The 106776-nt window shown below is 68.4% G+C and carries 116 protein-coding genes (2 of these 116 running past the window's edge); 55 read left to right on the top strand and 61 right to left on the bottom strand.

The features are described 5' to 3' along the window. Both AC2YG9_RS09435 and AC2YG9_RS09430 read right to left on the bottom strand, forming a co-directional pair. Positions 1–336, bottom strand: the 5' end (the start) of a protein-coding gene (locus AC2YG9_RS09435; RefSeq protein ID WP_487297707.1) for an enoyl-CoA hydratase-related protein. 462 nt of this gene lie to the left of the window's left edge; 336 of the gene's 798 nt are visible here — the first part of the coding sequence; its start codon is at positions 334–336; the stop codon falls past the left edge of the window. Continuing rightward, positions 333–776, bottom strand: coding sequence for a MarR family winged helix-turn-helix transcriptional regulator (locus tag AC2YG9_RS09430; RefSeq protein WP_487297706.1), 444 nt, complete (start codon positions 774–776; stop codon positions 333–335). Before AC2YG9_RS09430 ends, AC2YG9_RS09435 begins: the two co-directional genes overlap by 4 nt. Before the next feature lie 114 nt (positions 777–890). On the opposite strand from AC2YG9_RS09430, the gene AC2YG9_RS09425 reads away from it, so the two are divergent. Beyond that, positions 891–2516, top strand: a complete 1626-nt coding sequence (locus AC2YG9_RS09425; RefSeq protein ID WP_487297705.1) for a pectate lyase — start codon at positions 891–893, stop codon at positions 2514–2516. Between the two features lie 18 nt (positions 2517–2534). On the opposite strand, the gene AC2YG9_RS09420 is transcribed toward AC2YG9_RS09425, so the two are convergent. From AC2YG9_RS09420 to AC2YG9_RS09410, 3 genes are read right to left on the bottom strand one after another with little or no spacing between them, the layout of a single operon-like run. Beyond that, positions 2535–2984: a DUF411 domain-containing protein gene (locus AC2YG9_RS09420; protein WP_487297704.1), complete on the bottom strand. Its 450-nt coding sequence runs from the start codon at positions 2982–2984 to the stop codon at positions 2535–2537. A gap of 14 nt (positions 2985–2998) precedes the next feature. After that, positions 2999–3460 carry a YybH family protein gene (locus tag AC2YG9_RS09415; RefSeq protein ID WP_487297703.1) on the bottom strand — a complete coding sequence of 154 codons (462 nt, stop codon included), beginning with the start codon at positions 3458–3460 and terminating at the stop codon, positions 2999–3001. A gap of 53 nt (positions 3461–3513) precedes the next feature. Beyond that, positions 3514–4587, bottom strand: coding sequence for an MBL fold metallo-hydrolase (locus AC2YG9_RS09410; RefSeq protein WP_487297702.1), 1074 nt, complete (start codon positions 4585–4587; stop codon positions 3514–3516). Positions 4588–4735: 148 nt separating this feature from the next. Here AC2YG9_RS09410 and AC2YG9_RS09405 point away from each other — a divergent pair, with 148 nt between their 5' ends. Further along, entirely contained in the window at positions 4736–6088 is a 1353-nt protein-coding gene (locus tag AC2YG9_RS09405; protein ID WP_487297701.1) for a hypothetical protein, read from the top strand. Positions 6089–6148: 60 nt separating this feature from the next. On the opposite strand, the gene AC2YG9_RS09400 is transcribed toward AC2YG9_RS09405, so the two are convergent. Then, positions 6149–6544: a hypothetical protein gene (locus AC2YG9_RS09400; protein ID WP_487297700.1), complete on the bottom strand. Its 396-nt coding sequence runs from the start codon at positions 6542–6544 to the stop codon at positions 6149–6151. Between the two features lie 155 nt (positions 6545–6699). Between AC2YG9_RS09400 and AC2YG9_RS09395 the strand changes: the two genes are divergently transcribed. The 4 genes from AC2YG9_RS09395 (at position 6700) to AC2YG9_RS09380 (ending at position 9330) form a co-directional block, all read left to right on the top strand. Continuing rightward, positions 6700–6885 carry a hypothetical protein gene (locus tag AC2YG9_RS09395; RefSeq protein ID WP_487297699.1) on the top strand — a complete coding sequence of 62 codons (186 nt, stop codon included), beginning with the start codon at positions 6700–6702 and terminating at the stop codon, positions 6883–6885. Then, on the top strand, positions 6885–7739 hold the full coding sequence (locus tag AC2YG9_RS09390; protein WP_487297698.1) for a DUF1206 domain-containing protein: 855 nt from the start codon (positions 6885–6887) through the stop codon (positions 7737–7739). The genes AC2YG9_RS09395 and AC2YG9_RS09390 overlap by 1 nt, the downstream gene beginning before the upstream one ends. Before the next feature lie 50 nt (positions 7740–7789). Further along, positions 7790–8182, top strand: a complete 393-nt coding sequence (locus tag AC2YG9_RS09385) for a globin domain-containing protein (RefSeq protein ID WP_487297697.1) — start codon at positions 7790–7792, stop codon at positions 8180–8182. Between the two features lie 158 nt (positions 8183–8340). Then, on the top strand, positions 8341–9330 hold the full coding sequence (locus AC2YG9_RS09380; RefSeq protein ID WP_487297696.1) for a proline iminopeptidase-family hydrolase: 990 nt from the start codon (positions 8341–8343) through the stop codon (positions 9328–9330). Here AC2YG9_RS09380 and AC2YG9_RS09375 read toward each other — a convergent pair. Both AC2YG9_RS09375 and AC2YG9_RS09370 read right to left on the bottom strand, forming a co-directional pair. Continuing rightward, positions 9327–9554, bottom strand: a complete 228-nt coding sequence (locus tag AC2YG9_RS09375; protein WP_487297695.1) for a hypothetical protein — start codon at positions 9552–9554, stop codon at positions 9327–9329. The two genes, AC2YG9_RS09380 and AC2YG9_RS09375, sit on opposite strands and share 4 nt — an antisense overlap. Continuing rightward, positions 9554–10507, bottom strand: a complete 954-nt coding sequence (locus AC2YG9_RS09370) for an aldo/keto reductase family protein (protein WP_487297694.1) — start codon at positions 10505–10507, stop codon at positions 9554–9556. Before AC2YG9_RS09370 ends, AC2YG9_RS09375 begins: the two co-directional genes overlap by 1 nt. Before the next feature lie 96 nt (positions 10508–10603). Here AC2YG9_RS09370 and AC2YG9_RS09365 point away from each other — a divergent pair, with 96 nt between their 5' ends. The 4 genes from AC2YG9_RS09365 (at position 10604) to AC2YG9_RS09350 (ending at position 15844) form a co-directional block, all read left to right on the top strand. After that, the gene (locus tag AC2YG9_RS09365) at positions 10604–11464 is read left to right on the top strand and encodes a pirin family protein (RefSeq protein ID WP_487297693.1); all 861 of its coding nucleotides are present in this window, start codon (positions 10604–10606) and stop codon (positions 11462–11464) included. 97 nt (positions 11465–11561) lie between these two features. Then, on the top strand, positions 11562–12224 hold the full coding sequence (locus tag AC2YG9_RS09360; RefSeq protein WP_487297692.1) for an ABC transporter ATP-binding protein: 663 nt from the start codon (positions 11562–11564) through the stop codon (positions 12222–12224). Between the two features lie 12 nt (positions 12225–12236). Next, positions 12237–14777: an FtsX-like permease family protein gene (locus AC2YG9_RS09355; protein WP_487297691.1), complete on the top strand. Its 2541-nt coding sequence runs from the start codon at positions 12237–12239 to the stop codon at positions 14775–14777. After that, the gene (locus tag AC2YG9_RS09350; RefSeq protein ID WP_487297690.1) at positions 14777–15844 is read left to right on the top strand and encodes a lipocalin-like domain-containing protein; all 1068 of its coding nucleotides are present in this window, start codon (positions 14777–14779) and stop codon (positions 15842–15844) included. Before AC2YG9_RS09355 ends, AC2YG9_RS09350 begins: the two co-directional genes overlap by 1 nt. A 3-nt stretch (positions 15845–15847) precedes the next feature. Here the strand turns inward: AC2YG9_RS09350 and AC2YG9_RS09345 are convergent, their stop codons facing one another. The 5 genes from AC2YG9_RS09345 to AC2YG9_RS09325 form a co-directional block, all read right to left on the bottom strand. Next, positions 15848–18379 carry a hypothetical protein gene (locus tag AC2YG9_RS09345; RefSeq protein WP_487297689.1) on the bottom strand — a complete coding sequence of 844 codons (2532 nt, stop codon included), beginning with the start codon at positions 18377–18379 and terminating at the stop codon, positions 15848–15850. Between the two features lie 381 nt (positions 18380–18760). Then, the gene (locus tag AC2YG9_RS09340) at positions 18761–20044 is read right to left on the bottom strand and encodes a hypothetical protein (RefSeq protein WP_487297688.1); all 1284 of its coding nucleotides are present in this window, start codon (positions 20042–20044) and stop codon (positions 18761–18763) included. A 76-nt stretch (positions 20045–20120) separates the two neighbouring features. Next, complete coding sequence (locus AC2YG9_RS09335) at positions 20121–20525, bottom strand: hypothetical protein (RefSeq protein WP_487297687.1); 405 nt, start codon at positions 20523–20525, stop codon at positions 20121–20123. A 56-nt stretch (positions 20526–20581) separates the two neighbouring features. Beyond that, positions 20582–21652, bottom strand: a complete 1071-nt coding sequence (locus tag AC2YG9_RS09330) for a calcium-binding protein (RefSeq protein ID WP_487297686.1) — start codon at positions 21650–21652, stop codon at positions 20582–20584. A 58-nt stretch (positions 21653–21710) separates the two neighbouring features. Then, positions 21711–22313, bottom strand: coding sequence for a TetR/AcrR family transcriptional regulator (locus tag AC2YG9_RS09325; protein WP_487297987.1), 603 nt, complete (start codon positions 22311–22313; stop codon positions 21711–21713). A gap of 90 nt (positions 22314–22403) precedes the next feature. On the opposite strand from AC2YG9_RS09325, the gene AC2YG9_RS09320 reads away from it, so the two are divergent. The 9 genes from AC2YG9_RS09320 to AC2YG9_RS09280 all read left to right on the top strand — a co-directional run bounded on the left by AC2YG9_RS09320 (position 22404) and on the right by AC2YG9_RS09280 (position 29737). Then, positions 22404–23456 (top strand): DUF2855 family protein, encoded by a 1053-nt coding sequence (locus AC2YG9_RS09320; protein ID WP_487297685.1) that lies wholly within the window; start codon positions 22404–22406, stop codon positions 23454–23456. A 23-nt stretch (positions 23457–23479) separates the two neighbouring features. Continuing rightward, the gene (locus AC2YG9_RS09315) at positions 23480–24868 is read left to right on the top strand and encodes a carotenoid oxygenase family protein (protein WP_487297684.1); all 1389 of its coding nucleotides are present in this window, start codon (positions 23480–23482) and stop codon (positions 24866–24868) included. Between the two features lie 153 nt (positions 24869–25021). Next, a complete protein-coding gene (locus AC2YG9_RS09310) occupies positions 25022–25672 on the top strand; it encodes a beta-ketoacyl synthase chain length factor (RefSeq protein ID WP_487297683.1) in 651 nt (216 codons plus the stop codon). Next, complete coding sequence (locus tag AC2YG9_RS09305; RefSeq protein ID WP_487297682.1) at positions 25672–26451, top strand: lysophospholipid acyltransferase family protein; 780 nt, start codon at positions 25672–25674, stop codon at positions 26449–26451. Before AC2YG9_RS09310 ends, AC2YG9_RS09305 begins: the two co-directional genes overlap by 1 nt. After that, positions 26448–26714, top strand: a complete 267-nt coding sequence (locus tag AC2YG9_RS09300) for a phosphopantetheine-binding protein (RefSeq protein ID WP_487297681.1) — start codon at positions 26448–26450, stop codon at positions 26712–26714. Before AC2YG9_RS09305 ends, AC2YG9_RS09300 begins: the two co-directional genes overlap by 4 nt. An 11-nt stretch (positions 26715–26725) precedes the next feature. Beyond that, complete coding sequence (locus AC2YG9_RS09295; protein ID WP_487297680.1) at positions 26726–26974, top strand: acyl carrier protein; 249 nt, start codon at positions 26726–26728, stop codon at positions 26972–26974. Further along, positions 26967–27581: a COG4648 family protein gene (locus AC2YG9_RS09290; RefSeq protein WP_487297679.1), complete on the top strand. Its 615-nt coding sequence runs from the start codon at positions 26967–26969 to the stop codon at positions 27579–27581. Before AC2YG9_RS09295 ends, AC2YG9_RS09290 begins: the two co-directional genes overlap by 8 nt. After that, positions 27578–29206, top strand: coding sequence for an ApeI family dehydratase (locus tag AC2YG9_RS09285; protein WP_487297678.1), 1629 nt, complete (start codon positions 27578–27580; stop codon positions 29204–29206). Before AC2YG9_RS09290 ends, AC2YG9_RS09285 begins: the two co-directional genes overlap by 4 nt. Before the next feature lie 192 nt (positions 29207–29398). Continuing rightward, on the top strand, positions 29399–29737 hold the full coding sequence (locus tag AC2YG9_RS09280; RefSeq protein WP_487297677.1) for a hypothetical protein: 339 nt from the start codon (positions 29399–29401) through the stop codon (positions 29735–29737). A 78-nt stretch (positions 29738–29815) separates the two neighbouring features. On the opposite strand, the gene AC2YG9_RS09275 is transcribed toward AC2YG9_RS09280, so the two are convergent. After that, the gene (locus AC2YG9_RS09275) at positions 29816–30022 is read right to left on the bottom strand and encodes a cold-shock protein (protein ID WP_271066175.1); all 207 of its coding nucleotides are present in this window, start codon (positions 30020–30022) and stop codon (positions 29816–29818) included. 286 nt (positions 30023–30308) lie between these two features. On the opposite strand from AC2YG9_RS09275, the gene AC2YG9_RS09270 reads away from it, so the two are divergent. The 3 genes from AC2YG9_RS09270 (at position 30309) to AC2YG9_RS09260 (ending at position 33890) form a co-directional block, all read left to right on the top strand. Continuing rightward, complete coding sequence (locus tag AC2YG9_RS09270; protein WP_487297676.1) at positions 30309–30599, top strand: hypothetical protein; 291 nt, start codon at positions 30309–30311, stop codon at positions 30597–30599. 116 nt (positions 30600–30715) lie between these two features. Beyond that, positions 30716–32221 (top strand): ATPase domain-containing protein, encoded by a 1506-nt coding sequence (locus tag AC2YG9_RS09265; protein WP_487297675.1) that lies wholly within the window; start codon positions 30716–30718, stop codon positions 32219–32221. Then, positions 32214–33890: an ATP-binding protein gene (locus AC2YG9_RS09260; protein WP_487297674.1), complete on the top strand. Its 1677-nt coding sequence runs from the start codon at positions 32214–32216 to the stop codon at positions 33888–33890. The genes AC2YG9_RS09265 and AC2YG9_RS09260 overlap by 8 nt, the downstream gene beginning before the upstream one ends. On the opposite strand, the gene AC2YG9_RS09255 is transcribed toward AC2YG9_RS09260, so the two are convergent. The 12 genes from AC2YG9_RS09255 to AC2YG9_RS09200 are packed head-to-tail and all read right to left on the bottom strand — an operon-like array spanning position 33887 to position 45633. Next, complete coding sequence (locus tag AC2YG9_RS09255; RefSeq protein ID WP_487297673.1) at positions 33887–34504, bottom strand: LysE family translocator; 618 nt, start codon at positions 34502–34504, stop codon at positions 33887–33889. The two genes, AC2YG9_RS09260 and AC2YG9_RS09255, sit on opposite strands and share 4 nt — an antisense overlap. A gap of 1 nt (position 34505) precedes the next feature. Continuing rightward, entirely contained in the window at positions 34506–35726 is a 1221-nt protein-coding gene (locus AC2YG9_RS09250; RefSeq protein ID WP_487297672.1) for a beta-ketoacyl-ACP synthase, read from the bottom strand. After that, the gene (locus AC2YG9_RS09245) at positions 35726–36466 is read right to left on the bottom strand and encodes a 3-ketoacyl-ACP reductase FabG2 (protein WP_487297671.1); all 741 of its coding nucleotides are present in this window, start codon (positions 36464–36466) and stop codon (positions 35726–35728) included. Before AC2YG9_RS09245 ends, AC2YG9_RS09250 begins: the two co-directional genes overlap by 1 nt. Continuing rightward, positions 36463–36918 (bottom strand): hotdog family protein, encoded by a 456-nt coding sequence (locus AC2YG9_RS09240; protein WP_487297670.1) that lies wholly within the window; start codon positions 36916–36918, stop codon positions 36463–36465. The genes AC2YG9_RS09245 and AC2YG9_RS09240 overlap by 4 nt, the downstream gene beginning before the upstream one ends. Then, on the bottom strand, positions 36915–38090 hold the full coding sequence (locus AC2YG9_RS09235; RefSeq protein ID WP_487297669.1) for a beta-ketoacyl-ACP synthase: 1176 nt from the start codon (positions 38088–38090) through the stop codon (positions 36915–36917). Before AC2YG9_RS09235 ends, AC2YG9_RS09240 begins: the two co-directional genes overlap by 4 nt. Further along, positions 38087–38683 (bottom strand): DUF3261 domain-containing protein, encoded by a 597-nt coding sequence (locus tag AC2YG9_RS09230; protein WP_487297668.1) that lies wholly within the window; start codon positions 38681–38683, stop codon positions 38087–38089. Before AC2YG9_RS09230 ends, AC2YG9_RS09235 begins: the two co-directional genes overlap by 4 nt. Beyond that, complete coding sequence (locus AC2YG9_RS09225) at positions 38680–39918, bottom strand: NAD(P)/FAD-dependent oxidoreductase (RefSeq protein WP_487297667.1); 1239 nt, start codon at positions 39916–39918, stop codon at positions 38680–38682. Before AC2YG9_RS09225 ends, AC2YG9_RS09230 begins: the two co-directional genes overlap by 4 nt. Then, positions 39902–42148: an MMPL family transporter gene (locus AC2YG9_RS09220; protein WP_487297666.1), complete on the bottom strand. Its 2247-nt coding sequence runs from the start codon at positions 42146–42148 to the stop codon at positions 39902–39904. The genes AC2YG9_RS09225 and AC2YG9_RS09220 overlap by 17 nt, the downstream gene beginning before the upstream one ends. A gap of 6 nt (positions 42149–42154) precedes the next feature. Then, a complete protein-coding gene (locus AC2YG9_RS09215; protein ID WP_487297665.1) occupies positions 42155–42685 on the bottom strand; it encodes an outer membrane lipoprotein carrier protein LolA in 531 nt (176 codons plus the stop codon). 8 nt (positions 42686–42693) lie between these two features. Further along, the gene (locus tag AC2YG9_RS09210) at positions 42694–43119 is read right to left on the bottom strand and encodes an acyl-CoA thioesterase (RefSeq protein ID WP_487297664.1); all 426 of its coding nucleotides are present in this window, start codon (positions 43117–43119) and stop codon (positions 42694–42696) included. Then, the gene (locus AC2YG9_RS09205) at positions 43119–44684 is read right to left on the bottom strand and encodes an HAL/PAL/TAL family ammonia-lyase (protein WP_487297663.1); all 1566 of its coding nucleotides are present in this window, start codon (positions 44682–44684) and stop codon (positions 43119–43121) included. Before AC2YG9_RS09205 ends, AC2YG9_RS09210 begins: the two co-directional genes overlap by 1 nt. Positions 44685–44706: 22 nt before the next feature. Then, positions 44707–45633 carry a lysophospholipid acyltransferase family protein gene (locus AC2YG9_RS09200; RefSeq protein WP_487297662.1) on the bottom strand — a complete coding sequence of 309 codons (927 nt, stop codon included), beginning with the start codon at positions 45631–45633 and terminating at the stop codon, positions 44707–44709. Between the two features lie 147 nt (positions 45634–45780). On the opposite strand from AC2YG9_RS09200, the gene AC2YG9_RS09195 reads away from it, so the two are divergent. From AC2YG9_RS09195 to AC2YG9_RS09160, 8 genes are read left to right on the top strand one after another with little or no spacing between them, the layout of a single operon-like run. Beyond that, on the top strand, positions 45781–46242 hold the full coding sequence (locus tag AC2YG9_RS09195) for a hypothetical protein (RefSeq protein WP_487297661.1): 462 nt from the start codon (positions 45781–45783) through the stop codon (positions 46240–46242). Between the two features lie 34 nt (positions 46243–46276). Beyond that, complete coding sequence (locus AC2YG9_RS09190) at positions 46277–46726, top strand: YbjQ family protein (protein ID WP_487297660.1); 450 nt, start codon at positions 46277–46279, stop codon at positions 46724–46726. Positions 46727–46756: 30 nt separating this feature from the next. Then, complete coding sequence (locus tag AC2YG9_RS09185; RefSeq protein WP_487297659.1) at positions 46757–47212, top strand: hypothetical protein; 456 nt, start codon at positions 46757–46759, stop codon at positions 47210–47212. Positions 47213–47242: 30 nt separating this feature from the next. Continuing rightward, positions 47243–47698: a hypothetical protein gene (locus AC2YG9_RS09180; protein WP_487297658.1), complete on the top strand. Its 456-nt coding sequence runs from the start codon at positions 47243–47245 to the stop codon at positions 47696–47698. A gap of 38 nt (positions 47699–47736) precedes the next feature. Further along, complete coding sequence (locus AC2YG9_RS09175; protein WP_487297657.1) at positions 47737–48195, top strand: hypothetical protein; 459 nt, start codon at positions 47737–47739, stop codon at positions 48193–48195. Beyond that, complete coding sequence (locus tag AC2YG9_RS09170; protein ID WP_487297656.1) at positions 48185–48652, top strand: hypothetical protein; 468 nt, start codon at positions 48185–48187, stop codon at positions 48650–48652. The genes AC2YG9_RS09175 and AC2YG9_RS09170 overlap by 11 nt, the downstream gene beginning before the upstream one ends. Next, positions 48649–49095 carry a hypothetical protein gene (locus AC2YG9_RS09165; protein WP_487297655.1) on the top strand — a complete coding sequence of 149 codons (447 nt, stop codon included), beginning with the start codon at positions 48649–48651 and terminating at the stop codon, positions 49093–49095. The genes AC2YG9_RS09170 and AC2YG9_RS09165 overlap by 4 nt, the downstream gene beginning before the upstream one ends. 27 nt (positions 49096–49122) lie before the next feature. Further along, positions 49123–49860 carry a glycosyltransferase family 2 protein gene (locus AC2YG9_RS09160; RefSeq protein WP_487297654.1) on the top strand — a complete coding sequence of 246 codons (738 nt, stop codon included), beginning with the start codon at positions 49123–49125 and terminating at the stop codon, positions 49858–49860. A 61-nt stretch (positions 49861–49921) separates the two neighbouring features. Here the strand turns inward: AC2YG9_RS09160 and AC2YG9_RS09155 are convergent, their stop codons facing one another. The 4 genes from AC2YG9_RS09155 to secA all read right to left on the bottom strand — a co-directional run bounded on the left by AC2YG9_RS09155 (position 49922) and on the right by secA (position 54525). Beyond that, complete coding sequence (locus AC2YG9_RS09155; RefSeq protein WP_487297653.1) at positions 49922–50494, bottom strand: hypothetical protein; 573 nt, start codon at positions 50492–50494, stop codon at positions 49922–49924. Positions 50495–50522: 28 nt separating this feature from the next. Continuing rightward, positions 50523–51188: a hypothetical protein gene (locus AC2YG9_RS09150; protein ID WP_487297652.1), complete on the bottom strand. Its 666-nt coding sequence runs from the start codon at positions 51186–51188 to the stop codon at positions 50523–50525. Between the two features lie 84 nt (positions 51189–51272). Continuing rightward, positions 51273–51755, bottom strand: a complete 483-nt coding sequence (locus AC2YG9_RS09145) for a hypothetical protein (protein WP_487297651.1) — start codon at positions 51753–51755, stop codon at positions 51273–51275. A gap of 4 nt (positions 51756–51759) precedes the next feature. After that, positions 51760–54525 carry a preprotein translocase subunit SecA gene (gene secA / locus AC2YG9_RS09140; protein ID WP_487297650.1) on the bottom strand — a complete coding sequence of 922 codons (2766 nt, stop codon included), beginning with the start codon at positions 54523–54525 and terminating at the stop codon, positions 51760–51762. 226 nt (positions 54526–54751) lie between these two features. Here secA and AC2YG9_RS09135 point away from each other — a divergent pair, with 226 nt between their 5' ends. After that, positions 54752–55147: a DUF4282 domain-containing protein gene (locus tag AC2YG9_RS09135; RefSeq protein ID WP_487297649.1), complete on the top strand. Its 396-nt coding sequence runs from the start codon at positions 54752–54754 to the stop codon at positions 55145–55147. A gap of 9 nt (positions 55148–55156) precedes the next feature. Then, a complete protein-coding gene (locus AC2YG9_RS09130) occupies positions 55157–55597 on the top strand; it encodes a hypothetical protein (RefSeq protein WP_487297648.1) in 441 nt (146 codons plus the stop codon). Here AC2YG9_RS09130 and AC2YG9_RS09125 read toward each other — a convergent pair. The 9 genes from AC2YG9_RS09125 to cysS all read right to left on the bottom strand — a co-directional run bounded on the left by AC2YG9_RS09125 (position 55594) and on the right by cysS (position 67630). Further along, positions 55594–56649 (bottom strand): endo-1,4-beta-xylanase, encoded by a 1056-nt coding sequence (locus AC2YG9_RS09125; RefSeq protein WP_487297647.1) that lies wholly within the window; start codon positions 56647–56649, stop codon positions 55594–55596. The two genes, AC2YG9_RS09130 and AC2YG9_RS09125, sit on opposite strands and share 4 nt — an antisense overlap. After that, positions 56646–57056 carry a flagellar export protein FliJ gene (locus AC2YG9_RS09120; protein WP_487297646.1) on the bottom strand — a complete coding sequence of 137 codons (411 nt, stop codon included), beginning with the start codon at positions 57054–57056 and terminating at the stop codon, positions 56646–56648. The genes AC2YG9_RS09125 and AC2YG9_RS09120 overlap by 4 nt, the downstream gene beginning before the upstream one ends. Beyond that, positions 57053–58393, bottom strand: a complete 1341-nt coding sequence (gene fliI / locus AC2YG9_RS09115; protein ID WP_487297645.1) for a flagellar protein export ATPase FliI — start codon at positions 58391–58393, stop codon at positions 57053–57055. Before fliI ends, AC2YG9_RS09120 begins: the two co-directional genes overlap by 4 nt. 90 nt (positions 58394–58483) lie before the next feature. After that, the gene (locus AC2YG9_RS09110; protein WP_487297644.1) at positions 58484–62953 is read right to left on the bottom strand and encodes an ELWxxDGT repeat protein; all 4470 of its coding nucleotides are present in this window, start codon (positions 62951–62953) and stop codon (positions 58484–58486) included. Positions 62954–63066: 113 nt separating this feature from the next. After that, positions 63067–64986 (bottom strand): threonine--tRNA ligase, encoded by a 1920-nt coding sequence (gene thrS / locus AC2YG9_RS09105; protein WP_487297643.1) that lies wholly within the window; start codon positions 64984–64986, stop codon positions 63067–63069. Further along, a complete protein-coding gene (yidD, locus tag AC2YG9_RS09100) occupies positions 64983–65228 on the bottom strand; it encodes a membrane protein insertion efficiency factor YidD (RefSeq protein ID WP_487297642.1) in 246 nt (81 codons plus the stop codon). Before yidD ends, thrS begins: the two co-directional genes overlap by 4 nt. Before the next feature lie 58 nt (positions 65229–65286). Further along, complete coding sequence (locus AC2YG9_RS09095; RefSeq protein WP_487297641.1) at positions 65287–65739, bottom strand: iron-sulfur cluster assembly scaffold protein; 453 nt, start codon at positions 65737–65739, stop codon at positions 65287–65289. Next, a complete protein-coding gene (locus AC2YG9_RS09090; protein ID WP_487297640.1) occupies positions 65736–66203 on the bottom strand; it encodes an SRPBCC family protein in 468 nt (155 codons plus the stop codon). The genes AC2YG9_RS09095 and AC2YG9_RS09090 overlap by 4 nt, the downstream gene beginning before the upstream one ends. An 11-nt stretch (positions 66204–66214) precedes the next feature. Then, positions 66215–67630: a cysteine--tRNA ligase gene (cysS, locus tag AC2YG9_RS09085; protein WP_487297639.1), complete on the bottom strand. Its 1416-nt coding sequence runs from the start codon at positions 67628–67630 to the stop codon at positions 66215–66217. 188 nt (positions 67631–67818) lie between these two features. Between cysS and folE the strand changes: the two genes are divergently transcribed. Continuing rightward, on the top strand, positions 67819–68451 hold the full coding sequence (gene folE, locus AC2YG9_RS09080; protein WP_487297638.1) for a GTP cyclohydrolase I FolE: 633 nt from the start codon (positions 67819–67821) through the stop codon (positions 68449–68451). Between the two features lie 20 nt (positions 68452–68471). Then, complete coding sequence (gene hisI / locus AC2YG9_RS09075; RefSeq protein ID WP_487297637.1) at positions 68472–68870, top strand: phosphoribosyl-AMP cyclohydrolase; 399 nt, start codon at positions 68472–68474, stop codon at positions 68868–68870. A 201-nt stretch (positions 68871–69071) separates the two neighbouring features. Here hisI and AC2YG9_RS09070 read toward each other — a convergent pair whose 3' ends face one another. After that, entirely contained in the window at positions 69072–70733 is a 1662-nt protein-coding gene (locus AC2YG9_RS09070) for an alkaline phosphatase D family protein (protein WP_487297636.1), read from the bottom strand. 57 nt (positions 70734–70790) lie between these two features. Here AC2YG9_RS09070 and AC2YG9_RS09065 point away from each other — a divergent pair, with 57 nt between their 5' ends. Beyond that, positions 70791–71111, top strand: coding sequence for a ferritin family protein (locus tag AC2YG9_RS09065; protein ID WP_487297635.1), 321 nt, complete (start codon positions 70791–70793; stop codon positions 71109–71111). 77 nt (positions 71112–71188) lie between these two features. On the opposite strand, the gene AC2YG9_RS09060 is transcribed toward AC2YG9_RS09065, so the two are convergent. The 3 genes from AC2YG9_RS09060 to AC2YG9_RS09050 form a co-directional block, all read right to left on the bottom strand. After that, the gene (locus tag AC2YG9_RS09060; protein WP_487297634.1) at positions 71189–73810 is read right to left on the bottom strand and encodes a TonB-dependent receptor; all 2622 of its coding nucleotides are present in this window, start codon (positions 73808–73810) and stop codon (positions 71189–71191) included. Between the two features lie 172 nt (positions 73811–73982). Further along, complete coding sequence (locus tag AC2YG9_RS09055; RefSeq protein ID WP_487297633.1) at positions 73983–74288, bottom strand: hypothetical protein; 306 nt, start codon at positions 74286–74288, stop codon at positions 73983–73985. A gap of 22 nt (positions 74289–74310) precedes the next feature. Next, entirely contained in the window at positions 74311–74622 is a 312-nt protein-coding gene (locus tag AC2YG9_RS09050; protein WP_487297632.1) for a hypothetical protein, read from the bottom strand. A gap of 199 nt (positions 74623–74821) precedes the next feature. Between AC2YG9_RS09050 and AC2YG9_RS09045 the strand changes: the two genes are divergently transcribed. Further along, the gene (locus AC2YG9_RS09045) at positions 74822–75685 is read left to right on the top strand and encodes a helix-turn-helix domain-containing protein (protein ID WP_487297631.1); all 864 of its coding nucleotides are present in this window, start codon (positions 74822–74824) and stop codon (positions 75683–75685) included. On the opposite strand, the gene AC2YG9_RS09040 is transcribed toward AC2YG9_RS09045, so the two are convergent. The 3 genes from AC2YG9_RS09040 to AC2YG9_RS09030 all read right to left on the bottom strand — a co-directional run bounded on the left by AC2YG9_RS09040 (position 75686) and on the right by AC2YG9_RS09030 (position 77210). Then, positions 75686–76546 carry an ADYC domain-containing protein gene (locus AC2YG9_RS09040; RefSeq protein ID WP_487297630.1) on the bottom strand — a complete coding sequence of 287 codons (861 nt, stop codon included), beginning with the start codon at positions 76544–76546 and terminating at the stop codon, positions 75686–75688. It lies immediately after the preceding gene. Positions 76547–76651: 105 nt separating this feature from the next. Next, on the bottom strand, positions 76652–76789 hold the full coding sequence (locus tag AC2YG9_RS09035) for a hypothetical protein (RefSeq protein WP_487297629.1): 138 nt from the start codon (positions 76787–76789) through the stop codon (positions 76652–76654). 34 nt (positions 76790–76823) lie between these two features. After that, the gene (locus AC2YG9_RS09030; RefSeq protein ID WP_487297628.1) at positions 76824–77210 is read right to left on the bottom strand and encodes a hypothetical protein; all 387 of its coding nucleotides are present in this window, start codon (positions 77208–77210) and stop codon (positions 76824–76826) included. A gap of 196 nt (positions 77211–77406) precedes the next feature. On the opposite strand from AC2YG9_RS09030, the gene AC2YG9_RS09025 reads away from it, so the two are divergent. Then, entirely contained in the window at positions 77407–78456 is a 1050-nt protein-coding gene (locus tag AC2YG9_RS09025) for a hypothetical protein (RefSeq protein WP_487297627.1), read from the top strand. On the opposite strand, the gene AC2YG9_RS09020 is transcribed toward AC2YG9_RS09025, so the two are convergent. Next, positions 78453–78788 carry a hypothetical protein gene (locus AC2YG9_RS09020; RefSeq protein ID WP_487297626.1) on the bottom strand — a complete coding sequence of 112 codons (336 nt, stop codon included), beginning with the start codon at positions 78786–78788 and terminating at the stop codon, positions 78453–78455. The genes AC2YG9_RS09025 and AC2YG9_RS09020 overlap by 4 nt on opposite strands. Positions 78789–78963: 175 nt before the next feature. On the opposite strand from AC2YG9_RS09020, the gene AC2YG9_RS09015 reads away from it, so the two are divergent. The 3 genes from AC2YG9_RS09015 to rpoH all read left to right on the top strand — a co-directional run bounded on the left by AC2YG9_RS09015 (position 78964) and on the right by rpoH (position 82118). Beyond that, positions 78964–79851 (top strand): helix-turn-helix domain-containing protein, encoded by an 888-nt coding sequence (locus AC2YG9_RS09015; RefSeq protein ID WP_487297625.1) that lies wholly within the window; start codon positions 78964–78966, stop codon positions 79849–79851. Between the two features lie 38 nt (positions 79852–79889). Beyond that, the gene (locus AC2YG9_RS09010) at positions 79890–80855 is read left to right on the top strand and encodes an RluA family pseudouridine synthase (RefSeq protein WP_487297986.1); all 966 of its coding nucleotides are present in this window, start codon (positions 79890–79892) and stop codon (positions 80853–80855) included. A 375-nt stretch (positions 80856–81230) separates the two neighbouring features. Then, on the top strand, positions 81231–82118 hold the full coding sequence (rpoH, locus tag AC2YG9_RS09005; RefSeq protein ID WP_487297624.1) for an RNA polymerase sigma factor RpoH: 888 nt from the start codon (positions 81231–81233) through the stop codon (positions 82116–82118). Between the two features lie 167 nt (positions 82119–82285). On the opposite strand, the gene AC2YG9_RS09000 is transcribed toward rpoH, so the two are convergent. Then, positions 82286–83095: a response regulator gene (locus tag AC2YG9_RS09000; protein ID WP_487297623.1), complete on the bottom strand. Its 810-nt coding sequence runs from the start codon at positions 83093–83095 to the stop codon at positions 82286–82288. Positions 83096–83252: 157 nt separating this feature from the next. On the opposite strand from AC2YG9_RS09000, the gene AC2YG9_RS08995 reads away from it, so the two are divergent. From AC2YG9_RS08995 to AC2YG9_RS08985, 3 genes are read left to right on the top strand one after another with little or no spacing between them, the layout of a single operon-like run. Then, positions 83253–84236: a peptidylprolyl isomerase gene (locus tag AC2YG9_RS08995; RefSeq protein WP_487297622.1), complete on the top strand. Its 984-nt coding sequence runs from the start codon at positions 83253–83255 to the stop codon at positions 84234–84236. A gap of 38 nt (positions 84237–84274) precedes the next feature. Beyond that, positions 84275–85654, top strand: a complete 1380-nt coding sequence (gene argJ, locus AC2YG9_RS08990) for a bifunctional glutamate N-acetyltransferase/amino-acid acetyltransferase ArgJ (RefSeq protein WP_487297985.1) — start codon at positions 84275–84277, stop codon at positions 85652–85654. After that, positions 85641–85793: a hypothetical protein gene (locus AC2YG9_RS08985; RefSeq protein WP_487297984.1), complete on the top strand. Its 153-nt coding sequence runs from the start codon at positions 85641–85643 to the stop codon at positions 85791–85793. The genes argJ and AC2YG9_RS08985 overlap by 14 nt, the downstream gene beginning before the upstream one ends. Before the next feature lie 10 nt (positions 85794–85803). Here the strand turns inward: AC2YG9_RS08985 and kdsA are convergent, their stop codons facing one another. After that, on the bottom strand, positions 85804–86655 hold the full coding sequence (gene kdsA / locus AC2YG9_RS08980; protein ID WP_487297621.1) for a 3-deoxy-8-phosphooctulonate synthase: 852 nt from the start codon (positions 86653–86655) through the stop codon (positions 85804–85806). Positions 86656–86757: 102 nt separating this feature from the next. Between kdsA and mutT the strand changes: the two genes are divergently transcribed. Together mutT and AC2YG9_RS08970 are read left to right on the top strand one after the other, a co-directional pair. Beyond that, positions 86758–87159, top strand: a complete 402-nt coding sequence (gene mutT, locus AC2YG9_RS08975) for an 8-oxo-dGTP diphosphatase MutT (RefSeq protein WP_487297620.1) — start codon at positions 86758–86760, stop codon at positions 87157–87159. Beyond that, the gene (locus AC2YG9_RS08970) at positions 87138–87317 is read left to right on the top strand and encodes a Flp family type IVb pilin (protein ID WP_487297619.1); all 180 of its coding nucleotides are present in this window, start codon (positions 87138–87140) and stop codon (positions 87315–87317) included. The genes mutT and AC2YG9_RS08970 overlap by 22 nt, the downstream gene beginning before the upstream one ends. Before the next feature lie 264 nt (positions 87318–87581). Here the strand turns inward: AC2YG9_RS08970 and AC2YG9_RS08965 are convergent, their stop codons facing one another. After that, entirely contained in the window at positions 87582–88496 is a 915-nt protein-coding gene (locus AC2YG9_RS08965) for a methyltransferase domain-containing protein (RefSeq protein WP_487297618.1), read from the bottom strand. On the opposite strand from AC2YG9_RS08965, the gene AC2YG9_RS08960 reads away from it, so the two are divergent. Genes AC2YG9_RS08960 through AC2YG9_RS08945 form a run of 4 tightly spaced genes read left to right on the top strand, consistent with a single transcriptional unit; the run spans position 88495 to position 90801 of the window. Continuing rightward, positions 88495–89265: a ComF family protein gene (locus tag AC2YG9_RS08960; RefSeq protein ID WP_487297617.1), complete on the top strand. Its 771-nt coding sequence runs from the start codon at positions 88495–88497 to the stop codon at positions 89263–89265. The genes AC2YG9_RS08965 and AC2YG9_RS08960 overlap by 2 nt on opposite strands. 29 nt (positions 89266–89294) lie before the next feature. Continuing rightward, positions 89295–89549: a glutaredoxin 3 gene (gene grxC / locus AC2YG9_RS08955; RefSeq protein WP_487297616.1), complete on the top strand. Its 255-nt coding sequence runs from the start codon at positions 89295–89297 to the stop codon at positions 89547–89549. Further along, complete coding sequence (locus AC2YG9_RS08950) at positions 89546–90373, top strand: carbon-nitrogen hydrolase family protein (RefSeq protein WP_487297615.1); 828 nt, start codon at positions 89546–89548, stop codon at positions 90371–90373. The genes grxC and AC2YG9_RS08950 overlap by 4 nt, the downstream gene beginning before the upstream one ends. Beyond that, on the top strand, positions 90370–90801 hold the full coding sequence (locus AC2YG9_RS08945; protein ID WP_487297614.1) for a DUF1178 family protein: 432 nt from the start codon (positions 90370–90372) through the stop codon (positions 90799–90801). The genes AC2YG9_RS08950 and AC2YG9_RS08945 overlap by 4 nt, the downstream gene beginning before the upstream one ends. A gap of 101 nt (positions 90802–90902) precedes the next feature. Here AC2YG9_RS08945 and ubiG read toward each other — a convergent pair whose 3' ends face one another. After that, entirely contained in the window at positions 90903–91661 is a 759-nt protein-coding gene (gene ubiG, locus AC2YG9_RS08940) for a bifunctional 2-polyprenyl-6-hydroxyphenol methylase/3-demethylubiquinol 3-O-methyltransferase UbiG (RefSeq protein ID WP_487297613.1), read from the bottom strand. A gap of 167 nt (positions 91662–91828) precedes the next feature. On the opposite strand from ubiG, the gene AC2YG9_RS08935 reads away from it, so the two are divergent. Continuing rightward, entirely contained in the window at positions 91829–93076 is a 1248-nt protein-coding gene (locus tag AC2YG9_RS08935; protein WP_487297612.1) for an aspartate kinase, read from the top strand. A 346-nt stretch (positions 93077–93422) separates the two neighbouring features. After that, the gene (locus AC2YG9_RS08930; RefSeq protein WP_487297611.1) at positions 93423–94853 is read left to right on the top strand and encodes an MATE family efflux transporter; all 1431 of its coding nucleotides are present in this window, start codon (positions 93423–93425) and stop codon (positions 94851–94853) included. Positions 94854–94969: 116 nt separating this feature from the next. Here AC2YG9_RS08930 and AC2YG9_RS08925 read toward each other — a convergent pair whose 3' ends face one another. The 6 genes from AC2YG9_RS08925 to AC2YG9_RS08900 form a co-directional block, all read right to left on the bottom strand. Next, on the bottom strand, positions 94970–95785 hold the full coding sequence (locus tag AC2YG9_RS08925) for an enoyl-CoA hydratase/isomerase family protein (protein WP_487297610.1): 816 nt from the start codon (positions 95783–95785) through the stop codon (positions 94970–94972). A 12-nt stretch (positions 95786–95797) separates the two neighbouring features. Next, positions 95798–96571, bottom strand: coding sequence for an SDR family NAD(P)-dependent oxidoreductase (locus AC2YG9_RS08920; protein ID WP_487297609.1), 774 nt, complete (start codon positions 96569–96571; stop codon positions 95798–95800). Positions 96572–96629: 58 nt separating this feature from the next. Next, positions 96630–96779, bottom strand: a complete 150-nt coding sequence (locus AC2YG9_RS08915; RefSeq protein ID WP_487297608.1) for a hypothetical protein — start codon at positions 96777–96779, stop codon at positions 96630–96632. Further along, positions 96763–97788, bottom strand: coding sequence for a cytochrome d ubiquinol oxidase subunit II (cydB, locus tag AC2YG9_RS08910; RefSeq protein WP_487297607.1), 1026 nt, complete (start codon positions 97786–97788; stop codon positions 96763–96765). Before cydB ends, AC2YG9_RS08915 begins: the two co-directional genes overlap by 17 nt. Beyond that, entirely contained in the window at positions 97785–99170 is a 1386-nt protein-coding gene (locus tag AC2YG9_RS08905) for a cytochrome ubiquinol oxidase subunit I (protein ID WP_487297606.1), read from the bottom strand. Before AC2YG9_RS08905 ends, cydB begins: the two co-directional genes overlap by 4 nt. A gap of 140 nt (positions 99171–99310) precedes the next feature. Beyond that, on the bottom strand, positions 99311–101158 hold the full coding sequence (locus AC2YG9_RS08900) for an ABC transporter transmembrane domain-containing protein (RefSeq protein ID WP_487297605.1): 1848 nt from the start codon (positions 101156–101158) through the stop codon (positions 99311–99313). Between the two features lie 116 nt (positions 101159–101274). Between AC2YG9_RS08900 and rpmE the strand changes: the two genes are divergently transcribed. Then, positions 101275–101499 carry a 50S ribosomal protein L31 gene (rpmE, locus tag AC2YG9_RS08895; RefSeq protein WP_487297604.1) on the top strand — a complete coding sequence of 75 codons (225 nt, stop codon included), beginning with the start codon at positions 101275–101277 and terminating at the stop codon, positions 101497–101499. Positions 101500–101762: 263 nt separating this feature from the next. On the opposite strand, the gene rcdA is transcribed toward rpmE, so the two are convergent. Continuing rightward, the gene (rcdA, locus tag AC2YG9_RS08890; protein WP_487297603.1) at positions 101763–102284 is read right to left on the bottom strand and encodes a protease adaptor protein RcdA; all 522 of its coding nucleotides are present in this window, start codon (positions 102282–102284) and stop codon (positions 101763–101765) included. A 103-nt stretch (positions 102285–102387) separates the two neighbouring features. Continuing rightward, on the bottom strand, positions 102388–102597 hold the full coding sequence (locus AC2YG9_RS08885) for a DUF1192 domain-containing protein (RefSeq protein WP_487297602.1): 210 nt from the start codon (positions 102595–102597) through the stop codon (positions 102388–102390). A gap of 87 nt (positions 102598–102684) precedes the next feature. Here AC2YG9_RS08885 and AC2YG9_RS08880 point away from each other — a divergent pair, with 87 nt between their 5' ends. After that, positions 102685–103662: an NAD(P)H-quinone oxidoreductase gene (locus tag AC2YG9_RS08880; protein ID WP_487297601.1), complete on the top strand. Its 978-nt coding sequence runs from the start codon at positions 102685–102687 to the stop codon at positions 103660–103662. Between the two features lie 159 nt (positions 103663–103821). On the opposite strand, the gene AC2YG9_RS08875 is transcribed toward AC2YG9_RS08880, so the two are convergent. Together AC2YG9_RS08875 and thiE are read right to left on the bottom strand one after the other, a co-directional pair. Next, positions 103822–104622 (bottom strand): inositol monophosphatase family protein, encoded by an 801-nt coding sequence (locus tag AC2YG9_RS08875; protein WP_487297600.1) that lies wholly within the window; start codon positions 104620–104622, stop codon positions 103822–103824. A 57-nt stretch (positions 104623–104679) separates the two neighbouring features. Beyond that, positions 104680–105303 (bottom strand): thiamine phosphate synthase, encoded by a 624-nt coding sequence (gene thiE / locus AC2YG9_RS08870; RefSeq protein ID WP_487297599.1) that lies wholly within the window; start codon positions 105301–105303, stop codon positions 104680–104682. A gap of 108 nt (positions 105304–105411) precedes the next feature. Between thiE and AC2YG9_RS08865 the strand changes: the two genes are divergently transcribed. Together AC2YG9_RS08865 and AC2YG9_RS08860 are read left to right on the top strand one after the other, a co-directional pair. Continuing rightward, positions 105412–106536 (top strand): acyl-CoA dehydrogenase family protein, encoded by a 1125-nt coding sequence (locus AC2YG9_RS08865; protein WP_487297598.1) that lies wholly within the window; start codon positions 105412–105414, stop codon positions 106534–106536. A gap of 15 nt (positions 106537–106551) precedes the next feature. After that, a protein-coding gene (locus tag AC2YG9_RS08860) for an acyl-CoA dehydrogenase (RefSeq protein WP_487297597.1) crosses the window boundary here: on the top strand, positions 106552–106776 show its 5' portion. It continues 1032 nt past the right edge of the window; 225 of the gene's 1257 nt are visible here — the first part of the coding sequence; the start codon lies at positions 106552–106554; the stop codon falls past the right edge of the window.

Here is a 106776-nt window from a genome sequence, read left to right as displayed (position 1 = left end):
CCCGCGCACGGCGGCGACCAGCGGCTTCTCGGCCCGCGCCAGACCTTTCAGGAACCGCGTGACATTGCGCTCCCCGGCCGGCCGCGCGCCCGCGTCCCGGCTGGTGTCGCCCGAAGCGTTCTGGGCCGCGAAGTCCATCAGGTCGTTGCCGGCCGTGAACGCCTCACTGGAGGAGTTGAACAGCACGCAGCGGATGGCCGGATCGGTCTCGGCCTGATCCAGCCCGTCGGCCAGCACCTTGTACATGGCGTCGGTGATGGCGTTCTTCTTGTCGGGCCGGTTGAAGGTCAGGGTCAGGATCCCGTCCTCAACCTTGCTCAGCACATGATCGGTCATTTGTTCTTCCTCTCTGGAAACCGTTGTTGAAGCGAGGTCAGCCAGCGGGAGACGACATCGATCTCCGCCTCGCTGAACCCCTCGGTGATCTTGCGATTGATCTCTTCCAGGCCCGTCTTGGCTGCCTCGCGCGCCGCCCGGCCCTGGTCGGTCATGTAAATCCGTTGCCCGCGCCCGTCGGTCGGATCGGCCTGCCGCTCGACCAGCCCGGCCCGCTCCATGCGGTCGATCAGCCCGCTCATGGCGCTGGGCGCGGTATCCAGCGCCTCGGCCACCTCGCCGATCGCCGCCCCGTCCTGCCGCCCGAGCAGGAACAGCACCCCCGACTGCGCAGACGTGAGCCCGCCCATCCCGGCCGTCTCCGCCTCGATCCAGCGCTGCACCCGCCGGTGGGCGGCGCTGAGCAGGAACATCATCCGACGGTTGGGCGGGGTGGACATGCGGCGGTTATATGCTTCGCGTACGAAATATCAAGTTCGTATACGAAATAAAGTCGGCCTTTGAGACACCGGTGTCATAATGCTAGAACTGGCGAAAATCCGGGGGAAACATTCATGCCGCTGTCTCGCCGCGCCGTCCTGATCACCGGCGCCGCCCTCGCCGCCGTCCCGCTCTCCCTGCGGGCTGCCGAGCCCGCCTCGGCCCCTGACCGCGACGCCATCCTCGCCACCATGAAACGGGCCTCGAAGTTCATGACCGACGAGGCCTCCGTCGGCGGCGGCTATGTCTGGTCGGCCCTGCCGGACTTCTCCCGCCGCTGGGGCGAGCTCGAGGCGGCGCCGACCATGATCTGGGTCCAGCCGCCCGGCACGGCGACCATGGGCCACCTGTTCCTGGACGCCCTGCACGCCACTGGCGACGCCTGGTACTACGAGGCCGCCAAGTCGGCCGCCGACGCCCTGGTCCGCGGCCAGCACCCGTCCGGCGGCTGGAACTACGTCATCGACACCGCCGGCGAGGACAGCCTCAAGCGCTGGTACGAAACCTTCGGGGCCAACGCCTGGCGGATGGAGGAATTCCAGCGCTACTACGGCAACGCCACCTTTGACGACGCCGGCACCGCCGAGGCCTCCCAGTTGCTCCTGCGCCTCTACCTCGAAAAGCGCGAGCGCAAGTACCGCGCGCCCCTGGAGCGGGCCATCGCCTTCGTCCTCGACAGCCAGCACGCCAGCGGCGGCTGGCCCCAGCGCTGGCCGGCGGTTGCTGATGGCGGTCTCCACGGCCACGCCGACTACACCGGTTACCTGACCTTCAACGACGACGTCGCCGGTGAGAACATCAAGTTCCTGATCTTTTGCTACCAGACGCTGGGCGAGAAACGCCTGCTGCCCGCCATCCACAAGGCCATGGACTGCTTCCTGGCCTGCCAGCAGCCGGCCCCCCAGGCCGCCTGGGGCCTGCAGCACCATCCCGACACCTTGAAACCCGCCGCCGCACGAACCTACGAGCCGGAGGCCTTCGCCACCCACACTACGGCCAGCAACATCGAGGCGCTGTTCAGCTTCTACCGCCTGACCGGCGATGCCAAATACCTCACCCGCATTCCCGAGGCTCTCGACTGGCTGGAGTCGGTGCGCCTGCCCGTGCCCCTGCGCCGCGACGGCCGCGAGTTCCCGACCTTCGTCCAGCCGGGGACCAACAAGCCCCTCTACGTCCATCGCCGGGGCTCCAACGTCGTCAACGGCGCCTACTACGCCGACGGCAACCCGACCGACACCGTGGTCCACTACAGCAGCTTCCGGTCGGTCGATGTCGCGGGCTTGCGCAAGGAACACGCCCGCCTCTCAGCCATGTCGCCGGCCGAGGCCGCCAAGGGCTCGCCCCTGCTGTCGAAGTCGGGATCCGCCCCGCTGCCGAAATACTTCACCCTGGCCGACGTCGCCGTCTCGGACATGACCAGCGACGCCAAACGCACCCGCGACGTCTCGCCGGCGGCGGTGCAGAAGCTCATCGGGACCCTGAACGAGCGCGGCTACTGGCCCACGCCCCTGAAGGCGGTCAGCAACCCCTACATCGGCCCTGGCCCGAAGGAAGTCGCCCCCGGCGAATTCCGCCTGACCCGCGTTGGTGACGCCTCCGATACCTCGCCCTACATCACCGATTTCCCGGTGATGGGCGTCTCGACCGGCGAGTATATCAAGAACATGGGCGCCTTCATCGAGGCGCTGGACGCGAGCTGAACGGAGCTCGCCCAGCCGCTACCCGTGCCTGGCGAAAACACGGGTCCCACCGCCTTCGAGCAACAGCAGCGTCTCGAACGGTTCGGTCAACCCGTCGGGATGTTCCATCCCCGGCGTTCCGAACGGCATACCAGGCACGCTGAGCCCGATCGCCTTGGGAGCTTCCTTCAGCAGCCGTTCGACATCGACGGGCGGCACGTGGCCGATGGTGAAATAGTCGCCGATCGTCGCCACGTGGCAGGACGACAGTTCATCGGCCACACCCCGCGCCTGCCAGAGCGGAGTCAGGTCTTCGACGACCACCACTCTGGGTTTGAACCCCGCGCTGGTCATGGCCTCTACCCACCCCCCGCAGCAGGGGCAGGTCGCGGTCTTGTAGACGACCAGCGCCCGCGGCGGGGCCGCCTGGGCGCACCCTGCGGAGGCCAGGGCGACAAGCCCGGTGAGAACCGATCGACGAGCCGGCATGAATTCCCCTCCTGTCATCCGCCTGCGGGCTTTGACGCCGCGCGACCCGACCAGTGGATGTGGATGATCCGCCAGCCGGATCGGTCTCGCCGCAGCACCATGGTCTCGATCGATATTCGGTCCACGGCCTTGCCCGCATACTCCCCTCGCAGGGTGCTTTCGGTAAGCACCATGGCCATGTCCCCGGCCCGGGTCGTCTTGCGGCTGGTGGTGGCGGCGGAGACGGCGGCGCTGAACTTCATGTCGGCGGGCAGGTGGCCGGCGACATACTCAGACTTGTTTTGCTCGACGTAGCCCTCCTCGAAGACGACCGCGTCCTCGGCCAGCAAGGCCGCTGCAGCATTTCCGTCACCTTGGTCCAGCGCCGCGTGGAAGGCCACCACGGTTGCCTCAGGATCAGCGGCCGGTCCGGCCAGGGCCGGGCCCATCAGGAGGCTGAGGCCAAGGAACAGACCGAGCGCGCCTCGACGTCCCATTCGCTGAAACCTCATTCTGCGGACTCCGAAACCATACGTGCTTTCCTCCCGCCTCAGGCCGCCCGGTACCAGGTCACACCCTCGGCGTCGGTCTCCGCCGTCGCCCGCCCACGTCCGATCAGGCAGTTGAGATGGGCCAGGCTCTCGCCCGTGGCCATGCCCATCAGCTCGGGGCCGATGGGCCGGGCGAACAGGCTGCCAAACACGTCGATGCTGCGCTTGGGCGCCTCGGAGATCGACTTCTCCAGCCGGCCCAGCTGCCGTTCGTGCCCGGCGGCCAGATGGTCCAGCCGCGCATGGACGCCATAGAAGGGGTCGTTGTGGGCTGGCAGGGTCAGCACGCCCGCCGGCACGGATGCCTTCAGCTTGGCGAGGCTCTCCAGCCAGTCGGTCAGCGGGTCGCCGTCCGGCTCGGTCGGAAACACCGACACATTGCTGCTGATGCGCGGCAGCACCTGGTCGCCGCTGATGAACAGGTTGAGCTCGGGGCACCACAGACAGGCATGGTCCGGCGAATGGCCGTTGCCGGTGATCACGGTCCAGTCGTGCTCACCGATTCTGATCGTCTCCCCGTCGGTCATCCGGCGATAGCTGTCGGGCAGCTGGTAGATGCCCTTGCCGAACCCGCCGAACCGGGCCCGGTAGTTGTCGATGGCGTCCTCGTCCCAGCCGGCCGCCTTGTAGAATCGCAGCCCATCCTCCGGCGCCTCGCGCCCCGTATCGGCCACCAGCATCCGGCACTGGATGTACTCCAGCCTGGTCATCCAAAGCCGGCACTGGAACTTGCGGGTCATCCAGCCGGCCAGGCCGATGTGGTCGGGGTGCAGATGGGTGACGATCACGCGCGTGATCGGCCTGCCGCCCAGCGCCCCCTTGAAGGCCTCGCGCCAGGCCTGCGCCGTCTCGCGCGTCTGCATGCCGGTATCGACGATGCACCAGCCCTCGCCGTCGGCCAGAGCCCAGACGTTGATGAAGCCCAGCGGTCCGCCCAGCGGCTGGCGCAGCCACAGGACCCCCGGCGCGATCTCCACCGCGTCGCCGGCGCCCGGCGTCGGCACGGTCTCGAACGGGTAGTCGAGCTTGGGCCTGCGCAGCTCAGTCGAGATGTCTTCAACGCCGTCGTGCACAGTGTCTCTCCGATGAACGCCGCCATCATCCCGCGTTCAGCCCGGCGCCGCAATTGCGCCTGTTGCGGGCGCCATCTTGACCGCTCAAGGATGGGGGCGTTTAAAACCCCCAAAACAACAGCCTATCCCCCCAGGAGCTCGGGTAGACATGAGTCGCAACCGTTTCGGCGTCGCCGCCGCCGTCATTCTCGCCATGCTCGCCACGTCCGGCGCGACCGTGGCCCAAGGCAAGAAGAAGGAAAAGGAAGCGGCCGCCGTTCCGGGCGCGATCGCCCAGAAGGACCGGGACCGCGGCATGGCCGAAGCGCCGGCCCTGGCCAAGGGCGCGGGCCTGACCTGCAACGTCACTGAAGCCCGCTTCATGCTGACCGACACCAAGACCAAGACCAACTACTTCGAAGTCGCCTGCGACCAGGGCTTCGGCTACCTGGTGGCCCAGGATCCGGCCAAGCCGACCGCCACCCTCTACCCCTGCTTCGACGCTGAAAAGCAGACCGAAGTCGGCGGCAAGAAGGTCGACAGCCCGCTGAAGTGCCGCCTGGCCGGCAACAGCAACCTGCAGGCCCAGCTGGTCCCCTACCTGACCAAGGCCGGCAAGGCCTGCACTCCGACCGGCTACCGCTACATCGGCGCCAGCCCGACCAAGACCTACGTCGAAGTCGCCTGCGGTCCGGGCGTCGGCTACGTCGTTGAAACCGCTTCGCCGGCCAACGTCTCGGGCGATGTGAAGGTCGGCAGCTGCATCGGCTTCGATGCCGCCGACACCCGCGCCTGCCAGCTGACCGACCGGGCCTCGATGCTGGCCGTGGTCGACACCATGGTCGCCGCCTCGGGCAAGACCTGCGCCGTCAAGGACAAGCGCTACGTCCTCAGCACCACCGCCGGCGCCGCCTGGTACGAAGTCTCCTGCCAGGCCGGGGACGGCTACATGCTGGAGCAGCTCAGCGACGGCAAGAACGGCAAGGTCGTTGCCTGCGCCGATGCCGACTTCGTCGGCGGTGGCTGCACCATGACCGACGCCCGCGCCGCCAAGACCGAGCAGAACGCCCTCTACACCCGCCTGGCCGGCAAGGTCGGCTTCACCTGCGACGTGGCCCAGTACGGCATCTTTAACGTGCCGAACAAGGAGATCGTCGAGCTGAAGTGCAACGACCGTCCCGACGGCGCCGTCGTTGAGTTCAAGGGCGCCGCCAGTGGCGTGGTCTACCCCTGCGCCATCGCCGAGGCTCAAGGCTACCGCTGCTCCTTCACCAAGAAGGACCCCGGCTACGCCCAGATCACCAAGGACATCAAGTCCATGCGTGACACCAGCACCTGCCAGGTCCGCGAGACCCGGGCGATGGACAAGGCCAGCGATACGGCCGTCTACATCGAAGCCAACTGCGCTGACGGCAACGGCTCCTACGTGCTCGGCTACGCCCGTGGCTCGACCAAGCCTGTCGAAGTCCTGTCCTGCGTCCAGGCCAAGGCGTTCGGCCCCTGCAAGCTGCCGGGTAACTGATCAGGCCGACAGCTTGAGCAACGAGGGGCCCGCCGAGCGATCGGTGGGCCCTTTCGCTTGTCAGGCCGCCGCCATCCGGCTCCTGCGGTAGCCCACCACCTCCAGGGCGGTGATCCCCACCACGCCCAGGGCCTGGGTCAGGACGAAGATCTCGCCGACCAGGGTCTGGGGCGCCCAGCCGCTGGCCAGCAGGGCCAGGCTCGCCGCCACCCAGCCGGCGTTGCCGCCGATCACCAGCCAGACCATCGGGGCCGGCGCGCTGAGCCGCGCGGCCAGCCAGGCCATCACCGCCGCCACGGCCAGCAGGATCACCCCGGCGAACATCAGAAGGGCCGGCGACAGGCCGAAGATCTGGCCCAGCGGCAGGCCGCCCGCCGTCAAGGCCACGCCCATGGCCGCACAGGTCGCCGCGTCGAAACCCAGGGTCCGCCGCAGCAGGGTCGAAAGCTGCATCATCGTCTCGTTCCTTTGCTTGCGCCCCACCTCGGGGCTTGCGGCAATCCTCGCGGCCCAAGGGAGGCGGGTCGATTACCTGGCGGGTCATGAGGCGCCGGAACCAAGCTCAGCCCCCCGCGCTTGGACAACTCGGGACATGCTGGAGGAGCCTTGAGATGGCTGATGGACAAAGTGGTGGCGGCAACTCGGGCCTGGCCTTCGTGGTCGGTGGCCTGCTGGTGCTGGTTGTTGTGATTGGCGCCTTCCTGATCTTCGGCGGCGGCCTGACCCAGAAGAAACAGGTCGACGTCAACATCAAGGCTCCCGACATCCAGGCCCCGAAACTGCCGAGCGGCGGTTGATGGCAACCGGCTTCTGGAGCCGGCTTCCATGGACCCGCAACAAGCCGTCGAAACCCGCGGTCGCCCTCGAATGGGCGGCGCGGGCCGGCTATGCGGCGCGCGGCTTCGTCTATCTGAGCATCGGCGGCCTCGCCGCTTCCTCGGCGATTGAGCTCGCCCGGTCGCCAACCGGGGCCAAAGGCGCGGTTGCGGTCCTGGCCGACTGGCCGCTGGGCCAGGTCTGGGCGGCGCTGATCGCGGTCGGCCTCATCGGCTTCGCCCTCTGGCGTGGCCTGCAGTCGGTCTTTGACGCCGACCGGCAGGGCAGGGACCCCAAGGCCTTGGCCAGCCGCGCCGGCCAGGCGATCAGCGGCCTGGTCTACGGCGGCCTGGCCTGGTCGATCCTCGAACTGCTCGATGAACTGGAAGACTTCGGCGAGGCCGACGAGGCCCGCAACGCGCAACAGGGCGCCGCCGATCTGATGAGCCTGCCCTTCGGCTCCTGGCTGCTCCTCGTCGTCGGACTGTTCGTGCTCGGCGTCGGCGTCGCCGGCATCGTCCAGGCCGTCCGCACCGACTTCGGAAAGCGCCTCGGCTGCAAGGCCGGGACCAAGCGCTGGGCCTGCTGGGTGGGCCGCATCGGCTATGGCATGCGGGGCCTGGCCTTCCTGCCGCTCGGCTATTTCCTGGTCCATGCCGGTTGGGAGGCGCGCTCGTCGGAAGTCCGCAACCTCGGCGGCGCCTTGCAGGCCATCGAGTCCCAGCCTTTCGGCTCGACCATCCTGTTCGTCACCGGCCTGGGCCTCGCCGCCTTCGGCCTCTACGCGGTGCTGGAGGCCCTGTGGCGCCGCATCGATCCGCCAGACCCCGCCTGAGGACCCCGTCTGGCTCGCCAACCAGCGCTAACCACGCCACAGTGACGGCCATGTCCGCCGACCTGATCCGCCACTCCCTCGAACGGCTCGCCGAACGCCAGGGCGATCCGACGCCGCAGGTCTACGCCCGCCTCTTCGCCGCCCGCCCGGACGCCGAGCCCCTGTTCGTCGGCGACCGTACCGGGGCTGCCCGTGGCGAGATGCTGGCCCAGGCCTTCGACGCCCTGCTCGACATCGCCGAGGGCGGTGACCGGGGCGCCCGCCTGCTGGCCATCGAACGGATCAACCACGAGGGCCTCGGTGTCGAACCCGAAGTCTTCGCCGACTTCTTCCCGCTCCTCGCCCAGTCGGTGCGCGACGGGCTGGGCGAGGAATGGACGCCGGACATTGCGTCAGCCTGGGCGGCCCTGACCCGCCGTGCGCAGCAATCGGCGGAAGGCTGAGTGGCCATCCTACCTAACTTCCGCTCATCCCGACGAAAGTCGGGACCCAGTGTTCACCAGCGAATGGGGCTCGGCTCTGATCAGCGCCGGCCTGTCTTCTGGTTTGCCAGCTGGGTCCCGACTTTCGTCGGGATGAGCGGATATTGGGGGACGGGTGAATGACGGGACAACAAACCCGCCGCGCCACCCTTGGCCTGCTGACCGGCGGCGCGGCCCTCTCCCTCGCGCCCGCGACGCAAGCCGCCCCGACCCCACTCACCGCCGCCCCGGCCCCGGACCGCGAGCTGATGGTCCCCGTCCCCGGCGGCCGCATCTACGTCCGCGTCAACGGCGACCTTGGCGCCCGCCGGCCGCCGCTGCTGATGGCGCACGGCGGCCCGGGTGGCTCGCATGCCTCCAACCTGCCGGCCATCGCTCTGGCCGGTGACCGCGCCATCGTCCTCTATGACCAGCTCGACTGCGGCCGCTCCGACACCCCCGGCGACCCCGCCAACTGGACCGTCCCCCGCTTCGTCAGCGAGATCGACCCGATCCGCCAGGCGCTCGGCCTGGGCCGCCTGCACCTCCTCGGCCACAGCTGGGGCGGAACCCTGGGCCTCGAGTACGCCGCCCGCCGCCCGCCGGGTCTGGCCAGCCTCATTCTCCAGGGCCCCCTGATCTCGACGCCGGTGTGGCTGGCCGACGCCGCCCGCCTGCGCGCCACCCTGCCGCCGCATGTCCAGGCAGAGCTGGCCCGCTGCGACAGCCTTTCGGCCGACGCGGCCGGCTGCGCGGCGGCGACGGACATCTTCTACCACCACTTCAACGCCATCGAGCGCCGCCCGGCCTGGCTCCAGGCCTACCGTGACCGGCTGCCCCGGCGCTTCACGCCAAGCCTCTACCAGACCCTCTGGGGCCCCAACGAGTTCCGTTCCGACGGCCAGCTCAAGACCTACGACGGCGCGCCGCTGCTGCGCCGGATCACCGCCCCGACCCTGATCCTCAGCGGCCAGTTCGACAGCATTCTCCCGGCCACTGCCCGCCGCTTCGCCGGGCAGATCCCGCGCGGCGAGGCCCAGGTCATCCCCGGCGCCGCCCACGCCATCCAGAACGACCAGCCGCAACGCTGGCTGACCGCGCTCGACCGCTGGCTCCGGCGGTTCGACTAGACGGCGTACCAGTCCACCGGGCAGTCGACCGGGCCCTTGGGAAACGTTCCCTCGGCCAGCCGTTTGCGGGCATGCGTCTGGGCGCAGCCTGGCGAGCACAGCAGCCCCCGGTCCGACCAGTAGGCCGGCCCCAGGTCCAGTCGGTCATGGTCCAGCGAAAACCCCGGCGCCCCATAGGCCAGGCCGCACTCCACGCACACGGGCCTGGGCGTCTTCGCCAGCATCAGCGGGCCGCCTCTCGCGCCGCGGCCGCGATCTTCTCCGCCTCCGCGAACAGGGCCGGGTCGACCTTCGCCTCGACGGCCTTGGCGTTGTCGTCCAGCTGCGAGGGCCGGCTGGCCCCCACGATGCACGACGCCACGTTCGGCTCGCGCAACACCCAGGCCAGCGCGAACTGGGCCAGGGTCAGCCCGGCCTCGGCGGCCAACGGCTTCATCGCCTGAGCGGCCAGCAGCACCGGCTTCTCCATCCAGCGGCTGATCGCGCCGCTCATGGAATCGCTTGCGGCCCGGCTATCGGCCGGCGGCGGAGAATCGGGGTCGTATTTTCCGGTGAGCACCCCCTGGGCCAGCGGCGACCAGACGATCTGGCTGATCCCGTTGGCGGCGCACAGCGGGATGACCTCCTTCTCCGGCCGCCGCCACAGCAGGCTGTACTGCGGCTGGCTGGAGACGAATTTTTCAACACCGGGTATGGCCAGGGCGTCGCGGATATTGTCGGGCGACCATTCCGAAAACCCGATCCAGCGCGCCTTGCCGGCCTTCACCACTTCGCTGAGGGCCTGCATGGTCTCTTCCAGCGGCGTGTTCGGATCGTATCGATGACACTGGTAGAGATCGACATAGTCGGTGCGCAGCCGCTTCAGCGAGGCGTCGATCTGCTTGTGCACCTGCACCGCCGACAGCCCCTGGTCGCCGCCGCCCATGTCGCCGAACAGCTTGGTGGCCAGGATGTAGCTGTCGCGCGGAACGCCGGCCAGCGCCTCACCCGTCACCGTCTCGGCGGCGCCCTGGCCGTAGACATTGGCGGTGTCATGGAAGGTGATGCCCAGATCCAGCGCATGGCGGATGTTGGCGATGGCGGTGTCCTTCTCGACCCCGACCCCGGCTGTCAGCCAGGAGCCGAGCGAGATCTCCGAAACCATCAGGTCGCTCGACCCAAGCTGGCGGTACTTCATGGCGTTTCTCCGTTTGTCCTAGGGTAGGCCCCCCGCGTCCTCCAAAACAACCCGCGGGCTTGCGCAACCTGGCGGGCCAACCGAAGTAGTCTTCCCATGGCCCACAAGACCGTCCTCGCCCTCCACCCCGCCCACCGCGACGACATTGCCGATCTCGTCACCCGCAGGCCGGTGCCGGGCCCCGGCCTCGACCAGGTCGACCCCTTCCTGTTCCTCAATCACCACGGCCCCCAGACCTACCCGCCGAACAATCGCGGCCTGCCCTTCGGCCCTCACCCGCACCGCGGCTTTGAGACCGTCAGCTTCATCCTGGCCGGCGAGATGGCCCACCTCGACAGCGGGGGCCACGAGAGCGTCATCCGCGCCGGCGGGGTGCAGTGGATGACCGCCGGCTCCGGCCTGGTTCACGCCGAAATCTCGCCCGCGGCCTTCAAGCAACAGGGCGGCCCGCTCGAAATCCTCCAGCTCTGGGTCAACCTGCCCCCGGCCCTGAAGATGACGCCGCCGCGCTATATCGGCCTGCAGGCGGTAGACATCCCCGTCCACGAAGCCGACGACGGCCGCGCCCGCCTGCACCTGATCTCCGGCCAGTACGGTAACACGGTCGGCCCCATCGACAGCCTGACCGGCGTCTTCATGTCGACGCTCGACCTGAACGGCGGCGGCCGCCTTCACTTCGACGGCCTCTCCGGTCGCAACATCTTCCTCTACGTCGTCGACGGCGCCGTCCGCATCGCCGGCCGCGACATTCCGCGCTGGACCCTGGTCACCCTCGACCTCGCCGGCGACCACCTCGAGATCGAGGCCGCCCCCGACGCCCGTCTGCTGTTCGGCCACGCCGACCCCATCGGCGCCCCGGTCGTGGCCCACGGTCCCTTCGTCATGAACACCGTACCCGAGATTCAAAAGGCCATTGCCGACTACAACGCCGGCCTGTTCGGCGCCGTACGGCTCTAGAATATTCCCCGGGTGAAACCTTCCGCTTCCCGGACCAGCCTCTAGACTGTCCCCCGATGACTGACTTCCCACCCTCCGTCGCCGCATGACCGCCCCCATGCTGGCCCTCCACGGCCTGACCAAGTCCCTGCCCGGCGGCCGGGTCCTCTTCTCCGACCTCGACCTCGCCGTGGCGCCTGGCGAGTTCGTCGCGGTTATGGGCGAGAGCGGCGTGGGCAAATCGACCCTGCTCAACCTGATCGCCGGCCTGGACCGGGCCGACCGGGGCGAGATCGTCATCGGCGGCCAGTCGCTGTCGGACCTCGATGACGACGGCGCCACCCTGATGCGGCGCGACCGCATCGGCTTTGTCTTCCAGGCCTTCCATGTGCTGCCGCACCTGACCCTGGCCCGCAACGTCGCCTTGCCGCTGGTCCTGGCCCATGCCCATCCTGATGAGGCGCTGACCCGGGCGACGGACCTGCTTGACGCGGTCGGGCTGCAGGGCAGGGGTGGCGACTACCCCCGCCAGCTGTCCGGCGGCGAACTTCAGCGGGTGGCTATCGCCCGCGCCCTGGTCCATCGCCCGGCCCTGATCCTGGCCGACGAGCCGACCGGCAACCTCGATCCGGAGACCTCCGGCCGGATCATGGACCTCTTGGCCGGCCAGGCCCGCGAGGCGGCCGCCGCCCTCCTGATCGTCACCCATTCGGAGAAGGTCGGAGGCGCCGCCGACCGCTGGCTGACCCTGACGCATAGCGGCTTGGTCGCTCATGCCTGACGGAGGGGAGGGGTGAGGATCAGCCTGACATCCCTGCGCTGGCTGATCCTCGGCGAATGGCGCAGCCAGCCTGTGCGGGTCGTCACCGCCGCCCTCGCGATTGCAATCGGCGTGGCGCTGGGGTTCGCCGTCCACCTGATCAACGCCTCGGCCCTGACCGAATTCTCCAGGGCGATCAGCACGGTCAACGGCGACGCCGACCTGCAGGTCCAGTCGGTCGCCCCGGCCGGCTTCGACGAAAACCTCTACCCAAGGCTGGCCCGCACCCCCGGCGTCGCCATCGCCAGCCCGGTCGTCCAGTTGACGGGCGTCGTCCCCGGCGAGGACCAGCGCCTGACCCTCATCGGCCTCGATATTTTCCGCGCCGCCGCCGTCACCCCCAACCTGCTGGGCAGACCGTCTGGAAGCGGGGAGGGCGGCTTCGGCGGGGCCGGGGCGGTGTTCGATGAGAACAGCGCCTTCGTCTCCCCGGCCCTGATGGAGGGTCGGAAGCCCGGCGACATCATCACCATCGCCGCCGGCGGCCGTACCGTGCCCCTGACCATCGCCGGCCCGCTGCCCGCCGTCGCCGAGGGGCGTCGCATCGTCGTCATGGACATCGCCGCCGCCCAGTGGCGCTTCGGCCAGATCGGCAAGCTCCAGCGCGTCGACCTCAAACTGGTCCCCACCGCCAACCAGGTCGCCACCCGCGCCGCCCTGGCCCGGCTGCTGCCGCCCGAGGCCGAGATCGTCACCCAGGAAAGCCAGGAGCGGCGCAGCGACAGCCTCTCCCGCGCCTACCGCGTCAACCTCAACATGCTGGCCCTGATGGCCCTGCTGACCGGCGCCTTCCTGGTCTTCTCCGCCCAGTCGCTGTCGGTCGCCCGCCGCCGGGCCCAGTTCGCCCTATTGCGGGTGCTGGGCGTCAACCAGCGGGCCCTACTGGTCCAGGTGCTGGCCGAGGGCGGCATCGTCGGGGCGGTTGGTTCGGCCATGGGTCTGGGCTTGGGTCTGCTGCTGGCCGACACCGCCCTGCGCCTGCTCGGCGGCGATCTGGGCAGCGGCTTCTTCGAAGGCGCCCGGCCCAAGCTGATCTTCGCCCCTATCGCCGCCGGCGTCTTCTTCGGCCTGGGCCTGGCCTGCGCCCTGGTAGGCAGCCTGATCCCGGCCCGCGAGGCCGCCCGGGCCCAGCCGGCGGTGGCCCTCAAGAACGTCGGCGACGCCATCGATCCCTCGGCCAGGCCGGGCATCCGCCTCGCCCTCATACTGCTGGCCCTGGGCGCCGCCTGCGCCTTCGGTCCAGCCGTCTACGGCCTGCCCCTGCTGGGCTACGTCTCCATGGCCCTGCTGCTGGCCGGCGGCGTCGCGGCCATGCCGTGGGTCGCCCGGCTGCTGCTCTCGCCGCTCGAGGCCCGCGCCCTGCCGAGCCCGGTCGCCGAACTGGCCGTCCGCCGCCTGTGGGGCGCGCCCAGCCAGGCCGCCGTCGCCCTCTGCGGCATCGTCGCCTCGACCAGCCTGATGATCGCCATGGCGGTGATGGTCTCCAGCTTCCGGGGCTCGGTCGACGACTGGCTGGGCCAGGTGCTGCCCGATGATCTCTACATCCGCTTCGCCGGCCCCTCGGAGGTCGGCGGCCTCGACGCCGCCGGACAGGCAAAAGTCGCCGCCGCCCCCGGCGTCGCAGCCGTCCACTTCACCCGCGCCACGCCCCTGCGTCTGTCGAGCGACGCCCCGCCGGTCGCTCTGGTCGCCCAGCCGATCACCCGCGACAACCCCGCCGCCCGCGTCCCGCTGATCGGTCCCTCGCGCCCGGCCCCGCCTGGCCTGACGCCGGTCTGGGTCAGCGAACCGGCCGCCTGGCTCAACCATCTGAAGGTCGGCCAGACCCTCGAACTGCCGCTCAAGGGCCGACCCAAAGTGTTCGTCGCCGGGCTGTGGCGCGACTACGCCCGTCAGAACGGCGCCGTGGTCCTGACCAGCGAGGACTACAGCCGCCTGACCGGCGATGCGCTGCGTGGCGAAGCCTCCGTCAAGATCAAGCCGGGAGCCAAGGTCGAGGCGGTCTCCGCCGCCGTCCGCGCCGCCCTGCCGCCGGACGTCGCCGCCCGCACGGAGATGCTGCGCCCTGGCCAGATCCGCGACATCGCCCTTGGCCTCTTCGACCGCAGTTTCGCCATCACCTATGTGCTGGAGTTCGTCGCCATCCTGGTCGGCCTGGCGGGCGTCGCCGCCACCGTCTCGGCCCAGACCCTGGCCCGGACCAAGGAGTTCGGGATGCTGCGCCACCTCGGCGTGGCCAAGCGCCAGATCACCGCCATGCTGGCCATCGAGGGCGCCCTGCTCGGCACGGTCGGGGTCGCCGCCGGCCTGACCCTGGGCCTGATCATGAGCCAGGTGCTGATCCATGTGGTCAATCCGCAGTCCTTCCACTGGACCATGGAGACCCGCCTGCCCTGGGGCCTGTTCGCCATCGTGACCGTCACCCTCATCGCCGCCTCGGCCGGGGCCGCCCTGCTGGCCGGCCGCCGGGCCCTGTCGATGGACGCGGTTCGGGCCGTGCGGGAGGACTGGTGATGCGCCCCCTGATCGCCGCCCTTGCCGCCCTGTTGCTGATCGCCGCCGATACCGGCCGCGTCGCCCCGGTTTACGCCCCGGTGACGCCGGCCGGGACCATCGCCTTCCCGCGCGATCACGGCAGCCATCCCCAGTTCCGCACCGAGTGGTGGTACGTCACCGGCTGGCTCGACGCCCCGGACGGCCCGCTCGGTTTCCAGGTCACCTTCTTCCGCACCCGCCCGGACGTCGATCAGGCCAACCCCAGCGCCTTTGCCGCCAAACAGGTGCTGTTCGCCCACGCCGCCCTGTCCGACCCGAAGCTGGGCAAGCTCCTGCACAGCCAGCGCGTCGCCCGGGCCGGCTTTGGCCTGGCCGAGGCGTCACAGACAGACGGCCGCGTCGTCCTGGATGACTGGTCTCTGGTCCGCGGCCTCGACAACCGCTGGCGCACCCATGCCGGCGGCGGCGACTTCGCCCTCGACCTGACCTTCACCCCCGGCCAGCCGCCGATCCTGCAGGGCGACGCCGGTTTCAGCCGCAAGGGCCCCCAGCCCTCCGAGGCCAGCCACTACTACAGCCTGCCCCACATGGCGGTGACCGGCACGGTGACGCGGGGCGGCAAGCGGGTGAAGGTCACCGGCGAGGCCTGGCTGGACCGCGAATGGTCCTCGACCCTGCTCAACCCCGCCGCCGTCGGCTGGGACTGGGCCGGCCTCAACCTCAAGGACGGCGGGGCCCTGACCGCCTTCCAGGTCCGCGACGCCGCCGGCAAGCCGCTGTGGACCGGCGGCTCCTACCGCAGCCCTGACGGCCGGCTGACGGTCTTCCGCCCCGGCGAACTGAAGTTCGAGGCCCGCCGCCACTGGCGCTCGCCCCGCACCCAGGCGCTTTACCCGGTCGAGCAGGCGATCACCGCCCCGCTGCCGGGGGGAGCGCGGACCATCCTGCTGAGGCCCCTGTTCGACGACCAGGAACTGGACAGCCGGGCCGGCGGCGGCCCGGTCTACTGGGAAGGCGCGGTCAGCAGCGACGAAGCGCGCGGCTACCTCGAGCTGACCGGCTACTTCGGCAAGCTGACCCTCTAGCGGCTAGAGGACCCAGTTACCGGTGTCGCCGGTGACGTCGCCGTTGATCTTCATCTGGTAGTCGACCTTGCCGTCGCCGTTGATGTCGAGCCTCAGGGTGGTGACGCCGCCCGCAAAGGTCAGGGTCATCTCGCCGGCCTGCTTGGTGAAGGTCGTCCCGACATAGGTGAAGGCGCCGCCAACCGCGCCGGAATCGATCGGCGACAGGTTGATGATGTCACCCTCGGCGGTCGAGAAATCATAGACCTGGTCGGTTTCCAGGGCCGCATTGCCGAAGCTGTCAGAGAAGACCAGGAAGGCGTCCGCCCCCAGGCCGCCGCGCAGCAGGTCGTTGCCCCGGCCCCCCTGGATGAAGTCGTTGCCGTCGTTGCCGTTGATCGTATCGACGCCATTGCCGCCGAACAGGGTGTTGGAGCCGCTGTTGCCCTGCAGGTTGTTGGCCCCGGCATTGCCGTTGCCGTCGATATCGGCCGAACCCTGCAGTTCCAGCCCCTCGATGTTGTCGGCCAGGAACCAGTTCAGCGTGGTGCGGACGATGTCATAGCCCTCGCCCACCGCCTCGATCGTCTGATCGCCGGCATCGTCGACGATATAGACGTCGTTTTCCGTGCCGCCCGACATCACGTCGGCGCCGAGGCCGCCGTCGAGGTAGTCGTTGCCGGCCCCGCCGTTGAGGGTGTCGATGTCGGCCTCGCCGGCCATGCGGTCATTGCCCGTGCCACCGTTCAGCTGGTCCGCGCCCGTGCCGCCGAACAGCTTGTCGGCGCCGTCGCCACCGTTCAGCGTGTCCGTGCCGTCGTCGCCATAGAGGATGTCGCTGCCGGCGTCGCCGCCGAGGACGTCGTTGTTGGCGCCGCCGAACAGCTGGTCATTGGCGTCGCCGCCGTTGATCGTGTCGTCGCCGCCAAGTCCGCGAAGGATGTCCTTGCCCGCCCCGCCGTCGGCGGTGTCGGCGCCCGCCGTTCCGCTGAGGTCGTCCTCGCCGGCCGTGCCGACGAAGCTGCTCGCCGCCTGCTGGCCGAAGATGACGTAGGCGGCGCCGGAGTTGGTTCCGTTCGGGCCGGCATAGGCGGCGCTGATGATCAGGTCGCTCAGGCCGTCGCCGTTGACGTCGGCGGCCGAGACGTCGGCGCCGAAGTTGTCGCCCGCCGCCTCGCCGTTGATGCGGACGCCGGTGGCGGTGGTCAGGCCGGCCAGGCTGATGCTGGCCGCGAAGCCGGTGTTGCGGCCGAACAGGACGTAGGCGGCGCCGGAATAGGCGCCGTTTGGCTCAGCGCGGTAGGCCCCGATCAGCAGGTCGTCGATGCCGTCGCCGTTGACGTCGCCGGCGCCAACCACCGAGCGGCCGGCATAGTCGCCGGCTTGGCCGTCGACCCGGAAGCCGTTGGTCCCGTCGAGGGAGGAGAGATCGAAGCTGGCGGCGAAGTCGCCGCTGACCGAGGTCGTCCTGCCGAAGATCACATAGCTGGCTCCGGCGTAGGCGCCGCCGTTGTCCGCGCCGTAGCTGCCGACCACGACGTCGTCGATGCCGTCGCCGTTGATGTCGCCGGCCGCGGAGACCGACATGCCGACGCGGTCGCCGGCCGAGACGCCGTTGATCTGAAAGCCGTTGGCGCCGTTGAGGGTCGAGACGTTGAGAGTGGCGGAGAAGTCGCCGCTGACGGCCGTGTCCTTGCCGAACACGATATAGGCCCCGCCGGCGCCGCCGAAGGGTCCGATGGCGCCGATGACCAGGTCATCGACACCGTCGTTGTTGATATCCCCGGCCGAACTGATCGCGAAGCCGGTGTAGGTGCTGGCCGCCTCACCATCGATGCGGAAGCCGTTGGTCCCGTCCAGGCTGCTCAGCTCGATGTTGGCGGCGAATCCCCCGGCGTCGCCGAACACCACATAGTTAGAGCCCGACAGAGCGCCGTTGGCGGCGACCCGATAGGCGCCGACCACGAAGTCGTTCAAACCGTCGCCGTTGATGTCGCCGGCCGCCGACACCGGCGCGCCGGCCTGATTGCCCAGGGCCACGCCGTTGAGCTGGAAGCCGGTTGTCCCGTTCAGGCCGCTGAGTTCGACATTGGCCGAGAAGGCGCCGTCGACCGCCGTGTTCTTGCCGAACAGCACCCAGGCCGCTCCGGAGCTGTTCCCGTTGGGCGCGGCGCCGAAGCCACCGATGAGCAGGTCGTCGATACCATCGCCGTTGACGTCGCCGATGCCCGTCACCGTACCGGCGGTGACGCCGCCGGCCGTGAAGGTCGCGGCCTCGCCGTTGATCTGGAACCCGTTTGTGCCGTCCAGCGCCGAGAGGTTCAATTCGGCCGGGAAGCCGGACAACCTGCCGAAGACGACATAGGCGCCGCCCGAGGTGTTTCCGTTCGGATCGATGCCGCCGGCCCCGACGATGAAGTCCTGGATGCCGTCGCCGTTGATGTCGCCGGCGGCGGCGACCGTCTTGCCGACATAGTCGTTGGTGGCCTCCCCGCTGACCTGAAAGCCGGTGGTTCCATCAAGGGCGGAGACTTCAACGACGGCGGCGAAAGGCATGGAGGCTCCAGGAAGGCACGGGGCTGGCGCCCCAACATGGGCGGAGACCCTAACGGCGTTCTCTGACGGGCCAAGTGCACAGATTGGGTATTAGTCGGGAATCCGACTTAGCCGTCGTCCGCGCCGATGTCCTTCAGCAATCGGGCTGGCAGGCGCGTGTGAAGGCTCCGACGAATGTCGGCCTGGTCTATAGCGATGTCGTGAGCCCGGTTCGGGCGAAGTCTAGAAAGCGCGGCCCGCAGCCACGCCAGAAGCTTTCTGGGTGTCATTCCAACCTTGTTGCGATGTCAGGTGAGTGGGGACGTAGGTCATGGGTCACTCTCCTGTTCGCTTGGGTTGGCCGGGGCTGGCCCCGGAAGAACGGCGCTCTCTAGCAGGCCCCTATCGCTTGAGCAAATCGGCCGGGACGGTGGGTTCGGAGATCAGCCGCTCGAAGGCCTTCCAGCGGCCGGCCTGGTCGGGGGCGGCGGCCTCGACATAGGCCTGGCTCATGTCCTCGCCGAGGCCGTAGTTGATGACGTAGCTGCGGTAGGTCTCCGTGAAGCTGATCGACTGCTCGGCCCGGGCGCGGCTGACCAGCTGGTACTTCTGGGCCAGCGTGATCGCCGTCTCGCGATCGATTTCGCCGTCCAGGTACATCTGGGCGATGGTCAGGCGGGCGCCCGACAGGTCCTTGGTCGCTTCGCCCAAGGCCACCTGGGTCTCGGCCGTGGCCGGGTCGAGGCCGGCCAGGGGGAACAGCACGTCGCGCTCGAAAGTGATCTTGTCAGCCAGCGGGAAGGCCAGGTCGATGCCGTAGTTGGCGGTGCCTTCGGCGATCAGCGATTGCGGGCTGTAGAGCGGATAGACCGTGTACTCGATCCAGCCTTGACCCTTGGCCAGCTTCTGCTCAAGCAGCATGTTGAGGGCGTGGTGGCCCGGATAGCCCTCGTGGCAGCCCAGGTCGATGGCGCGGCTGATGCGGACCGGCAGGTCGGTGTTGATCTGGATCAGGCTGGTCGCATTGCCCTTGTACCAATTGTAGCCCGACCAGCTCTTGCCCTTCACGAACTCCAGGGTGAACGACTCGGCAGAGGGCAGAGCGATGTATTCGGCGGTGCGCTTGCGGCATTCGGCGATGCTGGCCCGCATGACGGCGTCCAGCTTGTCTGTCGGAATGATGAAGCGGTTCTGGAAGGCGTCGACCCGTTCGGACAGGGGCCCCTCGCCGGGGACCAGGGCCTCGATGCGGGCCAGGACAGGATCGTAGGCCGAGAGGGGCTTCAGCTGCGGGCGGATGCCGAACAGGCCCTCGGCCTCGTCCGCGAAGTTGAACTTGTCGCCCAGCGCCATGGAGAGGCGGGTGTCGGCGGCCTTCAGCTGGCCGGCCAGGAAGACGCGGCGGCGTTGGACCAGCGGGTCCCTGGTCGCCGGAAGCCTGGCGAGGCGGGCGCTGAGCGCGCGGGCGTCCTTGCGCAGGGTGGCCTGGTCACGAGTGTTGGTCTTGGCCGCTTCCTGCCATTCGGCCGGGCCGTAGTAGGCGTCGACATAGCCATCCTCGCGCACGCCGGCCTCAAGACTGAGTTTGACGAAGTCGGTGGCGATGGCGTCGAGGCTGTCGGCGGCCGCCTGGGCGGTGGTGGCGATCAGGCAGGCGGCGAGGACGGGAAGCAGACGCTTGAACATGGAAAACCCCGGAGACTGTAAGCCTCCGGGGTTTCGCATGGTGGGATCGGGTTGGCCAGATCAGCGCTTGGCCAGATCAGCGCTTGGAGAGGGGAGACTGGGCGAGCAGGGTCTGGGCCTTGTCGCCGTACTTGCCCCACAGTGCCGTGCCGCCGGCGATGGCCGCCCGGCGGGTGGCGGGATTGGCCAGCAGGCCGATGGCGGCAATGCCGCCGACCACGGTCAGGACGGCCAGAACCGGATGGGCCCGGGCCGTGGCGACCAGGCTATTGCCTGCGACCGACAGGTTGGCGCGGGCGTCCTGCGCGGTCTCGGTCACCCGGGCGCGGGCGTTCTGGGCTTTGCTGGCCACCGCCTCGCGGGTGTCGGCGCCGAAGAAGCGGTCGAGGAAGCTGAAGGCGCCGCCGCTATCGTTGGCGGCGCCGTTGCGCTGGCTGGGAACGTAGGCGGGGCCTTGAGACGTACTGGGGGCGGCGGGCATGGGGGAACTCCTAACTGACTTCCCCTCTCAACGCCCAAAGCGCGTTGGCGATCCGGCTAAAGGAGCCAGGTCGCCGTATGCAGGGTCAGATCGCCGTTGATCTTCAGCGTGTAGTCGGCCTTGCCGTCGCCATCGACGTCCAGCTTCACCGTCGTTGTGCCGCCCTTGTAGCTGAGGGCCATTTCGCCGGCCGCGCCGCTGAACTTCGCCACCGCCACGAAGGCCTGGTCGCCGTCGGTGTTGGTATCGGCATCGATGGCGGTCAGGTTGATCAGGTCGCCGTCGCCGTTCGAGAAGTCGCTGATCCGGTCCTTCTCCTTGCCGCCGATGCTGTCGGCGGTGAGGATGAAGGTGTCGGCCCCGGCCCCGCCGGCCATGCGGTCATCACCGCGACCGCCGGTCAGGCTGTCGGCGCCGGCCCCACCCGACAGGGTGTCGTTGCCGTCCAGGCCGAGCAGCTTGTTGGCGCCGCTGTTGCCGGTGATCTTGTTCTTGCCCGCGCTGCCCGTGCCGTCGATGGCCGTCGTGCCGGTCAGCTCCAGCTCTTCAAAATAGAGGCCGAGGGTCCAGGTGACGGCCGATTCGACCGTGTCGCGACCGCCGAGCCGCAGCTCTTCCAGCACGTCGCCGACCACATCGACGAGGTAGGTGTCGTCGCCGACGCCGCCGGCCAGGAAGTCCACCCCGGCCCCGCCATCGAGATTGTCCCGGCCCTGGCCGCCGTACAGTCTGTCCTCGCCGGCCCCGCCCTTCAGGGTGTCCGTCCCGCGCTGGCCATAGAGTTCGTCGGCGCCGTTGTCGCCGTTCAGGGTGTCCTTGCCCCGGCCACCGTCGAGGATGTCTATGCCTTCGCCGCCGTTGAGGGTGTCCTCGTCGCCCCAGCCGAACAGGTGATCGTTGCCCTCGCCGCCGTTGAGGATGTCGTCGCCGCGCATGCCGTCGATGGTGTCGTTGCCATCATCGCCGTTGAAGGTGTCGGCAGCCCCGCCGCCGACGATCAGGTTGTCGGCGTCCGGGTCGTCGAGGGCCAGCACGGTGGTGTCGTTGGTCAGAATGCCGAGCGGATCGGTGTCGCCGCCGGCCGCGGCGGCGGCGAGTTCGGCTGCGATGGTGCTGGCGCTGGACATGAAGACCCCCTCAACGGACTGACCCACCCTAACGGGCGGCCAGAGGGGCGGCAACGGCTCAGTCGTCGCGGGCGAGCCCTTTCAGGATGGTCTGGAAGGACGCCCGGCGCAGGACCGAAGGATCAACCCTGGGCGACAGTTTGCCGGCCAGCTGCAGCACCAGTCCGCCATGCAGATTGGCCCACAGGATATGGGCGATGACCTCGGGGTCGCCCTTGGCCTGGCCGCTGTCGATCAGGCCGCGGGCCTGGGCGACCATCATCTCGCGGGCCCGGCCGCTGGCGGCCACCAGTTCGGGATAGTCGGCCTCGTTGGGCTGCGACAGGTCGAACATCAGGCGGTAGGCGTCCGACTGTTCGAGGGCGAACCGGACGTAGGCGCGGCCGACGGCCTCGGAGACGGCCACCGGGTCGGTCTCGGAGTGGAAGGCCGCTTCCATGGCGTCGGCGAAGCGGGCGAAGCCGCTGGCCCGGACGGCGGCCAGGATGTCGTCCTTGTCCTTGAAATAGCGGTAGGGGGTCATCGGACTGACCCCCAGCTCGGCGGCCAGCTGGCGCATGGTCACCGCCTCGGGGCCATGCTCGGCGAACAGGTGCTCGGCTGCGGCGCAGAGGCGCTCGCGAAAGTCTTCGACCTGGGAGGGGGAGAGGGCGCGGGGCATGGACACGAAACTATGAAACGGTTGTCAGAGGCTATAGCTTACAATATACGTTTACATCGTAAATTAAAGAGCCCACCCCAAGGAGGCTTCATGGACCGCTGGGATTATCTGGTCGCCAAGGATGAACTGGGCCGCGGCGAACTGCGCGCCCAGGCTGATGCGCCCTTGCAGGAGGGCGAGGCCCGGCTGGCGGTCGAGAGCTTCTCGGTCACCGCCAACAACGTCACCTACGGGGCGATGGGCGACGCCTTCGGCTACTGGCAGTTCTTCCCGGCTCCGGAGGGTTTCGGGCGGGTGCCGGTCTGGGGCTTCGCCAAGGTCGTGGAGTCGAAGGCCGAGGGCATCGAGCCCGGGCTGCGGCTGTTCGGCTACCTGCCGATGTCGACCCACTTCGTCGCCAACCTGAAAAAGCGCGGGGCCGGATACGTCGACGCCGCCGCCCATCGCGCCGGTCTGCCACCGACCTACAACGAGTACGCCGAAGCCGCCGAGCCGACGCCGAGCGACGATCACCGCTCCCTGCTGCGGCCGCTGTTCACCACCAGCTGGCTGATCGACGACTTCCTGGAGGAGGCCGGCGACTTCGGCGCCAAGACCGTGATCCTGACCAGCGCGTCCAGCAAGACGGGCCTCGGTCTCGCCTACCAGCTGTCGAAGCGCGGCGTGGCCGTCGTCGGCCTGACCTCGCCGGCCCATGTCGAATTCCTGAAAAGCCTCGGCTGGTTCGCCTCGGTCGCCCCCTATGCCGACATCGAGACCATGGCGGTCGAGACGCCGGTCGCCATCGTCGACTTCGCCGGCAATTCCGATGTCATCGGCCGCCTGCACCACCGCTTCGGCGACGCCATCGCCCACAGCGCCATCGTCGGCGCCACCCACTGGGATGCCGAGCGCAGCGCCGAAACCCTGCCCGGGCCGGCCCGTGCCCTGTTCTTCGCCCCCGACCAGATCCGTAAGCGGTTCGGCGACTGGGGTCCCGAAGAGTTCGGCCGCCGCTACGCCAGGGCCATGGCCGCGTTCATCGCCGCCAGCCCCTGGCTGAAGCTGCGCAGCCTGCATGGCCCCGAGGGCCTGGCCGAGGCCTGGACCGCCAGCGTCGCCGGGACCGCCCCGGCCGACACCGGCCTGATCGTCAAACTGTAGAAAAGCAAACGGGAGAGCGGACCATGGACGGCGAATCTCGGGGCAACCCCTTTCTGCGCGGCAACTTCGCGCCGGTGCGCAGCGAGGACGATTTCGACCTGCCGGTGATCGGGACCATTCCGGACGCCATCGCCGGCTCCCTGTACCGCATCGGCCCCAACCCGCAGTTCGAGCCGGACCAGCGCGCCTATCACTGGTTCGGCGGCGACGGCATGGTCCACGCCTTCGAGATCGAGGGCGGCAAGGTCCGCTACCGAAACCGCTACGTCCGCACCCCGCGCTGGCAGGCCGAGAACGCCGCCGGCCGCCGCCTCTATGGGCCGATGGGCAACCCGATGCTGACCGACCCGTCGGTGATGGGCACCGACAGCGGCGTGGCCAACACCAACATCATGCTGCACGCCGGCCGCCTGCTGGCCCTGGAGGAGGCGCATGCCCCCTTCGAGGTCGAGGCGGGATCGCTGGAGCCCGTCGGCTACCGCGACTTCGGCGGCAAGGTCACCGCCCACCCCAAGGTCGATCCGCGCACCGGCGAGTTCGTCTTCATCGCCTATGCAGACGCCGAGGCGCCGCTGAGCAACAAGGTCAGCTGGGGCGTCGCCGACGCCGACGGGACCCTGGTCAAGCGTGAGACCTTCGAGGCCCCCTACTGCTCGATGATCCACGACTTCGCCCTCACCGACCGTTTCGTGGTCATCCCCCTGCTGCCCCTGACCGGTAGCCTGGAGCGGGCCATGGGCGGCAAACCGGCCTTCGCCTGGGAGCCGGAGATGCCGGCCCAGCTGGCCATCATCGACCGCGAGAAAGGCATCGCCTCCCTGCGCTGGGCGCCGGTCTCGGCCGGCTACCTGTTCCACGTCACCAACGCCTGGGAAGACGGCGAGACCCTGGTGGTCGACGTCATGCGCTATCCCCAGGCGCCGTTCTTCCCGCTGGCCGACGGCTCGCCGGGCCGCGAGACCGGGGCGGTGTCCCTGCGCTACAGGATCGACCTGTCGGGCGACAAACCGGTGGCGACTGAAGAGACCCTCGACGACCTGGCCGGCGAGTTCCCCCGCATCGACGAGCGCCGCGCCCAGCAGCCGCACCGCCACGCCTGGTTCTCCGGCCAACAGCGCCGGCCGGGCGACATCCGCGGCGACGGCCTGGCCCACCTCGACACCCATACGGGGACGCGGACCTTCTGGACCGAAGAGGGTGTCGGCGGCGTCGGCGAGCCGATCTTTGTGCCGCGATCGGCCGACAGCGCCGAGGGCGACGGCTGGATCCTGACCATCCTCTTCCGTCCGCGCACCGACACCAGCGAACTGGCCGTGTTCGACGCCCTCGACGTCGGCGCCGGCCCCATCGCCCTGGCCCCCGTGCCGCGCCGTATTCCCTTCGGCTTCCACGCCAACTTCGTTGCCCAATAGGCAACACTGCGGTTGATTGCCGCTCGGGCCCCCTTTCATAGGTTGCTCCGGGCACGGCTGCGTCTAGGATGAAAACCCACGGTGGGCAGGGGGCTTAGCCGGGCGAAGTGAGTCGGGCGCGTGTTGGTCCGACCCTGAGTGTGAGTGGGGCTGATGGGCATCGCCAATCTGGCGGTTCTGGACTGGGGCGGCATCGTCACCGATGCGGCCGGCGAGTCCGTGCGCGGCCGCGCCGCCGGGACCGACGCCGTGCCGATGGGTCTGCGCCGCAGGATGCCGAAGTTCTCGCTGGGCGCCGTCCGCTGCGGCGTGGGCGTCGCCGCTCCCGGCTGTGAACTGGTGTTCGCCTCCCGCTACGGCGATGTCGCGACGGCCATGCAGCTGTCCGAGGTCATCGTCGCCGCCGATCTGCTTTCACCCTCGTCCTTCTCGGCCTGCGTTCACAACGCCGCGCCTGGCCTCACCGCCCAGGTGGTCGGGGAGAAGTCCAGCCACACGGCGGTCGCCGCCGGCGACGCCAGCCTGGCCGCCGGCCTTCTCGAAGCCTGGCTGCGGCTGTCCTCGGGCGAAGCGAGCCAGGTCCTGGTGATCTACGCCGAGCAACCGATGACCGGCATCTACGCCGAGTTCGAGCATGAACCCGAGATGCCCTTCGTCGCCCTGGCCGTGAGGGTCGCGCTGGGCGCTGGCGCCGAAGGGGCGCCGGTCGGCCCCGGCCGAGCCGGAGCTCTGGCACTGCTCGAGGCCCTTGAGGCCGGCGCCGCGGCGGTGGCCGTCACCGCCGACGTACGGGCGGCCGCCTGATGATGAAGGTTCTGCGCAGGATCGAACAGGCCGGCCGGGTGGTGACCACCGGCATCTCCTTCGTGCTGTTCGGGGTCGGCGGCCTGGCCATGGCCCTGGCCATCTTCCCTCTGATCAACATCGGCTTCCACGCCCGGGATCTGCGCCAGCGCATCGCCCAGATCATCGTCCAGCGCACCTGGCGGCTGTACATCCGCATCATGGCCCTGATGGGCACCGTCTCCTACGAGTGCATCGGCGAGGACAAGCTCAAGCGCGACCACGGCGTCATGGTTGTCGCCAACCATCCCTCCCTGCTCGATATCGTCTTCATGATGGCCTTCATGCAGCGCACCAAATGCGTGGTGAAGGCGGGGGTCTGGAACAACCCTTTCATGGCCGGCGTCGTGCGCGCGGCCGGCTACATCCCCAACCTCGGCGACCCCGAGCGCCTGCTTGAGGACTGCGCCCAGGCGCTCCGTGAAGGGAACAATGTGGTGATCTTCCCGGAAGGCTCGCGCACGGTTCCCGGTCAGCCCCGGGTCATGCAGCGCGGTTTCGCCTATGCGGCGCTGAAGGCCGGCGCTCCGGTCCGGCTGGTCAGCATCACCTGCGTGCCCCCGAACCTGCAGAAGGGCGTGCCCTGGTACCGCGTTCCGGTCACTAAGCCGCACTGGACGCTGACTGTGCATGATCGCATTGAAGTTTTTGAATTTGCGGGGCAAGACCCGCTGCCTGTCGCCGCCCGTCACCTGGTGACTCGCGTTGATGAGATGATGGAAGAGAAGCTGCGCGCATGAGCGACCTGGAACACGACATCAAGCTGATGATCATTGATGTCCTCAACCTCGAGGACGTCAGTCCCGATGACATCGACGCGCAGGAAAATCTGTTCGGCGATTCCGGCCTGGCGCTCGACTCGATCGACGCCCTGGAGATTGGCGTCGGCGTTCAGAAGAAGTACGGCATCAAGATCAATGCCGAGGACAAGAGCACCCGGGCCCACTTCCAGTCGGTCCGCTCGCTCGCCGAATTCGTCGCCGCGCAGCAAGCCGCTGCGTGACGGAGGGAAACATGGACAGACAGGCCGTCTACAAAGAAATCGCCGACTTCCTCGTCGAGACCTTCGAGGTCCCCGAGCATGAGCTGACCCCCGACGCCGACCTGGTCGAGAACCTCGGCCTCGACAGCATCGACGCCGTCGACCTGATGGTGAAGCTGCAGGAGATCACCGGCAAGAAGGTGACGCCCGAGCAGTTCAAGTCGGTGCGCACGATCAACGACGTGCTCGACGTGACGGAACAACTCTCGGCCAATGGCTGAAGAGAAGACTGGGGCTGACGACAAGGCGGGTCCGCCCGCCAGACGCGGCCCGGACCTGGCCACCGTCGCCCTGGCGGTGGTGACCCTGCTTTACCCGTTCATCGCCCTGTTCGCGGTCAAGGCCATCGGGCCGATTCCCGTGGTCGCGGCCCTGTGCCTGCTGCTGGTGCTGCGGGTGGCCTTCGGCTGGGGCAAGGGGGTGCCGCTGGGCATGGCGCTCGCCCCGCTCGTCGTGGCCCTGTTGATGGGCCTGATGATGGTCTGGGACGCGCACCGGGCGGTCCGCTTCTATCCGGTGTTCATGAATGGCGCGATGCTGGCGGCCTTCGCGGCCAGCCTGGTCAAGGGCCAGAGCATGATCGAACGTCTGGCCCGCATCGCCGAGCCGGACCTGCCCGAGGCCGGCGTGCGCTACACCCGCAAGGTGACCATGGTCTGGTGCCTGTTCCTGCTGGCCAACGGCCTGGTCGCCCTGTGGACCGCCCTCTACGCCAGCCTCGAGGTCTGGACCCTCTACAACGGGCTGATCTCCTACCTGCTGATGGGCGCCCTGTTCGGTGGGGAGTTCCTGGTGCGCCGTGTCGTGCGAGCCCGCGAGGCGGCATGACCCCCTTCGTCCAGGCCCTGCTGACGGCCCCCGGGGGCCGCGTCCTGTTCACCGGCGAGCGCGACATCACCGCCGGACAGATCCGCGCCACCGCCGCCGCCCTGGCCCCGAGGATGGCCGGCGACGGCCCCCTGTTCCTGCACACGGCCTCGGCCGCCCTGTTCGCCGCCGCCCTGCTGGCCGCCGCTGTCGCCCGCAAGCCGCTGGTGCTGCCCGCCCACACCCAGGCCTCCTATCTGGCCGAGGTCGGGGGCGCTGAGGCCATCCTGCTCGATGACGTGACCATGGTCCTGTCGGACGAGATCGACGCGCCCTTGCGCGACGCCGCCGCCGACGTCGCCCTGACCTTCTTCACCTCCGGCTCGACCGGCGTTCCCAAGCGGATCGAACGCCGTCTCGCCCAGCTGGAGACCGAGGCCCGGGCCCTCGAAGACGTCTTCGGCCCCGAGGCCGGCGCCGTACAGGCCACCGTCTCGCACCAGCACATCTACGGCCTGATCTACCGCATCGTCTGGCCGGTGATGGCCGCCCGGCCCAGCGCCGACCGCGCCGCCGAGTACTGGGAAAATCTGGAAGGCAAGCTCGGCGCCGGCATCACCCTGATCTCCAGCCCGGCCCACCTGACCCGCCTGCCGCCGGCCATGGACCTGGCCGCCCAGGCCCCCGGCCTGACCTTCTCCTCCGGCCAGCTGCTGCAGACCCCCGCCGCGCTCGAATGCACGGCGACCTTTGGCCGGCCGGTCACCGAGGTGCTGGGCAGCACCGAGACCGGTGGTGTCGCCTGGCGCCGGCAGAGCGCCGGGAACGAGCCCTGGACGCCGTTCAGCGTCGTCACCGTCGCCCCCGACGCCGAGGGCGCCCTGACCGTCATGACGCCTTATCTGGATGACGGCGTCCCCTTTGCCATGGGCGACCGGATGGAAGCCCTCGACGACGGCCGCTTCCGCCTGCTCGGCCGCGCCGACCGCATGGAGAAGATCGATGGCAAGCGGGTTTCCCTGACCCGGGTCGAGGAAGCCTTGGCCGCCCTGGCCGAGGCCACCGAGGCCAGCGCCTTCACCCTGCCGGACCGCAAGGGCGCCCTGGCCGCCGTTGTCGCCCTCAGCCCCGCCGGCCAGGCCGCCCTCGACGCTGACGGTGCCTTTCGGCTGGGCCGCCATCTTCGCGCCGCCTTGGCCGATAGACTGGAGCCGATCGAACGGCCTAAACACTGGCGGTTCGTTGACCGCCTGCCCACCGACGCCCAGGGAAAACGCCGCTTGAGCGACCTTCGCGCCCTTTTCGACGCGCCGCGACTGCCGCCCTATGAGGTGGTCAGCCAGGAGGTCGACGCCGCCCATCTGCGCATGACCCTGCCGCCCACCCTGGCCTGGTTCCAGGGCCACTTCCCGGACGAACCGATCCTGCCGGGCATCAGCCAGGTCCATATGGCGGTGCTGCTGTCGGGCGAGGTGCTGGGATGGACGCCGGAGGGCGTCGACCTCAACCGGGTGAAGTTCAAGGACATCATCCGCCCCGGCGAGACCCTGGATCTCACCCTGACCGCCCACCGCGAGACCGGCCGTCTGGCCTTCCGCTGGCAGCGGTCCAACGGCGCCGAAGCCTCTTCGGGCAGCGTCGGCTAGGCGCCGGTTCCCATCTCCGAGTGACTTTTCGGGCCGTTGCCTGTATATGTCCGGCATCGCTGGCCAAGACCCTTGGGCGCCAGCGGCTGAGAGAGACGGCGAGACGCCGCGCACTCCCGCCTGAAGGCCCCTGGCGCGGCGCATGGATATCCATGACCGTCGCGCTTTCGGCCGTCCCTTACAGGAGCTGCCATGATCGAGGAAGGATTCGTCCGCCTCTACGCCAACGACTTCGCCAGCCTGGCCGCCCGCGCCGAGGCCGGGGTTGAGGTCGAGGCCCTGGTCCAGAAGCGGATCGGCGAAGCCCGTAGCCACGCGGCCCTGATGGACGCGCGCAAGGGCGGTGACCATCTGCCGGCGGTCGCCGACCGCCTGGTCGAGGAATCCCTGCGCACCAGCAGCCGTGTCGTCCGCGAGATGCAGGACGTCGAGGGCGCCATGGCCCGTCGCCGCGCCTTCCTGGAGCGGGTCGCCGACATTCTGCGCACCCCGCCGATGGCCGCCAAGGCGACGATGGCCGTTCGCGGCTAGCGACGGTTCCGCAGGCAATGAAAAAGGGCCGGCTCCTCGCGGAGCCGGCCCTTCTCGTCTGTCGAACCTGAGAGGCTATTAAGCCTGGAGGTTGCCAGCGGACATCTTGCCGCTACGCTTGTCCTTCTCGAGTTCGTACGTGATCTTTTGACCTTCTTCGAGGCCGCGGAGACCCGCGCGCTCGACGGCCGAGATGTGCACGAAGACGTCGGCGCCACCTTCATCGGGTTGGATGAAGCCGAAGCCCTTGGTTCCGTTGAACCACTTAACGGTGCCGGTAGACATATTGGTAGTCCTTAGTTCATGAGTTCTCGCCCACGCGCGAGTCGCGCGGGTGATCAAGTTCGAGATGGTTTGGGGGCAGGTCCGGGCGTTTCACTGAGTGAAACAGGGATATACAGCCGAACCGAGACGAATTCGATGACCCAAAACTGACAGGTCTCCGAGGTTTCCGCAAGGAATATCTCTGGAAGTGTTCTTCCGGGGCTCGTAATGGCCTACAAGCATCCCGATATGACTTTCAGGCGTTTTGTCGATGGACGGCGAATCCTGCCGGCCATCGGAGCCTTTCATGACCCTTCTCGACCGCCTGCCTGGCCTGACCGACGCCGAGGTCAATAACCTGCTGGCCAACGCCCGTCGCCTCAGCGAGGGCGATCATGCCGCCCGCAAGGCGGCCGCCGCTGAAATCCTGCCCGCCCTTGAGGCCGAGGCGAAAACCCGCGCCGAGGCGCGCTCCGCCGCCCTGTCGGCCGCCCGCAAGGCCCGAGGCCCGGCCAAGCGGAAGGTCGCCGTCGAAGAGGTGGCCGAGGAAGAGTCAGCCGAAGACGAGCAGGAAGAAGAGGTCGCCGAACTGGTCTGATCGGAGCCTGCTGGAAGACATCCTCCCGCGCCTGCAACCTGGATCGGGTTCTTGCGTTGACGAAAACAGGGGCGAGTTTGGATGGAACTCCACCCGGTGGAGGGCTTTTTCCAGACATGAAGACACCTCATCCGGAGGATCCGGCGCGGATCTCGACCGGCAATCCCGGCCTTGACGAGATCCTGCTGGGCGGCCTCGACGCCGACCGGATGTACCTCTACGAAGGCCGTCCCGGCACCGGCAAGACGACCATCGCCTTGCAGTTTCTGATGGAGGGCGTCCGCCTCGGCGAACGGGTCCTCTACATCAGCCTGTCGGAAACCCGGCGGGAACTGGAACTGGTCGCCCGCCGCCATGGCTGGAACCTCGACGGCATCGACATCTTTGAACTTGTGCCGCCCGAGAACGTGCTCGATCCCGAGCGGGAGCTTACGGTCCTGCATCCGGCCGAGGTCGAGCTCAGCGAGACCACCAAGCTGATCTTCGAGAAGGTCGAGGCGCTCAACCCGACCCGACTGGTGGTCGACAGCCTGTCCGAGCTGCGCCTGCTGGCCCAGGGCTCGTTGCGCTATCGGCGCCAGATCCTGGCCCTGAAGCACTTCTTCACCACCCGGCAATGCACGGTCGTCCTGCTCGACGACCTGACCGCCCACGAGAACGACCTGCAGCTTCACTCCATCTCGCATGGCGTGTTGCTGCTCGAGCAACTGGCCATCGAGTACGGCGCCGAGCGCCGGCGCCTGCGGGTGGTCAAGATGCGCGGCATCAACTTCCGGGGCGGCTACCACGACTTCAAGATCGAGAAGGGCGGTCTGGCCATCTATCCGCGGCTGGTGGCTGCCGAGCATCACGCCACCTTCACCGGAACCTTCACCCCCAGCGGCAACGCCGAACTCGACAGGCTGCTCGGCGGCGGTCTGGAGCGGGGCACCAACGCCCTGCTGATCGGGGCCGCCGGGGTCGGCAAGTCGTCGGTCGCCCTGACCTACGCCATTGCCGCCGCCGAGCGGGGCGAGCACGCCGTCTACTTCGCCTTCGATGAGGGACGCGGTACGCTGGAGGCCCGCGCCCAGACCCTGGGCCTGCCGCTGACGGTCCAGCTGGAGAGCGGCAGGATCCGCTACCAGCAGATCGACCCGGCCGAGATGTCGCCGGGTGAGTTCGCCGACAATGTCATCCGCAGCGTCGAGGAGGGCGGCGCCCGCGTTGTCATCATCGACAGCCTGAACGGCTACCTCAACGCCATGCCGGACGGACGCTTCCTGATCCTGCAGATGCACGAGCTGCTCAGCTACCTGGCCCAGCAGGGCGTGCTGACCATTCTCGTCCTGGCCCAGCACGGCCTGGTCGGGCCGATGGAGACGCCGCTCGACATCAGCTACCTCAGCGACGCGGTCATCATGCTGCGCTACTTCGAGCATGCCGGCGTCGTCCGCCGGGCCCTGTCGGTGGTCAAGAAGCGCAGCGGCAATCACGAGCACACCATCCGCGAGTTCAAACTGTCCTCGGAGGGCATCTCGGTCGGCCCGCCATTGACGAATTTCAGCGGTGTCTTCTCCGGGACTCCGACCTACCTGGGCGACGACGGGCCCCTGCTGGACGTACGGGGCCAGGGTGTCTGAAGTGGACACCTCGCTGCGTGTGCTGGTCTACGCCCCCATCGGGCGGGACGGCCCCGCCTCGGCCGAACTGCTGCGGCGCGGCGGACTCACCGCCCTGGTCTGCGAGGATCTGCCTTCCCTGGTGAGGGAACTGCGCAATGGCGCGGCGGCGGTGTTCGTCGCCGAGGAGGGGCTGTTCGGCAAGGACCTGTCCGACCTCTCGGCCTGGATCGCGGCCCAGCCGGCCTGGTCGGACCTGCCTTTCGTGGTGCTGACCAGCCGCCATGAGCAGCCCCGGGTAGCGGCCTGGCGCCTGACCGTCGTCGAGACCCTGCGCAACGTCTCCCTGCTCGAACGGCCCGTGCAGCCGATCACCCTCAGCAGCGCGGTGCAGGCGGCCCTGAGGGCCCGCAGCCGGCAGTATGAGGTCCAGGCGCTTCTGGTCGCCCGCGAGAAGGCGGCTCACGATCTGGAGGCGCTGGTCGCCGCCCGCACCGAGGAGCTGCGCACCGCCAACGCCGAGCTGGTCACCCAGATCGCCGAACGCGCCCGCATCGAGGAAAACCTGCGCCAGGCCCAGAAGATGGAGGCCATCGGCCAGCTGACCGGCGGCGTCGCTCACGACTTCAACAACCTGCTGATGGTGATCCAGGGCGGCCTCGACCTGATCGACCGCCAGGACGATCCGGCCCGCCGCGCCCGGCTGCTGCAGGGCATGCGCCAGGCCGCCGATCGCGGCTCGGCCCTGACCCGCCAGCTGCTCGCCTTCTCGCGCCGCCAGCCGCTGGCGCCCGAGGCCGTCGACCTGCAGACCCGGATCGGCGGCATGCGCGAACTGCTCGACCGTTCCCTGCGCGGCGACGTCCATGTCGATCTGGAGTTCGACGACCGCCTGTGGCCGGTCGAGGTCGATCCTGGCGAGCTGGAGCTGGTCGTCCTCAACCTGGCTTTCAACGCCCGCGACGCCATGCCCAAGGGCGGCGAGATCATCATCTCGGCCCGCAATGTCGAGGGTTGGCGCGAGGGCGACATCATCGGCGACTTCGTGCGGCTGGAGGTGAGCGACAACGGCTCGGGCATGAGCGAGGCGGTCAAGGCGCGGGTCTTCGAGCCCTTCTTCACCACCAAGGAGATCGGCAAGGGCTCGGGCCTGGGCCTCGCCCAGGCTTACGGCTTCGCCCGGCAGTCGGGCGGCTCGGTGCGTATCGAGTCCAAGGTTGATGAGGGGACCAGCGTCATCCTCATGCTGCCCCGCTCGAGCAAGGCGGTCAGCGAGACCCCGAGGCCCGCACTCGACACCGGCACGGCCCGTCCGCCCGGCCGGTTCAGCGGTTGCGTCCTGCTGGTCGAGGACGATGACGAGGTCGCCGCCCTGGTCACCGAGATGCTGCACCAGATCGGCTTCGACGTGACCCGCGCCGCTTCCGCGGCCGGGGGCCTGGGCGCCCTGGCCAACGGCCGCAAGATCGATGTGGTGTTCAGCGACATCATGATGCCGGGGGCCATGAACGGCGTCGACCTGGCCCGCGAGATCCACAGCCGCCGCCCCGACCTGCCGGTCCTGCTGACCAGCGGCTTCGCCGAGGCCAACCGCCGGGCGGCCGAGGATGTCGGCGTGCATGTGCTGCCCAAGCCCTACCGGCTGGACGACCTGGCCAACGCTATTCGCGAGACGATGGGAACCGCCTAGTGGGCGGCGGCGGCCACGGCGCTGACGGTGGTCCAGGCCGAGCTGCCCAGCACCATGGCGAACACCACCAGGGCGCTGGCCCCGATCCGGCTGACCAGGCCGCCGGCCAGCTTGCCGCCGCTGCCGGCCCGCAGGGCTGAGCCGAGCGCGATCCAGCTGCCGCCGACCAGCACGATCAGGCCGCAGAGGCCGGCGAGGTAGGGCAGGCTCTGCAGCACCCGCCGGTCGGCCAGGTGGGGCAGGATGAGGAAGGCGAAGATGACCGCCTTGGGGTTCAGGAGGGTGGTGGTGAATACGCGCCGGAAAGGGACCGGCGCCGAGGTGATCAGCGACCTGGAGCCCTCGCGCCACAGCTTCACGGCCAGATAGACCAGGTAGAGGGCGCAGAGGCCCTTGAGGGTCACCGCCACCATCAGGTTGCCGCGCACCAGCGGACCCAGCACCAGCGACAGGGTCAGGATTGAGATCATGTAGCCGCCGAGCTCGGCGCCCAGCAGGCGCAGGGATGGCCGGAGGCCCGCCGCCGCTCCGGACATGGCCAGCAGGGTGTTGGTCGGACCGGGCGTGGCCAGCAGGGTCAAGGCGGCCAGGATGAAGGCAATCGGATCGGTCATCTCAAACGCGCCCGAAAATCACCGAGGTGTTGATGCCGCCGAAGGCGAAGTTGTTGGAGGCGAAGAACTCGCCGCCGCTGACATCGCGGAATTCACCGTGGATGTAGTCCAGCGCCGCGCAGCGTGGGTCGGCTTCCTTGAAGTTGGCGATCGGCGCGGCCACGCCCTGGCGCAGCATCTCGATGCCCAGCCAGGCCTCGATGGCGCCGCAGGCCCCCAGGGTGTGTCCGAAGTGGCCCTTGAGGGTGTGGAACGGGATCTTGTCGCCGTAGACCTCCATGGTGGCCGTGGCCTCCGAGGTATCGCCGGCCACGGTGGCGGTGCCGTGGCCGTTGATGAAGGCCAGGTCGCTGGCCGACAGGCCGGCGTCGCGCAGGGCTTCCCGCATGACCACGGCCTGGACGTCGCCGTCCGGGTGGCTGATGTGCGCCCCGTCGGCGTTGGTGGCGAAGCCCTTGATCTCCGCCAGTGGCGTCGCGCCACGGGCCAGGGCATGTTCCAGCTCTTCCAGAACCAGGAAGGCGGCGCCCTCGCCGGTGACCAGGCCGTCGCGGGAGACGTCGAACGGCCGGCTGGCGGTGTGGTCGTTGATCTTGCTGGTGGCGTAGAGGCGGTCGAAGACCATGGCCATGGTCGGGCAGAGCTCTTCCGAACCGCCGGCCAGCATGACGTCGGCCTTGCCCAGCTGGATGGCCTCGACGCTGTAGCCGATGCCCTGGCTGCCCGAGACACAGGCGCTGGAGGTGGTGATCACCCGGCCCTTGATGCCGAAATAGACGCTGACGTTGACCGGCGCCGTGTGGGCCATCATCCGGATGTAGCTGGTGGCGTTCAGCTTGCCGGCCTTGCCGGTGACCATGAAATTGCCGAAGTCGACGGTCGGCTCGGTCGAGCCGTAGGAGGAGCCCGCCGCGACGCCGACCCGGCCCGTGGCCAGCACCGGATCGTCTTTCAGGCCTGCCATCTGCAGGGCGCGGTCGGCGGCATCGACGGCCAGCACGGCGCAGCGGCCCATGCTGCGCATGGCCTGGCGGGGGAAGTGGCCCTCATGCTTGAACCAGTCGGCGCCGCCGGCGACCTTGATCCCCATGTCGGTGAGGCGTTCCCACTCGGGCATGTAGCGGATACCGGTCTTGCCCGCGCGCATCCCTGCCTCGATTTCGGTCCATTGCTGGCCCATCGAGGTGATGCCGGCCATTCCGGTGACCACCACACGACGCATCACACCAATCCCCCATTTACCCCAATGACTTGCCGGGTGATGTAACCCGCATTGGGCGAAAAAAGAAACGCGATCAATTCACTGACCTCGTCGACCTGGCCGATCCGCCCCATCGGAATCGCCTGGATGACCTCGGGCCGCACCTCGCCGATCATGCCGGTGTCGATCAGGCCCGGGGCCACGGCGTTGACGCAGATCTTGCGGCTGGCCAGCTCGACCGCCAGCGCCTTGCAGGCCCCGATGATTCCGGCCTTGGCGGCGCTGTAATTGACCTGCCCCCGGTTGCCCATGACGCCCGAAACGCTCGACAGGGCGATGATCCGCCCCCCGTCGCGCCGCCGGATCATCGGCATGGTGAGCGGGTGGACCACATTGTAGAAGCCGTCGAGATTGGTCCGCAGCACCGCGTCCCAGTCCTCGCCATTGATCGCCGGGAAGGCGTTGTCGCGGGTGATGCCGGCGCTCAGCAGGATGCCCCAGTAGGCGCCCTTGTCCTCCAGCCGCGCGTTGAGCGCCGCCGTGACCGCCGCCCGGTCCGAGACGTCGAAGCTGATCAGGTCGGCCTCGCCGCCGGCGGCGCGGATTTCCCCGGCCGTCGCTTCCGCGCCCGCGCGGTCGCCGCCGTAGTGGACAGTGACCGGATGGCCGGCCGCGCCGATACGGATGGCGCTGGCCCGGCCGATGCCCTTGCTGGCCCCGGTGACCAGCACCGGACGTTTGGCGTTCAGCTCGCGGCTCACAGCTTGGTTCCTTCAAGATAGGCGGCCATGTCCTCCGGCTGGAAGACGTTGACGGTGGCGTTGGCGATTTCGGTTCCGTCGGCTTCGAGGACCCGGCACTGATAGCTGGAGGTCTCGCCGTCGATCAGACAGGTCGATTCCAGGGTCAGCACTTCGCCGGGCTGTAGCCAGCTGCGCGTGGCCGCGAATTTGCGACATCCGAGCAAGAAGCCCAATTCGGGTCCCTGGCCGCGCCGGAAGCGGCGCAGGCCGTCGGTGATGCAGATACCCTGGGCCATCATCTCGAAGGCGACATAGGTCGGCACGCCCTTGCCCGGGATCAGGAACAGGTTGTCGGCGGTGACCGTGTGTTCGGCCCGCGTGGTTTCGCCCTCCTCGCCGACGATGCGGTCGACGAGCAGCATCGGGCGCTTGTGCGGAACGAGGCGTTCGACGTCTGGGTATGTGGTCATGACTGGCTGAGGATGACCGCGGCGTTGTTGCCGCCGAAGGCGTAGGAGGCGGAGAGGGCGTGCTTGAGGCCCCCGGCCCGGTCGCCGGGCGCGGCCAGGCGGACGGCGGCCAGCTCCGGATCGGCCTGGCCGTCCCAGATATGCGGCGGCAGGGCGCCGCCGTTCTCGAAGGCCAGCAGGCAGAAGCTGGCCTGCACCGCGCCAGCGGCGCCCAGCGTGTGACCGGTCAGGGGCTTGGTCGAGCTTACGGGGGTGGCATCGCCGAACACCCGGTTGATGACGCCCGCTTCCATACGGTCGTTCAGCTCGGTGCCGGTGCCGTGCAGATGAACATACCCGATATCGGAAGGATCCAGCGCCGCCATGGCCAGGGCCCTGCGGGCGGCCGCCTCGCCCCCGGCCCCGGTCGGATCCGGCGCGCTGATGTGGTGGGCGTCGCTGGTCTCGCCCCAGCCGGCGACACGAACCGGCGTCTCGTCGACCGTCAGCAGGAACAGGCCCGCGCCCTCGCCGATGTTGATGCCCTTGCGGTTGATGCTGAAGGGGTTGGTCAGTTCGGGGCTGAGGGCCTCAAGCGCCCCGAAGCCGTTGAGGGTCAGGTCGCAGAGGGTGTCGAGGCCGCCGCACAGCACCGCATCGCACAGGTCGGCGGCGATCAGCCGGGCCCCCGCCGCGATGGCCTTGGCCCCCGAGGTGCAGGCGGTGGAAACCGCATAGGCCGGTCCCGCCGCGCCGGTCAGGGCGCAGGCCGCGGCGACCGGGTCGTTCAGCTCCTGGACGTCGAAGTGATAGCCCCTGGGCCAGTCCCGGCCCTCCATCTTGGTGCGCAGGGCGTTCAGGCTTTCATCGACACCGGACGTGCTTGTGCCCAGAACGACGCCGACGCGGCGGGCGCCGTATGTCTCGATGGCGGCGGCGACGGCCGGCCCGATGTCCTTCAACACATGGCCCAGCATGCGGTTGGTGCGGCTGCGCCTCGGCTGGTCGTCCAGCTCACCTTCGCCCAGCGAAAAGCCCAGGGCGCCCACCGGCACGGTCCGGCCATCGGCCAGGGTCCAGCGGCCAGCCACGGTCGGCGGGGCGGCGCTGAACAGCTTCGCCGCCACCTCGGCCCGATCGGCGCCCAGGGCGCAGGTTACCGCATGGCTACGGACGTAGGCCCGGCGGCTCACTGGCCGGCCTCGCGGGAGACGATCGTCAAGCTGTAGCCGAAGTCGTGATTGGTCAGGGTGCGTTTGCTGGAGCCGTCGGCGTCGCGCACGGCCGGCGGGATGTCGATCACCAGTGCCTTGCCGCGCACCAGCTTGCGGTGACCATCGGGGTAGTCCCAGACCTCCAGCCGCCCGCCGAGCGCCTTCTCCAGCGCCGGCTTGGGCCAGTTGGCCATGACCATGTCGGCCAGCACATTCTCGGCCCGGAAGCCGGGCGGCGGGGCGCCATCGGTCCTGGTGTGCACGCCCGTATCGTCCCAATCGATCTGGGCGACGCGGGGCCCAGCCGGGGCGGTGACGATGATGGTCACCTTTGACGGCGACAGGCTGACCAGGGCGTCGAAGGCCACCTTCTGGGGGCCGTACCTGGCGACGATCGACTGGGCCATCTCCTTCTCGCCCGGATAGCCGGGCGGCAGGGGAAGGGTCAGGTAGACCTTGTCGCGCGCCACTGCCGCCTGGCCGGGCGGCGGCGGCGGACCAGCCGGCGGGCCGGTGACGCAGCCGGCCAGCGTTGCCGCGGCCAGCAGGAGGGCGAGCAGGCGGCCGGTCATTCCTTCATCGTGGTCAGGTAGCGGTCCACGGTCTTCAGGTACTTGTCGGGCTGCTGCACGATCGGGTTGTTGCGGTCCCAGGCGTAGCCGGCGAGCACCGAGGTCAGGTGACGGACGATGTCGTTGGTCTCGTCCGGCTTGTTGAAGATGATCCGCTGCAGGCTCTCGTCGTACCAGGTGGCGACGCAGGCCCGGAAGGTGTCGATGCCGACGTAGAGTTCGTCGGAGAACTCCTTCTGCCAGTCGACGGTCTCGCCGTTCAGCTGTCGGTCGATCAGGCCGGTGGCCAGCTGGGCCGACTTCAGGGCGATGGTGACGCCCGAGGAGAAGACCGGGTCGAGGAACTCGGCGGCGTTGCCGAGCAGGGCGTAGGAGGGGCCGTAGAGGCTTTTGACGCTGCAGGCGTAGCCGTGAATCGTGCCGGGCTCACGGTAGGGCTGCTTGTTCTTCAGCACCTCCTTCATCCGGGTGGTGGCGCCGACCAGGGTGTCGAGGCGCTCCTGCTCGGTCTCGCCGGCGGCCTTGATGATCTCGGGCGAACCGACCACGCCCATCGAGCTGATGCCATCGGCCAGCGGGATCAACCAGTACCAGACGTGGCGATGCTCGGGGTGGATGGAGACCAGGATCTTGTTCCGGTCGAAGGTCGGGTCGTCGATGTTGTCCACGACCTGGCAGAAGACGCCCTGGCGCGGCGGGAAGTTGGACGGCACCTCGATGTCCAGCAGCCGGCTGAGGGTGCGGCCAAAACCGCTGCCGTCCAGGCAGAATCGGGCCTCGATGGTGCGCACATCGCCGGCCTCGTTCCTGACCGTCAGCTTGCAGCCGTCCTCGTCGCTTTCGAAGGCGGTGACCTCTTCCCCATAGACCACCTTGGCCCCCATCTCGGCGGCGCCGTCGGCCAGGATCTTGTCGAACTTCGACCGCATCACCTGGATGGTGGTTCCGGGGCCCGGGGCCGACTTTTCGGGGAAATAGATGTCCTTGTAGTCTTCCTTGTACTGGAAGGCCGCGCCGTCCTTGAACTGGAAGCCGCCCGCCTCGACAGCCGGCAGCAGGCCGGCGTCGTCCAGGATGGCGATGGACTGCGCCAGCAGGCTCTCGCCGATCGAGAAGCGCGGGAAGTGGGTCTTTTCGATCACCTCCACCGTGCGACCCTTCTGGCGCAGGAAGGCGGCGGCGGCCGCGCCCGAGGGACCTGCCCCGATGATTACGACATCAAGCTTCTCGGACATCTCTTCCCCCGAAGTACGCAGCGATAAAGGACAACCCGTAAGAGATGGCGAGGCCCGCCGCAACGGCGATCCCGAACGCCCGCACGGGATAGGTGGAACTGAGGCTCAAAAGGCCCATCGACAGGATGGCCGTCAGGGCGGTGATCAGGATGGGCAGGCCGGCCAGCGGCGAGCGTTTGCCGATGGCCGCCTCGTAGTGAAGGATCGAATAGTCGGCCCCGGTGCCGACCACCACGAAGGCCCCCATCAGCGAGAAGAAGCTCATCGGCGTGCCCAGCGCGCTGGCCGCGATGACCCCGCCGGCGACGCCCATGGCCGGGGCGATCAGCACGCTCAGCGAGGAGAAGCGGCGATAGATAACCAGGAGCACCAGGCCGATGGCCAGAAAGGCAGCGAGGACCGCCAGGCCGGCCATCCGGCGATAGCTGCCGAAAGCCTCGCTGTAGGCGCTGGCCGGATCAACATAGGCGGCGTTGTTCAGCCCCTTGGTGGCGGCGATGACGGCGGGAGCGGCGGCCTCCGGCACGGGGGCGATCAGATAGCTGAGGTGCTCCGACTCGCCGCCCAGGCTGGCGATCCAGTCGGGCAGCTTGACGCCGGCGGGGGCGTCATAGGGCTTGAACTCGGCGACCGGGATGCCGAGCAGCGCCGCCCGCTCGGGCAGGCGCGGCCCGATCAGCTGTTCGCGAATGCGTTTCTCCGCGGTCAGGCGGTTCATCTGCGGCGGATCGAACAGGCCGGGGCTGAGGATGCCGGCCCGCGCCTCGGCGGGCAGGGCGGCCAGCACCGAGGCTTCGGTCGCCTTGGCGGACTGGGCGGTTGGGCCCCAGGAGAGCAGGAAATTGGGGCTGAAGGCGACGCCCGAGGCCTTGCGCACCGCTTCCTCTTCCGCGACCAGCTGGGGCGAGCGCGGCTGGAACTTGCGCACGTCGTCGAGGGTCGAGAAGTGGGTGATGGCCCAGGCGGCCCCTGCCGTGAAGACGGCCAGGAAGGCGCCAAGGGTCCAGGCGTTCCAGGAGAGCCGGCCGCGGGCCGTTTCCAGCCCGGACCAGACGCCGGCGAACCGTTCGGCGCGGCTCTCGGACACCCGGCGGTCAAACAGCGGCACGATCAGGAAGGCGCAGGCCCAGGCGCTGAGCAGGCCGCCGACCGCGAACACCGCCATCTGGCTGAAGATCGGCACCCCGAACAGGGCCAGGCAGCCGAACCCCATGGCCGAGGTGATCATGCAGACCGTGACCGGCCGGAAGATCATCCTGTTGCGCTCGGCCGGATCGGCCCAGCGGGTCATCGGCCCCGTGGAGAGGTAATAGATGGCGTAGTCGGCGGTGACCCCGACAAAGGCCGAGCCAAACACGAAGGTCAGCATGTGGACGGTCGGAAAGACGGCGAACACGGCGGCCAGTGAGCCCAGATAGCCCGCCCCGACCACCAGCAGGGTGATCGGCAGGGCCCGGAACCGCCGGAAGACGATCAGCAGCAAAAGGACGATCCCGAGGGTCGAGGCGATCCCGACCGTCGAGATGTCTTTCCTGGCGTGTTTGGCCCCGTCCTCGGCGTGGAAGGCGGCGCCGGCCCGGGCGATCTTCACCCCGTCGGCCTTGTGGGTTTCCGTCCAGGCGGCGACGACCTCGGTGAAGCGCCCTTGCGTGTCCAGCTTGAAGGCCGAACCGGTCAGGCGGCCGCTGATCAGCACCGAGCCGTCTTCGCCGGCTGTCCCGAAGCCGGTCGTCGGCAGCAGACAGCCGGTCAGGCGGAGAGTCAGCAGGAACGGGTCGCGCAGCAGCATCTCGCCACTGACCGGCGCCACCGGCGAATAGAGCTGGACCAGCGAGGACTGCACCACGCCTTCGGCGTCGAGCGGGGCCGTCAGCGGCTCGCAGCTCAGCTGGTTGCGGTTGGCGAACAGCCAGCGGCCAGTCTGTTCGCCATCGACGGCGGAATCGACGAAAACGCCACTGTCCTTGAGCCGTTTGGACAGGTCGGCGGCGGCCTCCTGAGCCTTCTCCGGCGTCGGGGCCGAGACCAGCATGGCCACCCGGGCCGAAGCGGCGGCGCCGGCCTGGACCATGGCCTCGCGGATCGGGGGCTTCAGCGCCTTGGCGGGCAGCAGGGACTGGATATCAGTGTCCAGCGCGCCGCCGCCCAGCAGGCGGAACGCGATGAAGGCCGCCGCGAGCACGCAGGCGACCAGATAACCCCACAGAACTCGCTTGCGCCCCCCCGACACGTCAGATCACCCTTTGCGCACGGCGCCCATCTCGATGGCGATGGTGTCGCCGTTGGCCTGGCGGATGGTCACCGCCTCGGCGCGGGCGCAGCCAGCGATCTCGATGGTGGTCAGGAACCGCCCGAGGTTGGCGTCCTTCGGTTTCAGGTTGAGCTTCCAGGCTCCGCCCGGCGCGACCGCCCCGCCGCTGATCGTGTAGTAGCGCTTCAGGGCGTCGTAGTTGCCGCTGAGGATCTCGAACAGGCCCGAACTGCGCAGGAAGGGATCGGCCGAGGCCGGGCCAACGGCCTGGGCCGGGCCGCCCTGGACCGACTGGGTAATTTTGCCCGGGGTAATTGTCAGGCGAACGTCGACGGGCTTGACCACCCGCCAGTCGATGCGGCCCGGCCTGGCGGCCGCGACGCCGGTGGAGATCAGCGGCGTCTTCATGCTGGCCAGACGACGGGTCTGCTTGAAGTCGAAGCTGCCGGTCTGGGCCTTCAGCTTGAACGGGTCGGCGCAGGCGGCGAAGGACGGGCCCGCCCCCAAACCAATCAAGCCCGCGATCAGGCCGCCGACAACCAGGGCGACAGCTTCTCGCGCAGAATGGGCGGGGTTTCCCAAAGCATCGTCTCCGTTTCAATCTCGACCGCCACCTGCACACTCGAGCAGCGGTTCAACCTTTGACCGGTTTTCAGGTCCTTGAATTCATAGTCGATTTTGAGGCGGTTTTCCCATTCCACAATGCCGGCGACGATTTCGATCTCCTGATGCAGGCGCATCGGTCGCGCATAGCGGAATCGCATGTCGATGATCGGCCAACCATAGCCCGAGGCGACCATAGCCTCGTAGCCGTAGTCGATCTTGTCCAGGATGGCGACGCGGCCAAGCTCCATGAACTTGGGGTAGTAGCCGTGCCAGACGATGTTCATCGAGTCGATGTCGTAGAACTGCGGCTTGGCCGTGGTCGTCGCCGAGACGATAGCCTTCATCAGATGTCCGCCAGGATCCCCGACCACTGGCCGGCGGCGAGGCTGGCGCAGAGGCCGCGCAGGGTTTTGTCGAGCGGGGCGTCCTCGTCGATGAACGGCACGTGGTCGCCGGTTTCCTTGAGGAAGTCGCCGACGCGTTGACCCAGTTCGGCTTCCTTCAGGCCGCCATCGCGCAGGCGCAGGCGGACGGCCTGGCTGCAGGCGATGATGTGGGCGGCGGCGACCTGTTCGGTCAACTCCAGCACGCGCAGGCAGTCCCGGGCGGCGATGGTGCCCATCGAGACCTTGTCCTGGTTGTGACACTCGGTCGACCGGCTGAACACCGAGGCCGGCATGGTCAGCTTCAGGGCTTCGGCGGTCCAGGCCGAGACACCGATCTGCACGGCCTTGAGACCATGGTTGATCGGAGCACGGTCGCCGGTGGCGCCCGACAGGTTGGACGGCAGGCCGTTGTTGTAGCGAGTGTCGACCAGCAGGGCGAGCTGGCGGTCCATCAGGTCGGCCAGGTTGGCGATCAGGTTCTTGAGGCTGTCCATCACGAAGCAGATGTGGCCGCCGTAGAAGTGGCCGCCGTGCAGGGTGCGGCCGGTCTCGGGGTCGAACAGCGGGTTGTCGTTGGCGCTGTTGATCTCGGTCTCGATGGTCGCCTTGAAGTGGCCCAGCATGTCTTCCAGCACGCCGACCACGTGCGGGGTGCAGCGGATCGAATAGCGATCCTGCAGGCGGGTGGGCGTGTGCAGACGGGCGAATTCCGCCAGGTCGGCGCGGATGCGGGCCCCGACGCGCATCTGGCCGGGGTGCGGCTTGGCGCTCATCAGGGCTTCGTCGAAGTGGGCCGGATTGCCGAGCAGGGCCAGCGACGCCATCGAGGTCAGGCGGCAGACCAGCTTGGACATCTGTTCGGCGCGGTGGAAGGCGAGGGCGGCCAGACCGGTCATGACGGCCGTGCCGTTCATGATGGCCAGGCCCTCTTTCGGCTTCAGCTTGATCGGCGTCAGGCCGGCCTTGGCGAAGGCCTCGGCCGAGCTCATCACCTGGCCGTTGTAGAGCACGTCCCGTTCACCGGCGAGGGCGCCGGCTATGTAGCTGAGCGGGGTCAGGTCGCCGCTGGCGCCGACGCTACCCTCGGCCGGAATCTGCGGCAGGATGTCGAGACGCAGCATGTCGGCCAGCAGCTTGACCAGATCAAGGCTGACGCCCGACCAGCCGCGCATCAGGGTCACCAGGCGCACGGCCATGACCGCCCGGGTCTCGTGCGGGTCGAGGATGCGGCCGAGGCCGCAGCCGTGGAAACGGGTCAGGTGAAGCGGCAGCTCGGTGACCAGCGGGTTGGGCACGCCGCGAGTGACGCTGTCGCCATAGCCGGTGGTGACGCCGTAGATGACGCCTTCACGGGCCAGGGTGGCCGCCACATGGTCGGCCGAACGGGTGATGGCGGCGAGGGCCGTTTCCTTGGTGGTCAGGCGCAGGGCCACGCGGCCCGTGGACAGGGCCCAGACGTCGTCGATGCTCAAGGGCCCGTCGCCAAACGCGATGCCCTGACTGTAGCCGGAAAAATCGTTCACGCCGTCCATAGCCCCCAAACCCCTACAGTCGCCAGAAATCATAAAAGTTGAACCATTGGAACGGGTTGGCGAGCGCCTGTTCCTCGAGAACCTTGGCAAAACGGTTCACGGTGCCCTGCAGGGCTGCTTCGCGGTCCTTACGTGGAAAATCAAGCCGTTCACTGAACTTCCGCAGGATGACGCGATATCTGCCTTCCTGCCGCACGGAAAACAGCGTGTAGACAGGACATTTCAGCGCGGACGCCAGGATGAAGGGCCCTGCCGGGAAGGGCGCGTCCTCACCAAGGAAGGGCGCCCAGATCGACGGGCTCTTGCCGCCGGGCGCGACGCGGTCGGCCAGGATCACCGCCCAGTCGCCGTTTTCCATCGAGGCGGCCAGGGTCATGGCGGCGGCCAGGCCGAGGTCCGTGACCTCAATGATCCGCACGCTGGAGGCCGGGGCCATCCTGGCCATCATCTCGGCAAACTTGGCGGCATTGGCGCTGTGGGCCAGGATGTTGACGCCTCGCCGCTCGCCAAGCGTGGCGATGGCCCGCATGACCTCCGGCACCCCCAGATGGGCCGACAGCACCACGGCCCCGCGACGGTCGGCCCGCACCTCGTTGAACTCGGGATCGTCCAGCCCAACGGTTTTTTCCGGCGGAATGTCGCCCAGCCAGGCGGAGAACCGGTCCAGCGCACCGCCGGCGAAGGTGAACTGGTGCTTGAGGCCGGTCCACCAGGTGACCTCCCCGATGTCGGCCCCGTGGGCCTTGGCCCGGCGCAGCCAGTCGAGCGAGGCTTCCCGCTGCCGCTTGCCCGTGACGTAGAAGTAGAAAACCAGCGGGGCCATGATGAGCATGGTCACCCTACGACCCAGCAGACGGTAGACCGTGGCCACGAACCACAGTCCCGCAAACGCGCCCCGCTCGGCCGTGTTGGCCCAGGTCGCCGCCATACGCTCAGTCATCCCCCGGTTTGGTCATCACCCGACCCATGCTGGGCGCTGTCTTAGGGCAGGCAAACCATCGCGTCCACGTTGAGTCTGATGCTCTGCGGTGTATTGTCTCTGGGCTGTTGTTCGCGGGTCGCGGACCCGCTCGAAATGGGGATCTTCATGCAAAAGCTCGTTGCCGCCGTCGCCCTGCCGCTCGCCGCGATCATCGCCTTCGCACCCGCCGCCACCAGCCCTTCCTGGGCCGCCGGCCGCGACGAGCACATCAACTTCCCCATCGCCGACGTACTGAACAACCCCGAGTTCAAGGACAAGCTGCCGACCGGCGTCCGCTTCTACTTCGGCAAGGAAACCGCCCGGATGGGCAAGGGTCTGGGCGAGACCCGCACCAACAAGAAGACCAGCTCGTTCAAGAAGTCCGACAAGACCGCCTGTGAATGGGCCATGCTGAGCGCCCTGATCGCCATCGGGGAGGACGCCAGGTCGCGGGGCGGCAACGCCGTTGTCGGTATCGTCTCGAACTACAAGGATGTAGAGACCAGCAGCAAGGACACCTACGTCTGCGGCGCCGGCGGCATCATGGCCGGGGTGGCGCTGAAGGGGACGGTGGCCACCGTCAGATAGTGCAGTGCGCGTAACCGGTTCGGGGGGAACCAGCATGAAGTTCAGAGTTTCGGTCATCGCCATGGCGCTGGCCTGTGCGGTGGCCTTGCCGGCGCTGGCCGCAATCCCGCGCGGCGACAGCTACCTGATCGCCAATGTCCTCGGCGACAAGGTGTTGGGCCCGCGGGTGCCCAAGGACGTCCGCTTCTACTTCGGCGGCCAGCCGGCGAAGGTGACGAGCCCGCTCGGCGAGGTCAGCACCATCCGCAAGTCGGGGCCCAAGGCCAGCCGCAAGAAACCTGATCCCAAGGGCTGCGCCCGGGCCATGGCCAGCGCCCTGATCGCGCTGGGCGAACAGGCCCGGGCCAAGGGCGCCAACGCCGTTGTGGGCATCACCACCCATTACAAGGACGAAGTGACATCCAGCGCTGTCAGCTATCGCTGCGAGCGCGGCATGCAGCTGGTCAGCGTCCACATGATCGGCCAGGCGGCCATCGTCGAGTAAGCGTCGCGCCACTGGCGCAAGGGGGATGAGATGAAGCAGTTGAAGGTTCTGGCCCTGACGGCCGGATTGATCGTCGGCCTGGCGCCGGCGGCGGGCGTGCAGGCCTGGGGCGACGATGTGCGCACCTACGGCTTCAAGGCGGCGATGGCGGACCCCGTGTTCCTGGCCCGCGCCCCCAAGGACGTGAAACTCTACTTTGCCGACGAACCGGTGACGGTGACGTCGGAAATCGGCCCGACCAAGAGCATGCGCAAGCGGCCGACGCCCGCCCGCAAGACGCCCATCAGCACCGCCTGCATGACGACAGCCCGTGACGCTCTGATCGCCATGGCCCTCGATGCGCAGAAGAAGGGTGGCAACGCCGTCGTCGGCATCCGTTCGGTCACCGGTGAGACGCCCAGCGAAAGCAGGACGCAATACAATTGCGCCGTCGGCATGCAGATGCTCGGCGTCCACCTGACTGGAACCATCGCCCGGGTCGAGTAGCCCGCCACGCGTCCAACAAGGAGCACCGCCATGAAGCCGCAGCCCCTGATCGCCGCCGCCCTGTGCCTCGGCCTCGCCGCCGCCCCCTTGCAGGGCGCCTCGGCCGCCGCCCGGGACAGCGACAAGATCCTCACCCTGTCGGTGCAGGACCTGATCCACCACCCCGACTACGCGGTGAAGGTTCCGAGCGACATCAAGTTCTACTTCGAGGGCCAGCCGGTTACGGTGAAAAAGGTCATCGGCCCGGTCCGAACCAGCCGCAAGTCGAACAAGAAGTCTAACCTGCACCAGTCCTGCCAGTGGGCCATGTTCAGCGCCCTGATCGTGCTGGCCGACGCCGCCCGGGCCCAGGGCGGCAACGCCGTGGTCAACATCAAGTCGAACTTCGGCGAGGTCGAGACCTCGAGCGCCACCAGCTACAAGTGCGGTGTCGGCAGCCTGATGGTCGGCGTCGCCCTGAAGGGCGAAATCGCCGTCGTCGAGTAACGGCGATTGTGGGCCTCCAGGGCCAGGAAGGAAAAGCAATGACGCTCAAAACGTTCGGTTTGACGCTGACCTGTCTGGTCCTGGCGGTCGCGCCTCTGCAGGGCGCCAGCGCGGCGGCGAACGGGTCTGACAAGATCCGCACTCTCAGCCTGCAGGACCTGGCCGCCCACCCGGACTATGGGGCGAAGGTCCCGACGGACATCAAGTTCTTCTATGGAAACCAGCCGGCCAGAGTGACCAAGGTGCTCGGGCCGGTGGCGGTCACACGCAAGTCGAGCAAAAAGCACTCGAACCCGTCAGGCTCCTGCCAGTGGGCCATGTTCAGCGCCCTGATCGGCCTGGCCGAGGAAGCGCGGCTGCAGGGCGGCAACGCGGTGATCAACATCAAGTCGAACTTCGCGAACGTGCAGACGTCCAGCGAGACGGACTTCAAGTGCGGTATCGGCAACATCATGGTCGGCGTGGCCCTGACCGGCGAGGTGGCGATTGTCGAATAGGACGAGGCGTCGCGCCATTGCCGCCATCGGCCTCGCCCTGACCGTCGCGTTCGCCCCCGCGTTGGGGATGGCCAGCGGACCGGCGGGCGAGGACGAGGTGGTGCTCGATATGCCGCTGTCGGTGCTGGGCAAGCCGGAGAACCGCGAGCGCATCGGCAGCGACATTGCGTTTCAGTTCGCTGACGGGCCGATCGCGACCCCGACGGAAGGACGCATCAAGTCAAACCGCAAGGTGCGAAACACCACCCTGGGCGTCGAGCGTGATTGCGAAGCCGCGTTGGTCCAGACCATCGAGGCGATGGCGACCCTGGCGCGCAAGCGCGGTGGTGATCGTGTGGTCGGCGTGCGCTCCTTCTGGCGCGGCTATCCGACGGCCAGCGCCGCGACCTACAAATGCGGTCGCGGCCGCTCCATCACCGGCGTGTCCTTCATCGGCAATCTAGAGAGTTCAAGATGATGTCGTTCCGTCCCCTTGCCGCGGCTGCGCTCAGCGCCCTACTCATGGTCACGGTGACCGGCGCCTCCAAGGGCGGCGCGCAGGTGCTCGATGTCGGGATCGGCAAGCTGTTCAGCGATCCCGAGAACGCCGCGAAGCTGCCCGAAGGCGTGCGCTTCACCTTCGGCGACACGCCGGTCGAGGTGGTCCAGTCCCTCGGCCCGACCCGCAGCAACCGCGCCACCGTCAAGGGCGCCCGCACGCTGAGCGATGCCTGCCGTTGGGCCATGCTGGGGGTCCTCAAGGGTCTGGGCGAACAGGCCAGGGCCAAGGGCGGCAACGCGGTCATCCGCCTGACCTCGACAATCGATGACCAGCCGGGCACGGCGACCACCTTCCGCTGCCGCACCTCGAACAGCATCGTCCATGTCGCCGTCACGGGCGAACTGGCGCTGGTGAAATAGGTCCGCATCTCTGGCACATCTTCGCCCATGAGCTTTCGTCCGTGCGCGGTGATTCCCGCCTACAACCACTATCTGCGGCTGGGCCCTGTCATCGACGGGGTCCGGGCGCTCGGGCTCGACGTCTTCGTCATCGATGACGGCAACGTCGAGCCGACGCTGTCGGGCCTAGCCGCCTTTCACGCGCCGGAGAAGGGCGTGACGGTGATCCGCCGTCCGGTCAACGGCGGCAAGGGCGCCGCGGTCATGGACGGCTTCCGCCAGGCCGCCGCCGCCGGCTACAGCCACGCCCTGCAGATCGACGCCGACGGCCAGCACGAGCCCGAGCAGGCGGCGCAGTTTGTGGCGCTGGCCCGCGCCAACCCGACAGCGGTCATCGCCGGCCAGGCGACCTATGACGAGACCGTGCCCAAGGCCCGCAAGTTCGGGCGCTGGATCACCCACTTCTGGGTCTGGATCGAGACCTGCTCGCTCGACATCGCCGACAGCATGTGCGGTTTCCGGATGTACCCGCTCGGGCCGACGCTGAAGACCATCAACGCCGAACACATCGGCCCGCGCATGCAGTACGACACCGAGATTCTGGTCCAGCTCCACTGGCGCCGGACGCCGGTGATCAATGTGCCGGTCCGGGTCGTCTACCCGCCGGACAACACCTCGAACTTCCGGATGCTGCAGGACAATGTGCTGATCAGTCTGATGCACCTTGGGCTGGTTCTGCAGATGCCGGTGCGCATGCTGATCAAGCCGTTTCGCAAGGCTCCCTGAACGAAAAAGGCCCCATCCGATGGATGGGGCCTTCCTTGAACCGGGCGCTGTCGCCCCGGTCCTACTTCTTCTTCTTGTCGGTCGGCACGGCCGTGGTGACCTTCAGCTTCTGCTTGGCGAAGGCTTCCTTAGTCGAGGGGATCAGGTGCGGCCGGCCGGCCACGATGCCCATGCTCATCGTCTGCTCGACGTAGTAGGTCTCGTCGGCGTCGATCTCGAGGGTCAGGGCGTCCTTGGCCTCGGACTCGATGATGTAGGTGTGGGTGCCGGGCTCGACCGGCACGACCATGAAGGTGCCGCTCGGCAGCTTGGCGACGCCCACGCCGTTCTCACGGACCGAGAAGGTCAGCAGGAAGCCCGGCTGGCCGCCGCGACGGTAGAAGACGATCTGGCCCTTGCCCTCGGCCGGAGCCTCGACGACGCCGGGGATCGGCGCGGGGCGAGCCACGGGGGCGGCGGCAGGAGCGGGAGCGGGGGCCGGCGACTCGGCCGGAGCAGGAGCCGGCGCGGCCGGTTCGGCGGGCGCGGCTTCCGGCGCGGGCTGGGCCGGGGCGGCGGCTTCCTGGGCCAGGACGGGGAAGGCGGCCATGGCGGCGATCGCCAGCGGCAGCAGGGTAGTACGCAGGTTGAACATCACGTCGGTCCTCGGGTTGAAAGGTGCGTTATTGGGCGGCCGGCGCGGCGGCGGGCTGCGCCGGGATCGCCGTTGCGGGTTGAGCGGGCGACGGCTGGGCGGCCGGAGCCTCCGGGACCGGTATGGCGGGCACGTCGGCCGCCAGCTTGGCGTCGCCGGACGCGCCGGGCGCGATGGTGATCTCGCCGCCGGTCACGAAGATGCCGACGATACCGACATAGGGAACCATGCTCACCGCCATGGCGGTGCCGGAACGGTTCTCGCCGCCGGACCCGAAGCGGAAGGTGCGCACCGGGATGCGCTTGCCGTCGTATTCGATCCAGCGCGCGGCCAGCACGAGCTTGGCCGGGGCGCCGCCAATGCCGGCGCGGGCCGAGTCGACGACCTGTCCCTGGCCCGGGACACCGGCCGGCACGACCACCTTGCCATCGTGCATGATTGGGGTGGCCAGGCGGATGGCGAAGGTGGCGCCCTGCTTGTGGGTCTTGGTGCTGACCGTTTCGGCGATCTCGATGCGGATCGGGGTGCCGGACGCGATGACCGGACCGGCCGGAACGGCGGGCGCCGGGGCGGCCGGCGCGAGCGCTTCGGCCACCGGCGCGGACGGCGCCGCTTCGGGCGCGGTCTGGGCCGCAGCATCGAACGCAACAAGACATGCGGCCGCCGCGGCGACCGCCAACATGGTCGATTTCATACTCGAGCCCCCCATACACGCCCCCTGTACGGCTACAGTGATGCTTTTAGTCTGGCAATCCGCAGAGTGTCGCACGGCGCTCGGTCAACCGGCGCGCGCGTGGCTCCAGACCAGACTTAAGACGAAGCCCTGGTCGGGCAAGGCCTGCAGCAACCATGCATCGCCGACCACGATGGGGTCGGTCGACAGGTTGGCGCCCGCGATCCGGATCAGCTCCGGCGTCGGATCGCGCCCGAAGGCCTTGAACCATGCCTCCCCGAACGTCCAACCCCGAAAGAACTGTTCCGGCGTCACCGCTTCCGCCGCTCCGAGGTAGTGCTCGGCGATCTCGGCCATCCGTCGGCGCGGATCGACCCATTCGACATCGATACCCAGCCGCATGATCGGCGGAGCGGCCACGGCGGCGGCGATCAGGCCCCGGCCATGGCTGCGCGAGAACACGGTCGCGGCCGGGTCCAGCTCGGCCTGCAAGGCGCGCGCGGCGGCGCTCTCCAGCGCCTTGGGCGGGCGCTGGCCTGGCTCATGGTCCGGCAGACGGCGAACGGCGTATCGCGGCCGTTCGCTCACCACCTCAGACCAGCGAGCCGTGGCAGTGCTTGAACTTCTTGCCCGAGCCGCAGGGGCAGGAGGCGTTGCGGCTGGTGCGTTCCCAACCGGCCGGCAGGGCCGAGACCGGCAGGGCCGACCGCTGCTGGGCGTCCAGGTCGCCGGTGGCGGCCATGCTCAGGGCGCGTTCGTTCTCGCCGGTATGCGGGTCCATGTGGATTTCCTGCAGCCCGGCGAGCGGGTCGGGCTCGGGGTCGGCGTACTGGAATTCCACGGTCATCAGCCAGCGGGTGGTGTTGGTCCGCAGGTTGCCCAGCAGGGTCTCGAACAGGCTGAAGGCCTCGGTCTTGTACTCGTTCAGCGGGTCGCGCTGGCCATAGCCGCGCAGGCCGATGACGTTGCGCAGGTGGTCGAGGTGCATCAGGTGCTCGCGCCACTGCAGATCGATCATCTGCAGCAGGAAGTTCTTCTCGACCGAGCGCATCTGCTCAGGCGACAGAATGGTCTCGCGCTCGGCGGCGCGGGCGTCGGCGGCGGCGTTGATCCGCTCCTCGATCTCCTCGTTGGCGATGCCTTCCTCGGCGGCCCATTCGGCGATCGGCAGCTGCAGGCCGAGGATGGCCTCGACGCGCTCGGTCAGGCCCGCGACGTCCCACTGCTCGGCATAGGCCTTGGGCGGCAGGTGCCGGTTGACCATGTCCTCGATGGTGTCCTTGCGCATCTCGGTGATGAACTCGGACAGGTCCTCGGCTTCCATGAACTCCTGGCGCTGCTCGAACACGGCCTTGCGCTGGTCGTTGACGACGTCGTCGTACTTCAGAAGGTTCTTGCGGATCTCGTAGTTGCGCTGCTCGACGCGCTTCTGGGCGGTGGCGATGGCGCTGTTCAGCCACTTGTGGGTGATGGCCTCGCCTTCCTGCACGCCGAAGGAGCGCATGATGGCGTCCAGACGGTCGCCGGCGAAGATGCGCAGCAGGTCGTCTTCACAGCAGAGGAAGAACTTGGAACGGCCGGGGTCCCCCTGGCGGCCGGTCCGGCCGCGCAGCTGGTTGTCGATCCGGCGGCTTTCGTGGCGCTCCGTGCCCAGGACGTAGAGGCCGCCCTCGCGCAGGGCGTGGGCCTTGGCGTCGGCGATCTGCTGTTCGAAGATCGCCTTTTCCTCGGCCTCGGCCGTCGGGTCGGGCTCGATGCCCAGGCCCATCTGCTCCTGGCGCCACTTGGCCATGTGCATTTCGACGTTGCCGCCCAGCTGGATATCGGTGCCGCGGCCGGCCATGTTGGTGGCGATGGTCACCGCGCCCGGGACGCCGGCGTCGGCGACGATCAGGGCTTCCTGGTCGTGGTAGCGGGCGTTCAGCACGCTGTGCGGGATGCCCTTGACGGTCTTGCCGTCCATTTCGAACCTGTGCTCGCTCAGCAGTTCCGAGAGCTGCTCGGACTTCTCGATCGACACGGTGCCGACCAGGATCGGCTGGCCGCGGCGGTAGCAGTCCTCGATCTGGGCGATGATGGCGACGTTCTTCTCGGCGGCGGTCCGATAGACCTCGTCGTCCTCGTCGATCCGGGCGATCGGGCGGTTGGTCGGAACCTCGAGGACGTCCATCTTGTAGATGTCGCCGAATTCCTGGGCCTCGGTCGCGGCCGTGCCGGTCATGCCCGACAGCTTCTTGTAGAGGCGGAAGTAGTTCTGGATGGTCACCGAGGCCAGGGTCTGGTTCTCGGGCTGGATGTCGGCGCCTTCCTTGGCCTCGATGGCCTGGTGCAGGCCTTCCGAAAGCCGGCGGCCGGTCATCATGCGGCCGGTGAACTCGTCGATCAGGATCACCTCGCCGGCCTTGACGATGTAGTCCTTGTCGCGCTGGTAGATGATGTTGGCGCGCAGCGCCTGGTTCACATGGTGAACGATGGAGACGTTGGCCGCGTCGTAGAGGCCGGCCGTGTCCTCGCCCAGGTGGTTGCCGGCGATCAGCATGTTCTCGACGTTTTCCTGACCGGTCTCGGTCAGCAGCACCTGGCGCTGTTTTTCGTCGTACTCGTAGTTGGTCTTGTCGAGGATCAGCTCTTTCACGATCAGGTCGACGATCTTGTAGAGCTCGCTGCGGTCCTCGGTCGGACCGGAGATGATCAGCGGGGTGCGGGCTTCGTCGATCAGGATCGAGTCCACTTCATCGACGATGACGAAGTTGTGGCCGCGCTGGACCATCTCCTGGACGTCGTAGACCAGGTTGTCGCGCAGGTAGTCGAAGCCGAACTCGTTGTTGGTGCCGTAGGTGATGTCGCTGCGGTAGGATTGCTGGCGCTGGTTCTGGCTCAGGCCATTGACGATGACGCCGACGGTCAGGCCCAGGAACTGATAGACGCGGCCCATCCATTCGGCGTCACGGCTGGCCAGGTAGTCGTTGACCGTAATGACGTGGACGCCCTTGCCCTCAAGCGCATTGAGATAGGTGGGCAGGGTGCCGACCAGGGTCTTGCCTTCGCCGGTCCGCATCTCGGCGATGCCGCCTTTGTGCAGGATCATGCCGCCGACCATCTGCACGTCGTAGTGCCGCTGGCCCAGCACCCGCTTGGAAGCCTCGCGGACCACCGCGAAGGCCTCGACCAACAGCGCGTCGAGGGTCTCGCCCTTGGCGAGGCGTTCCTTGAACTCGGCGGTCTTGGCGCGCAGCTCGGCGTCGCTGAGGGCGGCCATGGCCGGCTCGAGGGCGTTGATCTTGGCGACCTGGGCGGTGAAGGCCTTGACCTGGCGGTCGTTGGCGGAGCCGAAGAGCGACTTCAGAAAGCTGGCCATGTAGGTGATGGAGTCCGTAGTAGATGTGACTGGCGTGGGCGCGCAATCGCCCGGGAACACGCCAGAAAAACCGCATTTCAAGCGCGCGGGAGACTTAAGCAGCGACCCCCCCGAAGTCAACGCGACGACCCGTAACACGCGGAACCATTGCTTGGTTGCTCGCGCGCTGATAGCGATGCGGCAACAGGCGGTCGGCGTATCAAGACCGCAACCCAAGAGGTCGGGGATGCCTACGAAATCCAGCCGGAAGTCCGGCGAAACCAGCGAAGTGCTCCGCGATCTGCTGACCTTCGAGCGCCTGCTGACCGGGCCGGTGATTCATCTGATCTACTGGGCGGGCCTCGGTGTCATCGTCCTGGGCGCCTTCGGGTCCATCGGCGCGGCCATCGGCGTGGCGCTGAAGGAACAGGAAATCGTCGGCAAGCTGCTGGCCATTCCGCTGGCCGTGGCCGGCATCCTGATCTGCTTCGCCCTCGTCCTGCTGTGGCGCTCCTTCTGCGAGTTCTACGTGGCGGTGTTCCGCATCGCCGACGATCTGAAGGGCCTGCGCATCGCGGCCGAGCGGGAAGTCGGGACACCGGTGAACACGGCCAACCCGCCGCAGCGGCCCTTCGCCGGCTAGAGCCGGTCCATGACCACGTTCGAAACGCCGGAGTTCACCCTCACCCTCGACGATGGCTGGGTTAAGGTGATCAGCGATGTCACCGACCGCTACGTCTTCGAGTCGCCTCTGCGCGACACAAGTCTGACGATCAACACCGAACCGATGCTGAACGGCGAGGGCGAGCTGGACGACATCGCCCACAAGCTGGCCGACCACCGCATCGAGACCCACATGAGCGCCGCCCGGAGCCATGGCTGGCTGTTCGAAATCGTCGAGCCGGTCATCGTCACCCAGGACTGGGGCCGGATGGTCGCCTACCACGGCAGGCTGCGGATGGGCGGGACCTTCAGCTACGTCGGACTGGTTCTGGCGACCGGCGTGGTCAGCCTGTTCGCCGAGTCGGACACGGCGACGGAGGAGTCTCTGGACACCATCCTCGCCGAGGTGGCCGCCGGAATGGAACTCTAGCCTCTCAGGGCCGCCTCGATCGCCCGCAGCGCCGCCTTCGGCCGACCCGCCGCGTCGAACAGCAGGGGGGTGTCGGACTTGTTCTCGCCGTTGAGCCAGCTGTCACCGTCGCGCACGCCCCATATGGTGAAGGCGAACTGCTGGGCCGCCGGCAGGGCGGCGAAGGCGGTCATCGCCTCGGCGTAGAGGCGGGCCTGGGCGGCCTCCTTTTCCTCTCTGGAGACGAACCAACCGCCGGCGCGGGTGATCGACACGTCCATTTCCGAGACGTGGACCTTGAGGCCGAAGCGGGCCAGGGCGTTGATCGTGCGGGTCAGGGCGCCGGCCGGCAGGTCGGCGTTGCAGTGGGTCTGGCAACCGATGCCGCTGATCGGGGCGCCGGCCTTGAGCAGGCGGTCGATCAGGCGCTGGTACTGGTCGAGCTTGGCCGGGTTGCTCTCGAGATTGTAGTCGTTGATCAGCAGCACCGCGTCCGGGTCGGCCGCCCGGGCGACATGGAAGGCGCGGACCATGTGGTCGATCTCGCCGAGGCGCCGGCTCCACAGGTGCGTCCGCAGGCCGGACCCGTCATCGAGGATCGGCTCGTTGATCACGTCCCAGCCGCTGGCCTGCCCCCGGTATCGGCCGACGAATGCGGTGATGTAGTTGTCGTAGGCGCGGGCGAAGCTGGTCCGGTTCTCGTCCAGGTTCACGAAGGCGGCCGGTTCCTGGGCGTACCAGATCAGGGTGTGGCCGAAGAGGCGGATGCCGCGCGCCCGGGCAAAGGCGGCGATGGCGTCCGGCCGGTCGAAGCGGAACCCGCCGTCGTCTAGGACGGTGTACTCCATCTTCATCTCCCACTCGGCGGTGAGCTGGGAGAAGTGCTCGGTGACCAGGCCGGCGATGGTCGGGTTCTGCAGGAAGTGGGCCTGGACGGCCGTGCCGATCGGAAAGTCGGCCAGGGATTTGAGCGGCGCCACCGGTCCACCGACCGGCTGGCCGTTGGCCCTGGGGCCGCAGGCGGCGAGGGCCAGGGCGGAGCCGACGACGGCGCGCCGGGTGACCGAAGTCACCGCGCCGCCACCCGGCGCAGGCCCAGTTCGTCGAGGGCGGCGGTTTCGCGCTTGGCCATCTCGCGGCGGGCGGCGTTGGCGGCGTTCTCGGCCACCTGTTCGTACTTCTTGAGGCCTTCGAAGGCTTCGTTCAGGGCGTCCCTCGCCCCTTCTTCCTGGGCGATGAAGCTGTCGATCTGGTCCTGGATGGCCTTGCGACGGACCTTCACACCCTCGCGGAAGCCGACCATGTACCAGCCGGCCTCGGCGTCGGCGCGGGCGTTGGCCAGCTCCATCTCGGCCTCGGCCTCGAGGACCGCCATCTTGAGCTCGCACTGGGTGCGGCCATCGACGATGACGGCCAGCCGTTTCTGCAGTTCCTCGACCTCGAAGGTCGACAGGCGGATCAGGGAGCCGACGGCCTTCATGCGTACTCACCCCCAAGCAGGATCTGGTCGAGCTGCGCGAAGCTGTCTTCCAGCGAGGTCGCCTCATGGGCGTCCTGGCCGAGGAAGGCCTCGATAGCCGGATTCAGCGCGATGGCGCGGTCGACAACCGGGTCGGCCCCGGCCCGATAGGCGCCGATGCGGATCAGTTCTTCCATGTTGGCCCAGGCGGCCATGACCTGGCGGGCGCCCTTGACCACGTCGCGTTCGTCCATGTTCTGGCAGGCCGGCATGGTCCGGCTGATCGACTTCAGCACATTGATGGCCGGGAAGCGGCCGCGCTCGGCGATGGCCCGCTCCATGACGATGTGGCCGTCGAGGATCCCGCGCACGGCGTCGGCGATCGGCTCATTGTGGTCGTCGCCGTCGACCAGCACGGTGAACAGTCCGGTGATCGGTCCCGCCGTGGTGCCGTCCGGCCGCACAGGGCCTGGTCCGGCCCGCTCCAGCAGCTTGGGCAGTTCGGTGAAGACGGTGGGGGTGTAGCCCTTGGTGGTCGGCGGCTCGCCGGCGGCCAGGCCGATCTCGCGCTGGGCCATGGCGAAGCGGGTGACGCTGTCCATCAGGCAGAGGACTTCCATGTCCTGGTCGCGCAGGGCCTCGGCCACGGCCAGGGTCATGTAGGCGGCCTGGCGGCGTTTCAGGGCCGGCTCGTCGGAGGTGGCGACGATGACCACGGCGCGCTTGAGGCCTTCCTCGCCGAGGGTCTCCTCGATGAATTCGCGGACCTCCCGGCCCCGTTCGCCGATCAGCCCGACGACGACCGCGTCGCAGTCGGCCTGGCGGGCCAGCATGGAGAGCAGGACCGACTTGCCGACGCCCGAGCCGGCGAAGATGCCCAGCCGCTGGCCCCGGCAGGTGGTGGTGAAGACATTCATGGCCCGGACGCCGAGGTCCAACCGCTCACCGACCCGGCCACGGGCATGGGCGGCCGGCGGGCTGGCGCGCAGCGGGTAGCTGGCCTCGCCCTGAGGCAGGGGGCCCTTGCCGTCGATGGGCTCGCCAAAGGCGTCGACGATGCGGCCGAGCCAGGCCTTGCTGGGGCGGACGCTGGCGCCGTCGGGCTGGATGCGGATCTCGGCGCCGGGGGCGACGCCTTCGACGGGCCCGAACGGCATGAGCAGGGCGCGGCTGTCACGGAAGCCGACGACCTCGGCGGCCAGCGGCTCGGCCGCGCGGCGGACGATCTCGGCCCGGGCCCCGACGGCGAGGTGGGAAAGCCCGCCCCGCGCCTCGATCAGCAGCCCGTTCACAGCCGCCACCCGACCATAGACGGTCAGGGGCTCGATACGCTCGACGGCGGCAATGAGACTGCGCAAGGGGGGAAGATCCGAACCGGGTTACAGGCTGCCGATTCTGGGCCGATGGCGTTAAGCGGTCGTGAAGACTCGGTGCGACGAAGCGGCGCCCTAAAGCAGCCAGCCGCTCCAGTCGCCGGTGACGTCGCCGTTGATCTTCAACTGGTAGTCGACCTTGCCGTCGCCTGTGGTGTCGAGACGCAGGGTCGTGATCCCGCTGGCGAAAGTCAGGGTCATCTGGCCGGCCTGTTTGGTGAAGGCGTCCACCTTGCTGATCGTCCCGGCAAAGGCGCCAGACAGGTCGATGATGTCGTCCTCGGCGGTCGAGAAGTCGTAGATCTGGTCAGTCTCCAGCACCGGCCCGAAGACATGCGCCACCCGGAAGGTGTCGGCGCCCATGCCGCCGCGCAGCAGGTCATTGCCTTCCCCTCCGACGACGATGTCGTCTCCGTCATTGCCGTTGATCGTATCGACCCCCGCTCCGCCGCTCAGGCTGTTGGCCCCGGCGTTGCCCTGCAGGTTATTGGCGGCGCCGTTGCCGTTTCCGTCGAGGTCGGCGGAGCCCTGCAGTTCCAGGCCCTCTATGTTGTCGGCCAGGGCCCAGGTCAGGTCAGTGCGGACGATGTCGAAGCCTTCGCCCGACAATTCGATCGTCTGGTCGTTTGCGTTGTCGACAATGTAGACGTCGTTGTCGGCCCCGCCGGTCATGATGTCGGCCCCGGTCCCGCCGTCGAGGTAGTCGTTGCCGGCCCCGCCGTTCAGGGTGTCGATATCGTCTTCACCCGCCATCCGGTCGTTGCCGGCCGCGCCGGTCAGCAGGTCCGTGCCCGTCCCGCCGAACAGCTTGTCGGCGCCGTCGCCGCCGTCGAGCTGGTCGTCGCCGGCCTCGCCGTAGAGGAGGTCGCCGCCCTGGCCGCCGGTCAGGCTGTCGAGGCCCTGGCCGCCGAACAGCTGGTCGGAGAGGTCGCCGCCGTCGAGGGTGTCGTCGCCGCCCATGCCGTAGATGACGTCGTTGCCGGCCAGGCCGGAGATGGTCTCGGGGGCCGCCGTGCCGGTCAGGCTGTCGTTGCTGGGCGTGCCGACCGGCGTGGCCGGATCGGGCAGGATGATCGGACTGGTCGGGGCCGAACCGTTCGGAGTGCTGGTCTCGGTGATCCGGTGGGTTCCGGCCAGGGTCCCGTCGCTGACCCAGACCTCCTGGCCGAAGGCGGCGGTGTAGGCGGTGAACATCAGCCGGCCGTCGGCGACGATCAGCGAGCTGATCGCCGACCCGCTGGTTCCGGCGTTCAACTCGAAGGCGACGCTGGTTCCGGCGACCGTGCCGTCGGTTTTCCAGATTTCGCTGCCCGTCGTCGAGGCGCTGGCGGCGAAGTAGATCAGGCCGTTGAAGACGACAAAAGAGGATGGGGTCGAGCCACCCGCGCCGACGTTGAGGTCGATCACCAGGGTGCCGGCGGTCGTGCCGTCAGTGACCCAAAGCTCCTGCCCCTCGGCGGTGCTGCGGGCGGAGAACACGGCCCGATTGCCCAGCACGGTCAGGCCGGAAACAAAGGCGCTGGTCGAGCCCGTGCCGATCTCCTTGAGGACGGTGGTGCCGGCCGCCGTGCCGTCGCTGACCCACAGCTCCGTGCCGGAGGCCACATTGCTGGCCAGGAACAGCGCCTTGCCGTTCACGGCGGTCCAGGAGGAGACGCTGCTGGGGTTGACCCCCGTGTAGATGTCCTTGAGCTGCAGCGTGCCGGCCGCCGTGCCGTCGGTCACCCAGGGCTCTGCCCCTCCGGCGGTTGTGGAGCCAATGAAGAACAGCTTGCTGCCTATCAGCTTGTACTCGTAGTCGCGAAGACCGGAGAACCCGCTGCTTCCGCCGCTGACGATGTCGCTGAGCCGCAGAGTGCCAGCCGAGGTCCCGTCGGTGACGTAGAGTTCGCGACCGTTGGCGGCGGTCGTCGCCGAGAAGATGGCCTTGCCGTTCGGCAGGCCGATGTAGGCCCCGGTCTGGGAGTCGAAGCCCTCGGGGCTGGAACTGGCCGAGCCCGAGGCGATGTCGCGGACCAGCACGGTGCCGGCGGCGGTCCCGTCCGACATCCACAGATCGAAGCCGGACGTGGAACTCGACGCGGCCGAGAAGAAGATCCGGTCGCCGACCACGGCCAGGTCGCCGGGCGAACCGCTGGAGGCGCCGGACCAGATGTCCTTGACCAGGGCCGTGCCGGCCGTCGTGCCGTCGGTGACCCAGAGTTCCGAGCCGGTCCCGGCGCCGATGCCGGCGAAGTAGACCTTGCCGTCCATGATCGCGAGACTGCGGTCGGTGATCATCGCCTGCTGCGCCGTGCCCGCGACCGTGCCGTCGGTCGTCCACAGCTGCATGGCGGCGTTGTAATTGTCCCAGGTGGTGAAGACGATGCGGTCGCCGAACGAGACCACCCGCTCGATATAGACCGTGGCCTCGGCCTGGCTGGGAATGAGGTCGCCGAGGCTGAAGGTGCCCGCGGCCGTGCCGTCGGAGATCCAGGGCCGGTAGTCGCCGCCCGTGTAGCCCTGGAAGAAGACCTTGTCGCCGATTGCTGTCAGGCTGCCATTGATCACGCCATCGCCGGTCCCCGGAGAGACGTCGGCGACCATCCGGGTTCCGGCTTCCGTCCCGTCGGTAACCCAGACCTCGACGCCCGTGAGTTCGTTCTCGGCGAGGAAGAACAGCTTGCCGCCGGCCGCGACGGGGTCGCCCACGAAGTTGGCGCTGAGGGACCCCGGCTCGATCTCCGCCAGCCGGATGGCGGGGGCGTCCGTACCGTCGGTGAACCAGAGTTCCAGACCCGTCGCCGGGGTCGAGGACTTGAAGACATAGCCTCCCGCGACCTCGCCGAACGCCTGCAGGGTGACGGTGGCGTTGATGGTCTCGGTGGCGTTGATGTCGCGCACCAGGGCCGTGCCCGCCGCCGTCCCGTCAGTGGACCAGCGCTCCGTCCCGGCGTTCAGGGTCGTGACGGTGAAATAGAGCCGGCCGCCGTCGACCAGGAAGTTGGTGTAGACGCCGTCGCTGATGCCGGTCTGGGCGTCGAGCAACAGGCGGGTGCCGGCGGCCGTGCCGTCGGTGCTCCACAGTTCCAGGCCATGGCGGTCGCTGTCGAGGACCATCACCAGCCGGTCGCCGAGAACGAACTTGCTGGACACCGAAACGCCGTTCGCCGCCGAGGCGTCGGACAGCATCATGGTTCCGGCGGTGGTCCCATCGGTGGACCACAGCTCGCCGCCGTTGACGCCATCATTGGCCGTGAAGATCACACGGCCGCCGACCTCGCCGATGATGGAGGGCGAGGCGTTGGCATCGCCGGGGGCGATCTCCTTGACCAGGGCGGCGACGCCCGTGGTCTTGTCGAGGGACCAGAGTTCCCGCCCGCCGGCCGTGGTCTGGGCGGAGAACAGGACCAGGTTCCCAAAGCCGACATAGCCGCTGGGAAAGGCGTTGCCGGCGCCGGGCTCGATGTCGGTCAGCCGCTGGGTTCCCGCCTCCGTGCCGTCGGTGACCCACATCTCGAAGCCGGCGACGCCGTCCGTGGCCGTGAAATAAAGCCGGTCGCCGATGACGGCGAACTGCTGGGCCTGCGAACTCATCGCGCCGGGATAGATGTCCTTCAGCCTGACCGTACCAGCCGCCGTACCGTCGGTGATCCAGGGCTCGGTGGCGGAGGTGCCCGGCTCCTGGAAGAGGTAGACCATCTTGCCGGCGAAAGCGGTGAACTGCTGGTAGTAGGCAGCGGCCGATCCCGCCGAGGCGTCCAGCGCCTGCGTGCCCGCGACCGTGCCGTCGGTCGACCACAGCCGGGAATAGCCACTGCCATCGTTGGCTGTGAACAGGGTGAGCCCGCCGACCTCGCCTCTGAAGGCGACAGCGCTGCTCCCCGATCCCGGGAAGATGTCGGCCAGCTGGGTCAGGGTGGCGCCGTCGGTGACCCACAGCTCCTGGCCGGAGGTTCCGTCGTTGGCGATGATGTAGAGCTTGTCCCCAACCAGGCGGTAGCCGGTGTGGGCGGAGGCGGCGGCGCCCGGCCGCATGTCCAGCAACTGGAAGGTTCCCGCGGAGGTGCCGTCCGACACCCAGTATTCAGACCCGCTGACCCCGTCGGAGGCGCTGAAGATGAGCTTGTCACCGAGCGCCTGGATGTTGCTGATGCTTGAGGCCGTGAGACCGGGGCGGATGTCGGCAACCATCGCGGTCCCGGCGACCGTTCCGTCGGTCACATAGAGTTCGCTTCCCGTGGTTCCGTCGTTGGCGGTGAAGAACAACTTGTCGCCGGCCAGCGTGAGGTTGGCGACACTGCCGCCGGCGGCTCCCGGGCCGATATCGCGCAATTGCAGCGTGCCGGCCGCCGTGCCGTCGGTGACCCAGAGCTCCAGACCGCCCGCCGCCGAGGTGGCCGTGAAGACGATGCGTCCGCCGACCAGGGTGAAGTTGGCCGGCGAACTACTGGCCGCACCGGGATTGATGTCGGCCAGCAGGACCGTGCCGGCTTCCGTGCCATCGGTGATCCAGAGCTCGACACCGTTGACGCCATCGTTGGCGGCGAAAATCTGGCGCGACATCTACTCACTCCGGGGACACAGCTGTGTCGCCAGCCTTGCCAACGGCCCGGCGGGGTTACTATCCCCATTTGCGGTATGTCGTGCGCCCGACCTTTTGGTCGGGCGCACGAACCTCAACGCTTCAGGTCAGGCGGAGTCGCTTCCGCCGTCAGCAGGGCGATGGCTTCCTCGACCGTGACGATGGTCTGGTCCTGCGACCCCAGGCGGCGGATGGCGACCTGACCCGCTTCGGCCTCGTTGCGGCCGACGACGGCGATGACCGGGACCTTGGCCAGGCTGTGCTCGCGGATCTTGTAGCCGACCTTCTCGTTGCGAAGATCGGTCTCGACCCGCAGGCCTGCGGCCTTGAACTTCGCCGCCGTTTCCTGGGCGAACTCGTCGGCGTCCGAGGTGATCGTCGCCACCACGGCCTGGACCGGCGACAGCCACAGAGGGAAGGCCCCGCCGTAGTTCTCGATCAGGATGCCGAGGAAACGCTCGAAGGTGCCGAGGATGGCGCGGTGGAGCATGACCGGCCGGTGCTTCTGGCCGTCCTCGCCGACGTATTCGGCGTCGAGCCGGTCGGGCAGCACGAAGTCGAGCTGCAGCGTGCCGCATTGCCAGGTGCGGCCGATGGCGTCCTTCAGGTGGAACTCGAGCTTGGGGCCATAGAAGGCGCCCTCGCCCGGCAGCATCTCCACCGTCATGCCGGCGGCGATGGCGGCGCGTTCAAGCTTGCTCTCGGCGATGTCCCAGACCTCGTCCGTGCCGGCCCGCAGGTCCGGGCGCAGGGCGAGCTTGACGCTGTGCAGTTCGACGCCGAGGTCTTCGTAGACCTGGTAGAGGAGCTTCACGAACGTCGTCGTCTCGTCCTCGATCTGGTCGTCGCGGCAGAAGATGTGGCCGTCGTCCTGGGTGAAGGCCCGCACCCGCATGATGCCGTGCAGGCCGCCCGAGGGCTCGAACCGGTGGCAGGCGCCGAACTCGGCCATGCGCAGAGGCAGCTCGCGGTAGGACTTCTGGCCGACGTTGAAGATCTGCACGTGGCCGGGGCAGTTCATCGGCTTGACGGCCAGGCTCTCGCCCTCGTCCGTCTCACAGACAAACATGGCGTGGCCGAACTTCTCCCAGTGGCCCGACTTCTCCCACAGGGAGCGGTCGAGAATCTGGGGCGTCTTGACCTCGACGTAGCCGCCCGCCTCCGTCATGCGGCGCATGTAGGCCTCCAGGGCGCGGTACATCGTCCAGCCCTTGGGGTGCCAGAAGACCATGCCCTTGCCCTCTTCCTGGATGTGGAAGAGGTCCATGATCTTGCCGATCTTGCGGTGGTCGCGCTTCTCGGCCTCCTCGACGCGTTTCAGGTAGGCGGCGAGGTCCTCTTCCGAGGCCCAGGCCGTGCCGTAGATGCGCTGCAGCTGGGCGTTGTTCTGGTCGCCGCGCCAGTAGGCGCCGGCCAGCTTGGTCAGCTTGAAGGCCTTGCCGACATGCTTCGTCGACGGCAGGTGCGGGCCCCGGCAGAGGTCCTTCCATTGGCCCTGGCGATAGACGCTGATCGGCTCGGTCGTCGGCAGGTCGCGGATGATCTGCGCCTTGTACTGTTCGCCGATGCTGTCGAAGTGGGCGATGGCCTCGTCGCGGTCCCACTCCTCGCGGACGATCTTTTCGTCGCGGTCGACGATCTCGCGCATCTTCTTCTCGATGGCCGCGAAGTCGTCCGTCGAGAAGGGCTCGTTGCGGGCGAAGTCGTAATAGAAGCCGTCCTCGACGTTGGGACCGATGGTCACCTGCGTGCCGGGGAACAGCTCCTGCACGGCCTCGGCCAGGACGTGGGCCGTGTCGTGGCGGATGGTGTCGAGGGCGTCGGGGTCGCTGCGGTCGACGAACTCGACCGCGCCGCTCCACAGCGGGCGGTCGAAGTCGATCAGCTTGCCGTCGAGGCGGACCAGCAGGGTGCGCTTCTCGAGGCTCTTGGAGATGGCCGCGGCGACGTCGCGGCCGCTGCTGCCTTCGGGATACTGACGGACGCTGCCGTCGGGAAATTTCAGGTCGATCATGACACTTCGCATTTTCTTTTCGGCGGAGGGACGGGGTCGTAGCCCGAGCCTCCCCAGGGATGGCATCTGCACAGCCGCCGGACGGTCAGGTAACCGCCACGGATCGGTCCGTGCTGGATCAGGGCGTCGCGGCCGTAGTCCGAACAGGTCGGAAGAAAGCGGCACTGGCGCCCCGTCCACGGGGACAGCGTGACCTTGTAGGCGCGGTGCGCCAGCCGGACGCTGCGTTCATAGAGGGTCATGCCGACGCATTGAATTGGGTGAACGAAGCCCGGCGCTTATCCCCGCACTCGCGAGGGATCAAGCCGCGTCGGCGCCGCTAGTTCGCGCTTTCGCCTGTTGGACGGCAGCCAGCGCCGCCTCGAAAGCCAAGAGGCTCGAGGCGTGACGGGCGGGATAGTCCTTCACGGGCATCAACACGGCCAGGTCCTTGAAACGTCCTTCAGGCGGGGCTCCGCCTTCCTTCAACATAGCACGGAATGCATCGCGGGCCGTTTCAATTTCGTCACTGCCGGCCCCGATGATGTTCTCGCCAAGCACGGCGGCGGCCGCCTGGCCCAGCGCGCAGGCCTGAACGTCCTGGGCAAAATCGATGACGCGACCTTCGGCATCGAGCACTACATCGGCGACAATGCGGCTGCCGCACAGCTTGGCGATCCGTTCCGCCGACCCTTGCGGCGCGTCCAGGCGCCCGGCGCGCGGCATGTTGGCGGCCAGGGCGAGGATACGGGCGCTGTAGAGGTCGTCGATCATCTCGGCTTATTTGGGAGGTCGCCGCCCGCATGCCAACGCTTTTCGGCCTCGGCCTTCAGGGCCTCGCCGAACTGCTGGTAGGCTTCGCGGATCTTGAAGCGGATGGCGCGCGGCACGGCGAAGCCGACCAGCAGGCCGGTATAGAGCTCGCCGTTGGAGAAGATGCAGCTGCCCGGGGTCAGCTCCTCGATCTCGAAGAAGCGGGTGCCGACGACCCAGCCGCGCATCATCTTCGTGCGCCAGTGGATGTGGTCGTAGGGCGTCCAGTCGAGGACGACAGGGCGGATGTTGTGGACCTTGAGGCCTGGGACATGCTCGTCGATGTCCAGCACCTCGCCGATGCGGATGGTCCCGGCAGCCCGCGGGTACATCGGACACCAGTCGCCCCAGTGTTCGAGGTCGTAGAGCACCTCCCAGATGGAGTCGGTGTTGGCCTGGATGCCGATGCGGTGTTCGATCTTCATGCCTCGGCCTCCTACTCCCCGGCGGCCTTCAAGCGCCAGGTGGCCCCCTGGGGCCCATCCATCACCACAACGCCCAGGACGTCCAGCTCGCCGCGGATGCGGTCGGCGGTCGGCCAGTCCTTGGACGCCCGGGCCTCCTTTCGCTGCTCCAGCAGAGCCTCGACCTGGTCCTTCAGGCCGTCGGCGGCTGCGCCTTGGAACCACTCGCCAGGCGCCTTCTGCAGGAAGCCCAGCAGGGCGCCGGCGGTGACCAGATCGTCGCGGGCCCCGGCGATGGCGGCCTTGTCGCCCTCGGCGATGGCCGTGCGCAGGTCGTCGCTGAGCGCGAACAGGGCGGAGAGCGCCTTGGGCGTATTGAGGTCGTCGAGCAGGGCGTAGAGCACGTCCTGCGCCTTCTCCCCGACCTCGGCGCCGGCCTTGGCCGAGCCGACTTCGCGGGCGGCGTCCTGCAGGGCGCCGTACAGACGGTCCAGGGCCTTGCGGCTCTGATCCAGCAGGCTCTCGGTCCAGTCGAGCGGCTGGCGGTACTGGGCGCTGAGCAGCGCCCAGCGGACCAGTTCGCCCGGCACGTTCTGCAACAGCTCATGCGGGATGATGACGTTGCCCAGGCTCTTGGACATCTTCACCCCGGCCATGTCGAGGAAGCCGTTGTGCATCCAGAAGCGGGCGAACTCACCCCCCTGGTGGGCGCAGGTCGCCTGGGCCAGCTCGTTCTCATGGTGCGGGAAGACCAGGTCGATGCCGCCGCCGTGGATGTCGATGGGCAGGCCAAGGACCTGTTCGATCATCGTCGAGCATTCGCTGTGCCAGCCGGGACGACCATCGCCCCAAGGCGAGGGCCAGCGCGGTTCATGCGGCTTGGACGGCTTCCACAGCACGAAGTCGGCCGGGTGGCGCTTGTAAGGGGCGACCTCGACCCGGGCTCCGGCGATCATGTCGTCGAGACTGCGGCCCGACAGCTGGCCGTAGTCCTTGGAGCCTTGCGTGTCGAACAGCACATGGCCCTCGGCCTCGTAGGCGCCGCCCTTGGCGATCAGGTCGGCGATGGCGTCGACCATCTGCTGGATGTAGTCGGTGGCCTTGGGCTGATGGGTCGGCCGCATGGCGCCGAGCGCATCCATGTCCTCCAGATAGGCGGCGAAATAGCGCTCGGTGATGACCGAGATGTCGACGCCCTCGTCGGCGGCCTTCTGATTGATCTTGTCGTCCACGTCCGTGACGTTGCGCGCATAGACCACGTGGTCGTCGCCATAGAGATGGCGCAGCAGACGGAACAGCACGTCGAAGACCACGACCGGCCGGGCGTTGCCGATATGGGCATAGCCGTAGACCGTGGGGCCGCAGACATACATCGTCACCCGCTTGTCGTTGGCGGGGGCGAAGGGCCGCTTCTTGCGGGCCATGGTGTCGTACAGCTTGAGGGTCATGGTCTCTTGTTCAGTATTTCTAGGGTCGTTTACGCGACGTAGCGGCTTGCCCGCCTGCGGGGCCGTCCCATATAGCTGTGGCTGCCCGAGTAGGCCACGGCCTGCGGGAACGTGATTGAGGTGGCACGCGTCTTTCCGGAGCGATCGTCGTTCCGGCGCAACTCAGCCTCAAGGGACACCCTCCGAACATGGACGCTATGACCGAGCGAACCCTGGCCACGTCCGGCCTTGATCTTGAACCCGTGAAGCGTCCGAGCCGCGAAGAGGCGATGGAAGCTGTCCGCACCCTGATTGCCTGGGCCGGCGACGACCCGCGCCGCGAAGGCGTGATCGACACCCCCAAGCGGGTGGTCGACGCCTACGGCGAATGGTTCGAGGGCTACACCGCCGATCCCGGCAAGGAGCTGAGCCGCATCTTCGAGGATGTGCAGGGCTACGACGACATCGTCTTCCTCAAGGACATCGAGGTCGAGAGCCACTGCGAGCACCACATGGCCCCCTTCCTCGGCAAGGCCTACGTCGCCTACATGCCGACCAACCGGGTCGTGGGCATCTCGAAGCTGGCCCGCGTGGTCGAGATCTTCGCCAAGCGCCTGCAGACGCAGGAGACGATGACCCAGCAGATCGCCGACGCCATCTGCGACAGCCTGAAGCCGGCCGGCGTGGCCATCCTGATCGACGCCGAGCACCAGTGCATGACCACGCGCGGCGTGCACCACCGCAATGTCTCGACGATCACCACCCAGTTCCGCGGTGTCTTCAAGACCGACAACAGCCTGCGCGACCGGTTCCTCGAATTCGTCTCGATGGCCAAGCGCTAAGACTTGCAAGGAGGGGACAGGTGTTTCCCACCGCCCCTGATACGGTGAGCCTCGAGCGCGGCGCGACCATCGCGCCGCGTTTCGACGCGAACGGCCTGATCGCGGCCATCGCCCAGCACGCCGACACCGGCGAGGTGCTGATGCTGGCCTGGATGAACGCGCAAGCGTTGCAGCTCTCCCTCGACACCGGCGAGGCCCACTACTTCAGCCGTTCCCGCAACGCCCTGTGGAAGAAGGGTGAAACCAGCGGACAGGTGCAGACCATCGTCGAGATCCGCCTCGACTGCGACCAGGACGCGGTCCTGCTCAAGGTCCGGCCGCAAGGCGACGGCGGCGCCTGCCACGTCGGGTTCCGGTCCTGCTTCTACCGCGTCGTCATCGACGGAAAGCTCATCGAAAATTCCTCCTCCGACGCATAGCGGCGGGGGAGGGGGACCGCCGCCGAAGGCGGTGGTGGAGGGGCAGCGCCGGCCCTTCCGGAAAAACGCGTTCTGGCGCGGCTTTGACAGCTGCGTTCATGGGCAACTTCAACCGCCGGCGCTGCCCCCTCCACCCCCGGCCCTGAGTCGGGCCGGCGGTCCCCCTCCCCCGTGACTTCGTCCCGGAGGAGGAATTGACGCCTAGCTGATCCGGCTCACACCGGTCCCGTCCGGTGTGACGGTGAAGCTCTTCAGCGTCTTCACCTCATACTCGGTCGCGAAGATGGTCGAGACGGTGACGAAGTCCGCCACCGCCTTCTTCTTCGTCAGCGTCAGTTTCACGAACCCCTTCACCCCGCTGTCGGCGAACTTCACCTCCGGGTTCCGCGCCACCAGCGCCTCGTTCAACGGCGCCCCCGGCAGCATGTCGGCGAAGCCCGGGCTGGTGATCCCGGTCGTGCCGAACTCGGCGGCGACCAGGGACCCCGACGCATCAGACAGTTCGTTGGCCCAGAAGCTGTGGCTGTCGCCGGCCAGGACGATGGGCCGGGCCTTGGCGGCCTTGAAGGTGGCGTAGACGCGCTCGCGGTCGGCCGGATAGCCGTCCCACTGGTCGAGGTTGACCGGGATCGGGGTCGCCGACAGCATCGAGGAGGCGGTCACTGCCTGGGCGACGAATTCCGGCACCGACTTCAGCATCTTGCCCCAGGCCTCGTCGCCCATGGCCTTGTGCAGGTCGGGCGACAGCACCTTGCCCATGATGATCTGGTTGCCGATCACCTGCCAGGTCTCGCCGGCCCGGACCGACCGGTCGAGCTCGTCACGCAGCCAGATGTGCTGGCGGTCGTCCATCAGACGGCGTGCCGGGTCGTTCAGCTTGGCCATGAACCCGGCGACATCCGGCTTGCCATCGACCATCAGGTCGCGGCCGGCGTCCATCGCCTCGGTGCGGGCGGTCAGCCGGGTCTCGGTCATCAACAGAGTGGCCACGTCCCCGAAGCGGAAGGACCGGTAGATGGCGTCCGACATCGCCCCCTTCGGATCGCGGATCGGCATCCATTCGAAATAGGCCTTCAGCGCCGCGGCCTTGCGGTCCGCCCAGGCGCCTTCGGTGGCCGGGGTATGGTTCTCGGCCCCGCCGGTCCAGCTGTCGTTCGCCGTCTCATGGTCGTCCCAGACGACGATCCAGGGAGCGCGGGCGTGGGCCGCCTGCAGGTTCGGATCGGATTTGTAGCAGGCGTGGCGGCGGCGGTAGTCGGCAAGGGTGACGATCTCGGTCGGCGGATCGAGCTTGCGGGCCGCCGAGACCGGCGAGCCGGCCCCATACTGGTCGGCGCCATACTCGTAGATGTAGTCGCCCAGGTGCAGGACGGCGTCGACGCGGTCCATCTGGGCGATGGCCCCGTAGGCGTTGAAATGGCCGTAGACGTAGAGGGCGCAGCTGGCGACGGCGAGGACCACCTCGTCGGTCTTCTCGGGCAGGGTCTTGCCCCGGCCGACCGGCGACAGGGCGGTCCCGAACTTGAAGCGGTAGGCGTATTCGGTTCCGGGCTTGAGGCCCGTGACATCGGCCTTCACGGTCCAGTCGCGGTCGGCGGTGGCGGCGACCTTGATCACCTTCGCAGGTTTGCCCTCGGGCTTGTCGACCCAGAGGTGCAGTTCGCCATCAATGTCCTCCAGCCCGTGGCCGTCATGCGGCGTCAGTCGGGTCCAGACGATCAGCCGGTCCTGCAGCGGATCGCCCGAGGCGACCCCATGCCCGAAGGTCCCCATGGCGTGATCGCCGTGGGCGTTGGCGGCGGTGGCGATGGCGGAAGCCCCGAGGCCGAAACCGGCGAGCAGCCTGCGTCGATCGATCTTCATGGCATTCCCCCTTTGGCGTCTTCGCGCGTTCTTGTCGTTCCATCGGACAACAAGGAGATGACAGTGTCCAGCGAAGGCCTCCACGTTCCACGCGAAAAGCTCAAGGCGAAGACGCTGAACCTGCACTACGCCATCTCTTCACTGATCGAGGAGCTGGAGGCGGTCGACTGGTATCGTCAGCGCGCGGACGACTGCGACGACGAGGAACTGCGCAAGATCCTGCTGCACAACGCCCGTGAGGAGATCGAACACGCGGCCATGGCGCTGGAGTGGGTGCGCCGGAACGATCCGGAGTTCGATGAGCAGCTGAAGGAATACCTCTTCACCGAGGGCTCGATCACCGGGAGGGAGGAAGAGGCGACAGGGGAGGGCGGATAGAAGCCGTCCTTCACCGCCTACTCGCTGTCATCCCGGGTCGCCCTGCGGGCGCCCGGGATGACAGGGTTGGGGTGGCTTCAGAACCGCCAGCCGATGCTTCCCCCCACCATGCGCGGGGCGCCGGGGATGAAGGTCGGCAGGCCGAGGCTGTCGCCGGTATTGCCGGCGTCGATGATGTAGGCCTCGTCGGTCAGGTTGGTGGCGAACAGCTCGAACGTCACGTTCGCGCCGGTCGGCTGGTAGCTGGCCCGCAGGTTGACCAGGCCGTAGGCGTCCTGGCGCTCGTCCTGGACGTTGTCGGGGACGAAGGCGCCCGGGCGTTGCTGGAAGATCGACCGGTCGTTGTTGTCGTCGAAGAAGACCTCCGACTGCCAGCTGTAGCTGGGGCGGATGTCGAAGGTCCCGCCGAGGGCCTCGAAGCTCCAGCTGGCGGCCAGCGACAGGCTGTGGTCCGGCGACAGGCGGAAGTGGTTGCCGTCGTAGGCCCCGCCGTCGAAGCGGGCGTGGCTGTAGGCGTAGGTGGCGTAGAGGTTCAGGCCCGGGGCCGCGCGCCAGTCGAGCTGACCCTCGAAACCGTAAGCCTTGGCCTTGCCGGCGTTGGCGATGGTGAACACCACCCCGTCCTGGATGACGGTCTGGAAGTCCTGGTAGTCGTAGAAATAGACCGACCCATCCAGACGAAGACGGCCGTCCATGAGAGCGGCCTTGGCGCCGACCTCGTAGCTGTCGACGGTCTCGGCCTCGATGGCGCCGAAGCGCGGGGCGCCGCCGGGCGTGGTCGGGGCGCCGGTGGCGAGGATCTCGGGCCGGCGGCCGCGGGCGTAGGAGGCGTAGAGATTGAGGTCGTCGCTGACCGCATAGCGGCCGACCAGGCGCCAGGTGAAGGACTCGTCCTTGTGGGTCATGACCGTGCGATCGCCGTTGTTGGCCGTCGGCTGGAAGGTCAGGCCGAAGTTGGGCAGCAGGCTTTCAGGGATCGCCTGCACGAACGGGCTCTGCAGGGCGCCGAGGATGGCGTTGGCCTGGGCCAGCATGGCGTTGCCCTGCGCCACATTGGCCGGAATGCCGGTGGCGATCAGCTGGTTGGCCTGGCCGGCCAACTGGGCCGCCCCGACCGCGCCGCCGAGCACGCTGCGGCCGCCGACGGTGAAGGAGCCGAAGCCGGTATCCTTCTCGTCGCTGGTGTAGCGCAGGCCGGCCGAGATCTCGAATTTGTCGGTGACCGCGAAGGTCCCGTCGACGAACAGGTCGAGGGCGTCCAGGTCGCTGGTGGTCTCGACCGCCTCGACGTGGGCGCCGCGCAGGTTGGCGGCGATGGCCTGGGCCTGGGGCGTGGTCAGGACAATGGCCGGGTCGAAGGCGGCGGAGTTCGGGTTGTCCGACAGCTGGGCGACCAGGCCCTGGATCAGGGCGCCGGTGAAGGCCGGGTTGTTGAAATAGGCCATCGGGGCCGGGGTATTGGCCGGCAGGCCCGAACCGGCGGCGCCGGCGTTGAGCTGGCCGGTCAGGTCGGCCAGGCCGACGCGCTCGTCGAACTGCAGGGGGATGAACTGGTCGCTCTCGTTCCTGAACCAGCTGACGCCGGTGAAGCCCTTGAAGCGGCCGCCGTTGTCGAAATTGACCCGGAATTCCTGGCTCCACTGTTTGTCCCGGGCGTCGTTGAGGCCGGTGAGCAGGGGCAGGCTGAGGCCGTCGGCGTCGAACACCTCCCGGCTTTTGAATTCGCGGTATGCCGTGATCGAGCTGAGGGTGAAGCTGTCGTTCAGGTCCCAGGTGATCAGGCCGGTGACGCCCTGCACGGTGCGGTCGACACCCAACTGGTCGCCGCCGATGAAGCCGGCCGGGGCGGCGATGGCGGCCCCGTCGCGGACATCGGTTCCGGCCAGCACGGCGCCGGTGATCGGGTTGGTCTGGTTGTAGTTCAGCGACTTGAAGGCGGTGCCGGCGGCGCGGTCCTGCTGCCAGTTGACCAGCAGGTCGGCGCGGAAGCTGTCATTGGGCTCGTAGGCCATGGCCAGGCGCCAGGCGGCGCTGTCGACCGACTGGAAGTCGTCGCCGGTCCCGAGGTTCTCGACATAGCCGTCGCGCTGACGCCAGCGGCCGGCCAGGCGGATGGCGAAGCTGTCGCCGTAGGCGCCGTTGACCATGCCGTCCACCTGCATCAGGCCGAAGTCGCCGCCGGTCACCTTCAGCGCGGCGTCGAAGCCGGACGGGTCGGCCTTGGCCTGGATGACGTTGACCGCGCCGATCAGGGCGCCGCGGCCATAGAGGGTCGACTGCGGCCCCTTGGCCACCTCGACCCGCTCCAGATCGAACAGTTCGACGTAGGACCCTTGCGCCTTCGAGATCGAGACGCCGTCCTGGAACACCGACACCCGGGCTTCGGAGAAGCTGTCGGTGGAATCGGAGGTGATGCCGCGCATCACGAAGCCGGGGTTGTTGGGCGACTGGTCCTGGACCTCGAAGCCGGGGGTGAACAGCGCCAGGTCGGCGAAGTCCTCGACACCCAGTTTCTCGAGCCGCTGGCCGCTGTAGGCGGTGAGCGCGATCGGCACGTCGACGGCCTGTTGCTCGCGTTTCTGGGCGGTGACGACGATCTCCTCGACCGCATCCGCCTCCTGGGCGTGAACGGCGGTGGAGAAGGCGATAGCGGAAAGACCCGCTGCGGCGAGCAGCAGGCGGCGGTATGACGGCGTCATAGTTCGTATCCCCTCGAACCTGAACAGTGATCAGTCGGCCCTAGGGAGATTGCGTGACGCTGTCACGACGAAACGCTGAAATCGGTATTTTTAAAGGGGTTGCGGCGATCTGGCGGGCAGAACGCCCCGGTCGGTATCGGGGGGTGACCGGGGCGCTTGCTCGCGCCGTTGACTAACGCTTGGCGGGAAGGCGAACGGCGGTGACGGTTGGGGTGTGGCCGGCGGCGGCGCCGGTTTCGCTGGCGCCGTTGAGGGTCCGGCCATTGAACAGCCGTCCATTGAACGTCCGGCCGTTGAAGTTGACGCCGTTCATGCGGTAGCCGTTCGGCTTCATGCCGTTCAGGTTGATGCCGTTCAGTGAGATGCCATTGTATCCGCACCTCCAGGTCGAACAGCCGCTGGACGGTGCGGCGGCGGCGTTGGAGGCGCCAGCCAGGGCGAGAAGGGCCGCGGCGGCGGCGATGGTCAGGGTCTTCATGGGGAGCTCCTGCGTCCTGCGCCTAGCGGTTGGTCAGGCGCTTGCCAGCCGGCAGGCGGACGGCGGTGACAACCGGCGCGTCGGCGATGGGCGCGGCGCCGGTCGGGCTGACGCCGTTGAAGCGGTTGCCGTTGAGCTGCAGGCCGTTCCACTTCAGGCCATTGAAGGTGAGGCCGTTGGCCTCGACGCCGTTCAGGCTGATGCCGTTCAACGAGATGCCGTTGAAGCCGCAGCGCCAGCGCGGGCAGGTGTCCGTGGCGTGGGCCGGAGCGGCGGCGCCGGCGACGGCGAAGGCGGCGGTGAAACCGGCGAGGGCGAGGGTCAGGGTCTTCATGGTGCGTTTCCTTCGAGCGGGGCCCCCATTTCCCTAAGGACTGAGCGGCCGTGTTGTTGTGTGGGGCGGCGTATAGGGGCGCCCTCCCGATGCAGGCAGGGGGAACAACGGTCTTTGAAATGCACGATGAGGCGCGGGGCCGTGCATCGTTGTGCATCGATGCTTTGCATAACGATGCATCCATGCTCCTATTCTGAGTATGGGTGACGTCGTCGGATTCCCCGCCAAGCTCGAGATCGTCATGAAGACGCTGTCGCTCAGCCGTGGCCGGCTGGCGGCGGACCTGGGGGTCGACAAGTCGGTGGTGGCCCGCTGGGCGACCGGGGTGGTCAACCCTTCAGAGCACAATCTGGCCCGCCTGACCGAGCTGGTGGCCGGCAAGCGGCCGGGCTTTTCCATGCTGCACTGGGACGCCACGACCGACGCCCTGCTGGCCTTCATGGGCGGCATGGCCGCCGCCGCCGCGCCCCAGAGCCATCTGCCGGAGATGCTGGGCCTGCCGCTGCCGGGCCTGGACGAGGCGCGGGCCGTGGCCGGCCGGCGTCAATCGGTGTTCGAAGGCTTCTGGCGGACCGTGCGGGCGTCGCTGATCGTGCCGGGCAAGCTGGTGCATGACCACGGCCTGGTGCGGCGCAATGCCAACGGCTTGCTGGAGTTCTGGCTGGGCAGTTCGGGCGCCCGGTTCGAAGGCTGGATGATGCCGCTGCAGGGCCAGGTCTTCGTGGTGCTCAGCGACCAGGCCCGCGACACCCAGGTCTACGCCATGCTCAGCGCTGTCGGTCTGCCGCGCGGCGAGATGTTCGACGGCATCCTGCTGGCCCCGGCCCTGGACGTCGCCCGCACCCCGACGGCGGTGCCGGTCATCCTGGAGCGGATCGGCGAGCTAACGGGCGACGAGGAAACCGACAACGCCCGTTGCCGCGAGCTGCAGGCCAAGGACGCCTCGGCCGACGAGAGCCAGATCAGCCCCGAGCTGAAGGCCCACCTGCTGCGCGACTGCGGCCCCCTGGCCCAGGCCTCGGCCATCAAGCTGGAGTGGCTGCGCCGCGTCGCGACGGCCTGATTATTTCGGTTTCGAGGGTGGGGCGGGCGCTTCGGACGGCGCGTCGGGCGGCAGCACACGGGTGGCCGAGTAGGGCTTGCCGGGATCGGTCTTGATGCGGGTGAACAGCAGCGCGCCCCTGGCCTTGGCGGTTTCCAGGTCGCAGGGGCCGCCGAGCTCCGGATGGGCCTTCCACAGGCTTTCGGCGCTGACCAGGTCGGGCCAGCGGGTGCGGGCCACGCAGGCGGCCCGGTCGGGCGCCCAGCCGGCTTCGAAGGCGTAGGCCGGATCCTCGAGCGAATCCCACTTCTGGATGCCCAGAATGTCCTGCATGTCGATGGAGGTGCCGTCGCGGGTATGGGCGCTGCCCTCGCCGTCGTAGTCGGCGCGGACCATCTGCTGGCAGGCCTGGTAGAAGCGGTCGAGCGGCTCGCCCCTGGGGCCCTGGCCCCAGGGATCATAGCCCCAGAGGATGCATTTGGCCTGCGAGCCGGAGGTGCAGGTCAGGAACCAGCTGTTCGGATCCTTGACGTAGGTCCCGTCGTCGGTCCAGCGGCCGGCGACCGGGAAGCCGGCGGTGCGGCCGTAGGCGTCCTTGTCGCAGAGCGGCGTCCAGGCGCCGTCGGCCTGCTTGAGCCGGAAGTCGTGCAACAGGACGCCGGCCTGTTCCTGCGAAGGGGTGACGCTGTCGATGCGGACGGTGATGTCGGCGCCGTCCATGACCATGTCGAACTCGGCCCCGACCAGGTCGGGCGAGCGCAAGGTCCCTTCCGGCGTGGTGTAGACGAAGCCGGTGCGCTCGACTTTGAGGTCTGGCGGCGGGGCGCCGAAGGCCGGTGCGGCCAGCAGAGTCAGGACGGCGGCGATGAAAAGCTGCTTCATGCAAAGGCCCTCGTGGCGCCCATGATGATGGCAGGGGTCCGGGCGTCAAATCGAAAACGCCGCTCCGGGGGCGAAGCGGCGTCGCGACGGGTTGTCGTCTGGCGCCTAGCGCCGGTAGGCGCGGCCGCTGCGGGCGGCGATGCCGGGCATGCGGACGCCCTTCCGGCGGGCGTCGGCGAAGGCGGGCTTGTCGACCCCGAGGGCGGCGGCGATGGCGGCGGCGAGTTTGGCAAAGGCGGTCATTGGACCTCCTCTACGGCTCGCCGCGCGCTTTGGATCAACGGTTGGTCAGGCGCTTGCCGGCCGGCAGCCGGACGGCCTTGACCTCGGGCGTGGTTTCGACGGTCGTGCCGCTGACCGACGTGCCTTGCAGAACGCGGGCGTTAAGCGAGAGGCCGTTGAGGCCGAGACCGTTGGCCCGGTAGCCATTCAGCCTGACCCCGTTGGCGCGCACACCGTTGATCGCCAGGCCATTCCGCTTCAGCCCGTTCAGGGCCAGGCCGTTGGCCTTGAAGCCATTCAAGCTGAGCCCGTTCTGCTTCAGGCCGTTGATCGCCAGGCCATTCCGGGAAAGGCCGTTGGCCTCGGTGGCGGCGGCGGCCGGGGTGGCGCACAGGGCCAGGGCGGTCAGGGCGGCGGCGGCGAAAGCAGTGGTCTTGATCATGGTCGTCTCTCCGATGGGGCCGCGTCTTGACGCGGTTCTGATGGGGCTCGGCGGCGGCGCCGTCGATGAACGGCGTTATGGCGGCGTTCCCTCGGGTTGCGGAGTTGCTGTGGCTTGAAGCGCGTTGCAGCGCGCGGAAGGCGGTTGCAAATGGTTGCAATTGGCTTTGAATAGGCCCGGAACGGGGAGGCGGGGCGTGACCGAGGCGATCGAATTCGGGGCCAAGCTCGACCTTGCCCTGCGCCTGCTCAACATCTCGCGCGGCCGCCTGGCCGCCGAGGCCCAGGTCGACAAGTCTCTGGTCAGCCGCTGGGCGCGGGGCCTGACCGCGCCGCGCGGACATAACCTGTCGGTCCTGACCGACATCATCCGCCAGCGCCGGCCCGACTTCACCCAACTGACCTGGGAGCTGCCGTTGGAGGCCTTCGGCAAGGCTTTGGGCGGTGAAGGCGCGGCCCCGGAACCGGTCGCGGCGACGCGGCCCGTCCTTGCCGAACCCAGCCCCGGCGACCTGACGGTCTCGCGCGAGCAGAGCGCGGTGGAGGTGGCGCGGGAGGGGCATGCCTATCCCGGCCTCTACATCGGCTTCCGTCAGGCCTTCCGGAACACCGGCCAGATCATCGCCGACGTGGTGTTCATCTGGCGCGAGGGCGACCGTCTGTTCTTCCGCCAGTTCGATCCGGCCTTCACCCACACGGGCGAATTGCTGATCCTGCGGCACCAGCTGTTCCTCGTGGGCGAGGACGACCGGCGGGCGGACGGGCTGATGTACTTCCTGCTCAACGGGGTGATGGGGCAGAAGGCGGTGCGGCTCGATGGCCTGTTCATCACCGTCCTCAACGACCGTCACCGCACGCCGGGCGCGGCCCCGATCGTCTTCCAGCGGCTGGACGATCTGGCCGATCCCGGCCGGCCACCGGATGAGGTGACCCTGATCCCGATCGTCGAGCGGATGGCGACCCTGTTCCGGGCCGGGGCGATCGAGGGGCTGGCGGGCGAGGAAATCCTGGCCTCGATCAGCCCGGTCATCGGGGCGCCGAAGCCGGGCGGAGGTCTCGACCGGCTGCTCCGTCGGCCAGGCGAGGCCAGCCTGTCGGCCACCGAGATGGACTGGACGCCGGCCCTGCATGACCACGTCCAGGCCCTGCGCCGGGCGATTCTCGACCGCGACGACGTCTTCCCGATGTTCGAGCCGGACCAGGGCCCGGTCGTCGCCTGGCGCGGCGAGACCGGGCGCGGCGACTAACGGTTGGTCAGGCGCTTGCCGGCCGGCAGGCGGACGGCCTTGACGGTCGGGGCGGCGTCGCCCGAGGCCCCGGTCGTCGAGGTTCCCTGAGTGGTGCGGCCGTTCCAGACCCAGCCGTTCAGCTGCAGGCCGTTGGGCTGGATGCCGTTGAGGGTGATGCCGTTCATCCGGTTTCCGTTCAGGCCGATGCCGTTCTTCTTGATGCCGTTCATAGTCAGACCGTTCAGGGTGATGCCATTGACGGACTTCCCGTTGACCTTGGCGCCGGCGAAGGCGGGGGCGGCGGCCAGGGTGGCGGCGGCGGTCAGGGCGATGGCGAGGGTCTTGATCATGGCGTTTCTCTCTGGTTGCGCGCCCTGCTTTCGGGGCGGTGTGTTGCGGTGACGGCGTTATGCCGACGCCTGGCCGCCTTGCGGAGTTGCCTCGGGTGACGCCGGTCGCCGTTTGGTTGCCTTTTGTTGCTTTGGCCCCATACTGGGGACTGTTCCCACCCGACATGGACGTTTCGTGACCGGACTGGCCGCCAAGATCGACCTGGTCATGAAGGCCCTGACCCTCAGCCGCGGCCGGCTGGCGGCGGAGCTGGCGGTCAACAAGTCGATGGTCAGCCGCTGGCTGTCAGGGACGGTGATCCCTTCGTCGCACAATCTCTCTCAGCTGACCCTGCTGGTCGCCCAGCGGGTCCCCGGCTTCACCCTGCTGGACTGGGACCGCGACCTGGCCGCCCTGGCCGACCGCCTCGGCGCCGGGATCGCCCCGCCACTTCCCTCGCCCGCGCCGCCGCCCGCCGAGGACGCCATGCCGGCCTTCCGCTCGATGACCGGGGCGCGGCGCGAGATCGCCCGCCACGGGGCGGCCTATGAGGCTATCTGGCAGGGGGTGCGGCCGGCCTGCACCCAGCCCGGCGTCGTGCTCAAGGAACACATCCTGATCCAGAAGGTTGGGCCGGACCTGCGCGTCGTCTGGGGCGGCGCCGGCTGGCGTTGCGAGGGCTGGCTGATGCCGATTCTGGGGCAGCTGTACGGGATGATGAGCGACGACGCCGACGATTCGGTGCAGTTCTGCATCCTCAACGGCAACCGCATGCCCCGGGTGGACACCATCGACGGCCTGATGCTGACCAACGCCAAGGACACCACCGACACCCCGACGGCCGAGGCCTGCCTGCTGGAGCGGGTCGCCGACCTGACCGGCGATCCCGAGGCGGACGAGGCCCGCTACGAAGCCCTGCGCCAGGCTCACGCCACCACCACCGAGATCAGCGACGAGGTCCGGGCCCACCTGTTCCCCGACAGCGGCCCGGCGGCGGCGGCGGCGGGAATAGGGGACTTGCTGCTGCGCCTGCCGCTGCCGCGTTCGAAGTCCAAGGGCACGCCGGCCGGGGGCTGGTCGTGACCCCGCCCCCCCACAGGGAAGAGGGCGACGAAGAGGAAATCGCCTTCGAGGACCTCGGCATCCGCGTCGTCGAGGTCGTGGAGCCCGGCGGCCGCCTCGACAAGGTGCTGGCCGATCTGGTCGCCGAGCTGTCGCGGGGCCGCATTCAGGCGCTGATGGCGGCGGGCCTGGTCAAACGGGCCGGCAAGGTGGTGACCGACGCTTCGGCCAAGGCCCAGGCCGGGACCTACGAAATCTCCGTCCCGCCGCCGGTCGCCGCCGAGCCGCAGCCCGAAAACATTCCGTTGAGCGTGCTGTACGAAGACCAGCATCTCATCGTCATCGACAAGCCCGCCGGCATGGCGGCCCATCCGGGGCCGGGTACGGAAAGCGGCACCCTGGTCAACGCCCTGCTTCACCACTGCGGCAACAGCCTGTCGGGCATCGGCGGCGTCCTGCGGCCCGGCATCGTCCACCGCCTCGACAAGGACACCAGCGGCGTGATGGTCGCCGCCAAGTCCGACGCCGCCCACGCCGGCCTCTCGGCCCTGTTTGCGACCCATGACATCGACCGGGCCTATATCGCCTTCACGCGCAGCTCGCCCGCGCCGGCCAAGGGGACGATTGTCACTCAAATCGGCCGCAGCCCGCACGACCGCAAGAAGATGGCGGTGCTGAAGACCGGCGGCCGTGAGGCCATCACCCACTACGAGGTCGAGCAGACGTTCGGCGGCGCCAAGCCCGTGGCGGCGAAAGTGCGCTGCACGCTGGAAACCGGCCGCACGCACCAGATCCGTGTCCACCTGGCGAGCAAGGGCGCGCCCTGCCTGGGCGACCCTGTCTACGGCGCTGCCGCGCCGGTGCATGCGGTCCGGGCCCTCATCGAGGAGGCCGGCCTGGCGCGTCAGGCCCTGCATGCGGCCGTGCTGGGCTTCGTGCATCCGGTGACCGGCGAGCGGCTGCGCTTCGAGACCCCCCTGCCGCCCGACATGGCGGCGCTGGAAACGGGGCTGTCGGGGCTCTAGGGGACCGGTTGCCTGCGCGAGCAGGCTACCTGTCCCCGATCAGCACCGGACACTGACCAGGCGCCGGTCCAGACGCCCGCACTCCGACGTCTGGATCGCGACCGACCCGGCAGCCGGCGCAAATCGGGGACAGGTAGGCCGCTGCGCGTCCAACCGGTCCCCATCAGGTCGATCTTTTCTGAAAACCCTCTCAGGGCTTTTCGATACCTGAGTCCCGCGCTCAGGATTATACCCAACCTCGGATTACAAACGCGTCATGGCCTTTGAAAGGTCGCAACACGTTCCTATCTCATCTGTTGGAACGGGGGTGAGGTGGTCTGCGCCGAATGCGGGCGGACCCGGGAACACCTGCCGATATTGGGGAAAGAAAGAAAAATGGCTGCTGCATCACTCTCTGTCATGTCGCCCGATGGCGGCCTTTCGCGGTACCTCTCCGAGATCCGCAAATTTCCGATGCTGGCGCGGGACGAGGAGTTCATGCTCGCCAAGCGTTGGAAGGAGCACGAGGATCCCGAGGCCGCGCACCGCATGGTGACCAGCCACCTGCGCCTCGTCGCCAAGATCGCCATGGGCTATCGCGGCTACGGCCTGCCGATCGGGGAAGTGATCTCCGAGGGCAACGTCGGCCTGATGCAGGCGGTCAAGAAATTCGAGCCCGACAAGGGCTTCCGCCTGGCCACCTACGCCATGTGGTGGATCCGCGCCTCGATCCAGGAATACATCCTGCGCAGCTGGTCGCTCGTGAAGATGGGCACCACCGCGGCGCAGAAGAAGCTGTTCTTCAACCTGCGCAAGGCCAAGAGCCAGATCAGCGCGTTTGAGGACGGCGACCTGCTGCCCGAGCATGTGACCTCCATCGCCACCAAGCTGGGCGTGCAGGAATCGGAAGTGGTGTCGATGAACCGGCGGCTGTCCGGTCCCGACGCCTCGCTGAACGCGCCGATGCGTGTGGATGGCGACGCCGAGTGGCAGGACTGGCTGTCGGACGACAACCAGGTGTCGCAGGAAACCGAGCTGGCCGAGAACGAGGAAAAGTCCCTGCGCATGGGCCTCCTCGAGGAAGCCATGGCCGAGCTGTCTGACCGCGAACGCCATATCATGACCGAGCGCCGCCTGAAGGACGACCCGACCACCCTTGAAGACCTGGCCGCGCAATACGGCGTCAGCCGCGAGCGGGTGCGCCAGATCGAGGTCCGGGCCTTCGAAAAGCTGCAGAAGGCCATGCAGGCCGCGGCGCGCGACCGGAACCTGGTCAACGCGTAAACACCCTCCCTCCCCGAATGGGGAGGGCAGGCCGAAGGCCGGGTGGGGCAGTGGGTCACCACACCCGCCCGGCTTTTTTGTTCCCTCTGGGGCTTTGGGAGCCTGGGGCCGACTGCCCCACCCGACGCGCAACGCGCGTCTGCCCTCCCCATTCGGGGAGGGAGGAACTAAGCCGCCCGCGCTTCTTCCTTGGGCAGAAACGCCGTGATCGCCGCCACCGCCGGTTCGAGCCTGGCCCGGTCCAGCGTCTCGCCGACCGCCTTGTTCAGGTTCACCGCCGCGTCCATCAGCTTCAGGTCGCCGACCGAGACGGCCGCCTTCTGCAGGTCGGCCGCCTGGGCCAGCAGGGCCCGCCGCGCCTGCATCCAGTCGGTATCGACCGCCGCCATCGCGGCCCGGGTGATCTTCAGCGCCTGCAGGATGCGGTCCTGATCCGGCGTTTTGCGCGAGTCCGAGCGGCGCTTGCGCGGTCCGGCGTACTCGCCGCTGTTGAAGCGCCGGCGATCGGGCCCGACGTAGTGGACCGCCTCGACCCAGTCGCGCGGCTTCAGCGCCACCGCTTCCAGACGGCGCATCAGGTCCTTGATGGTGTAGGGCTTGCGCAGGAATTCGTGCACCCCGGCGTCGCGGGCCCCCAGGATCGCCTGGGCCGTGGCCTCGCCGGTGACCATGATGATCGGAACCTTGCGGCAGGCCAGATCGCTGCGGCGCAGGGCGCGGGCCAGGCGGGCGCCGTCGATCTCCGGACCGGCGTGCTCGAGGAAGATGATCTGCGGATCGAAGTTGCGAGCGGCCTGGATGGCCCGGGCGTCACTGTTCGCGGACCAGACCTGACAGGTCACCAGGCTGCGCAACAGGTCGTGCAGCAGCTTGACGGAAGCCGGCTGCGAATCGACCACCAGCACCCGTTGCAGGTGCGGCGCCATGCGCGAAATGATCTTGGGATCGGCGTTGAACACGGTACGCGGCGGCTCCACTTGGACGGACTGTCCCGGTTTCGTCGCACGGCGCGGGTAAAGATCAGATTGAGGATGAATGAGGTCTTCCCGACACTCCGTCCCCCACCTGGTTGCAAATGTTTCCCTTTGGTCCCGAAAGGCCTTAATCGAACCGGTCTGGATCGACGGAGTCTTCATGCTCGCACGTCTCGCCCCGCTCATGATCGTCGCCACCCTGGCGCTGGCCGCCTGTGGCCCGAAAGCCGGCAACGACAAGCCGCCGGAGACCGGCGATGTCGCCGTCGCCCGGGTCGATGGCCAGACCATCTGGGCCTCGGACGTCAAGCGCGAGGCCATCGCCCAGGGCCTGATCGGGGAGGGCGAGCCGCTCGACATCCAGTCGGAGATGTTCCGCCAGATGCTCGACGAGGTCGTCGACCGCGAACTGCTCAGCGCCGAAGCCATCAAGCGCGGCCTGGACAACGATCCGGTGGCCCTGCGGCGGCTGGAGGCGGTGCGCAAGCGGGTGCTCGCCGACATGGTCGTCGAAAGCTTCGTCGAGAAGGGCGTCACCGAGGAAAATATCCAGAAGATGTACCGCGAGCAGCAGGACCTCGCGAGCCACTCCGAACAGTTCAAGGCCCGCCAGATCGTGGTCGGCAGCCCTGAGGCCGCCGCCGACATCAAGCGGCTGGTCGCCGCCGGCCGGCCCTTCGAGGGCCTGGCCATGGAACGCTCCATCGACAGCGCCACCCGCTTCAACGGCGGTGATTTCGGCGGTTTCTTCCCGCTCGACGTCATGCCGCCGGCCTATCAGACGGCCCTCAAGGACGCCCAGCCCGGGACCCTGGTCGGGCCGTTCGCCGTCGAGGGCGGCTGGGCGGTGGTCCGGGTCGACGAGCGCCGGCCCGAACAGCCCCTGACCCTGGACGTGGCGCGGCCGCATATCGTCCGCTTCCTGACCTACGGACAGATCCGCGACCTGCTCGAAAAGCTGCGCGGCGGGGCCAAGGTCGAGACCCTCATTCCCCGTGGCCAGCGCGTGCCCGGCGCCCCCAGCGAGCCGGCCAACGCGCCGCCGCCGGCGCCTGGCGCGGTCATGCCCGCCGCCCCGGCGCCGACCGCCGCGCCCGCCACCGAAGCCACGCCTGTTCCCGCTCCAGTACCGCCGAAGAAATGACCGACAAGAAGACTCCTTCCGCCAAGGACCTGCCCGCTATGGCCCTGGAGGCCGCCGCCAAGCCGGTGGAGGCCGTCGGCCATGCCGTCGAGCGCGCCATCGAGCCGATCCGCGCGGCGCTTAAACGCGCGCCGAAGGAGGCGCCTGCCGCCCCCGCCCCGACGGCGGCGCCGGGCAAACCCGGCCTGCAGGTCTCGCCGCTGGCCGTGCCCTTCCCGAAGATCGCCCCGGTGGCCGGGGTCGAGATCGCCACGGCCCGGGCCGGCTTCTACAAGCACGAGCGCGATGACCTGCTGATCATGCGCTTCGCCGAGGGGACCAGCGCCGCCGGCGTCTTCACCCGCCACGGCGTCGGCTCGGCCCCGGTCGACTGGTGCAAGCGCCAGCTGACGACCTCGAAGGGGGCGGATGTGCGGGCCCTGGTGGTCAACGCCGGCTGCGCCAACAGCTTCACCGGCAAGCCCGGCGCCGATGCGGTGCGCCGCGTCGCCACGGCGGTCGGCAAACGCTTCGACTGCCGCCAGCGCGATGTGATGATGGCCTCGACCGGCGTCATCGGCGTCCTGCTCGACGACGCCAAGATCACCTCCAGGCTGCCCGAGATCGAAGGCAAGCTCCACGCCGACGGCTGGGCCGAGGCGGCCGGCGCCATCATGACCACCGACACCTTCGCCAAGGGGGCGCAGGCGACGGCGACCATCGACGGGGTCAAGGTCCGCATCGCCGGCATCGCCAAGGGCTCGGGGATGATCGCCCCCGACATGGCGACCATGCTGGCCTTCGTGGCCACCGACGCGGCCATCGCGCCGGGGGCTCTGCAGACCCTGGTCAGCCTCTACGTCCGCAACACCTTCAACGCCGTGACGGTCGACGGAGACCGCTCGACCAACGACACCCTCTTGCTGTTCGCCACCGGCCAGTCCGGCGCGCCGAAGATCCACCGGGCCGGCGACAAGCGCCTCGCCGACTTCCGCGAGAAGCTGGAAGCTGTCCTGCTCGACCTGGCCCTGCAGCTGGTCCGCGACGGCGAGGGGGCGACCAAGTTCGTCAAGATCAACGTCACGGGCGCCGAGAGCCACGCCTCGGCGCGGAAGATCGCCCGCACGGTGGCCGAGAGCCCCCTGGTCAAGACCGCCTTCGCCGGCGAGGACGCCAACTGGGGCCGCATCGTCATGGCCGTCGGCCGCGCCGACGAGCCGGTCAACCGCGAGAAGATGAGCGTCCAGTTCGGCAAGCTGATGGCCGCCCAGGACGGCATGGTCGCGGCGAACTACAGCGAGGCGAAGATGAGCGCCTACATGAAGAAGCAGGAGCTGGAGGTCAGCATCGACGTCGGCGTCGGGCGTGGGCACTCCACGGTCTGGACCTGCGACCTGACCAAGCAGTACGTGGCGATCAACGGGGATTATCGCTCGTAGGACCCCACACCCCCGTCATCCCGGCCGCAGCGCAGCGGAGAGCCGGGACCCAGGGGCCTCATCCACAATGCTGGCGGCTGATCGGGCCGTGCTCCGTCACCCCCTGGGTCCCGGGTCGGCCTGCGGCCGCCCGGGATGACGGTGTGGGATCAGTTCACCAGCTCGTGAATCCCCTTCAACGTCCGCAACAACCCCGCCGCCCCGTCCAGCGGCAGGCAGCTCAGCGGATCGCACAGCGCCTTGTCCGGCTCCGGGTGGAACTCGAGGAACACGCCGTCGGCCCCCGCCGCGATCGCCGCCTTGGCGATGATCGGCACCCCGTCGCGGCGCCCGCCCGTCGAGGCCCCGCCGGTGCGCGGGTCCGCGCCGGGCAGCTGCACCGCATGGGTGGCGTCGATGGTCACCGGCACGCCCAGCTTCTGCATCTCGCCGATGCCCAGCATGTCGACCGTCAGGTTGTTGTAGCCGAACGAATTGCCACGCTCGCACAGGATGGTCATGTCCGCGCCGCCGGTCGCTTCCTTGACCTTGTCGAGGATGTTCTTGCAGTCCCAGGGCGCCAGGAACTGCCCCTTCTTCACATGCAGCAGCCCGCCCGCCGCCTGCGTTGCCCGGGCGGCGGCGACCACCAGATCGGTCTGACGGCACAGGAAGGCCGGGATCTGCACCAGGTCAGCCACGGCCGCGACAGGCTCGCACTCTTCCGGCGTGTGGATGTCGGTGGCAATTGGAACATCTAGTTGCGCCTTCACCTCGGCGAGGATCTCCAGCCCTTTCTGAAGGCCGGGACCCCGGTAGCTCTTCAGCGACGAGCGGTTGGCCTTGTCGTAGCTGGCCTTGAACACATAGGGCAGGCCGAGATCGCCGCAGATGGCCTTCAGCGTCTTCGCCGTATGCAGGGCCAGGCTGAGGTCCTCGATGACGTTCAGGCCGGCGATGACGACCATCGGGGCGCCGCCGCCAAAGGCGATGTTCCAGCGGGTGAGGCTCAGCTGCGTCATTTAAAGGCTCCCTGTGGTTGGGGCCTCCATACCAGACGATGCGCCCCTGTCGCCTCCTGATGTTCTGGCGTGGCGCAAATGGGGCTGTTAGGTGCAGGTCCCATGAAGCCCACCGTCCTTGTCGCCGCCGCCGCCCTCATCGATGCCGATGGCCGGGTGCTGATCTGCCAGCGGCCTGCGGGCAAGCAACTGGCTGGCATGTGGGAGTTTCCGGGCGGCAAGGTCGAGGCCGGCGAGACGCCCGAAGAGTGCATCATCCGCGAGCTGAAAGAAGAGCTCGACATCGACGTAAAGGCGGCCTGCCTGGCCCCCTTCGTTTTTGCATCCCACGGTTATGATTCGTTTCACCTACTTATGCCACTCTACCTCCTGAGACGCTGGGACGGGGTCGTCACGGCGAAGGAACACGAGGCTCTGGCGTGGGTAAAACCCCAGCAACTCCAGGACTATCCGATGCCGCCGGCGGACGCTCCGCTGGTCGCATGGCTGTGCGACTTCGTCTGAAGGCCTTCTGGGCCAACGAGAGCGGCGCGACCGCCATCGAATACGGCCTGATCGCCGCCCTGATCTTCCTGGTCATCGTCACCTCGGTGACCGCCTTCGGCAACAAGACCACCGGCATCATGGAAACCGTCACGACCGCCATCGACGCGGCGATCTAGCAAGTCACGGAATTCATTGAATTTCTGAAACCGGTTTGAATATGTCTAGACATATTCATCGGCATTCTGGCCGTTCTCGCCAATGCGCCGTGTCCTGTAGGCGCCCGGCGCCCAAAACCTGTCAACAATCCCAGCCGCGGCGCCTACGTCGCACCTACGCTGGCGCCTACGTTCGCCGACACCATGCCACCCTGAAAGCTACGTCTTTTCAGCATGTTGCCTGAGCCGTCCATGCTATAATGGCTCCGCTTCGAAGGGGTCGGATCAAGGCGTGGGCTTCTCGCCCGCGCTCCGCTCGGTGGTCTTCAGGGCGTCGGCCAACCGGGTCTTGGCGCTGCCGGGCTTCAGCGGCTTCTGCTGGCTCTCGTGCGGCGCCCAGCCGGTGACGGTGATGATCTCGAAGGTGGCCGTCACCCTGCCGTCGGCCTGGGCGAACCGCTGCTGGTAGAGGTCCAGGGCCCGGAACAGCACCTTGCGGCTCAGCGGCTTGCGCGAGCGGTCGACCAGCACGCTGGTCTCACCCATGGCCCGCAGGTCTTTCAGCAGGGAGAGGGGATGGGCATAACGGACTGTGACCCGGTCGACATCACTGACCGGCAGGGCGAACCCGGCCCGCTGCAACAGGCCGGCGCCGTCGAAGCCGTCGGCGAAGGGGGAGACGCGCTGGTGGGCCCCGCCGCTGATCTCGGCCTCGGCCTCCAGCAGACACTGGCGCAGTTCGGTCAGGGTGGCGCCGCCCAGGAAGGCGCCGATGAACAGGCCATCAGGCTTCAGGACCCGGCGAATCTGCACCAGGGCCCCGACCAGGTCGTTGGTCCAGTGCAGGGCCAGGGTCGAGACCACCAGGTCGAGGCTCTCGGGCGCGAACGGCAGCCGTTCCTCGTCGACCACCAGGCGCGGCCCGGCCCGGCCACCCAGCATGGCGCCGGAGAGGTCGGTCTCGATCAGGGTGTCGATCTTGCCCGCCGCCTCGCTGTCCTTCAGCGCCTCGCGGAAGGCCCCGGTGCGGGCCCCCAGGTCGACGGCCAGCGGAAACCTGCGCAAGATGGCGTCCAGGCGGTCGACGGCGTCGGCGGCGGCGCGGGCCTTGAGGAATCCGGCCGTGTCGTAGGACGGCGCGGCGCGGTCCAGGCGCCGGCGGTGCAGGGCGCGGTCGAACAGAACGGGCGGGGCGGTCATGACGGTGGAAGGTCCGAAGGCAAGGTGGCGGCCCGGTCCCGCCCTTAGCGCATTCGGCCGCCGCGCGCTCGACCTCATTCTGCCCCAGGCGGCCCTGGACGGATCACCGGCCCAGTCGGGCGGCATCCCGGCTGAAACCTGGAGCCGGATCAACTTCATCGAGGAGCCGGTCTGCGACGGATGCGGCATGCCGGCCGAGTACGCCATGATCGGCCGCTGCCCCGCCTGCGAGGCCCAGCCACATGTGTTTGGCCGGGCCCGCGCCGCCTGCCTCTACGACGAGCACAGCCGCGAACCGATCCTGCAGCTCAAACACGCCGACCGCACCGATCTGGCCCCGCTGTTCGCCCGCTGGCTGTCGCGGGCCGGGCGCGAACTGATCACCGAGGCGGACGCCCTGGTCCCAGTGCCGCTGCATCGATGGCGGCTCCTGTCGCGGCGCTACAACCAGGCCGCCGAGGTGGCGCGACGGCTCTCGGCCGACGCTGGCGTGCCCTACCTGCCCGACGCCTTGACCAGGCCCCGCGCCACGGCCAGCCAGGGCGGGCGCACCGCCTCCGGCCGGCGGCGGAACGTGGCCGCCGCCTTCGCCGTTCCACAAACGCGCCGGCGCCAGATCGAGGGCCGGCGCATCCTGCTGGTCGACGACGTCCTGACCACCGGCGCCACCGCCGACGCCTGCGCCCGGGCCCTGAAAGCCGCCGGGGCCGCAGATGTCTCTCTGCTGGTGATCGCCCGGGTGAAATCAGCGGCGCTGAAGACTACATAACCAACGAAAAGTTCCGTATTGGAGCCCTTATGGCTGACGTTACCATCTACACTCGACCCTTCTGCGGCTACTGCTCGCGCGCCGTCGCCCTGCTCAACGAGAAGGGCGCCGACTTCGAGGAGATCGAGGCCGGCATGGACCCCAAGCTGCGTCAGGAGATGATGGAGAAGTCGGGCCGCTCGACCTTCCCGCAGATCTTCATCGGCGGCCAGCACATCGGCGGCTGCGACGACATGCTGGCGCTTGACCGCGCCGGCAAGCTGGACGCGATGCTGCACGGATGAGCTTCCGCGCCGCCCTGGTCCAGACCCGCACGCCGGCCACGCACGAGGCCGCCCTGGCCCATGTCGTCCCGCTGATCCGGCAGGCGGCGGCGCAGGGCGCGCAGCTGATCATCACCCCGGAGGGGACCAACGTCCTGCAGAAGGACCGCGCCACCCTGCTGCCGTTGCTCAAGAGCCCGGAAGAAGACGTGGTGGTCCTGGGCCTGCGCCTGCTGGCCAAGGAGCTGGGGGTGTGGCTGTCGATCGGCTCCGCCCTGGTCCTGCGCGAGGATGGCCAGGCGGCCAACCGCCAACTTGTCATCGATCCAGGCGGGGCCGTGGTCTCGACCTACGACAAGCTGCACATGTTCGATGTCGACCTGCCGACCGGCGAGACGGCGCGCGAGTCCGAGGTCTACACCCCCGGCGACCGGGCGGTGGCGGCCGACACCCCGTTCGGACCGCTCGGCCTGACCATCTGCTACGACATGCGCTTCCCGGCCGTGTACCGCGCCCTGGCCACCTCGGGGGTCAAGGTCATCACCGTCCCGGCCGCCTTCACCCGCCCGACCGGCGAGGCGCACTGGGAAATCCTGCTCCGCGCCCGCGCCATCGAGACCGGCAGCTTCATCCTCGCCGCCGCGCAAGGCGGCTTCCACGAGGACGGCCGCGGCACCTGGGGCCACTCGATCGCCATCGGCCCCTGGGGCGAAATCCTGGGACAGCTCGACAATGACGAGCCCGGCGTCCTCGTCGTCGACATCGACCCGGAACTGGCCGACAAGGCCCGCGCCGCGATCCCCGCCCTGAAGAACGCCCGCGCCTTCACCGGCCCGAACCCATGATCAAATACGCCCTCGTCTGTTCGACCGGCCATGAGTTCGAAGGCTGGTTCGGCTCCTCGTCAGACTACGACGACCAGGCCTCGCGCGGCCTGGTGGACTGCCCCGTCTGCGGGGTCGCCGAAGTCAGGAAGCAGATCATGGCTCCGGCGGTGTCCGGCACGAAAGCCCGGAAGGGCGGCGAGCTGAACCCGCAGATGCGCGAGATGATGATGCAGGCTCAAGCGGCGGTCCGCACCCACGTCGAGGAAAACTTCGACTACGTCGGGGATGCGTTCGCCAAGGAGGCGCGCGCTATCCACGAGGGCAAGTCCGAGGAACGCGGCATCTACGGCGAGGCCTCCCCCAAGGAGGTCACCGCCCTGATCGAGGACGGGGTGCGCGTAGCCCCCCTGCCACCCGCACCCCCGAAGAAGGAAGAGTTGAACTAGGGCCCGGGGGGAGCCCTGGTCCGGTTTCGCCTTGATCCTTCGACGGTCGAAGGATGGCGCCGCGCTTCAGGTCAGGCCGTGATGGTGGTCACGCAGCCCCCTTACTTCTGGCGCGTCACCGTCATCATGTAGTTGATGTCGCTGTCGGCCGAGCGGTCCCAGCGGCCGGTCAGCGGGTTGTAGGTGACGCCGAAGGGGCCTTCGATCTCGAAGGGGTGGCCTTCGAGGAAGCCGCGCAGTTCTTCGGGCTTGAGGAACTTGTTCCAGTCGTGCGTGCCCGCAGGCACCCAGCGCAGGACGTATTCGGCGCCGACCTTTGCCAGGGCGAGCGCCTTGAGGGTGCGGTTGAGGGTGGCGACGATCATCACCCCTTCCGGCGCCAGCAGGCGGGCGCAGGTGCGCAGGAACTCACCCGGGTCGGCGACGTGCTCGATGACTTCCATGTTGAGGATGACGTCGAACGGCCCGGCGCCGTCGGCTTCCAGCTGTTCGGCGGTGCTGGCGCGGTAGTCGATCTTCAGGCCCTGTTCGGCCGCGTGGGTGCTGGCCGTGCCGATGTTGCGGGGCGAGGCGTCGACGCCCATGACCGAAAAGCCCAGCCGGCTCATCGGTTCGCTGAGCAGGCCGCCGCCGCAGCCGATGTCGAGCAGCTTCAGGCCCTCGAACGGGCGGCGCGAGCAGGGGTCGCGGTTGAAGTGGCTGAGGGCCAGGTCGCGGATGAACGACAGGCGGATGGGATTGAATTTGTGCAGTGGGGCGAACTTGCCCTTTGGGTCCCACCACTCCGCCGCGATGCGCGAAAACCGCTCGACGTCTTCGGGGTCGATGCTGTGGGTCAGGGTGGGGGCGACGCTGTCCATGGGTCTTAAATAGTCCTCCGGGCGCGCCTTGTCCCGTCTGCATGCGGATTTGACGATCCGCGCATTGCGGCGCCGCGATAGGCTCGCTAGAAGGCGGCTCCTTGCTCGGATCACGGAATTCCGTGGCCGCGCGGGGCAAGAACTTGTTCTCGATCGGGGATCTCGGCTTGTCACGGCTGGTCATGAAGTTCGGCGGCACCTCGGTGGCCGACCTGGAGCGCATCCGCCGCGTCGGGCGGCTCGTCGCCGCCGAAGCCGCGACCGGAAAGAACGTGGCCGTCGTCGTTTCGGCCATGGCCGGCAAGACCAACGAACTGGTCGCCTGGACCGACGGCGCGGGCGCGGCCGCGCAAGGCATTGCGCCTTCCGACGACGAATACGACGTGGTCGTGGCCAGCGGCGAACAGGTGACCGCCGGCCTGCTGGCCATGACCCTGCGCAACATGGGCCTGCGGGCCCGGTCCTGGATGGGCTGGCAGATCCCGATCATCGCCGACGACGCCCACGGCCGCTCGCGCATCGAGGAAATTCCGCCGGAAGCCTTGGGCGGGGCCATGGACGCCGGCGAGATCGCCGTCATCGCCGGCTTCCAGGGCGTCACCAGGGACGGCCGCATCGCCACCCTGGGGCGCGGCGGCTCGGACACCAGCGCCGTGGCCATCGCCGCCTCGCTGGGTGCGGCCTGCGACATCTATACTGACGTGGACGGGGTCTACACCACCGACCCCCGCATCGAGGCCAAGGCCCGCCGCCTGGCCCGCATCTCCTACGAGGAAATGCTGGAGATGGCCTCGCTGGGGGCCAAGGTGCTGCAGACGCGGTCGGTCGAAATGGCCATGGCCCACCGGGTGCCGGTGCGGGTGCTGTCGAGTTTTGTCGAGCCTGGAGAGGCGCCCGGTCAGGGCACCATCCTGTGCGACGAGGAGGATATCGTGGAAAAGCGGATCGTGAGCGGCGTGGCCTACAGCCGCGACGAGGCCAAGGTCACCCTGTTCGGCCTGCCGGACACCCCCGGGGTCTCCTCGCGCATCTTCGGGGCGCTGGCGGACGCCAACGTCAACGTCGACATGATCGTCCAGGCGCACGCGCGCACGGCCGATACCGCCAACATGGAATTCACCGTCGGCAAGCGTGACGGGGCCCGGGCCATGGACGTGGTCAACGGCCTGAAGGCCGAACTCGGCTTCGAGGGCGCGGCGCTGGACGAGGACGTCGCCAAGGTCTCGGTCATCGGGGTCGGCATGCGCAGCCACGCCGGCGTGGCCAAGACCATGTTCAAGGCCCTGGCCGACAAGGGCGTCAACATCCAGGTCATCTCGACCTCGGAAATCAAGATCAGCGTGCTGATCGAAAGCGCCTACACCGAGCTGGCCGTCCGCGCCCTGCACGCGGCCTACGAGCTCGACAAGGTCTGATTTCCGAGCGGCCGGGTCGGGGTTGCCGACCGGCAACAGTGTCAAAACGGTGTTCGCGCACGGGTTGACCCGGCGCTGAAGCAGGCATACCCATCCGCCACCACCGGCCCAAACTCGGGCCACAACCGCGAGCTTGTACCCGTGAACGCCGTCACCCTCATCAAATGCACGTTCGTGCCGTCCGCCGTTGGCGGTCGTCCGACTGCCTGCGCTCGCGAGGAGTTCGCCTGAGACTTCAGATCATCTGAACCTCAACCGCCCCCTCCCGAGCCCGACGCTCCGGAGGGGTTTTTTGTATCCGCCATCCATTGCGTCGGGCCCGGGCCACAAGACCCGAGAGACCGACATGACCTTGCTCACTTCACAGACCTTCTCCAGCCGCCTCAGTCCGCGCGGCCGCCTGCCTGAATGGATCGCCGAGGCCAAGACGCTCCTGTGGCTGTCTGGCCCGCTGATCATCACCCAGCTGGCCCAGATGGCGATCCTGGCCACTGACGTGGTGCTGCTGGGCCGTCTCAGCTCCCACGCCCTGGCGGCGGCGGCGATCGGCAACACCGTCTACTACTTCTGCTGGCTGATCGGCGGTGGGCCGACGGCCGCGGTGGCGCCGATCATCGCCCAGATGCTGGGCCGCAATCCCGATGACGTGGATGGTCCCCGGGCCGTCACGCGCATGGGGCTGTGGGTGGCCATCGTCCTGCCCCTGCCGCTGATCCCGATCCTGCTGTCGGCGGGCTGGATCCTCGGCCACCTGGGACAGGAGCCGGCGCTGGCCAGCGACGCGGGCAAGTTCACGGCCATGCTGTGCTTCGGCCTGCCCTTCACCTTCGGCTTCCAGGTGCTGCGCAACTTCGCGACCGCCCTGGAGCGGCCGCGGGCGTCGCTCTACGTCATGCTGGCGGCGATCGCCTTCAACTTCGTGCTGGCCTGGGCGCTGATCTTCGGACACCTGGGCCTGCCGAAGCTGGGCATCGTCGGGGCGGGGATCGCGACCTCGGCGTCGGCGGTCTTCTCCTTCGTCGCCATGGTGATCGTCATCCGTCTGGACCCGATCCTGCGGCGGGTGCGGGTCTTCGACGGCTTCCGCACACCCGACTGGGGCCGGTTCTCCGAGCTGTTCCGGCTCGGCGTGCCGATCGGTCTGACGATGATCTTCGAGGCCATGCTGTTCAACGCCATGACCCTGGTGGCCGGCACCTTCGGGGCCGCCACCCTGGCGGCGCACCAGGTGGCCCTGAACTTCGCCTCGGTGACCTTCATGGTGCCCTTGGGCATCGCCATGGCGGCCACAGTGCGGGTCGGCCTCTATGCCGGCGCGGGCGACCATGCGGGCACGCGGCGGGCCGGCTTCGTGGCCATGGTCGCGGGCGGCGGGGTGGTGCTGCTGTTCGGTATCGCCATGGCGGTGGCCGGGACGCAGATCGCCGGTCTGTACATCGCCGGACGGGGGCCTGAAGACCTCAAGGTCATCGCCCTGGCGGCGCTGTTCCTCAAGGTGGCGGCGGCCTTCCAGCTGTTCGACGCCCTGCAGGTCGTGGGGGCCCTGAGCCTCCGTGGCCTGAAGGACGCCCGCTGGCCGATGATCCTGGCCGGCGGCAGCTACTGGCTGGCCGGGGCCCCGGTCTGCATCCTGCTGGGAGTCACCCTGGGCTGGGGCGGGCTTGGCATCTGGATCGGCCTGGCCTTCGGGCTGGCGGTGGCGGCGCTGGCCATGTGCCTGCGCTTCCACCTGCTGACCAGATCCTCCCCCATCGGGGGAGGGGGACCGCGGCCGTAGGCCGTGGTGGAGGGGGTCCCCACCGTGGGCGGCATCATCATGATGGAGCCGCCGTTCGCGGTGACCCCCTCCGTCATCCGCTGCGCGAATGCCACCTCCCCCGAGAGGGGGAGGAACTAGCTCTCCCGGTTCTCGTAGACCGGGCGGCGTTTTTCCAGGAAGGCCCGCACGCCTTCCTGGAAGTCGCCGTCCGAGCTCGCCAGGATCTGGTTGCGGTCTTCCATGGCGATGGCCGCTTCCAGCCCCTGGGCGTCGATGGCGTGGTTGAGGCACTCCTTGGTCAGCCGCAGGCCCAGCGGCGTCGCATGCAGCATGTCGTCGACGAAGCCCTGGGCAACGCTCTCCAGCTGGTCGGCCTCTACGATCTGGCTGATCATGCCCAGCTCGTAGGCCCGCTGTGCGGTGAAGAAGCGCCCCGTCAGCATGTACTCGGCGGCCACCGAACTGCCGACCATGCGCGGCAGGAAGTAGCTGACCCCGATGTCGCAGGCGGTCAGGCCGATGCGGATGAAGGCGGCGTTCGCTTTAAGCCGGGGCGTGGCGATCCGCACGTCGCTGGCCAGCATCAGGGCGAAGCCGCCGCCGGCCGCCGCCCCGTCGACGCAGGCGATGATCGGCTGCGGACAGCGGCGCATGGCGATGACGATCTCGCTGATCCGGCGCTGCGCCGTCAGCCCGGCGCCGACCGAACGGCCGCCCTCGGAATTGCTGCGCTCCTTCAGATCGAGACCGGCGCTGAAGGCCTTGCCCGCCCCGCGCAGCACCACGACCCGCACATCGCGCCGCCAGTAGAGGCCGACGAAGAAGTCGCGCAGTTCCTCGACCAGCTTGCGGTTCAGCGCATTGAGGCTGTCGGGCCGGTTCATCGTCACCCAGGCGGCGTCGCCCTCCAGGCGGACATCGAGGTGCTCGTAGACGGCGTCCTTGGTCATGCTCATCACTCCTTATTTGGTCTGGCCGCCGTCGACGGGGATCACCGCTCCGTGGACGAAGCTGGCCTGGTCGCTCATCAGGAAGGCGGCCATCGAACCGATCTCCGCAGGCGTTCCGAACCGCTGAAGCGGCACCTCGCGGCGCAGCCAGCGGTTCCAGTTCTCGGCCCGCTCGCCGTTGGCGCGGGCCTCCCATTCGCCGCCGGGGAAGGCGATGTTGCCGGGGGCGATGGCGTTGACCCGCACCCCCTTGCGGCCGCTGATCTGAGCCAGTTCCTTGGTCAGGTGGTTCACCGCCGCCTTGGCCGTGCCGTAGGTCAGCGGTGTGCCCAGGGCGCCCAGGCCCGCGATCGAGCTGATGAACAGGATCGAGCCTGCCCTTCGCGGCTCCATGCGGGCATAGGCCCCGCGCGCCAGCTTCCAGGCCGAACCGAGGTTCTGGCTGAACCCGGCGTCCCAGGTCTCGTCATCGACCGTCGCGCCGGGCGGGCAGGGGTGCAGGCCGACGTTGGCGACGGCGCCGTGCAGCGGGCCGAGGGCCTCTTCAGCCCCGGCCAGGGCCTTCTCGATGACGGCTGTCTCGCGCAGGTCTCCGGCCATCGACCAGAGCTTGTCGGCGCCATAGCGGCCGGCGAGGTCGGCGCGGGTGTCCTCCAGCGCTTCGGCGCCGCGCGCGGTGATCGCCACCTTGGCCCCTTCGGCCAGGCAGGCCTCGACGATGCCCAGGCCGATGCCGCGGCTGGCGCCGGCGACGAAGATGACCTTGTCCTTCAGACCCAGATCCATGGCGCTCTCCCTTTGTTGCCAGGGAGAGTGGAGACCCCGCCGTAGGGTCAGGCAAGGGCTAGAGCTTCAGCAGCGCCCGCAGCGCATAGGCGACCACCGCTGTGGCCGCGGTTCCGGCGACCGCAAGGCCGACGAACCACAGCAGCCGCGTGGTCCATGACGGGGACGGCGTGTCTCCATCCGGCGGGCCTTCAATGATATCCCGCATCGGCGGCGACCTTTCCGCGGAAGATCCAGTAGACCCAGGCGGTGTAGCCGAGGATCACCGGCAGCAGGATGGCGACGCCGACCAGCATGAAGCCGAGCGCCCCGTTGTCGTTGGCCGCCGCCCGGAAAGGTACGTCGTAGGGCACGATGTTGGGAAAGAAGCTGGCGGCCAGGCCGATGTAGCCCGACAGGAAGACAGCCAGGCTGCCCAGGAAGGGCGCGTGGTGCGACCGCTTCCACAGGCCCCCGGCGACGATGGCGAGGCCCACGGCGCCGAGCAGCGGGATCGGCAGGTGGGGCAGGAAGACGTCCATCCGGAAGCCTTCGCCGGTGAAGCCCCAGACACTGGCCACGCGCGGGTGGACGATCAGGGTGGCGACCGAGACGGCAGCCAGCAGGCCGGCAGTGGCGAGGGCGGACAGGCTCGCCCAGCGGCGGGCGTCGTCGTGCAGCGTCCCTTCGGACCGCCAGATGACCCAGGTCGCGCCCAGCAGGGCGTAGCCGGCGACCAGGCCGACGGCGACCAGCAGGCTGTAGGGGGTCAGCCAGTCGAAGGGCCCGCCGGCGAAGGCGCCGCTCTTCACCGCGATGCCCTGGATGAAGCCGCCCAGCACCAGGCCCTGGGCAAGCGTGGCGGCCAGCGATCCGCCGGCAAACGCCGCAGTCCAGAAGGGCTTGCCGCGCTTCTGACCGTGGGCGCGGAACTCGAAGGCGACGCCGCGCAGGATCAGGGCCAGCAGCATCAGCATGATCGGCCCGTACAGCGCCGGCCCGATGATGGCGTAGGCCATGGGGAAGGCGGCGAACAGCCCGCCGCCGCCCAGCACCAGCCAGGTTTCGTTGCCATCCCAGTAGGGGGCGATGGAGTTCATCATCGCATCGCGCTCTCGCGGACTGCGCGCGAACGGGAAGAGGATGCCGACCCCCAGGTCGAACCCGTCGAGCAGGACGTAGAGCAGGACCGAGGCGGCGATCAGCCCGGCCCAGATCAGGGGAAGGTCGAGGCTCATTGCTCGTCTCCCGCGGCGGCCAGGGCGGTTCCGGGCGCGCGATCTTCCGGCGTGGGCGGTTCCTCGTGCGGGGCCGGGCCCCGCTTCATCAGGCGCAGCATGTAGATCGCCCCGGCGCTGAACACGATGGCGTAGATGATCATGAAGGCTAGCAGCGAGGCCGACACCTGGCCCGCCCCGACCGGAGAGACTGCGTCCCTCGTGCGCAGGACGCCGTAGATCACCCAAGGCTGACGCCCGGCCTCGGCGACGATCCAGCCGGCGATGACGGCGACAAAGCCCATCGGCCCCATCAGGATGCTGGCCCGCAGGAACCACGGCGAAGCCTCCGGCCCGCCCCGATAGCAGCGCCAGACGCCCCACAGGCCAAGGCCGATCATCGCCAGGCCCAGCCCGACCATGATCCGGAATGACCAATAGACCAGGCCGACGACCGGCCAGTCCTCTTTCGGCCAGTCCTCCAGCCCCTGGATGACGGTGTCCTTGGAGACGCCCTGGATGGCGTTGCCGATGCCGGGGATGGCGATCTCGCCGTGAGTCTTGCCGGCCTTGCGGTCGGGCCAGCCGATCAGGCTTTGCGGCTGGTCGGCGCGGGTTTCCCAATAGGCCTCGATGGCCGCGACCTTGAGCGGCTGATGATGCCGCGCGACCTCGCCCGAGGCATGGCCGACGACCAGCTGCAGCGGGGCGACGATGGCGAACATGCCGATGGCCATGCGCAGGGCCATGCGGCTCTCACGCTGCTGCGGGTCGCGCAGCAGGACGTAGGCGCTTGCCGCGCCAACGGCCAAGGCCGTGGTCAGGAAGGCGGCCAGGGACATATGAGCCAGCCGGGTGGGGAAGGTCGGGTTGAAGATCACCGCGAACCAGTCGGTGGCGACCAGGGCGCCGTCCGGCTGGATGGCGAAGCCGGCCGGGGCCTGCATCCAGCTGTTGGCGCTGAGGATCCAGAAGGCGCTGATCAGGGTGCCGATGGCGACAAGGACGGTGGCGGTGAAGTGCAGGCCCGGCCCGACCTTCTTCCAGCCGAACAGCATGATCCCCAGGAAGCTGGCCTCGAGGAAGAAGGCGGTCAGCACCTCGAAGGCGAAGGCCGGGCCGATGACCGGGGCCGCGACCTGGGAGAAGACGCTCCAGTTGGTGCCCAGCTGGTAGCTCATGACCACGCCGGAGACGACGCCCATGCCGAAGCTCAAGGCGAAGATCTTGACCCAGAAGAGGTAGAGGTTGCGGAACACTTCCCGCTTTGTCGTCAGCCACAGGCCCTCGAGCACGGCCAGGAAGCTGGCCAGGCCGATCGAGAAGCAGGGGAAGATGATGTGATAGGCGATGGTGAAGGCGAACTGCGTCCGCGCCAGCACCAAAGCGTCCAAGTCACCCACGAAAGCCATCCCCGTTCACCGCACAGCGCCAGCGAGGGCCAAACCCCAAGCTTGCAACGCTCAGACGGCGCGAAATGTGTCGGCGACATTGCGTCGCATGGGCTCAGAATGCGACTACGGGAAACCCCTTAGCCGCCCCCTCAGGCCGCGTTCGCCGCGAACTGCAGTCCGGCCAGCTTGGCGTAGAGGCCGCCCTTGGCGACCAGCTGTTCGTGGGTGCCTTCCTCGACCACCCGACCGTCGTCCATGACCACGATGCGGTCGGCGCGCAGCACGGTGGCCAGGCGGTGGGCGATGACCAAGGTGGTGCGGCCGTCCATGGCTTCGTCGAGGGCCTTCTGGACCAGGCGCTCATTCTCGGCGTCCAGGGCGCTGGTGGCCTCGTCGAGAAGGAGAATGGGGGCCTCGCGGACCAGGGCGCGGGCGATGGCTAGGCGCTGCTTCTGGCCGCCCGACAGGGTCTTGGCGCGTTCCCCCACGGGGCTCGCGTAGCCTTCCGGCAGGGCGGTGATGAAGCCATGGGCCTCGGCCTGGGCGGCGGCGGCGAGGATCTCCTCGTCGCTGGCCTCCTCGCGGCCGAAGCGGATGTTGTCCATGGCCGAGCCGCTGAACAGCGATGAGTCCTGGGCGACCAGGGCCATGCGGCTGCGCACGGCGGTCGGATCGGCCTGTTTCAGATCGACGCCGTCCAGGCGGATGGTCCCGCTCTGCGGATCGTAGAAGCGCAGCAGCAGGCGGAAGACGGTCGACTTGCCGGCCCCCGAGGGACCGACCAGGGCGACGGTCTCGCCGGGCTTCACGCTGAGCGTCAGGCCCTTGAGCGCCGGCAGGTCCGGGCGGCCGGGGTAGGCGAAGGTGACGTCCTCGAAGGCCACTTCACCGCGCGGCTCGGGCAGCACCACCGGCAGGGCGGGGGCGGCGATGTTGGGTTTCGAGGCCAGCAGTTCGCTGATCCGCTGCATGGCCCCGCTGGCCTTCTGCACATCGCCCCAGGTCTCGCCCAGCATGCCGACGCTGCTGGCGGCCATGACCGACAGGATAACGAACTGCAGCAGGGTGCCGGCGGTCATGTCGCCGGCCACGACCTGGCGGGCGCCGACCCAGAGGATCAGGGTGATGCCGCCGAAGATCAGGCTCATGACCAGCAGGGTCATGGTCGCCCGGGCCTGGATGCGGGCCATCGACCGTTTGAAGGCATGCTCGACGGCGGCGCCGAAGCGATTGGTGGCATAGGTCTCGCGGCCGAAGGCCTGCACGGTCTCCAGGGCGTCGAGGCTTTCGCCGGCGTAGCCGACCGCCTCGGCGAAGCTGTCCTGGGCCTCGGTCGAGAGTTTGCGGACCCGCCGGCCGATGACGAACATCGGCAGGATGACAATGGGGCCCAGCAGCATGACGAACAGGGTCAGCTGCCAGGAGACATGGGCCAGCAGGATGGTGGCGCCGACCAGCATGAACAGGTTGCGCAGGGCGATGGAGATCGAGGAGCCAACCAGGGTCTCGATCAGGGTGATGTCGGTGGTCATCCGCGACAGCACCTCGCCGGTGCGGGTCTTCAGGAAGAAGGCCGGGTCCAGCGTCAGGATGTGGCGGTACAGCGCCTTGCGCACGTCGGCGACGACGCGCTCGCCCAGGCGGGTGATGAAATAGAATCGGAAGGCGGTGCTGACCGCCAGGGTCAGGGCCACGGCCCCCAGGCCGATGAAGGCCCAGTTCAGCTGGCTGGCGCCGCCGGCCAGAAAGCCCTCGTCGACCACGGCCTTGGCCGCGCCGGTGACGCCCAGGGTGGCGCCGACCGAGATGATCAGGAAGAAGAAGGCGCCCGCCCCGAACCCCCAGTGGGCCAGGATGAAGGGGACCAGATTGCCGAGGTTGCGCAGGTCCCGCGACTTGCCCCGCTTGGCCGCATCTTCGCGCAGGGAGGTGACCAGAGCCGCGCCGGCGCCGGGGCGCCCGTCGAGGATTGCCTGTTCGCTTTGAGTGTCGGTCATTGAATGCCGGTCAATCCTGGCCTTGCCTTGTCGCGGCGCCTTCTGTATAGCCGCCGGTCTCCGCGGGCGACCCCGCGATCCACCTTTTCTCCGATTTATGTCGGTTGGACAGTCCGATGAAACAAGACACGCACCCCGACTATCACTTCATCAACGTCGTGATGGTTGATGGCACCACCTACCAGACCCGTTCGACCATGGGTAAGGAAGGCGCCACGCTGAACCTGGACATCGATCCGAAGACCCACCCGGCGTGGACCGGCGGCAACCAGACCCTGCTCGACCGCGGTGGCCGCGTCAGCCGCTTCAACGCCAAGTTCGGCGGCTTCACCAAGAAGTAAGCACGTTTCGCGCGTCTGCGCGGACGGCAAAGAGCCGGCTCCTTCAGGGAGCCGGCTTTTTTCGTTTTCCCCTTCTCCCGCTCGCCGGGAGAAGGGGGCCGCGTAGCGGACGGATGAGGGCGGCGCCAGCGGTTCCAGGTGGGGCTCGTTCTGGCGCTGACCGGCAAACACGGAAAAGGGCAGCCCGGCCGGAGCCGGCGCTGCCCTCATCCGCCCCCCTTCGGGGGCCACCTTCTCCTGGCAAGCGGGAGAAGGATGCTGTTCTAGGCGTCGAGCCCGCTGAACGCCGTCCGCAGGCGGTCGAACTGGCTGAGCACGGCGTTGGGGACCTCGTCGGCCTGGGCCTCGACATACATGCGGCGGTCGAGGTGCCGGACGCGGTCATAGAGACGGCCCGAACGATCGAGCAGGGTCAGCAGGCCCAGCGGCAGCAGCTCCTCGCTCTGTTCGCCGGTGCAGACGGCCTCGGCGCCGAGACGATAGCGCTCGTCGCAGGCGGCGTCGGGGGCCATGTCGCCCTCGCGGACAGCCCGTTGCACCAGTAGCCAGCTGGCCACCTGCATCAGGCGGGTGGTAAGGCGCATGCTTTCCGACGCATAGGCCAGGGCGGCGTTGCGGCTGAGCAGCTTGCTGTCCTGCCGGCCGGCCCCGTCGAGATAGGCGGCGGTTTCCTCCACGAGGTCCATGCCCTCCTGGAAGGTGCGATCAAACAGCTCCGACCGCGCAAAGTCCGAGATCACCCCGGCCCGCCACGGCGCTGTCTCCAGCGCGCCAACTTCGTTCATGGACACTCCGCCCCTACTGTTACGCCAGTGAGCCACACTCGGCCCGTTCGGACCGCAAGGACTGCAACCTGCGTGCCAACCCCTTAACTTGTCGTTTTCCAAACTAGCCGTTCTTGAAGTTGAAGAAGGCGTCGGCAGCCGATTTTCCGGCGTTTTTCTTGTCGATCTGCGCCTGGCTGCGGGCGATTTCGGCCTGCAGCGCCTCGATGCGCTCCTCCAGCTCGGAAACCCCGTAGATCTCGAGATCCTCGCGGCTCAGGGCCACCAGGTTGTCGCCGCGGCCCGGCCGGGGCCCGAGGGGTTCGTCGATCATCGCCGTCGCTCCCTATCGCGAAAGTCCGTGTTTCCGCCTATCTCACCTCGCAACAGCGCCGCGCGCAAGCTTTGAGGGGCATCCGCCATGACCGACCAGACCATGACCGCCATCGGCATCGAGGGCGGCGCCGGCCCGGCCAGCGCGCTTCGGCCCGAAACGGCGCCCATTCCCGTCCGGGGCGAGGGCGATGTCCTGATCCGGGTCAGGGCGGCCGGCGTCAACCGCCCGGACATCGTCCAGCGCATGGGCGCCTACCCGCCGCCCCCCGGCGCCTCGCCGGTGCTGGGCCTGGAAGTGGCCGGTGAGGTGGTCGAAGGCGCCGGGCGCTGGAAGGCGGGTGATCAGGTCACCGCCCTGCTCGGCGGCGGCGGATATGCCGAGTACGCCGTGGTCGATGCCCGGCATGCCTTGCCCATCCCGAAGGGACTGAGCCTGACCGAGGCCGCCGGCCTGCCGGAAACCGTCTTCACCGTCTTCGCCAACGTCTTCGAGCACGGCGCCCTCAAGGCCGGCGAGACCCTGATGATCCACGGCGCCACCAGCGGCATCGGCGTCACCGCCATCCAGATGGCCAAGGCGGCCGGCGCGACGGTGATCGCCACCGGTCGCGGGGCGGACAAGAAGGCCCAGGCCCTGGCGCTCGGCGCCGATGTGGCGGTCGATGTGACGGCGGAGGACTTCGAGGCTGTCGCGAAGGCGAACGGCGGCGTCGATGTGGTGCTCGACATGGTCGGGGCCAGCTACTTCGCCAAAAACCTGTCGGCCCTGAAGACCGGCGGCCGCATCGTCTACATCGCGGCCCTGGGCGGCGGTATGCTGGAGGTGCCGGTGTTCGGCCTGATGATGAAGCGTGCGACGCTGACGGGGTCCACCCTGCGCCCGCGCTCGGCCGACGAGAAGGCCCGGCTGGCGGCCGAGATCGAGCGGGTGGTCTGGCCCTGGGTCGAGGCCGGCAAGGTCAAGGCGGTGGTCGATAGGACGTTTCCGCTGGAGGAAGCGGCGGCGGCGCACGCCTACCTGGAGGCCGGGGCGCATGTGGGTAAGGTTGTGCTGATCGCGTGATCCCACCCACGACCGTCATCCTAGGCCTTGTGCCTAGGACCCACGTGTCCGCTTGCACATGCTGTGGTCTGGGGGCGCGGCCGCGCCCCCAAGGCATTAGCTTGAGGGTCGCCTAACCGTGGGTCCTAGGCACAAGGCCTAGGATGACGGGGGAGGCGGTTAAGCCGCCGCCTGAAGCTTCTCGAGGATCAGCGGGTGCATATCGAGGTTCGCCGCGAGGATGGTCTTGGCCTCGATGGGGTCCGAGCCGCCGTCCAGGTCGGTGACCTTGCCGCCGGCTTCGGTGACCAGCAGCATGCCCGCAGCCACGTCCCAGCTGTTCAGCCCCCGCTCCCAGTAGCCGTCGTACCGGCCGGCCGCGACCCAGGCGAGGTCCAGCGCCGCAGAACCATAGCGGCGCACACCGGCCACCCGCTGGCTGATCTGGTGCAGCTCCTTCAGGAACTGGGCATGGCCAGGCTTGCCAAGGAACGGGATGCCGGTGGCCAGCAGGGCGTCGTCCAGCCGGTTGCGGGCCGCGACCCGCAGGCGGCGTTCCGCTCCAAGCCAGGCGCCTTTGCCCTTTTCCGCCCAGAACAGGTCAGCGGTGATCGGGTTGTAGGTCACGGCCGCGACCACCTCGCCCTCGCGCTGCAGGGCGATGTTGATGGCGAAGTGGGGGATGGCGTGGATGAAGTTGGTGGTGCCGTCCAGGGGGTCGACGATCCAGGTGTGGGTCTTGTCGGTGCCCTCGACAAGCCCACGCTCCTCGCCGATGAAGCTGTAGCCCGGCCGCGCCTTGGTCAGGGCCTCGAACAGGAACTGTTCGGCCTTCAGGTCGGCGGCTGTGACGAAGTCGCTGGCCGAGCCCTTGCGCGACACCTGCAGTTCGCCGACCTCGCCGAAGTCGCGGGCCATGCCCTTGCCGGCCTTGCGGGCGGCTTCGGTCATGACGTTGATCAGGGGAGAGGTGGCGGGCATGTCGGGGTCTCGAAAAAAGGTCGCGGAACCTAGCGATGAGGCCCCGTTATAGCAAGGTCAGCCGGCGATTGCGGCGTTGATCGCCCTGACGGCCGCCGCCGCGCCATCCGGATAATTCCAGACCCCGGCGCTGACCGCCACGAAATCGGCTCCCGCCCGGGCCAGCGGGCCGGCGTTGTCCGCCGTGATGCCGCCGATGGCGACGCAGGGGATTTCCATCGTCTCCTGCCAGATGGTCAGGATGTCCGGCTCGGGCCGGTAGAGGGTTTCCTTGGTCGCCGTCGGGTAGAAGGCGCCGAACGCCACATAGTCGGCGCCGGCCTCGGCGGCCTCCATGCCGAGGTGGCGGCTGTCGTGGCAGGTCACGCCGATCATGGCGCTCTTGCCCATGACCTTGCGGGCCTCGGCCATCGGCATGTCCGACTGGCCGATATGGACCCCGTCGCAGCCCAGCTTCGCGGCCAGCCTGGGGTCGTCGTTGAGGATCAGGGCGACGTCGCGCGACTGGCAGATGGCGAAGAGCATGTCGTGGGCGGCGGCGATGACCGCTTCCGGCTGGTCCTTGAGGCGCAGCTGCAGGGCGGCGACGTCGCCGGCGTCCAGCGCTTCGCTGAGTGTGCGGCCGAAGGCGGCCAGGTCGGCGATGGTCGGCGGGGTGATCAGGTAGAGGCGGCAATCCATGGCGGGGGTTTAGCGCAGCCGGCGGCCTGCGGCGAGACGGCCTTTGACTGACCCTGCGTGATCCGGTTCACGTGTGCGGAAAGCAGAAAAACTCCGGGAGCCGCCCAAGTGAACTTCGACTTCTCAGACGAGCAGAAGCAGCTGCGCGAGGAGGCCCGGCGCTTCCTGGCCGACCGCTGCCCGACCACCGCCGTGCGGGCGGTGCTTGAAGGGCCTGAGCCCTATGACAAGGCCCTGTGGAAGGGTCTTGGCGAAATGGGCTTCCTGGGCGCCGCCATCCCCGAGGAATTCGGCGGCGTGGGTCTCGGCCACCTCGAACTCTGCGTCATCGCCGAGGAGCTGGGCCGCGCCGTCGCGCCGGTGCCGATGGCCAGTTCCATATACCTGGCCGCCGAATTCCTGATGGTCGCCGGCTCTCAAGCCCAGAAGGAAGCCTGGCTGCCGAAACTGGCCTCCGGCGAGGCCATCGGGACCTTCGCCCTGGCCGAGGGCGTCGGCCGGGTCACGGAAGGCAACATCAAGGCCAGTGTCACGGGCGGCAAGCTTTCCGGGACCAAGGTCCCCGTGCCGGACGGCGACGTCGCCGACCTCTGTGTGGTCGTCGCCCGCAGCGGCGGCCAGGTCGGCCTGTTCCTGGTCGATCTCAACGGTCCGGGCGTCACCCGCGAGGCCGTCGACACCATCGACCCCAGCCGCAGCCAGGCGCGCATCAGCTTCGACGGCGCCCCCGCCGAAGCGCTTGGCGCCGCCGGCGAGGGCTGGAAGATCGCTTCCGACGTCCTCGACCGCGCCGCCGTCCTGGTCGCTTTCGAACAGGTCGGCGGGGCCGACCGGGCGCTGGAGATGGGCCGCGACTATGCGCTGGAGCGCATGGCCTTCGGCCGCCAGATCGGCAGCTTTCAGGCGGTCAAACATATCCTGGCCGACATGTATGTCGCCGCCACCCTGGCGCGCTCCAACGCCTACTACGGCGCTTGGGCGCTCTCGACCGGCTCGCCCGAACTGGCTGTCGCGGCCGCCACGGCCCGGATCAGCGCCACCGACGCCTTCCAGCACTGCGCCAAGAACAACATCCAGGTGCACGGCGGCATGGGCTTCACCTGGGCCTTCGACTGCCACCTCTACTACCGCCGCTCGAACGCGCTGGCTCTCGGCCTCGGCTCCAAGTCGACCTGGGAAGACCTGCTCATTGACCGTCTGCGCAAGCGCAACGAATCCCCGGCCGCGGCCTGATTGGGAGCTGACATCATGAACTTCGACGACACCCCGCAAGAAGCCGAATTCCGCGCCACCGCCCGCGCATGGCTCGACGCCAACGCCCCCAGGGAACTGGAGGCCGACCTAAAGAAGAGCGGCTTTGCCGGCGTCAACGTGGGCAATCGCGACCCGCTGCAGCTGTCCAAGGCCTGGCAGAGGAAGAAGGCCGAGGCCGGCTGGGCCTGCCTGCACTGGCCGCCCGAGTACGGCGGTCGC

Source organism: Caulobacter sp. SRI_014 (assembly GCF_057586315.1).
This window is presented reverse-complemented; position numbering and strand designations above follow the sequence as displayed.

Excerpts from the sequence above, each read along its gene's own strand:
- AC2YG9_RS09430 (WP_487297706.1), bottom strand. The coding sequence starts at position 776 with ATGTCCACCCCGCCCAACCGTCGGATGATGTTCCTGCTCAGCGCCGCC.
- AC2YG9_RS09425 (WP_487297705.1), top strand. The coding sequence starts at position 891 with ATGCCGCTGTCTCGCCGCGCCGTCCTGATCACCGGCGCCGCCCTCGCC.
- AC2YG9_RS09420 (WP_487297704.1), bottom strand. The coding sequence starts at position 2,984 with ATGCCGGCTCGTCGATCGGTTCTCACCGGGCTTGTCGCCCTGGCCTCC.
- AC2YG9_RS09415 (WP_487297703.1), bottom strand. The coding sequence starts at position 3,460 with ATGGGACGTCGAGGCGCGCTCGGTCTGTTCCTTGGCCTCAGCCTCCTG.
- AC2YG9_RS09405 (WP_487297701.1), top strand. The coding sequence starts at position 4,736 with ATGAGTCGCAACCGTTTCGGCGTCGCCGCCGCCGTCATTCTCGCCATG.
- AC2YG9_RS09400 (WP_487297700.1), bottom strand. The coding sequence starts at position 6,544 with ATGATGCAGCTTTCGACCCTGCTGCGGCGGACCCTGGGTTTCGACGCG.
- AC2YG9_RS09395 (WP_487297699.1), top strand. The coding sequence starts at position 6,700 with ATGGCTGATGGACAAAGTGGTGGCGGCAACTCGGGCCTGGCCTTCGTG.
- AC2YG9_RS09390 (WP_487297698.1), top strand. The coding sequence starts at position 6,885 with ATGGCAACCGGCTTCTGGAGCCGGCTTCCATGGACCCGCAACAAGCCG.
- AC2YG9_RS09385 (WP_487297697.1), top strand. The coding sequence starts at position 7,790 with ATGTCCGCCGACCTGATCCGCCACTCCCTCGAACGGCTCGCCGAACGC.
- AC2YG9_RS09380 (WP_487297696.1), top strand. The coding sequence starts at position 8,341 with ATGACGGGACAACAAACCCGCCGCGCCACCCTTGGCCTGCTGACCGGC.
- AC2YG9_RS09375 (WP_487297695.1), bottom strand. The coding sequence starts at position 9,554 with ATGCTGGCGAAGACGCCCAGGCCCGTGTGCGTGGAGTGCGGCCTGGCC.
- AC2YG9_RS09370 (WP_487297694.1), bottom strand. The coding sequence starts at position 10,507 with ATGAAGTACCGCCAGCTTGGGTCGAGCGACCTGATGGTTTCGGAGATC.
- AC2YG9_RS09365 (WP_487297693.1), top strand. The coding sequence starts at position 10,604 with ATGGCCCACAAGACCGTCCTCGCCCTCCACCCCGCCCACCGCGACGAC.
- AC2YG9_RS09360 (WP_487297692.1), top strand. The coding sequence starts at position 11,562 with ATGCTGGCCCTCCACGGCCTGACCAAGTCCCTGCCCGGCGGCCGGGTC.
- AC2YG9_RS09350 (WP_487297690.1), top strand. The coding sequence starts at position 14,777 with ATGCGCCCCCTGATCGCCGCCCTTGCCGCCCTGTTGCTGATCGCCGCC.
- AC2YG9_RS09345 (WP_487297689.1), bottom strand. The coding sequence starts at position 18,379 with ATGCCTTTCGCCGCCGTCGTTGAAGTCTCCGCCCTTGATGGAACCACC.
- AC2YG9_RS09340 (WP_487297688.1), bottom strand. The coding sequence starts at position 20,044 with ATGTTCAAGCGTCTGCTTCCCGTCCTCGCCGCCTGCCTGATCGCCACC.
- AC2YG9_RS09335 (WP_487297687.1), bottom strand. The coding sequence starts at position 20,525 with ATGCCCGCCGCCCCCAGTACGTCTCAAGGCCCCGCCTACGTTCCCAGC.
- AC2YG9_RS09330 (WP_487297686.1), bottom strand. The coding sequence starts at position 21,652 with ATGTCCAGCGCCAGCACCATCGCAGCCGAACTCGCCGCCGCCGCGGCC.
- AC2YG9_RS09325 (WP_487297987.1), bottom strand. The coding sequence starts at position 22,313 with ATGCCCCGCGCCCTCTCCCCCTCCCAGGTCGAAGACTTTCGCGAGCGC.
- AC2YG9_RS09320 (WP_487297685.1), top strand. The coding sequence starts at position 22,404 with ATGGACCGCTGGGATTATCTGGTCGCCAAGGATGAACTGGGCCGCGGC.
- AC2YG9_RS09315 (WP_487297684.1), top strand. The coding sequence starts at position 23,480 with ATGGACGGCGAATCTCGGGGCAACCCCTTTCTGCGCGGCAACTTCGCG.
- AC2YG9_RS09310 (WP_487297683.1), top strand. The coding sequence starts at position 25,022 with ATGGGCATCGCCAATCTGGCGGTTCTGGACTGGGGCGGCATCGTCACC.
- AC2YG9_RS09305 (WP_487297682.1), top strand. The coding sequence starts at position 25,672 with ATGATGAAGGTTCTGCGCAGGATCGAACAGGCCGGCCGGGTGGTGACC.
- AC2YG9_RS09300 (WP_487297681.1), top strand. The coding sequence starts at position 26,448 with ATGAGCGACCTGGAACACGACATCAAGCTGATGATCATTGATGTCCTC.
- AC2YG9_RS09295 (WP_487297680.1), top strand. The coding sequence starts at position 26,726 with ATGGACAGACAGGCCGTCTACAAAGAAATCGCCGACTTCCTCGTCGAG.
- AC2YG9_RS09290 (WP_487297679.1), top strand. The coding sequence starts at position 26,967 with ATGGCTGAAGAGAAGACTGGGGCTGACGACAAGGCGGGTCCGCCCGCC.
- AC2YG9_RS09285 (WP_487297678.1), top strand. The coding sequence starts at position 27,578 with ATGACCCCCTTCGTCCAGGCCCTGCTGACGGCCCCCGGGGGCCGCGTC.
- AC2YG9_RS09280 (WP_487297677.1), top strand. The coding sequence starts at position 29,399 with ATGATCGAGGAAGGATTCGTCCGCCTCTACGCCAACGACTTCGCCAGC.
- AC2YG9_RS09275 (WP_271066175.1), bottom strand. The coding sequence starts at position 30,022 with ATGTCTACCGGCACCGTTAAGTGGTTCAACGGAACCAAGGGCTTCGGC.
- AC2YG9_RS09270 (WP_487297676.1), top strand. The coding sequence starts at position 30,309 with ATGACCCTTCTCGACCGCCTGCCTGGCCTGACCGACGCCGAGGTCAAT.
- AC2YG9_RS09265 (WP_487297675.1), top strand. The coding sequence starts at position 30,716 with ATGAAGACACCTCATCCGGAGGATCCGGCGCGGATCTCGACCGGCAAT.
- AC2YG9_RS09255 (WP_487297673.1), bottom strand. The coding sequence starts at position 34,504 with ATGACCGATCCGATTGCCTTCATCCTGGCCGCCTTGACCCTGCTGGCC.
- AC2YG9_RS09250 (WP_487297672.1), bottom strand. The coding sequence starts at position 35,726 with ATGCGTCGTGTGGTGGTCACCGGAATGGCCGGCATCACCTCGATGGGC.
- AC2YG9_RS09240 (WP_487297670.1), bottom strand. The coding sequence starts at position 36,918 with ATGACCACATACCCAGACGTCGAACGCCTCGTTCCGCACAAGCGCCCG.
- AC2YG9_RS09230 (WP_487297668.1), bottom strand. The coding sequence starts at position 38,683 with ATGACCGGCCGCCTGCTCGCCCTCCTGCTGGCCGCGGCAACGCTGGCC.
- AC2YG9_RS09225 (WP_487297667.1), bottom strand. The coding sequence starts at position 39,918 with ATGTCCGAGAAGCTTGATGTCGTAATCATCGGGGCAGGTCCCTCGGGC.
- AC2YG9_RS09210 (WP_487297664.1), bottom strand. The coding sequence starts at position 43,119 with ATGAAGGCTATCGTCTCGGCGACGACCACGGCCAAGCCGCAGTTCTAC.
- AC2YG9_RS09200 (WP_487297662.1), bottom strand. The coding sequence starts at position 45,633 with ATGACTGAGCGTATGGCGGCGACCTGGGCCAACACGGCCGAGCGGGGC.
- AC2YG9_RS09195 (WP_487297661.1), top strand. The coding sequence starts at position 45,781 with ATGCAAAAGCTCGTTGCCGCCGTCGCCCTGCCGCTCGCCGCGATCATC.
- AC2YG9_RS09190 (WP_487297660.1), top strand. The coding sequence starts at position 46,277 with ATGAAGTTCAGAGTTTCGGTCATCGCCATGGCGCTGGCCTGTGCGGTG.
- AC2YG9_RS09185 (WP_487297659.1), top strand. The coding sequence starts at position 46,757 with ATGAAGCAGTTGAAGGTTCTGGCCCTGACGGCCGGATTGATCGTCGGC.
- AC2YG9_RS09180 (WP_487297658.1), top strand. The coding sequence starts at position 47,243 with ATGAAGCCGCAGCCCCTGATCGCCGCCGCCCTGTGCCTCGGCCTCGCC.
- AC2YG9_RS09175 (WP_487297657.1), top strand. The coding sequence starts at position 47,737 with ATGACGCTCAAAACGTTCGGTTTGACGCTGACCTGTCTGGTCCTGGCG.
- AC2YG9_RS09165 (WP_487297655.1), top strand. The coding sequence starts at position 48,649 with ATGATGTCGTTCCGTCCCCTTGCCGCGGCTGCGCTCAGCGCCCTACTC.
- AC2YG9_RS09160 (WP_487297654.1), top strand. The coding sequence starts at position 49,123 with ATGAGCTTTCGTCCGTGCGCGGTGATTCCCGCCTACAACCACTATCTG.
- AC2YG9_RS09155 (WP_487297653.1), bottom strand. The coding sequence starts at position 50,494 with ATGTTCAACCTGCGTACTACCCTGCTGCCGCTGGCGATCGCCGCCATG.
- AC2YG9_RS09150 (WP_487297652.1), bottom strand. The coding sequence starts at position 51,188 with ATGAAATCGACCATGTTGGCGGTCGCCGCGGCGGCCGCATGTCTTGTT.
- secA (WP_487297650.1), bottom strand. The coding sequence starts at position 54,525 with ATGGCCAGCTTTCTGAAGTCGCTCTTCGGCTCCGCCAACGACCGCCAG.
- AC2YG9_RS09135 (WP_487297649.1), top strand. The coding sequence starts at position 54,752 with ATGCCTACGAAATCCAGCCGGAAGTCCGGCGAAACCAGCGAAGTGCTC.
- AC2YG9_RS09130 (WP_487297648.1), top strand. The coding sequence starts at position 55,157 with ATGACCACGTTCGAAACGCCGGAGTTCACCCTCACCCTCGACGATGGC.
- AC2YG9_RS09120 (WP_487297646.1), bottom strand. The coding sequence starts at position 57,056 with ATGAAGGCCGTCGGCTCCCTGATCCGCCTGTCGACCTTCGAGGTCGAG.
- AC2YG9_RS09110 (WP_487297644.1), bottom strand. The coding sequence starts at position 62,953 with ATGTCGCGCCAGATTTTCGCCGCCAACGATGGCGTCAACGGTGTCGAG.
- thrS (WP_487297643.1), bottom strand. The coding sequence starts at position 64,986 with ATGATCGACCTGAAATTTCCCGACGGCAGCGTCCGTCAGTATCCCGAA.
- yidD (WP_487297642.1), bottom strand. The coding sequence starts at position 65,228 with ATGACCCTCTATGAACGCAGCGTCCGGCTGGCGCACCGCGCCTACAAG.
- AC2YG9_RS09095 (WP_487297641.1), bottom strand. The coding sequence starts at position 65,739 with ATGATCGACGACCTCTACAGCGCCCGTATCCTCGCCCTGGCCGCCAAC.
- AC2YG9_RS09090 (WP_487297640.1), bottom strand. The coding sequence starts at position 66,203 with ATGAAGATCGAACACCGCATCGGCATCCAGGCCAACACCGACTCCATC.
- cysS (WP_487297639.1), bottom strand. The coding sequence starts at position 67,630 with ATGACCCTCAAGCTGTACGACACCATGGCCCGCAAGAAGCGGCCCTTC.
- folE (WP_487297638.1), top strand. The coding sequence starts at position 67,819 with ATGGACGCTATGACCGAGCGAACCCTGGCCACGTCCGGCCTTGATCTT.
- AC2YG9_RS09070 (WP_487297636.1), bottom strand. The coding sequence starts at position 70,733 with ATGAAGATCGATCGACGCAGGCTGCTCGCCGGTTTCGGCCTCGGGGCT.
- AC2YG9_RS09065 (WP_487297635.1), top strand. The coding sequence starts at position 70,791 with ATGACAGTGTCCAGCGAAGGCCTCCACGTTCCACGCGAAAAGCTCAAG.
- AC2YG9_RS09060 (WP_487297634.1), bottom strand. The coding sequence starts at position 73,810 with ATGACGCCGTCATACCGCCGCCTGCTGCTCGCCGCAGCGGGTCTTTCC.
- AC2YG9_RS09055 (WP_487297633.1), bottom strand. The coding sequence starts at position 74,288 with ATGAAGACCCTGACCATCGCCGCCGCCGCGGCCCTTCTCGCCCTGGCT.
- AC2YG9_RS09050 (WP_487297632.1), bottom strand. The coding sequence starts at position 74,622 with ATGAAGACCCTGACCCTCGCCCTCGCCGGTTTCACCGCCGCCTTCGCC.
- AC2YG9_RS09045 (WP_487297631.1), top strand. The coding sequence starts at position 74,822 with ATGGGTGACGTCGTCGGATTCCCCGCCAAGCTCGAGATCGTCATGAAG.
- AC2YG9_RS09040 (WP_487297630.1), bottom strand. The coding sequence starts at position 76,546 with ATGAAGCAGCTTTTCATCGCCGCCGTCCTGACTCTGCTGGCCGCACCG.
- AC2YG9_RS09035 (WP_487297629.1), bottom strand. The coding sequence starts at position 76,789 with ATGACCGCCTTTGCCAAACTCGCCGCCGCCATCGCCGCCGCCCTCGGG.
- AC2YG9_RS09030 (WP_487297628.1), bottom strand. The coding sequence starts at position 77,210 with ATGATCAAGACCACTGCTTTCGCCGCCGCCGCCCTGACCGCCCTGGCC.
- AC2YG9_RS09020 (WP_487297626.1), bottom strand. The coding sequence starts at position 78,788 with ATGATCAAGACCCTCGCCATCGCCCTGACCGCCGCCGCCACCCTGGCC.
- rpoH (WP_487297624.1), top strand. The coding sequence starts at position 81,231 with ATGGCTGCTGCATCACTCTCTGTCATGTCGCCCGATGGCGGCCTTTCG.
- AC2YG9_RS08995 (WP_487297622.1), top strand. The coding sequence starts at position 83,253 with ATGCTCGCACGTCTCGCCCCGCTCATGATCGTCGCCACCCTGGCGCTG.
- argJ (WP_487297985.1), top strand. The coding sequence starts at position 84,275 with ATGGCCCTGGAGGCCGCCGCCAAGCCGGTGGAGGCCGTCGGCCATGCC.
- kdsA (WP_487297621.1), bottom strand. The coding sequence starts at position 86,655 with ATGACGCAGCTGAGCCTCACCCGCTGGAACATCGCCTTTGGCGGCGGC.
- mutT (WP_487297620.1), top strand. The coding sequence starts at position 86,758 with ATGAAGCCCACCGTCCTTGTCGCCGCCGCCGCCCTCATCGATGCCGAT.
- AC2YG9_RS08970 (WP_487297619.1), top strand. The coding sequence starts at position 87,138 with ATGGCTGTGCGACTTCGTCTGAAGGCCTTCTGGGCCAACGAGAGCGGC.
- AC2YG9_RS08960 (WP_487297617.1), top strand. The coding sequence starts at position 88,495 with ATGACGGTGGAAGGTCCGAAGGCAAGGTGGCGGCCCGGTCCCGCCCTT.
- AC2YG9_RS08965 (WP_487297618.1), bottom strand. The coding sequence starts at position 88,496 with ATGACCGCCCCGCCCGTTCTGTTCGACCGCGCCCTGCACCGCCGGCGC.
- grxC (WP_487297616.1), top strand. The coding sequence starts at position 89,295 with ATGGCTGACGTTACCATCTACACTCGACCCTTCTGCGGCTACTGCTCG.
- AC2YG9_RS08950 (WP_487297615.1), top strand. The coding sequence starts at position 89,546 with ATGAGCTTCCGCGCCGCCCTGGTCCAGACCCGCACGCCGGCCACGCAC.
- AC2YG9_RS08945 (WP_487297614.1), top strand. The coding sequence starts at position 90,370 with ATGATCAAATACGCCCTCGTCTGTTCGACCGGCCATGAGTTCGAAGGC.
- ubiG (WP_487297613.1), bottom strand. The coding sequence starts at position 91,661 with ATGGACAGCGTCGCCCCCACCCTGACCCACAGCATCGACCCCGAAGAC.
- AC2YG9_RS08930 (WP_487297611.1), top strand. The coding sequence starts at position 93,423 with ATGACCTTGCTCACTTCACAGACCTTCTCCAGCCGCCTCAGTCCGCGC.
- AC2YG9_RS08925 (WP_487297610.1), bottom strand. The coding sequence starts at position 95,785 with ATGACCAAGGACGCCGTCTACGAGCACCTCGATGTCCGCCTGGAGGGC.
- AC2YG9_RS08920 (WP_487297609.1), bottom strand. The coding sequence starts at position 96,571 with ATGGATCTGGGTCTGAAGGACAAGGTCATCTTCGTCGCCGGCGCCAGC.
- AC2YG9_RS08915 (WP_487297608.1), bottom strand. The coding sequence starts at position 96,779 with ATGCGGGATATCATTGAAGGCCCGCCGGATGGAGACACGCCGTCCCCG.
- cydB (WP_487297607.1), bottom strand. The coding sequence starts at position 97,788 with ATGAGCCTCGACCTTCCCCTGATCTGGGCCGGGCTGATCGCCGCCTCG.
- AC2YG9_RS08900 (WP_487297605.1), bottom strand. The coding sequence starts at position 101,158 with ATGACCGACACTCAAAGCGAACAGGCAATCCTCGACGGGCGCCCCGGC.
- rpmE (WP_487297604.1), top strand. The coding sequence starts at position 101,275 with ATGAAACAAGACACGCACCCCGACTATCACTTCATCAACGTCGTGATG.
- rcdA (WP_487297603.1), bottom strand. The coding sequence starts at position 102,284 with ATGAACGAAGTTGGCGCGCTGGAGACAGCGCCGTGGCGGGCCGGGGTG.
- AC2YG9_RS08885 (WP_487297602.1), bottom strand. The coding sequence starts at position 102,597 with ATGATCGACGAACCCCTCGGGCCCCGGCCGGGCCGCGGCGACAACCTG.
- AC2YG9_RS08880 (WP_487297601.1), top strand. The coding sequence starts at position 102,685 with ATGACCGACCAGACCATGACCGCCATCGGCATCGAGGGCGGCGCCGGC.
- AC2YG9_RS08875 (WP_487297600.1), bottom strand. The coding sequence starts at position 104,622 with ATGCCCGCCACCTCTCCCCTGATCAACGTCATGACCGAAGCCGCCCGC.
- thiE (WP_487297599.1), bottom strand. The coding sequence starts at position 105,303 with ATGGATTGCCGCCTCTACCTGATCACCCCGCCGACCATCGCCGACCTG.